Here is a 112,364-nt window from a genome sequence, read left to right as displayed (position 1 = left end):
GCGTAGTCGATGATGGTGATGGACTCACCAGCGCCGCGCAGCGCGGCGGAGTGGCGGGCGCGCAGCGCAGGGAATCGGGCGAAGGTGCCAACTGCTTGGGAACACACCTCCGCGATGCGGGCACGCAGCGGAGCATCATGCAGATCATCTGCGTTGCCGAGCAACGCTAGCGCTGTGGCAATGTCGATGGCTGCGGCGGCGCCGAGCCCGGTCGAATCGGGGATGTCGTTGACCACGGTGATATCGGCGCCGGCGGTCTCGCGGGTAAGGAGCTGGCGGTTGATCATGGTGTAGATGATGCCGCCGAGGCGCGCGGCGATGGCCCCTTCGGGTGCAGGGGGTTCGATGGGCTGGCCTTCGGAATCGACGCTGGGCTGTTGCTCTGCGGCGAGGGAAGAGACCTGCTCGAGGGAAATTTGGTCTTCAACGGTCTCGCCGTTGGTGTGCTCTAGGCGAACCTTGACCAGGCCGTCGCTGCGGGGGCTGACAGCTGCTGCCGCGCGGATGTTGGCCAGGCCCATGATGGCGATGCCGCCGTAGTGATCGATGTGCTCGCCGATGAGTGCCCAGGTGGCAGGGGCGCTGGCAACATGAGCTGCATCAGCGCCCACGTTCTCGCGGTGTGCGGCGCGAACGCGGTCGACGGCCGGGGTCGAAGGGGCAGTCCACAGGGGCATCGGGAAGGTTCTCCTTTGCTGGTGGCGAAAGCCTGCCTAAAAGAAAAGGCAGGAGTAGGTGACCAATCTATTCTAACGGGCGTGACCCGCGGGCGGTCTGTAGTGTGGGGTGCACTGATTACTTGCCCGACAGAACGGAGAAAACTATGGCTGAGGCTGACAACAAGTGGTTCTACGACCCGTCTACCGGTGAGGTATCCCAGGGAAAGGTGTCCGGCTGGGAGAACCGCATGGGCCCCTACAATTCCCGCGAGGAAGCCGAGCGCGCTATTGAAATCGCGCAAGCCCGCACCGCCGCGGCTGATGCTGAGGATGCCGCCGAAGACGATAACTAGGCGATAGCTAAACGTCTCATGGCCGGCCATGAGGCGGATGCGAAAAGCTCGGGCCCACACCACCGCAAGCAGGCGATGGTGTGGGCCGTTGTGGTGACTGCACAACTACACAGCCACGCAGGATGAGCCGGCGGCTTAGCGCAGCTTCTTGCGCAGCGGCTTAAACGCGGACTTGATGGCTTTAAAGCTGTCCGAGTAGGCGTTGAGTGCTTCCAACCCGATGACGCGCTCGCGCTGGTAGAGCAGGCCATAGCCGAAGGTATCCTCGCCACGCCGGCGTGCGGTTTCTGCCAACTCGAGCAACTTATCGCGAGATGTCACGGAATCCTGGAAGTCTCCCAAGACAGATTGCATCTGCTTGCAGGCCTTGTAGAGGTTCTTGGTCTTTAGCGTGGTGGCTGAACCAGCGGCCTCAGCTGCATAGCGCAGTTTCTTTGCGGCCTTGCGCATATCGTGGAAGTACTCTTCACGCTCATGCAGCGTCAGCTCGGTGTTATCCCAGTTGGAGATAGCCTTCTTGTGGCGCTTGACCAGCTTGTCATAGGCCTGCTTGAGGTGCAGCGCCATCACCGTGTCAAGATCGTGGGACTCTTCTTCATCACGTTTGGCGTGCTTCGGCGCATAGTCCTTCGCTGCCTCCTGCTGCTCAGATAGGTCAGCGGAAGCTGTGGCAGCGGAATCAGATTCCACCGCACCGTTGTCCCCGGCGCTGGTGTCTTCGTCAACCGAAGCATCCTCGGCGGCGACTGGCGGGTTGGAAAGGAATGCGTCGAGCGCATCGAGCAGAGCCAGGTACTGGTCAGAATCGAGAGCGGCGATGACACGACGATGCGCGCGGCGGTAAGCGCGGCCCATATCGTGTGCGATGTGTTCGCGGGTGGCTTCATCAAGCACATCGGAGTCCTCGGAGGCGAGGAGATTCTGCCAGCGCTCTTCCACGACCTCGGCGTCACGAGCAACGCCAAGTATGGCAGCAAGCTCCTTGAGATCGGACTCTAGGCGCTTGATCTCGGGGCCCACGACAATGCCGTGGAAGGTTTGAAGGTGGCTGCGCAATTCGCGGGTAGCAACGCGCATTTGGTGCACGGAATCCCACTCATCACGGCGTACCCGCGGATCAAACTCGACGAGCTTATCCCGATTAGCTCTCAATGCCTCCACGACTGCCGCCGCAGGGGAGCCGGGCTCCACGTTAGACGTTGCGAGTGCTGGGGGAAGCTCGACATTGTTGATGGACTGCCCCAATGCTGACTTCAGCTTGGACGGTGAGGAGGAAACCCGCGCACCAGAACTGATCAACAGGGAAGTGGCATGCCGCAGTAGCGCGCTGCCCTCCTTCGTACCGGGCAGTTCTCCTGCGAGCTCTACTTCCCACTCGCGCCACGTGCTCTGAGAGCCACCTGGTAGGAACGAGAATGCGGTGACATGGTCATCGCAGAACTCAGCGACAGGCTGCTCGTCCGTGTTTACGAGGAGCAATTCGGTGCGGTTGTTGTCCACTTGTGCAATGGGTTCAAGCGGGTGGTTACGGATCACCGAACGAACCTGGTGGAGGAGTTCGGCCGGGACTTCGTACTTGCCGTCGACGGGTTCACCGAGTTCGGCTCGGATTTCGGTACGACCTTCCGCGCCGGGAATTTTGATATGCCAGCCATCGTCATTTCCACCGGTGCGGCGCCGCAGCGTGATCTTCGCGTGGGTAAGGCGGAGATCCTCAGTGTCGTAGTAAATCGCCGACAACGAGTGGTGGCGAGTTTCTGCGACTCGGGCTACCTCATCGAGGCGGGCGAGATCTGGTACCGGGGTGGTTTCATCCACGGCGAACTTGGCTTCGATTTCAAGAAACGTCTTTGGAGACATGTACACACCTTCGTCGGGGAGCGAAATGATAAAAGAAGAGGTATAAAACCTCTGCACTGCCTTCTAGGTTACCTGGCTAATAGTGCAAATGTGCCAACCCTTGCTGGTCCTTAACCGGTGAGTTGGCGGCGCCCACCCAAGCCCGAGGAATCACCACCCAAGTGGGAATTCTCCGCGGCAGTTGCACCTGCGGACATCCCTGCATGGTTCCTCATTGCTAAGGAGATGGTTCGTGAATCAGGGAAGAGGTGATCAGCTAAAGCTTCTGCCTTATGTCTGCGTACTTCCACCGCTGATAAAGATCGCTGAGCGAGGGCTACGTCGTTTTTCCTTTTGGCGTTGCTGCCCGCAGCCGAGTCTGTCTGTTTCTCGTCGTGAGGCGCCAATGAGGCGTTCGCTTCCTCCAAAAGCTCCCCAATGCGGGTGGCGTAGGCCAAAATGAAGCTTCGGCGAAACGACGCCACATTGCCGAGTAATCGCGCGTTGTCGGCAGCCTCCTCATGAGTCATGTGCCATTCGCACTGCCGCAGGAGGGAAGCGAACAGGTCGCTGACATGATCAATGTCCGCCTCGGCGCCAAAGACGGTGATGATTCCCATGGGGTGAAGCTTGAGGACGGTGCATCCATTTCGATCCGCGATGACGCTAAGAAGCGTGGTCTTGTGGTTGATATAGGGCGCGCTGATACGGATGCGTGTGGACATCACCGTGTCCGGGGATTCGGCGAGTGCCTCATCGAGGCGGTGCCGTTGTTGGAGGCTCTGTGCTTTGGCAATGAGCGCACTGGCTTCCTCTTCATAAGGAGTGGATTCAGCCTTTCGCAGAAGCTGGGTGATCTTGTTGCGGAACCGATTCTCTTTGCTGTCTTGGCTTGCCCGAGAACTAGTTTTCTCTGCTGCGAGCACGTCAACGTCACGCAGCGGGGGCAGAGCGGAAGTAGCGTCAATGAGCCGTATGAGGTCATCGGTCGACATAGTCATCGAGTTAGGCGGGGAGACGCTCAACCATTCCTTGCGCAGCACAGTAGAACTAATCTGCGCGGGAATATGAGCAGCGGCACGATAAATAAGAGGGTGGCAAAAGCTGCCTAGGACGTGGAGTAAGTCCTTAGGTGACCATCCTTGACTGGCAGCTTGGCAAATGAGCTCGAGTCCTCGTGCGCTTAAGGTTCCGTGGTGGTTGTTCATAGCTGTTCCTGTTCCGTTTGTATGTGTACATCTGTTCGGTTGTGAGGCCATTCAAGCACGTGAGACTGATATCTGGTCTAAGAGTCGAAAAAATTTGCCCCCGAGATACTCTTGCCAACTGGGACAATAGTTGGAAGGGCGGGGGCAAAAGCTGCAACTCCCGCCGTTACTTGGGCCCGCGGCGGTAGGGTTTAGAACATGAACAGCCAACACGAATTCGTCCTTCGTACAGTTGAAGAACGCGATATCCGCTTCATTCGCCTTTGGTTTACTGACATCTTGGGGGCGCTGAAATCGGTGGTAATGAGCCCCTCAGAGTTGGAATCTGCCTTTGAGGAAGGTGTTGGCTTCGATGGTTCCTCGGTGGAAGGGTTCTCCCGCATCTCAGAGGCCGACACTATCGCAATGCCGGACCCTTCAACCTTCCAAATCATGCCCTTTGACAAGGAAGAACCAGAGCTTCTTTCGGCACGCATGTTCTGCGATATTACCCAGCCCGATGGGCAACCTTCCTTGGTGGACCCGCGCCACATTCTGCGCCGTCAGGTTACTGAGGCTGCCAATGAAGGGTTTACGTGCAAGGCTTCTCCTGAGATTGAGTTTTATCTTCTGGAAGACGCCCGCGATATCAATACCCTGATTGCCACCGATAACGGAGGCTACTTCGACCAAGCCACGCACGATAACGCCCCGAGTTTCCGGCGCCGGTCGATGTACGCGCTGGAATCCATGGGCATTGCCACGGAATTTAGCCACCATGAAACCTCACCTGGGCAGCAGGAAATCGATCTGCGCCATGCCGACGTGCTGTCCATGGCAGACAACATCATGACTTTCCGCTACCTCATTAAAGAGGTTGCCTCCCAGCAAGGAGTGCACGCCACATTCATGCCGAAGCCATTTGAGCATCGCTCTGGCTCGGGCATGCACACGCACTTGAGCCTTTTCGAGGGAGATTCCAACGCTTTCCACGACCCCGACGATGAGATTTCACTTTCCAGTACGGGGCGGCAGTTTATCGCCGGCATCCTTGAACACGCTGTGGAAATGACCGCAATCACCAACCAGTGGACCAACTCCTATAAGCGCCTGATGTTTGGCAGCGAAGCCCCGGGATCAGTGACGTGGGGAATCTCCAACCGTTCGGCTTTGGTTCGAGTTCCTACCTATCGTCTTTCCAAAGAAATGTCGCGCCGCGTTGAAATCCGTTCACTAGATTCAGCGATGAACCCCTACCTGGGCTACGCGGTGTTGCTTGCCGCTGGCCTGCGCGGAATCAGGGAAGGCTATGAGCTTGGTGATCCCGCTGAGGATGACGTCCATCAGCTGACCCGTCGTGAGCGCCGCGCGATGGGGTACAAGGATCTGCCAAGCAGCTTGGACCAGGCACTCCGTGAATTCGAGCGCTCTGAGTTTATGGCGGAAGTCCTAGGAGAGCACGTCTTTGAGTACTTCCTGCGCGCCAAGTGGGATGAGTGGCACGAGTATCAGCAGCAGATCACCGCATTCGAGTTGCGCAACAACCTGAATTTCTAGGAGAAGCATGCGACCAGCATCTGTACCGTCCCCGGCAACTCTTGGCCTTACCCGGCCAACTGCTGCGGAGGACTTGTCCCGCCTTGGGTGGGATAATCCTGAGTCTCTCGAGCTGCTGTGGACCCTGGCCGCAGCCGGTGATCCCGATATGGCCCTCAATACGTTAATGAGGATCATCGAGTCAGCGCCTGAGATTGGCCCGGCGATGCGTGAGGACGAAACCTTCCGGGTACGGTTGATGGCCCTGTTGGGCGGCTCCTCTGCGTTTGGTGATCACCTTGCCGCCCACCCAGAGACCTGGCGCGAGCTCCAGCGCCCGCTGCCGACTCCCACGGAAATGCTGCACACCTTGTTGGAAGAGGTAGGCGCGGAACCGGCAACGTACGCCGAGCCGCCCACTCGTCCTGATACCGCGAGCCCCGATCTGACCTCTCCCGGTACATACCGGGCGGCTCCTGGCGACCACAAGGCATCGCTCAAGGTGGCTTACCGGACGCTCATGATGCGCATCGCCGCTCATGACCTCGCAGGGACTTTCCATTCGCGCAAGGGACAGTCACGGCCGCAGCCGCGGGTGGGTTTCCGTGAAGTCACGCGGCTGACGACGGCCCTCGCTGACGCCTCCTTGACGGCAGCGCTCGCCGGTGCTGTCCGAGTGGTCTACGAGGATCAGCCACTCGATGCGCAGCTGGCAGTCATCGCGATGGGTAAGTGCGGTGCAGGCGAATTGAACTACATCTCCGACGTGGACGTGATCTTCGTGGGCTCGGAGGCAACGCCACGGATCACCCGTCTCGCGTCAGAATTCAATCGAATCGGCTCGGCGTGCTTCTTTGAGGTCGACGCCAACCTGCGCCCGGAAGGCAAGTCTGGTGCACTAGTCCGAACACTGGATTCGCACGTGGCCTACTACAAGCGGTGGGCGGAAACGTGGGAATTCCAAGCCCAACTAAAAGCGCGGCCGCAGACCGGCTACTTGCCCTTGGGCACGGACTATCTCGACCAGATCGGACCCATGGTGTGGACTGCATCGCAGAGGGAATCCTTCGTGGAAGACGTCCAGGCTATGCGCCGTCGAGTGCTGGACAACGTCCCGGAGGATATGCGCCTTCGCGAACTCAAACTCGGCGAGGGCGGCTTACGGGACGTGGAATTCGCCGTCCAACTATTGCAATTGGTTCATGGCCGCTCAGATGAATCGCTGCGCACGCTGGCGACGGTCGATGCCCTCGCAGCGCTCGTGCGCGCCGGGTATGTCGGACGCGAAGATGGCACCCAGCTCATCGAGGCCTATGAGTTTCTTCGCTTGCTCGAGCACCGCCTTCAGTTGGAGCGCTTCCGCCGTACCCACACATTGCCGGAAAAAGATGACCTCAAGGCGCTGACGTGGCTGGCCATCAATTCAGGATTTCACCCACAGGGGCATCAATCAGCAGCGGATCGGATGAACGCCCACCTGCGGAAAATTCGCCTGCTCATCTCTGAGCTGCACTCGCGCTTGTTCTACCGCCCGCTGTTGAATTCCGTGGCGTCGATGTCTGCGGATGAGCTCAAATTGTCGCGAGAAGCAGCGCTTTTGCAGCTGGCAGCACTTGGCTATCGCCACCCGGATCGCGCCTTCGAGCACCTCACCTCCCTGGCGGCTGGGCAGTCACGCAAGGCCCGTATCCAGGCCATCCTGCTGCCGACCTTGATGGAGTGGCTCTCAAACACGGCCGATCCAGACATGGGCCTGCTGAATTATCGCAAGCTGTCGGAGGCGGCCTACGACCGAACGTGGTTCCTGCGCATGCTTCGTGACGAAGGCGTCGTCGGCCAGCGCCTCATGAAGATATTGGGCACCTCGCCATTTACATCGGAGCTCATTATCCGCGCGCCGGACGTCGTTAAGCAGCTCTCCGATGGCGCGGCAGGGCCCAAGCTATTGGAAACCAAACCGGCGCAAGTTTCCTCCGCCTTGATTAATTCCACCAAGCGTCACGCGGACCCTGACAAAGCCGTGTCGGTAGCCCGAGCCCTTCGCCGCGCGGAGCTGGCGCGGATCGCTGCCGCGGATCTGCTGGGATTTTTGCCGGTCCAGCAGGTGTGCTTTGAGCTGTCCACCATCTGGAATGCAGTGCTGGAAGCCGCGCTGCGCGCCGAAGTCAGGGCCTGGAGGCTGGAGAACGATGACGCCGAACCACCAGCCCGCATCGCCGTGATTGGAATGGGGCGGCTCGGCGGCATGGAGCTGGGCTTTGGCTCGGACGCCGATGTCATCGTGGTGGCCGAGCCAACCGAAGACAATGCCGAAGAGGAAGCCCTGCCGTGGGCAATTGGCATTATCGAGAAACTGCGCCGCCGTCTGGCAAAGCCTTCCGGGGATCCGCCCTTGGACGTTGATTTGGGCTTGCGACCAGAGGGTCGGTCGGGAGCAGTTGTGCGCTCGATCGAGTCCTATGAGCGTTATTACTCGCAGTGGGGCGAACCCTGGGAGATGCAGGCACTACTCCGCGCGGCTTTCGTGGCGGGGGACAAAGACGTCGGGCAACGTTTCCTCACCTTGGTGGATGCCTTCCGCTATCCACCGCAGGGCGTGAGCGAGAAGACCATCCGCGATATCCGCAGAATGAAAGCGCGCGTTGATAACGAGCGTTTGCCGCGCGGCGCTGACCGCAATACCCATACCAAGCTGGGGCGCGGCGGGTTGACCGATATCGAATGGACCGTCCAGCTGCTGCAGATGATGCATGCTCACGACGTGCCGGCGCTCCATGATCCCTCCACGCTGCGCGTTCTCGACGCCCTCGAGGAGAGCGAGGTCATTCCAGTCCAACAAGTGCAGGAGCTGCGAGAGGCCTGGTTGTTGGCCACCGATGCCCGCAACGCCCTGGTATTGGTGCGTGGCAAGCGTGTGGACCAGCTTCCGGCACCGGGCCCTCAACTGGCGCAGGTGGCTGGTGCGGCCGGCTGGGCGCCCGAGCGCAACCAACAATTCCTAGAGCACTACCTCAAAGTCACCCGGCACGCCCGGAAGGTAGTCGACGAGGTGTTTTGGGGTGAGACTGAGTCATTCGAGCACGATTAGTAGAGCACAGCGTGGGCAGGTGTGTATCCTCCCTGACCCGCACCCTGAGTGAACCCGGATCTATCCCTGAACTTAACGCACGCCCCTGTTCAATCAGGTGATTAGCCGTTAGCCTTAGGCGGAAGTGAACAGATAGTGTCCCGCGCCCTTTAAGGAGCCTAAAAAGGAGAACACCATGAGCCTTAATCTTTCTCTCGATCTCAATGCTGCCACGCTGGCTGATCTCGATGCATTCTTGTCCGCCGCCCGAGCCGCCGGGTGCGATCCCGCCGCCGCGCTGAGCGTGGAGGGGACGGTGATGCGGTTGGACGTCGACAAGCCCCGCGTTGTCCCTCCTGAGCCGAAGCCAGAGACCCCACGCCGCAGCAGCCTTGATCGCTCCGTGGCAGAGTCAACTATCCGGTCCATCATTGATGCGCTGTCCGAGCGCCTGGATTCGCCGCATCCCCCGCGCGGTACCTCTTTTGGGACCTTTGGCCCTGGCGCGGATTAAGCCGGCGGTGTGAGAAAAGTCTAAGGTTGTGGCCGTGAAGTCCAAGCAGTTTATCGCCGTGTGGGTCCTCGTTGTGATCGCTGTCATCACCGCCGTCGGCGCAGGCTGGTGGGCCACAGAGCGGCACCAGGTGCCGGAGGGCGCACTGACCGTGGAGCAGGTGGTCAACGGTGGCGTCCCACAGGATCAGTCGGTTGATGTTCAGCTCGACCCTGCTGAAAATGACCGCATTGTTTCGCTGGCAGAGGCACTGGGGATCCCGTCGGAATCGGTTCCTCGCGGCCTCTTGTCGGTGGCATCGGACAGGTACCGCTCCCGCCAGATCCTCGAGACTGATCTCAAGAAGGCCTTGGAGGCGGGTGCAATTACGAAAGATGATGCGAAGGGTGTGCTCGCCGCCTTTGACGCCGGGGTCGTCGCCCCGGTGGATGGCCCGATTCTCGTGGAATCGACCCCGGCCGAATAGCCCGATGAACTAGCCCGGCTGGGGTGCCGGCGCGAACACACAGGGACTGGCAGGTGATACGCAGTCAACGGGGATCTGCCTGGCAGCCGCGGATCTTAAGCTCACACGCACAGATAACGAATCGATAAAGGTTGGTGCGTTGAGGTGGAGAAACAACGAAAACTACGCGAGCTGCTCAGAACCGCCCTGGGGGTGAGCATTGCCGTCCTCGTTCCGATTGGCGGTGGGCTCGGGGTCTTCGAAGTGGCCAATTCGGTACCCCTTGAGGCGGCGTTCAGCGCCGCGGCCCTTCACTAGCCCAGCCCTGAACTAACCAACCTGCACGATGGTGACGTGCGGGCCGCCGTCCTCGCCGCGGCCGCGCAGGATGTGCGTGATGAGAACACCCACGATGCCAATGCACCACACGACAAAGACTGCCCAAGCAGCGAGCCGGAAGTCATGGAAGGGGTAGTCAGGCCCATTACCCAAGTGATCGAGAACCATGCCGACGAGCTGGGCGCCGATGACCGTGGCGATGAAGCCTCCCATATTGGCCAGGCCCGTCGCCGTGGCGACGACAGTGCGGTCGAGGTTTTCACGGACAATGTCGAAACCGTAATTTGCCACCGGTGTGCACAGGGCTACCAGGCTGATGAGGATGAACAGCGAGAGATAGCTGCCACCGAAGAGGAAGAACAAGGCCCACACCGCGCAGTGGGTAGCCACAAACCCTAAGGCGAGCCACGGGCGGAAACCGCTGGCCCTGGAGGAAAGCTTGCCGTGCAGTGGGCCGACGAGCACCATGCACACGCTAAACCACGTCAGGATCCAGCCGGCGCTAGTCTTAGAAAAATCCATGCCTGCAGTCATCAGCGGCACGCCCCATAGCATGACGAACACGTTGGTGGCCCCCAGGCCGATCCAGTGAATAAAGAATGCCTGCCAGGCTACGGGGGAACGGAAAACGGTGGATAACAGCGCTGCTGTGCTTTCCGGCTTCGCGTTAGGTTTTTCCTTCGGCTTGGGCACGATGCCGAGGGATTCTGGGGAATCAGCCACCGCCACCGCGGCCGCAACGGCGATGAGGATGCCCACCGCACCCAAGCTAACGAAGGCCATGGTCCACCCGCCCCAGCCCAGCAGCATGGCGAAAGGAAGGGCGGACAAGAACTGGCCCAGCTGCCCAAGCGACGAGGTGACCTGAGTGAACATGGGGGTGCGGTGCAGCGGGAACCAGTAGGGGAGAATACGCATCACGGAGAGGAAGGCGGTGGCATCGCCCGCGCCGATGAGCAGGCGGGCGGCGATGGCTACCCAATAATTGCTGGTGAAGCCAAGGAGTACCTGACCCACGCCCATGATGACGGAACCAATGACGAGCAGGCGCCGCGGCCCGAACTTATCGATGAGCATCCCGGTAGGGATCTGCGCCAGCGAATAGATACCCAATTGCACAGCGGTGAACACGGCAATGCGGGAGGCGTCGACCTCGAAGCGATCGATGGCTTCGAGGCCCGCCACGCCAAATGACGTGCGGCCGGTCATCGCCACGATATAGACCAACACCGCAGCCACCCACACAGAGAGAGCCTTCGTGGTAATTACATTGCGTGGATGAGGAACCGACATGGCTGATACTTTACGCGTCACCAACTAAGATGCAGGGGGTGAAGTACATTTCGACCCGCGATACCGACCGCCAGCCCGCCTCCTTCACGGATATCCTCCTTGGAGGTCTGGCCCCTGATGGCGGCCTCTACCTGCCGGAAACTTACCCCCGCATCGATGACGCCACCCTGACTAACTGGCGCCAGACCTTGGCGGAGGACGGCTACGCGGCCTTGGCCGCGGAGGTGCTCAAGCTCTTCGTGGATGATATTCCCGCAGAAGACCTCGAAGGAATTGCCCAGCGCGCCTATACCTACCCCAAGTTTGACCACGAGGAGATCGTCCCCGTCAGCGAACTGGGGGAGGGCCTGTACATTGGTCACCTCTCTGAAGGGCCGACGGCCGCCTTCAAGGACATGGCCATGCAGATGTTGGGCGAGCTCTTCGAATACGAGCTGGCCCGCCGTGGCGAGACCCTCAACATCTTGGGCGCTACCTCGGGTGACACCGGTTCCTCGGCGGAGTACGCCATGCGCGGTCGCAAGGGAATTCGCGTCTTCATGCTGACCCCGGCCGGGCGCATGACGCCCTTCCAGCAAGCCCAGATGTTCGGCCTGGATGACCCGAATATCTGCAATATCGCCCTCGATGGCGTCTTTGATGACTGCCAGGACGTGGTCAAGGCGGTATCGGCCGACGCCAACTTCAAGGCCGAGAACCGCATCGGTGCGGTCAACTCCATTAACTGGGCCCGCCTCATGGCGCAGGTGGTCTACTACGTCAACTGCTACCTCAAGGTCACCACGGAGAACACCGAGAAGGTCTCCTTCAGTGTGCCCACCGGCAACTTTGGTGATATCTGCGCCGGCCACATCGCCCGCCAGATGGGCCTGCCCATCGACAAACTCATCGTCGCGACCAATGAGAATGACGTGCTCGATGAGTTCTTCCGCACCGGCAGCTACCGCCCGCGCTCCTCGGAGCAGACGTACAAGACGTCCTCGCCGTCGATGGATATTTCCCGTGCCTCGAACTTCGAGCGCTTCGCCTTTGACCTGCTGGGCCGCGATGCCGCACAAGTTAAGGAGTTGTTTGGAACGAAGGTGAAGGAAGGCGGGTTTAACGTCGACAAGCAGGCGCTCGACGCTGCCCGCGCCGAGTACGGCTTCCTGTCTGGCTCCTCGACCCACGCCGACCGCCTTGCCACCATTAAGGATGTCCACGAGCGCTACAGCGTGCTGGTGGATCCGCACACTGCCGACGGCATCAAGGTTGCCCGCGCAGTTAAGGATGAGTTCGGCGTTGACACTCCCATCGTGTGCCTAGAAACCGCGCTTCCGGTGAAATTCGCGGAGACCATCTCGGAAGCCATCGGCACTGAACCGGAGGTGCCGGAGCGTTTCGCCGGAATCCTGGAAGCCGAGCGTCACGTCACCGATCTGCCCAACGATGCGGCGGCGGTGAAGGATTACATCACGCAATACATCAAGAGCACGGAGGTTTAAGCCAATGGCACAGGAACAATTCTCGGGCCCGGAGTATTTCACTGAGTTTGACCCGGAGAAGTTCATCCGTGACATGAAGCAGATCGCTGAGATGGAGAAGGAAAACAAGGATCACAAGGCGGACCCGGGTGAGGCTGCATCCGCTCAGGAGGACTAGGCCTTACCTTCTGGTGGTGCTCAGCGCGACTGCGCTGGCAGTGGGTGGATGCTCAATGCCTATGGGGGTTGACTCCGTTCCCGAAGCTGCCTCGAGCACGTCCGAGTACACCACTATGACGCCGGCCCCGCCGCAGACGCATACGCCCGATGTCTCCCCAGTGCCGCCGGGCGCGGCGCTCGACATTTCTGCTATGCAGCCCGTTCCCGGCGAAGCCTTTGACTTCAACCTTTGCACGGTGGCGTGGAGCTTTGTGCTTGACGACGCCCGTACCATCGCCGTCACCGCCTCCCATTGCGGTGAGCCGGGGGATACGGTGTGGGCAGGCGCTGAGGATAGGGAATTCGTGTACCCAGCGGAGCCCGTCGGCACCATCATCTATTCCGATCTCAGCTCACCTGACACACACCAGCTCGACTTCGCTTTGGTGGAGATCACGCGGCAGGCGGAGTTTTATGTCCCGCAGGACATGCCTACCAGCGTGGTCGCTGCGGGGCAGGAGGAGCTTCCGGATGAGGTGTGCAAGCTGGGGCGCATCACGGGAGAGACGTGCGGACCACTGACGCATGGAGAAAGTCACGGGAAACTTCAGTTTGGCGACCGAACGTTGGACACCGTCTCGGCGAGTGCCCGAGTCTGTTCCACGCATGGTGATTCCGGGGCGCCGGTCTTTGGCGCGCCGGGCAGCCCCTTTGAAGGCGTGATCGTCGGGGTTCTGTCAGGGACGACGGAAGCCGCGGCAAGCAGTCAAGGCTGCACCGACGGGTCTGAGGCGGAGATGTCCTTTACCGCTGCCTCCGACATCGAGGCACTCCTGCCGGAGATTCTGGAGCGGGTCTAGGCGCTAAGATTAAACTCATGCCGACTCCTGATTTTATTGTGTCCCTGCGTGAGAAAATCGGTCACGAGCAGCTCTTCCTTCCCAGCGTGACCGCGGTTATCGTGCGGGCGGTTCCTACCGGTTCTGCGATATGGGAGCTGCCTTCAGTGCTGCTGGCCCAGCGAGCCGATAATGGCACGTGGGCTCCCATCTCCGGTATTTGTGAGCCTGGCGAGGAAGTCACGACGACCGCGTTGCGTGAGCTCAAGGAAGAGGTGGGGCTCGACGGCCGTATCGAAGCGCTCCTTGGTGTCGGTCAGGTGGGCCCAGTGGTCTGTCCCAATGGGGATAAATGCATCTACATGGATACTGCCATCCGTGTCTCCGTTCCGGATGATGCGGAGCCGGTCGTCTCCGACGAAGAGAACCTTGCCGCGCAGTGGTTCTCGGTGGCGCAGATGCCGACGTCTGTCAGCGCGCGCCATCGCATGATCATCGGGGATGCCGTGGCACAGATGAAACATCCGCAGGGCTTCCGTCCGCGGATGGGCTACGTTAAGCGCAACTAAAAGCCTAGGTCAGGAGTCTTTTCTTTGAGGTTTGTCCGTGGGCTGGGAATCGTTGGAGTTACCGCAAAGTATCATCAGAAACGCATGAAATGGGTTGATGTTGCCGGCGGTGCTCGATAGCTTCGGGGTCATGATTTCACGCACACTGAAGAAAGTAACCACTGCAACTGCGTTCGTCGCCCTCGCAGGCGGCGTCCTGGGTGCCGGTACTGCCGGTGCGCAGGAACCATCCTCCGCTGACTCCGTGAAGTCCAGCCAGATTCAGGAGCTGAGCTCGCGCCTGTTCGGTGACTCCTTCTCCTCCTCCACGAAGCCGGAAGCTCCGCAAGGTTCTGGCTTGATTGAGAAGTATGAAGACATCGACGGTCTGCAGGAGAAGCTGCCGGCTGATGAGGCTCAGAAGGTTCTCAACGGTACCTTCACCGCTAAGAAGAACCCGGCGATTTCCGTGACCTTCAATGAGGACGGAACTCTAACCTACGATGACAGCTGCAACTCCGGTGGCGGCAGCTACAAGCTGGACCAGACCGATGCCATCGTGGCGGAGAACCTGACCTCCACGATGCGTGCTTGCTCCCCTGAAGAGATGGCCGATGCCGATGCGCTCAACACCATCCTCACCGCCAAGCCAGTCGTTATCCCCGTGGAGGGCAACACCTTCGCGCTGGGCAGCCAGGGCCAGGCCATCCAGTTCACCAAGGCTGAAAACTAAAGCCTGATAAACACGCTGACAGCGTGCACTGCGGAGCTAGTTCGAGATTGGGCTAGCTCCGCTTCGCTGTGCGCGCCGTCCTTCGATGAGCCAGCTAATGAAGCGGCAGGAGCAAGCAGACCAGTGCGCGATGAGGAGCAACGGGATGCTGAGCGCGATGACGTCGAGAAGCTCCGAGCCATTCACCAGCGCTACTTGGTGCCCGCCCATGCTGACCGTCCCGGGCGGGAAGGTGCAGGCCCACCATGCGGGCGAGTAGTCCACCCAGCGAGCCACATTGGGGTAGAAGGTGATCATGGCATAGAGCGCGAGGGGGACGGCGATCACCATAGCGGTCAGCCCGTAATAGACGGAAACATGACCGGGGTAGAGGATCTGCATCGCGGTGGTGGATTGGCCCACCACGCCCAGCGGAACCCAGGCGGTAGCTGAGTTGGCCCCGGAGAGATTTACCTTGCCGTGCCAAGCGGCCCAATACACGCGGATGAAGGTGGGGACCGCGGTAGAGATCGACATGACGAAAAGAATGGTGCCCATGACGTGGTAGGCATGTCCGTAGTCGAGGGCAAGGAAGCCAGCCACGGAGGATGAAATCATGGGACCAACCAGCGGCAGACCCCAGGTAAAGCGCGGTTCACCGTCGAAGCGGGTGAGCTGAATAGCCCACGTGATGACGGTGACGGGTCCGCCGATCCAAAAGCCGACGAGGCGGAAGGTTCCGATATCCGTCAACCCGGACAGCGCTGCGCCGAGCGCCAGGATGCCGATGAAATACATGGACCATTCAGCCATCGAGGTTCGCGCGAAGCTGGGCTGGCGGTATAGCGCAAAGCCAACCGTCAGCACGAGGAGAATAATGCAGGATAGCGCTGCGAAAACGGCGGAGCCTGTCAGCATGCCCTCCTCAACGAGCAGCCGAGAGACGATGGAGGTTCCCATGAGGCTGCCGCCCCATGCGGGCCCGGGCGGTGGCAGTTGGCGGAATCTGTCAGTCACAGCTGGAATGGTAGCCATCCCACTGCATTTCGGCCCCATTGATCCGCATAATTGGGCCGTGAGATTGCACCCTGTTGCGCTCGGCAGTAGGGGAGGGCACACAGGATGTGCGTGGGCGGTTGACTTCACCGTCGGCAGCGATGCTCACTGCGTAATACGACGACGGGCCCCGACGGTTCTTTCGAATCGTCAGGGCCCGGATCGGATACAGAGCTGGCGTAGAGCTAGGCTCTAGCAGTCGTAGTACATCTCAAATTCCTGCGGAGTCGGACGCAGGCGGACCGGCGCAATCTCGTTCTCGCGCTTGTAGTTGATGTAGGTCTCGATGAGGTCCTCGGAGAAGACATCGCCCTCGGTGAGGAAGTCGTTGTCTTCCTCGAGTGCTGCGATGGAGGCCTCCAGGGAGGTCGGTGCCTGCGGGATGGAGGCAGCCTCTGCCGGCGGCAGCTCGTAGAGGTCCTTATCCACCGGAGCGTGCGGCTCGATGCGGTTCTTGATGCCGTCGAGACCTGCCATCATCATGGCGGCGAAACCGAAGTAGGGGTTGCCCGACGGATCCGGAGCGCGGAACTCGATGCGCTTGGCCTTCGGGTTGGAGCCGGTGATCGGGATGCGGATGGCAGCCGAGCGGTTGCGCTGCGAGTACACCAGGTTAATCGGCGCCTCGAAGCCCGGAACCAGGCGGTGGTAGGAGTTCAGGGTGGGGTTCGTGAACGCCAGCACAGCCGGTGCGTGGGCCAAGATGCCGCCGATGTAGTAGCGAGCCATGTCGGACAGACCGGCGTAGCCAGCCTCATCGTGGAAGAGCGGTTTGCCGTCTTGCCACAGGGACATGTGGGCGTGCATACCGGAACCATTATCGCCCGCCAGCGGCTTGGGCATAAAGGTTACGGTCTTACCAAACTGCTCCGCGGTGTTCTTGATGATGTACTTGAAGGTCTGAATATCATCAGCCGCGTGCAGCAGGGAGTTGAAGCGGTAGTTGATCTCGTTCTGACCGCTGCCCACCTCGTGGTGGAAGCGCTCGATGGTGAAACCAGCCTTCTGCAGTTGTTCCACCATGGCATCGCGGACTTCGCCGTGCTTGTCGACGGGTGCCGTCGGGAAGTAGCCGCCCTTCACGCGAGTCTTAAAGCCGGTGTTCGGGGTGCCGTCGAAGTTGGTCTCAGAACCGCGGTTCCACCAGCCCTCGTCGGTATCAACCTCGTAGAAGCCGTTGTGGACATCGGTGCCGTAGCGAACGGAGTCGAAGATGTAGAACTCAGCTTCAGCGCCGAAGTTACAGGTATCCGCGATGCCGGTGGAGGAGAGGTATTCCTCAGCCTTGCGGGCGATGTTGCGCGGGTCGCGGCTAAAGGGCTCCAGGGTGAACGGGTCGTGGACGAAGAACTTGATGTTCAGGGTCTTCGCGGTGCGGAAGGGATCCACGAAGGCAGTCTTCGGATCCGGCAACAGCGTCATGTCGGACTCATCGATGGTGGTGAATCCGCGGATGGACGAACCATCAAAAGCAAGGCCGTCGGCGGCTGCGTCTTCAGTAAATTCCTCGGCCGGAATAGAGAAGTGGTGCTCGGTGCCGGGGACGTCCGTAAACCGGATGTCAACGAACTTGACGTCCTCTTCCTTGATGAATGTGATGACGTCCTGGATTGTCTCAAAGGACACGGTGGTCTCCTGTTGGTTGACGTGTAGTACTCCCGACTAGTTTACAGGTATTGGCTGCATCACTGGGACGCGTGGGCACCTGAAGGCAAAATTTCTGCTCGGGATGGACGGCGGCTAGATTGGTGGGCATGGCAGATAACAACGATGGCATCGGGTCGGGGCAGTGGCCTGGGCAGGCATTGGGCTTGCCCAAGGAGGGGCCAGGTGCCCTGGCGTCGGTAATGCGGCGTACGTTCGGCGTGTTAATTGACTGGATTTTGGCCATGATCATTGCCAACGTTCTCGTGCTCTTCACCGACAATCTGGGCGGTCCCGCCTTCTTGGGTTATGCAGTGTGGGTAGTCATGGGCATCGTGTGCGGGTGGCTGTTCGCCCGCACCCCGGGCATGGCGTTGCTCGGTATGGGCGTGGCGCGCCTCGATGTCCCAGGCACTTCCGTCGGCCTGTGGCGTGCGGTGGTCCGTACGTTGCTGACCGCCGTGCTGTTTCCTGCAGCGATGGTCGACGCCGACGGTCGCGGCCTCCACGACCGCGCCACCGGCACCGCCGTCATCATGGCCTAAGTCTTGTCCGGTGCCAACCGGGCCGTGTTCACTACAAACCACACGTGGGATGGAGCAGATGGCGTCCAGCAAACGGCACCTAGCAAAAGGCATCTGTTGAATGGCGTTTTTGAGGTTAAAAAGGCCCTTCCGGTTTTAGAGTGCGTTGATTTTGTCCTGTAGTTGTCCGGAGTGGATTAGGCATCGCAAGATGTAGTGGTTGAGGTTTTTAAATCCTAGGGCGATGCCGCGTAGGTGTTCGAGTCTGCCGTTGATTGCCTCAACGGGGCCGTTGGATGCACCGATATCAAAGTAGGCGAGCACATCTTTGCGTCGACGCCACAGGGTGCGTCCCAGTTGGGCGAGCTCTTCTAGGCCTTGTGGTAATCCTTTACGCAGGGTGTGGATGATGCGTTCCATGAGCTTTTTGCCTTCCGATTTCCTCGGATGCGCGTACGCTGCGATCATGTCTTGGTAGACCAACCACGTTACTTCCAGGCACACGTAGTCGTCATCGGTGGCCCACAACATTTCTAAGCGTTGCTTTTGCCGCTCGGTGAGATAGTTCGTCCTGGTCAACAGGGTGCGCCGGTGCTTGTACAGCGGGTCATCTTTGCGTCCGCGGCGCCCGGTGGTCTCACGTTGGAGTCTTTGTCGGCAACTGGTGAGCTTGTCGGCTGCTAGATGCACCACATGGAAAGGGTCCATGACTTTGTCCGCCTGTGGTAGTTGCTCCTCGACTGCGGTGGCATAACCGGTGAACCCATCCATGGTCACCACCTGTATCTGCTCCCGGAAGCTGGGGTCGCGTTCCTTAAGCCACCCGCTGAGCACATCTGCGGACCTGCCCGGTCGCATGTCTAACAAACGAGCAGGCCCACGCCCGTCCACCAGCGGGGTGAGGTCAACAAGTATGGTCACCAGGTTTGATGCCTGGCCTGGTTTTCTGGTGTGTTTCCATACGTGTTCATCGACTCCAAGAATGCGAACCCCGTCTAGGTGACATGGATCGCCGTAGACAAGCTGGCGGCAGGCATCCAGCGCGACTTGGTTGACCAGGTCCCAGCCCACACCGAGTGCTTTGGCGGTAGCTGACACACTCATCCGGTCAATAGCAAGGCGCTGCAAGATCCAGCGGGTGACCCGGTGCGTGAGCTTGGCGCCGTCATCAGCGCAGGTTAAAGATTCTTGGAAGATCTTTCTCTTACATGAGGCGGCTGTGCACCGGAATCTAGGGACTGTTACGTGCAGCCTAGTGGGGAATCCAACGACAGGAAGATCAACGAGTCGACGGGTGATGTGGTCGCGTAACTTTCCTGGCTGTCCGCAGTCCGGGCACACGCCGACAACGGCTACTGGCCTGGCCTCAATGATGGTCAGCGCTCCGGCATCAGCGGCACCGGTGATGGCAAGCCCGATTTCCGCGGTACGGCAGATAGTGTCGGCGACGAGGTTTCCAGTAGGCTTCACAGTACGGGTCCCTGGTGGGTTTAGATGGTTGTGTAGGAACTTTCATCTTCACACCAGGGACCCCTACATGTTGTGGTGACCCGCTGAACCCGTCGATTTCTACCTCACCCCGCTACGCACCCCAAAACCGGAAGAGCCGATAAACCACGCGCCGACGCCAAGGACGACAGCCAGGATGAGGAGCAAAGCAATCAGCGCCGCGATGGCGCCGCTGAAGCGCCCTGTGCCTTTCGGCGGGGTAGGAGCGGCATAAGAGTTGGGCTGGGGTGGATTTGGGGGTGTTGGCGCGCCACCGCTGAACGGCTGCGGGGCGGAGCTAGCGGGGTGCCCACCGAACGGGGGAGTGCTTCCGAATCCGCCGCTCGGACCATTCGTGCCGCCGGGATGGCCCGGGCGGCCAAACCCGGGAGCAGGTGAACCGAAGCCGGAGGAACCGGAGTTGCGTGGAGGGGTGCCCGAAGGACCAGTAGGAAATGACATGGCGGGAGATCAGCAACCTTTCCGTGCACAGGAAGTTAGAGCATCGAGATACCTCTAACAATCTAAACCCTCGAGCACCGTCCGTGGGGACTTCAATGGAAGCTCGTGGGAATACTCCCCAGTGGGGCAGGAAGTGCTGGCAGCACAGCAGAGTACACACTGTGCAAAGCGCGAGTAAAAACGTAAACGCTGCGCAGAGAATTGTGACTGTGCAAAAATAGGACAGATAGAAAACGCCTATTGGCATTTGCAAACGTCACGATCTACGGAGGCTTCGGTGACTGATTCAGATCGCAATCATGGATTCGGCGCGCATCCCCAGCAGGGAAACGGCAGCCAGCCACAGCCTTCTCATCAAGAAACCCACCCGGAAACCGCAGATTTTGAAGCCCCGCCAACACAACAGCGCCCAGTACAGCCCCAGCAATACCCCCAAAACATGGGAAATAGTCCGGGCTACTCGCAATCGGGTGAGCACAACTACTCAAATCCTTTTGCTCCCTCCGGATCCCAGGGCCAGTATCCTCAGCAGCAGCAATTCCCCACGCAACAATTCCCGCCCCAGGCGGCGCCGCAGGACGGATTTGGCCAGTACGATCAGCAGCCGGCTGCCTATGCGAATTCCTATGCACAGGACGATGCCGGAAACCATGGTTCCTCTAATTCCGGAAAGCTTGTGCTCATCGGTGTATTGATCCTGGCAGTAATCCTCGTTATTGCCGCGTTGGCCTACCTCATTTTCTTTAAACACGCTGACTCAGGATCCCAGGCTGAATCGCCCCAGACCTCTGCCCAACTCACCGAGCAGAATGAGGGGCCACAAGACAGCACTTCAGCTGCGGAGGAGCCTGAAAAGACCTCAGAGGAGGCTACGACGACCTCCAAGGCGCAGAAGCGCCCCGAGCACCCTGACCTGCCCGCGGGCGCTATCCCGGCGAACGACGCCGCGCGTAACAACGAGCCCGGCGGCAACTTCAACAGTGTCTATCGCGGCACTGAGGTGACGACGGAGCCGTTCGCCAACTCCGTGCGCGATGAATACGTCAAACACTACGTCGATACCCACGAGTTTGACGCCACGATTAGGGCCTTTAGCCCGAAGACCAAGCTGTTCTACACCATGGATTGTTCCGATAACGGCGAGTATGTGACCTGCACTGGCGGCAATAACGCGGTTGTATACATCCTCTAATACGTAGGCGAGCATCGATGAAACTCAGAACACGCCCAGACCGCACGCATGAACGCCCGCGGCGCCGGCCGGCGGCACTGGCAGCGCTGGTGGGGATCGCGGTGGCGTCGCTCAGCGCCTGCACCATCGGGGACGTCTCTCAGCCGGAACCAAGTGCTCCGGCAAGCAGCCCGCAGCCTTCCCTTCCTGATTCTGGATCCGGCTCGTCCGCACGTCCTGCCCCTGATTCCATCCCCGACAAGGAACCATCCGTGATTAAGGCCACCGACCTTCAGGAAGCCGTCGACGCCATCGCCGCCGACAACCCGGGAACCGGAATCGCGGTGGCAGGGTCACAGACCGTCGCGGCTGCCGGGATCACCGACCCGCGGCCCGCATGGTCCACGGCGAAAGTCCCCCTGGCCATCGCCGCCGAACGCGCCGGGGTAGCGGATCCGGACGCTGTGTCTCGGGCAATTACTTTTTCCGATAACGCTGCGGCAGATTCTCTCTGGGAAGCCCTCGGCGGGGGAGCGCAGGCGGCACAGGCTACCCAGGAGATCATCGGAACCGCCACTGTTCCCGCCACGCCACCGCGCCCAGGGTTTAGCGCCTTCGGCCAAACTCAGTGGCCGGTGTCCGAGCAAGCGAAATTCGTCGCTGCGCTGGGATGCCAGGAAGGCGCTGATCCCATCCTCGCGGCCATGGGTGACGTTGATCCGGCACAGCAGTATGGCCTTCGCACCCTCGACGGGGCGGTGGTGAAGGGCGGCTGGGGGCCTGCCGAGGACGGTTCCTATGAGGCCCGTCAGATGGGGCTTATCACGCTAGGTGGGCACACGGTGGCGGTAGCAATTTATGCCGCAGCACCATCCGGTGATTACGGCGAAGCCCAGCAGATGCTGACGCGACTAGCCCGGCAATTAGAAACCGCTCAGGTGGAGTGGCCGGACGCGGGATGCCAGCAGGGAGCTGTCTAAAAGCCCTAGTGCGATTCTTAGTGAGGCCAGTAGTCCTCGAATTTTCCGGCCTCCCCGTCGATGTCATAGTCCGTACCCCGGATGTTGAGCACGGAGCCGGTGTCATCCCCGCTGGTGGGATCGAGGATTATGGCGCTAAAGGAGCTTCCCTCACCGCGCGCCGGGCCAAAGGCAGCACCGCTGGACCAGACTCCGCGGTAGAAAAGGGAGTCCTGCTTTTCGCAGACCACAATGTGCGAATCGGGATCCGAGCCATGGGCAGCGAAAACCATGTTCTCGCCTTGTTGGCAGCGTGCCTCTGGGTAGTCGGACCATCCGGCCGCGGTGAGTCCTTCAGGGACATCGGCAGCATCAGGATTGAGAGAAGTCTCCGGTGCCTGCTCATTAGCAGCTTTCTCGTCGTCAGCAGCTTTCTCGTCGTCAGCAGCTTCCTCGTCGTCAGCTGTTCCTTCTTCTGCGGCCGTTTCCTCCGGCGCAGCCCCGCCTACGCGGGTGGGTTCCTGCTCCGTTGCGCTGCCGGCTTCGGGGCTTGCCTGGCTGGTGGAACGGACATCATTCCAAATCACGATTCCGGCAATCAGCAGTGCGATAAGGATCGCGATGGCGCAGATGATCGGAACGAGGTTGCGCTGCTCTGACTGGGGCTGTTGAGTCTGGCCCGACGCCGGCGTAGGGGGCTTATGCGCGTAATGGTTAGTGCCAAATCCTGGGGTGCTCATAGGGTCCTTGGAAAACAGTAGAGAACTACAGGTAGCATATCTGGCTCCGCACAACCAGACGGAACTGCGGGGTAGCACCCTCCATTTGGGGGCGATGGGACATGGCAACCTCAAGCCTTGCTATGCATATGGTGCAATGGGGCGGTGACTAATTCCTACTTCGTGCAATGGCTTACCCAGCAAAAGCGGTATACCACCGTGTACCTGCTGGGCGAGGGCGGCATGGGGCAGGTTTTTCATGTAACCGATCCGGACCTGTCTCGTGAGCTCGCGGTTAAAGTGCTGCTGGATGATGTCCGGGATGAGGCCTCTCGAGCCCGTTTCCACAACGAAATGAAGGCTCTCACCAGGATCGGTAGCCACCCGGGGGTGGTTCAGTTCTATTCCAAGGAATCGACGCCGCGCGGGGATGACGTGATGGTCATGGCGTTCATTGACGGTGGAACCTTAGCGCAGGCGATCCGGGAACGGGCCAACAAGGGGAGGGGATTTACGGTCACCGAGGTGGCGTACTACCTCAAACCGATTGCCGCGGCGCTGGACTATATGCACCACGAGCTGCACCCCGGGTGGGTGCATCGGGACATCAAGCCCGCCAATATCTTGCTGCGCAAAAACCCGGGCAGCCTGCCGCCGGCTGTGCTGAGTGACTTCGGAATCAGTATCGAGGAAGGCCAGTCGCGCCTGACCAAGGTCGGTCACATCGTGGGTACCGAAAAGTATTTGGCCCCAGAGAATAACGGCCATGCTTATGGTGATGATGACATGTCGGCGCGCGCGGACGATTACTCGCTGGCGCTTATCGCCTTCGAGATGCTTACGCTTCACCACCTCAAGGACACGATGCCGCGCAGTGAGTGGGAAGGACAGCGCCGTATCCCGGATTTGTCCAGCGATGCCTTCGCCGCATTCCTTGCAGAAGACACTGCCCGCGTTGCCTCGGAGGCACAGACCGTGCTGAACAAGGCGCTCAACAGCGTGCCCATGCAGCGCTATGCGCGGGCCCAGGACTTCATCGCCGCGCTTGACGACGTCTCCCGTTCCCGCCCCTCCCAGCCCGCTTCCGGCCCTACTTCCTCTGCCCCGCGTAGCGCCCCAGCCCTGCGCGGCGCCCCAGCCCCGCAGCCTTCGTCGCAACCAGAGCAGCCGCGGAATGAACGAAGCACTGCGCGGACGGGACAGTTTGGCCAACAGGGGCAATCACCCCAGCGTTGGCCGGAGCCCTCCGCCTCCTTTGGGTCCATGGATCGGGCAAGGCCAACTGGCTTCGTCGCTCCCTCTAATCCGATCGCGTCTTCGGGAACCGTGTCACCCTCCACACCAGTTACCCCGGCGATGCCAGGGTCTACGGTGCAACGACGGTCTACTCTTCAACGGGCAACCCGCAAGCCGGCCGCGAAGGATAATTCGAATGCCCTCATCATCACGGTCACCGTCGTGGTCATCATCCTTATTTTCTTAGTGACGTGGGCTATCGTGGCCTAGCGGCAGCTGAGGTGGGGTGTGGCTTAGCACGCCGAAACAAAGTGAATGCCGCTACACTGAAGGGCACTGTTTGAAGGCGCCTCGCCGACATACCCGGCGAAGAGCGCGAGTTGTCCAGCCCTACGGAGGTCTCCATGAGCCAGCAACAACCACGCACGCCGCAGAACGCACCGCGGGGGCCCAGGCTGCGCATCGATGACCTGATCGGCGGCGTGAAGGTTATTTCCCCGGGGGAGGAACTCATCGTCGGCCGCGCCGGTGACTTCCGGGTGGGTGAGGAGGACCTCAGCCTGCACCGCCAGCTCTTCCAGCTGTGGTATGGCGGCCAGGGGTGGATGATCTGCAACGTGGGCAGTCACATCCCGCTGCGCATAGAGCTACGTGGGGTCAAAGGATTTTCGCGCATTGACCTCGGCCCCCGCTCGGTCGCGGCGGTACCCCCAGGGCCATCGAGGGTTACCTTTGAGACGCCAGAATGCCCCTACGAGCTGTATATCGACGTAGAAAACAGCAACTATTCGCGCCGTACCAAGCGCGAGCAGGACGTTGATGAAGAGCGCACACGCACCCGTCACGTGCCCAATGATGAGCAAGAAGAGCTGCTGCGCCAGCTAGCCAGCTACCTCAAGAAGCCGGGCTCCACCGACGCCGATATCCCCTCGGTGCGCGACATTGCTGAGGCGCTGGGGTGGACCGAAAAGAAGACGAACCACAAGATGGATCGCCTCGTCGATAACCTCCGCGCTGACGGCGAAAAGGCCTACAAGCCTTATAAGACCTTCTTGGCGCACTACGCCATTCGACACGGCCGCTAGCGGGCCGACCTCTTGCGGTCCGCGGCGGCCGCGGCGGCGGAAGAAATAGAGTCGTTGCGGTTCTTGAGCAGCTCCAGGGTGGTCGCCTCGGCGTCGTCGGGAGGGGTGGCGCCGAGGACTGCTAGGGCGGCGTCGGCAAGCATGGCGGACTGCTCCGGCACGCGCTGCGAGGCATCAAACGGTGCGTTGCCATCATTGGGGCGCATTTCAATGACGGAGAGCGCGATGTGGAAGGGGAGCTCGATGCGCGGATCGTCCTCGCCCACAATTCCTGCGGCGGCAGTACGGAAGTGATCCTTGAGGCGGTCGCGCTGCTCGTGATATTCACCGAACTCGGGGGAATTAGCCACCGGCAGCTGATAAAGGCGGCCGACGTTCCACGCCGAGGTCAAAAGCAGGCGAGATTCGGCTGCTACCAGTGACCACAGGCGCTGCGCCGGCGCGGCATCGGAGGCCGCAAGCTCATCCGCCAGCTCCAGCGAGGGTTCGATGGTGGAATTCAGCAGAGTGAGGAAGATATCCGTCTTCGAAGGAAAGTGATAGTACAGCGAAGCCTGACGGATGCCGACGGCATCAGCAATTTGGTGCGTGGAAGTTGTAGCAAAACCCTGGGTGGTAAAAAGCTCGGATGAGGCATCCAGGATTTCTTCGCGCGCGGTGTTACCCCGGCGGCGTGGGCTATTCTTCCGTGGCCTGCCAACGCTACCTGCCATGAGGCGGACTCCCTTCGATAATGTTCAAGTAATAACTGACGGCAAATCAGTAATCGTACACTCCGCCGCAAACGGCGATTGCTAAAGCTCAGCTTTCACTACTGCCAACCACATTACCGTGCCGAATCATGATGGATTCAAAGGCAGCGGAGACTGTGCGGCACGCCGATCCATAGGCGGTGCGGTCCAGTGGAGGCAGATCCCCGAGCACGACACTGTGCTGGACGACGCCTTCGTACCACTGCCCCAACTCCAGCGCGATGCCCGTGCCCCAAGCGAGACTCAGGCCCTCCGCCTCCGCGGTGGTGAGCAGCTCACGCTCCACGCCGATGGCAAGACGGTCTTGGGTGGGGCGGGGCGCTGGTGCTGCCCAACGCGCGATGGCAGAAATGGGCGCCAGCAAAGAAAAACGAATTGACACATCGGCTAAACGATCGGGAAGCCCATCCACGAGCTTGAGCGGTGCTGGGCGCTGTGACACAGCCTCGGCGTAGAGCTCCTCCTCGCCGCCAGACCCCAGTGGGCGGCCAGCATCGGCACGGGTTGATGCGCAATCCTGTACCGCGCCGCAGGTCAAACCGGCCTCGGTGATGACCTTCGCTAGCTGTTCGTCAGTGCCTAACCACGTGATGGGTAGTGAGGGGAGGAGGTCGCCGCGGGCAGCGGCGCCGGTGAGGCGAACCGGGCTGGCGAGGCCTGGAGAACGGACGATGTCCGTGACCACGCGAGAAAACCACGCAGCGAGTTCCACACCGTCTCCCCGGTGGGCAGTTGCGTTGCGCACCAAATCCTGCGCTTCTTCTAGCAAGCCGCGTGCATGGGCGGGGGACTGGCAGTGGGTAGCGAGTTCGCTGAGGTCTGTGAGTGATTCGTGCAGTGGCATAAAGGCTTAAGTTCCCTTTCCATCAGGGGCGTTCTAACCCTTCAATGTAGCACTCGGGGGTGCCAGCTCTGGCTAAGACAGGTGCGGTGCACGATCCCCAAGAGGACAGCGGAAAACGAAAGCCGCCGCCTACCATGCCCCTTAAACGGGGAGGTAGGCGGCGGCTTAAAAGCTCTTTTGTCCTGTCCTAGTGAGTCACGAGTACAGCGGCAAAAGTGCGCTGTTGAAACCAGCTAGTGTTTAGCGGGACGTGAACGGCAGGAGAGCCATTTCGCGAGCGTTCTTGACGGCAGTAGCAACCTGGCGCTGCTGCTGCGGGGTCAGACCGGTGACGCGACGGGAGCGGATCTTGCCACGATCGGAGATGAACAGACGCAGGGTCTTGATCTCCTTGTAGTCAACCTTCTCAATGCCCTCGGCCTTGAGCGGGTTCTTCTTCGGGCGACGGGTCTGCTCCATACGGAACTTCTTGTGATTATTACGCTTGACAGCCATTGTATGGGTACCCCTTTACCAGCTGGACTTGCGAACGCCCGGCAGCTCACCACGGTGAGCCATGCCGCGCATACGGACACGGGACAGACCGAACTTGCGGAGGTAACCGCGCGGACGTCCATCGGCGGAGTCGCGGTTACGGACGCGGACGCGAGCGGCGTCGCGCGGCTGACGGTTCAGCTCGAACTGCGCCTCGAGGCGCTCTTCGTCCGGGGTGTTCGGGTTCTTGATGATTGCCTTGAGTTCAGCGCGACGCTCCGCGTAGCGGGCGACGATTTCCTTGCGCTGCTCGTTCTTGGCGATCTTTGACTTCTTAGCCATAAATTATCGCTCCTCGCGGAATTCGACGTGCTTGCGGACGATCGGATCGAACTTCTTCAAGGTGATGCGATCCGGGTTGTTGCGCTTGTTCTTACGGGTCACGTAGGTGTAACCGGTGCCCGCAGTGGACTTCAGTTTGATGATTGGACGGATGTCATTACGTGCCATCTTTAGATCTTCTCCCCACGTGCGCGAATCTTAGCCACGACGGACTCGATGCCGTCGCGGTCGATGATCTTCATGCCCTTGGTGGAAACATTCAGGGTGATGGTACGGCCCTCAGAGGGCAGGTAGTACCGACGACGCTGCACGTTGGGGTTCCAACGGCGCGAAGTGCGGCGGTGCGAGTGCGAGACCTGCTTGCCGAATTCCGGCTTGCGGCCCGTTACCTGGCAAATAGCCGACATGGGTCTTCTTTCTCCTAGCCGCCCACATCGAAAGCGACTAACGGAGTGCCTATTCCGCGGTGAGGCGCGGCGCTCGAAAAAGTGAGGTTGAGCAGGAGGCATAAATCCGTTGAACACCAGTTGATGAGGGCGTAAAACGATTACTTTGACAACAGCAAGGGGAAATCTTACATGCCGCGGCCTGTAGAACCTAATCACCGCCGTCGTGTAACCGAGCTTTGATACCTATTATCCAGGTGCCATTTCCGTCGAAGATGCTGGCGGGGAGATTGTTTGCGCTTTCCGTTGCGTTGCTCTGAGGAGTTTGAACTGCGGCGATTTCGATTTTGATGCCTGCGGCCTGTAGGATGTTTCAAGTTGTCGGCGCGAGCCGCACGTTTGTAAGTATAGAGACCCAACTCGGGCACGATCCTTTCACGCTCTCACGCGTCACGGAAGGAACCGACCCGTAGTTCAACCCTGAGGGAATCGACATATGAAGAAAGACATCCACCCGGATTACCACCCGGTGGTCTTCAAGGATGCCGGTACCGGCCACTCCTTCCTGACCAAGTCCACCGCTACCTCCGATCGCACCGTTGAGTGGGAAGACGGCAATGAGTACCCGCTCATCGTCGTTGATGTGACCGCTGAGTCCCACCCGTTCTGGACCGGTGCCCAGCGCGTTATGGATACCGCTGGCCGCGTTGAGAAGTTCAACCAGCGCTTCGGTGCAATGGCTCGCCGCAAGAAGAAGAACGCGTAAGGAGGATAGGAAAAGATGGCAACTCCTAAGTTTAAGAAGTCCCGCGCGAACACCCACTCTCGCCGTTCCCAGTGGAAGGCTGACAATGTCGCCCTCCAGGAAGTCACCATCGACGGTCAGACCGTGCGCATCCCGCGCCGCCTGGTCAAGGCTGCAAAGCTTGGCCTGGTTGACGTCGAGCAGTTCTAAGGCCTTGTAGGTCTTCAGTCTGTGACTGTAGCCCCGAAGATTCACCGCTTTGAGTGAATTTTCGGGGCTTTTGTCGTGCGCATGTATTGCGCGCTCGCAATGCTCCCTGATTGCTAACGCGTGGGCCGCCGAGGCGGTCTTGAATTTTTGGGGGAAATTAGCGACCTAAGGGGTATAAGGGGGCGAAAGAATGTGGCCTACTTCGCAAAAACGTCCTAGATAGGACATAATTGAGATTATGAAGATTCTTGTCGTGGATGACGAGCAGGCCGTACGTGAATCGCTTCGGCGCTCCCTGAAGTTTAATGGCTACGAGGTTGTGTTGGCCGCCGATGGCGTTCAGGCTGTCGAGATGGTTCACAGTGATAACCCCGAGCTACTGATCCTCGATGTGATGATGCCGAACATGGACGGCCTTGAAGTCTGCCGCACCCTGCGCAGCGAAGGCTGGGACCGCCCCATTCTCGTGCTGACGGCTCGTGATGGTGTGTCCGATCGTGTTGCAGGTCTTGATGCGGGCGCTGACGATTACCTGCCCAAGCCATTCGCGCTGGAGGAGCTATTGGCTCGCGTGCGTTCTTTGGTTCGGCGTGCCGCCGCTGGCTCCATCGGGACGAAGCAGCCGGTTGAGACGCAGCTAAGCTTCGAGGATCTCAAGCTTGATGCAGATACGCGTGAAGTTACTCGTGGTGACCGGCCAATTTCCCTGACCCGCACCGAGTTTGCCCTCTTGCGCTTGTTGATGGAGAACCCCCGCAAGGTGCTCTCCCGCAACACCATCTTGGAGGAAGTGTGGGGCTATGATTTTCCCACCTCCGGAAATGCACTGGAAGTCTACATTGGCTATCTCCGCAAGAAGACCGAGGAGAACGGTGAGCCGCGTCTTATCCACACCGTGCGCGGTGTTGGCTATGTCATGAGGGAGGCTATCGCGTGATTTTGCGGAGGCCCGCGCCTGATGCGGTGCCTTCTGAAGACCTGGATACCACTGCGTGGTTAGGCCGCTCAGGCCGACGCGGCTGGGCTTCACGGGCGCCGCTTCGGTGGCGCCTTTCTTTGGTTACCGGCGTTGTTGTCGCCTTCTCCGTGGCCGTAATGACGTTTGTGACCTATTGGCTCGTCGTGGCTTCGATGACGGCGAGCGTCGATAAGCAGATTATGCAGCAAGCCGACGTACTCATACAGCAGGCGCAGGATCCGGCCTTTGTGGAGAACATCGACCAGGAAATTTCCTCATTCAAGCTCTATAACCCCTCGACTCGAATCTCAATCTCCCCACCGTCGGTGGCGTTTGCATTTGGTGACGCACTGCCCGTGGGCGGCGAGTTTAAGCCCGACGGGGACACTATGGAAAGCTCCATCCGCACTTTGGGTGGGGAGCGCGTGCTGGCTAAGCATGAGGACGGCGGGGCCACGGTAGTCTTGGCTAAGGACCTAGGACCGACCGAGGAAATCGTTTCCGCGGTGGGCTCGGCTCTGCTCATCATCGTGGCGTTCGGCGTGCTGCTTTCCGTGTTTGCGGGAATGGTGGTGTCCAAGACCGGCATGGAACCCATCGCACGCCTCAAGCGCGCGGTAGATTATGTGACGCAGACTAATGACTTGCGGCGGATTGCGGTGGAGAGCAATGACGAGATGTCGCAGCTGACGGTGTCCTTCAACCGAATGTTGTCTGCCCTGCAGCATGCGCGCGTGCAGCAATCGCAGTTCGTGGCAGATGCCGGCCACGAGCTGAAGACGCCGCTAACCTCCATGCGTACCAATATCGAGCTGCTCATGATGTTGAATAAATCGGGCGGCGGATTCGGCATCAGCGAGGAAGATCGCCGTGATTTGGAAGACGACGTGATGGCGCAGATGTCGGAGTTGTCGACCCTGATCGGTGACCTCGTGGACTTGGCGCGCGAAGATGCCACTGAGAAGGAACCGGAACCTGTCGAGCTGCACGAGGTTCTGGAGAATTCCCTTAACCGTGCCAAGCGCCGGCGCCCTGACGTGGACTTCCGCGTGAGGTTTATTCCGTGGATGTTGGATGGTGACCCATTTGCCTTGGGGCGTGCCACGCTCAATCTCATGGATAACGCCGCGAAGTGGTCACCGCCGACGGGTACCGTGCGCGTGTCCATGCGGCAAGTGGCAGAGGACAAGGTGCGCCTGCGTGTGGATGACTCGGGTCCCGGTATCGCGCCCGAGGAGCGCGACAAGGTGTTCGAGCGTTTCTACCGTTCGGCCGAAGCACGTGCAATGCCTGGTTCCGGATTGGGCTTGGCCATCGTGAAATCCGTCGTTGAGCGGCACAATGGAGAGATCACCATTAAGGACTCCGCGGACGGTGGAACACGCATGGAGGTTATCCTGCCGGGGCATCCCACCGAGGGGGATGCCATGGTGGATGGACTGGAAGAAATCCCGAACGAGTTTCAGCCAGAATCCTTCGATGCGCAAGAAGCAGGGGAGGCATCTCAGGGGCCAGCCGAGGAGCGCTCGGAGAACCCGCACGACCGGGGTCATATCTTTGCGGAGCGGTGGTTTAACCAAAGTTAGTCTTCCAAGTATCGCCCCAGTTCAGGGCGCACAGGAAATGTACAGCTTTTCCTAGCACACTGGCAGAGCAGAGACAGATACACCCCAGCGCGATGGTGCACACTACCTGACATGAATATGAGGAATTCGAACATGGATAATCCCATGGATACCCCGCAGAACTCTGATGGACGGGGACAAGCACAGCAGCAGGGCGGGGCGCCTTCTGCGGGAAGCTCATCAAACGGCTGGAATCAGCCGCGATCGGACTCGTGGACACAGGGAAGGCAGCAAGCGCCCTACGGTGCACAGGGCGGGCCGGGAAGCCCATCGTCGTTTGGCACTCAGCCTCCTCAGGCTCCAAGCGCAGGACAAGCACCGTATGGCGGCTCAAGCTATGGCTTCGGTCAGCAAAGCCAGGTGCGACAAAGCACAGCGCAACCATATGCAGGACAGCGCTTCGCTGGTCAGCAAGGCGCAGGCGCGCACGTCGTGGAGCCGGGAAGCGAACCGAAGAACAAACGCAAGGTAGGAATGGGCACCGCGTTGGCGATGATGCTTGTTGTAGCCATTGCAGTTGGCGGCGTCACCGGTGCCGTGGTTGGCAAAGCCGGTGACGATAAATCCTCCACCTCGACGGTCAACGAGGTTCTCGAGCGCCAGCCGGTGGCCAATAGCACCGGTAACGAGCCGGCCGCCGGCTCTGTGGAGGACGTGGCATCGAAGGTCCTGCCGTCGGTGGTGTCGATTTACTCCATGACCCGCTCTGGCGGCGCCGAGGGCTCCGGTTCAATTATCTCCCCAGATGGTTATGTGCTGACCAACCACCACGTCGTTGCTGGCGCGGATCAGGGAGGGAGGCTCGAAGTGACGATGAATGATGGTTCGCGCCATAGCGCTACGTTTGTCGCGTCCGATGCGACGACAGACGTCGGGGTCATCAAAATCGACGACGTCAGCGATCTTCCTTTCCTCCAGTTTGGTGATTCGGACGCGGCCGCAGTGGGGCAGGAGGTAGTTGCCGTTGGCTCCCCGCTGGGGCTCAACGCCACGGTGACGTCCGGAATTGTGTCGGCCAAGAACCGCCCGGTGCGTGCGTCACAGGAAGGTGGGGAGTCCTCGCTTATCGACGCCATCCAGACCGACGCAGCCGTCAACCCCGGTAACTCCGGCGGTCCCCTGGTGGATATGGAGGGCAACATCATTGGCATGAACTCGATGATTGCCTCGCTATCTGGCGGTTCGAATGCCGAAGGCGGCTCCATCGGCCTGGGCTTCGCCATCCCCTCAAATTTTGCTAAGCGGATGGCCGATGAGCTCATCAATAACGGCAAGGTCAAGCATCCCACGTTGGGCGTTAAGGTCCGTGCGCAGAGCGATACCCTTGGCGCGGAAATCGTTGATGTGGAATCTGGCAGCCCGGCTGATAAAGCAGGACTGAAGTCCGGTGATGTGGTCACTCGCGTCAACGACCGGCTCATTGAAAGCTCCGATGCCCTGATTGCGGCAACCCGCTCGCAGGAATTTGGGGCAACCGTGACACTGGAAGTTAAGGGCCGCGACAACGAAGACGTGAGAAAGGTAGAGGTAACGCTGGCGAGCGAGTAAGTTTACAAATACTCGGGCGGTGCGCAAGCACCGCGTGAATACCGCACCCTGACACCTTTTTAAGCAACTACTTCCGGAAGATTCCGTCCCACCTTTAAGGAGAACCTCCGTGGCAGACAACACCGACGCAGCTGAGCTGTTGGGGCGCGATGCCTCACACGAACTTGATGATGTTACCGAGCCCGATGACGCCTTCCTCATTGCGAGCGAACAAGAACAAAGCGTTCAGGCGCCGCGTCGCGCGCTCGTCGTGATCGTTACCGACCATCCAGATGAGGCAACGGAGGACACATCGCGTTTGGCGGGTGAATTGCTGGCCGAAGCCGATTTCACCTTCGACGGCGCAGTGATTGTTCGTTCCAAGAAATCCAAAATCCGGCAGGCGATTGAAACCGGTGTGGTCGGGGGAGTTGACCTCGTATTGACTATCGGTGGCACGGGCGTTGGCCCCCGCGATAAAACTCCTGAGGCAACCCGCGCGGTGCTGGATCAAATGGTTCCGGGCGTGGCGCAGGCGCTGCGCTCTTCCGGCCAGGCATGCGGCGCGGTGGATGCCTGCACCTCCCGCGGTATTTCAGGAGTGTCCGGATCGACGGTCATCGTCAACGTGGCTTCGTCCCGCGCGGCGGTGCGCGATGGCATGGCAACCTTGACGCCTTTGGTGCATCATCTAGTTGATCAGCTGCAGAAATCCAGCGTCTAATGGCTGATTCCGCACCACGTGCCCGCCGTCGTCGTGCTCAGCGCCCGTCGACCGCCCAGAATTATGACCGCAGCTTCGACGTGCCCGGCGGGCCAGTATCGCAGGCGGCTGGTACCTCTGCTGGGGCTGGCGCCGATGAGCTGCGCATCGTAAGCCTTGATGGCAACAGCGAAGACGAAGTCACCGGTGAGGCTTTCTACCGCGAGAATATGCCGCCGCACTTTGGTACTACGCAGTAGCGCGTCGAGGGCCTAGAGCGCATAAGGAAATCCCGCAGAGCTTCAGCATTGTGCCGGCTCTGCGGGATTGCAGGTTTTGCTTGTGAATTAGAAGCTGGAACCTGGCTTCTCAGTGGTGGTGCCACCGTTCTCAGCAGCGAGCAGGTCGCGGATCTCAGCGAGCAGCTGCTCGGCGGTCGGAGCCGGCTCCTCCGGGTCAACACCCTGGCGGCGCTTAGCGTGCTCGGTGACGGCATTGAGCGGAGCGACAATGACGAAGTAGATGACGGCAGCGACGATCAGGAAGTTGATGAGTGCCGTGATGACCGCACCAAAGTCAAGGAAGGTCTCGGGATTGTCGGTAATCGCGAAGCCCAGGCCACCGAAGTCCGGGGAACCGAAGGAGTTGATCAGCGGCTGGATGAGGTGGTCCGTGATGGAGGTAACGATTGCGGTGAATGCAGCACCGATGATGACGGCCACGGCCAGCTCGATGACGTTGCCGCGCAAGATGAAATCTTTAAAGCCCTTAAGCATGGGAATATGTCCTTTTCTGCGGAGTAAATGCTTCTTCGGTAGTGCGCGGCTGCGGCGCAGCGCGCGGTGAGAGAACCAACGCTGTTCAATGAGGCGGTACCTAGCACGTGATGAGCCGGAAGGGGCCGAAAGGAGCGAGATTCTTGAAGCGGTAGGAGTGCCTACTTAGGAAGAAGCATCGGGGGAAATTGCTGGAATAGAAAAGACCACTGTTGAGCGCTCACAGCATGCGTTGCCACGACGTTGTGAGACAGGAAAGACACACAAACATTAGCGCCTGAGTGGATGCGCCCATACTAGGCAGAGATTGTTGGTGGTGGCAACATCCCGCGGCACCATTGATGCGCAAACGCGGCGATCTTCACAGTGTCATCTTAATTGTGGGCACGGTCGCCCACGATGATGACCGTGAGCGGTTGCGCAAGGGAAGCGGCAGCGACGTCCTCGGCCGCCTCGGCGGGGAGAGCAACGAGCAACGATTGTGTGCGTGCATCATCTTCGCCTGTTCCCACCGACACGACGCGAGCGCCACGGGCAATAGTCGTTCCGCGTGCGGGGGCGGTACCGTCGGGCCTATCCTCTACCGTGCCGACGATATTGACCGTATCTCCATGGTGGAGATTACGAGAAATCTCCGGCTCAGCCAGCGTAAGCGGGATGAGGTGGCCGTTGTCCATACCGAAATCTGCGACGAGATCTGAGCTGAGTAGGCGAGTTGTGGTCAAGATTTCGCCAGCGCTCGCGGCCGCTACCAGCACGCGTCCCACGGCATCCTCTGGGTTATTTCCCAACGCCGTGGCGGGAAGAGCGGAGGAGGGGACGCGGACCACGGAGACATCGCCAAGCGCTAGCGTCTCCCCGGCCGCCACGTCCCGGGCCATGACCACGACGCGGGGCTGCTCACGCGTGGAAGCGAGCGCACTGGCCGCGGCGGTCACGAGCAGGACAGCTGCGATAACGCGGCGCAGGAACACGCTGCGGCGATGTCCCGGGGTGCGCAGAACATGTAGAAAATCCATACCTTCTTAGACTGCGCGTGGCGCCGCGTGGTTCCCGGGCGGGGCCCGAAAGCGATTAAAGCCAGCGCATCCCGCGCTCGGTCAGGACGCCATCGACTGGACGGTCGTGCTCATCGAAGGGGACATCGCGGATCTCGCTGGAATGCACCAAGGTGACGACAGGCGGGCGCCCAGTGGGGAGAGGCGTGAGCGCGCGGTCGTAATACCCTGCCCCCTTGCCCAAGCGCATGCCTGATTCGCTGACTGCCATCGCGGGCGCGAGGATGAGATCGAGCTGGGCCAGGATTTCGCTGCTGTGGCGCTGGCCGACGGGCTCCGCAATCCCCAGCGCCCCCGGGCGCATGGCCTGTGGGCCGGTATATAGCGTCCACAAAAGCTCCCCGTCTGCACCGGAAATAGGCAGGTAAACCTCTTTGCAGAGCTGTGCCACGGTATCTACGAAGCTGGGGCCGCCCGGCTCTGTGCCCAGTGGGTGGTAGGCGGCAATGCGCATCGCGGGAGTCAGGAGCTCTCTCACACCAGCACACCACGCGGCGTTGTCGTCAGTTCGCTGTTCAGAGGTGCGTTCGCGGCGGGCGCTAAGGAGTGAGGCTCTTAAGGCGTCCTTGGGGGAGGTCGTCATGGTTGTTAATCATAATGTGACGGCGTAGCGCAGCGCAGGAGAGCGGTGGGTGCATTGTAAAGTGGAACTTATGGCTATTGCACACGAGGATTCCCACACCGGGATCGCTACGGTCGTTGTTCCCGCTGCTGGCATGGGCACTCGCTTCCTGCCTGCCACCAAGACCGTGCCCAAGGAGCTGCTCCCCGTCGTTGATACGCCGGGCATCGAGCTTATTGCGGAAGAAGCCGCTTCGGTTGGTGCGCAGCGCCTCGCGGTGATCACCGCACCAAACAAGCAAGAGGTGATGCGGCACTTCGAGGAGTTTCCGGATCTGGTTGAGACACTCGACGCCCGCGGCAAAGACGAGCAGGTTGCTAAGGTCAAGCGCGCCGCCCAGCTGATTCACCCGATTTCGGTGGAGCAGGAAAAGCCGCTTGGGCTCGGTCACGCGGTGGGCTTGGCGGAATCCGTGCTCGAGGATGACGAGGAATTCTTCGCCGTTATGCTGCCGGATGACATTGTTCTGCCCGCCACCGTCATGGGGGAGATGGCCCGTGTTCGCGCAGCTCTAGGCGGCAGCGTGCTGTGCGCCTTTGAGGTCGCGCGCGAGGAGACCTTTAACTACGGTGTGTTCGACGTCGAAGACACCGACGCGCCGGGAGTGAAGAAGGTTGTGGGCATGGTGGAGAAGCCGGATCCGGCTGATGCGCCGTCCAACCTCGTGGCCACCGGGCGCTACCTGCTCGACAGGAAGATCTTTGATGCGCTTCGCCGTATCAAGCCGGGCAAGGGTGGAGAGCTGCAGTTGACCGATGCCATCGAGCTCCTCATCAAGGAGGGACACCCGGTTCACGTCGTAGTTCACCAAGGCAAGCGCCACGACCTTGGCAACCCGGGCGGTTATATCCCAGCCAACGTGGACTTTGGTCTACGCGATGAGAAATACGGTCCTGCGCTCTACAAGGCGATTAAGAAGATTGTGGAGGATTACGAAGAAGAAAACGGGCTGAAGGGCTAAGTCTTGACGCACCAAGCGCGCTAAGCTCTACTCCAGTAACTTCCATCCCTTTAGGCCCCACATACCCCAGAGCAAAGGTAGGCGGTACATGCGTTCGGTCGATGACCAGATGGCGTTCATTCTTGATGCAGCGATGACTCCGGAGCCGGTACGCATCGCCATCGCGAATGCGCTGGGTCTCAAGTGCGCGGAGGAGGTGCAGGCTAATCAGCCGCTGCCGGGCTTCCCGCAGGCGGCGATTGATGGCTACGCCGTGCGTGCCGTGGACGTCGGGGGAGAAAAAGCCCTCAAGGTGCGCACTCGCCACGACGCTGAGGATGCGGATGCTCCTGCCTCGGAGACTGAGATTGAGCGCTCGCTTCCGGTGGTGGGGGAGGTTCCGGCAGGCTCGCGCCAGCCTTTGCGTTTGCAGCCTAAGCAGGCGGTGCGGGTGTATACGGGTGCGCCTTTGCCCACGCTTGCCGACGCCGTCCTTCCCCTCGAGTGGACCGACCGCGGACGCAAGCGCGTGACCTCGCACCGGCCAGTGCGTTCGGGAGACTTCGTGCGCCGCGTGGGCGATGACATCCAACCCGGCGATGTGGCAGTGTCCTCTGGAACTGTCTTGGGGCCGGCGCAGATTGGCCTGCTCGCGGCGGTGGGGCGCTCGAAGGTGCTGGCGTACCCACGCCCGCGCGTGACCATCGTCTCTTACGGCAAGGAGCTTGTCGACGTCGACCGTGAGCCCGGCCTGGGCCAGGTCTTCGACGTGAACTCTTACTCACTCGCAGCGGCCGCGAAGGAGGCAGGCGCGGACGTGCACCGCGTGGGCATTGCTGCCGGTGAGCCGCGCCGCGTGCGGGAGGCCTTGGAGACTTACCTGGCGCGCAGCGAGGTGTTGGTGATTTCCGGTGCCGTGGGTGGTGCGGGCGCGGATGAAATCCGCGAAGTCCTCGATGAGCTGGGGGATGTCGATACTACTCGTGTGGCAATGCACCCCGGTTCGGTCCAAGGTTTTGGTCTGTTGGGTGAAGAGCGCATCCCCACCTTCCTGTTGCCTTCGAACCCCGTGTCTGCGCTCGTCATCTTCGAGGTTTTTGTGCGCCCGTTGATTCGGTTGTCCCTAGGCAAGCGCAGCGGTCAGCGTCGCGTCGTACGCGCACGCGTGCTCAACCACATGGAGTCCCGCCCGGGCCGTCGAGGATACATCCGTGCCCGGCTGATGCGTGACGCCGAGACCTCCGATTACCTCGTGGAAGGGCTAGGTGGCGCGGCGGGCGCGCCGGCACACCTGCTCGCCGGGTTGTCAGAAGCGAACGCGATGATTCGCATCCCGGAGGAGGTCACCGAGATCCGCCCGGGAGATGTGGTCGACGTCCTCTTCCTGACCCAACGAAGCTAGCCGGCAGCTACGCACGCCATGCTTGATCCTTTTGGTACTGCCGCAGGGCGGTTTTCCACTCCCGCCAGCGGTGAGGCTCACCCCGAGCATCCGGGGTGGCCTGAGGCGACCCCTGCGGTGCGGCTGCGAGGCTCTAGCGTTTTCCCACACGGAGCGACGGTGCGCCTGCGCCCGCTGTTGCGTCGGGATGGCGAGGCGTGGCGGCAGCAGCGCATGGCGGATCGGGATTTTCTTAAGCCCGTGGAACCTACGCTGCCGACGTCATGGGATGCGGCGCATTCGCAGTCTGCGTGGTGGAATCACCTGATGTTTTTGCGCGATTCTGCCCGCGTTGGAACGGTGGTGCCGCTCGTCATTGACGTCGATGGGCAATTTCGAGGCCAATTGACCCTGGGAAATATTCAGCACGGAGGGGTCAGTGAATGCTGGATCGGCTATTGGGTCCATTCCGGGGTACACGGCGCCGGCGTGGCCACTGTTGCGTGCGCCCTCGGCGTGGACCACGCTTTTTACCGAGTGGGGCTGCACAGAGTCACCGCCACCTACCTGCCGGAGAACCCTGCTTCGGGCAAGGTGCTACACAACAATGGCTTTCGGGATGAGGGATTTCTGCGCCGCAACTTACACATTGACGGCGCATGGCGGGACCACCACTTCTTGGCGCTCAATCGTGAGGATTTTGCCTCGAGCGCGGTGGAGCGCCTGCACGCGGCGGGGCGGATCCTCGGTCTCTAGATCGCGCTTGGATTAGTTCAACTACCTCTGTTTTCACTTAAGTAACAACCTTGTAATTTATGGGCTCGTTGATGCCCATGGAGCCGGTGTGGGCGGCTAGAGTAGGGGCCTAGTTATATTCCCTTTTCGTCGACCCCTGAAAGTGGGACACAGCCGCATGATGACTGCCGTGCCGATCATTCTCGTAATCGTGTTGTGGCTCTTCATCCTCGCCCCGTTGCTTTTGCGTTCGCAGCGTCCGATGAGCCACACGGGTGAGGCCTTTGAAGAGACCCGCGTGCTCTTCGAAGGTGATTCCGGCTCTGTGCCGGGCCGTCGCAAGCCGCGCCTGGGCAAGGAAGATATCCGCCCGCGCGCCCAGGCAGGAACGGGGGCTGCAGCGGACGAAGCGGAGTACGAGCTGGTGGAGGCCGAAGGCGTAAGCGAGGATTCGCAGTCCTCCCGCGCTGAAACCGCTACCTCTGACCAAGCTACTTCGGACGTCGCGGAGACGATTGACGGCGAGGTTGTTGAGGAAGACGCCGTTGAAGAGGACTTCGAGCTCGAAGCGGAGCCCGCCCACGTCGCCGAGGCCGAGCAGGAAGCAGGACAGGACACCAAGGACGTTGAAGCAGATGCTGCTGAAGTGTTTACAGCCCCAGCAAATGCTGAGGTGGCGGAGGATGCTTATGACTTCGATGACGCCTACACTTCTCCGGTCGATTTGATGTACCCGGGTGCTATTGACGCTGTGGAGGAGGCGCCGACGACGCCCAACGCCGAGGATTCAGATGGGGCCGATGATGCTCCCGACGCGGAAGAATCCACGGCGGCGGAAATCGAGAGTGCTGATGCCGCGGAGCTGAACGCCGAGGACTCTGAGGCCGGCAGCAGCGATACCGAGCTGTCTGAGGACGAGCTCGCCTTCGCACAGCGCCGCCTTGGCCGCGGCGGATGGGATCCGGTGAAGGAGAAGGAAGCTTCTGCCACGCGTTACCAGCGCCGTCAGCGTACGCTTATCGGATTGGCGGTAGCAGTGGTAGCTACGGTATGCCTCGGCATCGTCGTGGGTGGATGGACGTGGTGGCTGGCGGCTATCGCTGGTGTTATGACCACGGTTTACCTGGTTGCGCTGCGCGCCCAGGTACGCCGTGAACGGGAGTTGTTGCGGCGCCGCATTTACCACCTACGCCGCGCCCGCCTGGGAGTGCGGAACGCGGAGAACCCCGCCGAGTCGCTTCCGCCGAAGCTGCGCCGCCCGGGCGCGCTCATCCTGGAAATCGATGATGAAAGCCCGGACTTTGACTACCTTCCGGTGTACTCGGAGGATGATTCCGACGGTGGGTTTGACGGTCCTCATCCCACCCCGCGTCAACGGCGTGATGATTTGGCGGAGCGTCGAGTTGGCTAAGCGCTGTGTTGGCTGAGCGCTAGGCCGGCCACACACCGGATGTACCGCGACGGTGCGAGCCCACGAGGTGGGCATCGACCATGCCGATGGCCTCCATGAGTGAGAAGCACGTTACTGGGCCGACAAACTTGAACCCGGCCTTCTTTAAAGCCTTGGACATGTCCAAGGCTTCTTGCGTGTATTTAGGGATGTCTTCTTCGCGCTCCGGTGCGATGGTCTCTTCCGGCAAGAAGCTCCAGATGAACTCATCGAGTCCGCCCTGCTCTCTTAAGGCCACCGTGGCCTTCGCGTTGGCGAGTACCGCATTGATCTTGAGGCGGTTCCGGATGATTCCAGGATTATTCATCAGGCGCTCCACTTCCTCCTCGCCGAAGCTTGCCAGAAGGTCAGCATCAAACCCCACGAAAGCGGCGCGGAAGGCTTCGCGTTTGCGCAGAACGATCTCCCAGCTCAGCCCAGCCTGGAAGCCCTCCAAACAGAGGCGCTCTAGCAGTGCGGATTCCTCATGGATGGGCATACCCCATTCGGTGTCGTAGTACTCCTTGAGGAGTGGGGAGGTCATTGCCCAAGCAGGGCGGCCGAGCCCCGCGGAGTCAAAAACAAGTCTCGTATCGTTTGCCATCTGTGTACTAGTCATGCCTTTTTAGACTGCAGAAGTTATTCATCGGTTCCCCAGGGCTACCCGTGGTTGCCAAGGGCTCTCTGCGGATTAGTGCCGCAGCACGCGGCCTCGTGGTCCAGAAGCATCTGCTTCGCGGCTGCGCCTCCGCGATAGGAACCCACACCGCCGCCAGCCGGTACGACGCGGTGACACGGCACCACAATAGGAAGCGGGTTGGTGGCACAGGCGCTCCCCGCGGCACGTGCGGCCTGCGCGCTACCGGCGGCGGTGGCAAGAGTCGAATAGGTCCAACGTTCCCCGAATGGGATATCGCGCAGAGCACGCTGCGCCCGATCCCGGAAGGTGCGCGGGGACTCAGGCACGGCGAGAAGCAGCTCAAAATCCCTCCGCGTGCCGGCAAAATACTCGGCAATTTGTTGAGAGGCGTCGACAAGCACCGCGCCCGCAGAGCCAGGTTCGGTGACATCCGTGAGGCGTTGCATGCTTCTAAGATCCGGAGATTCGCCGTCGAAATACACATGAGATAAACCTCGCGCAGATCCCACGAGGGTGAGGCAACCTAGAGGCGTGTTCGTAGTGGTCCACGTAAGCATGCTGGGTGGGGAGTCCTTTCGGAGGGAGGTGGCTATCCAGGGTAGTCTATGAACCATGAATAGACCCGCCGTACGCGATGCCGCGCTCCTCATCTTCCGCGCGGTGCTGGGAGTAATCTTCGTGGCGCACGGCGTGGACAAGATGTTCTTTAGCGGGATGGACGAAATTACCGGGCAGTTCTCCGCCATGGGGGTCCCACAGCCGCAGACCTCGGCATACTTGGCTGCCTTCGCGGAAATGCTGGGCGGGGCGGCCCTGGTGGTAGGCCTTCTCACGACCTTTGTTGCGGGGGCTTTAGCGCTGCTCATGGCGTGCGCATTGTATTTCGTGCACATCGGTAACGGTCTCTTCGCGGCCGATGGCGGCATCGAGTACCCGCTGGTTCTCATCGTGTCATTGCTCATGATCGTGGTCTTCGGTTCCGGCCGGGCGAGCGTGGATGGAGTGCTGAGCCGTGCTGACGCATGAGCAAGTGCAGGCAGCGATTTCCGCGCAGTTAGACGGGGAAGCCCCGCAGCTGTCGCCTGACGTCATCGAGGCACACGTTTCCAGCTGCCCAGACTGTGCGGCCTTCCGGGACAAGGCAGCGGCTCTATCCCGGTCGTTGAGCCTTGTGGAACCGGATGGAGCACCGCCGCAGGATCTATCCGAGGTAATCCTCGCTGGCGTGGAGCCAGAATGGCAGCGAGCTTCGAGCACCCGGCAGGCTTCGCTGTCGTTGGCGCGAGTAGCCCTCGGTGTGCTGTCCGTGGCATTTCTTGTGTGGGCGATTGTGGTCGTCGTCAGTGCTTCGGGTTTGACCACCCTGGAGAGCGAAGGGACCCTTGCAGAAGGCGCTGACCCGGAGCGCGCGCGCCTGTTGATCGAGGCCGCAGCACTGCGCTTCGGCCTTGCCAGCGGTTTGGGTTTTGCTGCATGGCGCCCTGCCTCAGCGCCCGGATTGCTGCCGGTGGCGTGCACAATGTTCGCGTTCCTGTGCGGCTTTACCATGCGCGATTTTGCCCTGGGCAGCGTCGCCGCGGGGCAGCTTTATATCCTCATCGGCACCGGGCTCGCCACCGCCTGCCTGGGCTGGGCTTGGGCGGCGGACCGGGGGTTCCTGCTGCGGGACGTTTATCGGACGCTATCTGCTAGCCCGCGTTAGGTCCACGACGGCAGCCACATGATGGAGTTGTACCAAGAATCCGGGATCATGTAGCCGTAGAGAATCGGGGAGAAGTAGGCAAACATCGCGACAACGAGTGCGGCGTAGCACACCGTGATGAAGGTGCCCAGCGGCATCGCGGAACCGAAGAGCCTTGTGAGCCAGTGCCATTCCAGTTTGCGGCCGCGCCCGATCATTTGGCCCAAGGCCAACGCGATGAGCACGATGATGAACGGGATAAACGCCGTGGCATAAAAGAAGTACATCTGGCGGTCGAAGACCGCTAGCCAGGGTAGGAAACCCGCCGCGGCGCCCACGAGCGGAATGAGGAAGGCGCGGTTGCGGCGCACGAGCAAGGACCACAGTCCCCACAGCACCGCTGGAATGACCAGCCACCAAATGGCCGGGGTGCCAAACAGGTACAGCATCTTGCGGCAGGATCCGCCGTCGCCACAGGAAATGTCAGTGGAGGAGTAGTAGAGGATGGGGCGCGCGGCCACCAGCCAGGCCCACGGCTTGGAATCCCAGGGGTGGCTGTGGCCGCCTGAAGTGGTCAAGGAGGCGTGGAATTCCAGCACGGAGGAGTGGTAGTAGAACCAGCCGGCGAGGGGCTCGGGGAGGTTGAGCAGCCAGGACCCTTCTTCGATAGTGCCGTCCACCTTGGCGTGGCGGTAGACGGCGGTTTCATCGGCGAACCAAGCGCGCCATGACCACGCGTAGAGCGCTACAGGAACCGCGACGATGGAGGCGAGGGCCGCGGGCGTATCGCGTACCAGCGTGCCCACGATGTAGCGGCGCACGCCATAAAGACGGCGCAGCGCGAGGTCCGAGAAGACGCTCATGAGGCCGAAGAACATGATGTAATACAGGCCCGACCACTTCACAGAAAGTGTTAGCCCCAGGAAGACACCGGCTGCAAAGCGCCACCACCGGAAACCAAAACGAGGACCGAAGTCGGAATCACCCATAGTGCCCGAAAGGAAAGCGGCGTGGAGGCGCTCGCGCATCTGCTGGTGGTCGCGCGCCAAGGCCCATGCGGCGGCAACGACGAAGAAGACTTGGAAGATGTCCAGCATGCCAAACTTGGAGGCAACGAGAAGCACACCATCGCACACTGCGAGGAGACCGGCCAGGAATCCAACCTGCCATGAACCGGACAATCGGCGAGCCAGCGCCATTGTCAGCAGGACCGTGCCCACGCCAAAAAGCGCGGCCATGCAGCGCCATCCCAATGGGGTGTAGCCGAAGAGAGCCTCCGAAATCGCAACAATCTGCTTGGCCAGCGGCGGGTGGACGACAAGGCCATAGCCCGGATTGGACTCAATACCGCCGATAAAAAGGTTATGCCAGCTGGTAACCATGTCCCAGGCCTGCGGCACGTAGTGCTTCTCATCGAAGACGGGCGTGCCTTCGGAGACCGGGGAGGTCAGGCCAATGAAGCGCGTGAGGAAAGCCAGCGCCGCGATGATCACGGTGCTGATCGTGTCAGCCGTTGTCCAGACATAGGGCCGGGGAGCAGGAGGCGCTGGCCGGGTATGGGCGCCGCGTGCGATAGACGGACGCGGGCGCTTGATGCGGCCAGATCGATCGGTAGGGGTTGCGATACTCACTCGGATGAGTCTAGCGTGCGTGTGCCATGCTGGGGAGTATGAGTCTTCAGCTTGAACCCTTGCCGCGTGGGGTCATCCTTGCCGCCACGCCGCTGGGAAATCCCGGTGACGCTTCAGCCCGCTTGATGCAAGCTTTGGGTCACGCAGATGTCATTGCCGCGGAAGATACCCGTCGCGTTCGCAATCTGGCCCAGGCATTAGGGGTGGAGATCCGCGGCAGGGTGGTGTCCAATTTCGACCACAACGAAGAGGAGCGTTCGCGCGCTCTCGTCGCCGCCGCCCGGACCGGGACAGTGCTCGTGGTGTCCGACGCCGGTATGCCCCTAGTGTCTGATCCTGGGCACTCCATCGTCACCGCAGCAGTGGAAGCAGACGTGCCCGTGACCTGCTTCCCAGGACCCTCGGCGGTGCCGACGGCTCTTGCGCTGTCTGGTTTGGGAGTGGGGCATTTTCTCTTCGATGCCTTCCCGCCGCGCAAGCCCGGGCCGCGCAAGGCGTGGCTGGAGTCCTTGGTGGGGGAGCAGCGCGCGATTGCGTTCTTCGAGTCCCCGCACCGTTTGGCGCAGACGCTTGGCGACGCCTCTACGATCCTCGGCGCCGACCGTCGCGCCGCTGTGTGCCGGGAGCTGACGAAGACCTACGAGGAGATTAAGCGAGGCTGCCTAGGCGAGCTCGCGGAGTGGGCTGAAGAGAATGCGCGGGGCGAAATCACCGTAGTAATCGAGGGCGGTGAGGCTGCACCCGTGTCGATGGAGACCCTCGTTGAGCAGGTCCGGGCAGAAGTAGAGCGGGGTGTGCGTGCCAAGGATGCGTGCAAGAAGGCGGCGGCGGGAACGGCATGGTCCAACCGTGAGCTCTATGACGCTTACCTTGCTGCTCGTGGTTAGCAGGGGTAAAAATTTAATTCATACGATAAAGTATTTGCTTGAGGGAAAAACGCGATCTTTGCTATCGTTTTGCCGTGCCACCATTGAAAGATAAGAAGAAAACTCGCTGGATTCGCTTGGTTTTTGGAGTCGTCTGCATTCTATCGGTGTTGGCGTCATTATTAATGCTGCGGCTTCAACCTCCGCGCGCGGCTCAGTCTGTGCAGATCAAAACATCAGATTGGGATCCGTATGTCACGACTAGTGATGAAAACGGTGGCGTTGTTGGCGACATTGTTCTGTCAGTTTTGGCGAGTAGTGGTTACAACGGTCAGGTTTCCTTTGACACATGGGATAGTGGCCTCCAGAAAGTACAAGAAGGAACTGTATTCGGCGTTTTCCCAATGGTGAAATCTGCTTCGCGCCTGGAAAATTACGAATACTCTGATCCCCTTGTTGACTATCGGTATGTCCTATTCAAGCGGAAGGATTACAACGTTACCCAGGCGATGCAACGTGGTGATTTTAACGGTGTACGTATTGGAAAAATTGACGGCTATGACTATTGGGCAGAGCTTGATAACTCAGGTGCAGAATTTAGCAACTACTCCTCGCCGGCTGAGGGTTTTAAAGCTCTTCAGAATAAAGAAGTGGATCTTCTCGCGGAATCCGATCTCGTAGGCAACGCTATTCTTAGGAGTGCGGCCTTCGAAGGTGATTCAGGGATGTTCGACATTCTTGAAGGTAATGCGGCAGCTCTTTCTTCTGAAGACAGTGTTCATTTCTTGATTCGGAAAAACAAGCAATCGAGAGCTGTAATCGATAGGTTCAATAAATCCCTGGCTGAGTATAAAAAGACCGATCGATATAGAGAGCAAATCTCCATGCTGAAAGGTGTACCAGAAAGAGTGAGGCTTATCGGTGATGGATTGATTGACATACGTGACGAATCAGGCAAATTGCTTGGCAGTTTGCCAGCTGGAGTATCAGCTCAAGTGCTTGTTTGGCCGGATGACCTCAAAGAGGAGCAGGAAGTAAAAATCAAGATGCTCACCGGACCTTTGGCTGGGCGAACTGGTTTTGTGAATCTTGAAAGTGTGGAAGTCAATGACGTACAAGGCTAGTTTCCGATTAGTTTCGCCGCTGCGCGTTGATTGCTTAACCCAACCCGGAGTTGAATATCGTGATGGAGATTCTGCCCGACGCTTTTGGGAGTCAGTCGCCCGTGAATCTGGGACTATTTATGCGCGCAAGGTTCCGCAAGCAGGATCGCTACAATATGAATCAGCGCAGAGCATTGATATTCAGAATGATATCGCCGTGGTGAAGGACAAGGTTCAAGTCGAAAAGTCGTTTTATCGAAGTCAGGAACCGACAGTAGAAATCAGTTCTGTTGAGTGGAGCCTCTGTGATTTCGGTATCCTGCTTTCTGAAATCGAACTGGCTGTGGGGATTGAAGGGAAAACGGCCTCGTCAATTGAACAACTTGTGCAGAAGGTCGCTACGCGAATTAACCAAGAGCTCATCGCCCGCATTTATGACGAATTGCGCGACGTGATTAAACAACATGATGGCTACGAGGAATTCGTGTTGTTCCAGGGCGATACGCCCATGGAAGATGCCTGGGCGTCGCGAGCACTGATTTTTGACCCATCAGAGTCCGAATATGCAGAACTTCAAAGTGACTTTGCCTTGGAATGGCTGGGAAACACTAAAGGTAAGAGCGGGATTGTTGAATCGCTGAAACAGCGGAAGACTAGCCACACTGCGGACTGGATGAATTACATTTATCTGAGGGAAACTGCTGACAACAGGGTTGAGATGCAGGAGATGTGGAAGGCGCTTGTGCGTGCACAGTTCTTCTATGCTGCTACGGGTAGAAGCGATTCGAATCTCATGAATATCCTGTCTTGGGCCATGTCCCAATCTTCCGATATTTCAACTAGCAAGCTTCGAGCGCAACTGCGGCAGGAGATGGATTTTGCTGAAGCCTTGTTTCTCAAGAAAACGGAAGTGGGTAAATACGTTAATCCAATGTCGAGATTGGAGACGACGCGCATTCTTGAGGTTTGGGATTATTACGAAGTATTGGAGAATCCTGTACAAACCAAGCTGCGTATTTGCCAGACGAGACTTGACGATATTGATGGAGAACGAGCTCGGTCTGCGAGCTTTTTCACGGACTTAATCCTTATGGTGATTGGTGTAACTTCAATCTTGGGGACAATGTTGGCAGTGGTCAGTTTGGGCCGGAGTACTTCTGCCGATCCTGATCAAACTATCTATGATCTAGGTGCGGGTGACCTGACTACGTGGATTGCTACTCAACCCGTCGACGTCATTCTTCTTATATCAACCATAGTTTCGGTTCTCATGGTTATCGCATTCGTAGTTGCTCGTAAGAAAAGCGAGTCTTGATGGGGACGAGAACGCGATACGGAGTAATTGTACTGGCTTTGGAAGTCCAGTTCTGGTTTCCAGTTTGGTTGCTTTTCCTCTTAGAACGTGGAATTACCACCGAGGAGGCCTCTATAGCCGATGGGGTTTTCCGCTTGATTGCGACGGCCCTTGAGGTTCCTGTCGGATGGTTTTCAGATCGCATTGGCCGGAAGAAGTCCCTTTATCTAGCTCTTTTTGGTACGTTTATTACATTCCTTCTTATCGCCTATGTGAATGACTTACCTAGCTTGTTTATTGCATGGAGCGTGTGGGGCCTTGTGTGGGCTCTTGTTTCGGGCTTGCTTACGGCCTATGGCTGGGAGATAGGCAGCCAAATAGAAGGTGGTGGTCCTACCACCGCAGCCGAGTTCATTCGTATACGCAGAGTGTGCGCAGCGATCGCGATGATTGTTTCGTTGGTATCGGCAGGAGCGCTGTTCGAACTGTCTCCAGCGTTTCCATTTGTTATTACAGCTGTAGTAGCTGCAGCTGTAATTCCTGTCGCGTGGGGCTTGCCTGATATCGATCAGCATGTGCGTCAAATTGGGCCGAAACGTATTTCAACAGAAAATTTGCCTTCAGGAGAGATTCTCTGGGCAATTGTGGCCGGTAGCATAGTGCTGATCAGCGGATGGAGTATCCAAATGGTCTTTCAACCGCTTGGGTTGGAAGCATCATTGACTCCTAAGGAGATCTCCTTCCTCTTTGCCGGTTTTGGCGTGGCGCAGTTGGCAGGCGCATGGCTTGTGGGAAAGCTCCCCTTTTCGAGACGAATTGTGCTAGTTACGTCTGTAGCGGGAATTGCGTTTATGTGCTTAGGCGTGTGGTTTGGGTTCAAACTCGATGTTGATGTTTGGGCTCCTTTTGTATTGCTTGTTTCGCTAGGTATTTTTTATTCGGTCGGCACTGCTTACTGCGACATTTGGGTTTCAGAGCTGTCATCTACGAGCAACCGCGCTACCATGCTGTCCTTCGTTTCATTAGTAGGCGGAGTGGTAATGATCTTCACTCGGCCGCTGTTGGGTTTCATTTCGGAGGGAATAAGCGCTGCTACTGCGTGTGGAGTTTGGGGTGCGGTATGTCTTGTATTGACGGTCGGGCTATGGCTTCTGCTTGTAAAGAAGACCTCAGAGCCAGTTCGTAAGTGCTAAACCTCTCAAAGTAGAGTGGTGTCCATGAAGAATCCAGTTGTCGTTAATGTTGCTTGGCCCTATGCCAACGGACCCCGCCACATCGGACACGTGGCGGGCTTCGGTGTTCCTTCCGACGTGTTCGCCCGTTTCCAGCGAATGCGTGGCAACGACGTCCTCATGGTTTCTGGTACCGATGAACACGGCACCCCGCTGCTGGTTCAGGCGGACAAGGAAGGCGTGACGGTGCGTGAGTTGGCGGATCGCTACAACCGCCAGATCGTCACCGACCTGGCTGGGCTCGGCCTGTCTTATGACCTCTTTACCCGCACCACGACGCGCAACCACTACGCGGTGGTGCAGGAGCTGTTCAAGGGACTCTACGAGAACGGCTACATGATTAAGGAGACCACCCAGGGTGCGATCTCGCCGTCCACTGGCCGCACTTTGCCGGACCGCTACATTGAGGGCACCTGCCCGTTGTGTGGCGCCGATGGCGCGCGCGGTGACCAGTGCGATAACTGCGGTAACCAGCTCGATCCGGTGGACCTGATTAACCCAGTATCCAAGATCAACGGAGAGACTCCGGAGTTTATTGACACCGAACACTTCCTGTTGGATCTGCCTGCGGTCAAGGAGGTCCTCGAAGAGTGGTTGAAGACTCGTGAGGATTGGCGCCCCAACGTTCTCAAGTTCTCCCTCAACCTGCTGGAGGACATGCGCCCGCGCACCATGACCCGAGACATCGACTGGGGAATTCCCATTCCAGTCGAGGGCTGGGAGGACAATGGTGCGAAGAAGCTCTATGTGTGGTTCGACGCGGTCATTGGTTACCTGTCTTCTTCCATCGAGTGGGCACACCGCACCGGCAACCCGGACGCGTGGAAGGATTACTGGCAGAACCCGCAGGCGCGCCACTACTACTTCCAGGGCAAGGACAACATCACCTTCCACTCCCAGATCTGGCCGGCTGAGCTCTTGGGCTATGCGGGTAAGGGCTCCAAGGGCGGTGAGCTGCACACCTATGGTGAGCTCAACCTGCCGACGGAAATCGTGTCTTCGGAGTACCTGACCATGTCCGGGTCCAAGTTCTCCTCTTCCAAGGGCGTCGTTATCTACGTCAAGGACTTCCTTGAGGAGTTCGGTCCTGACGCGCTGCGCTACTTCATTGCCGTTGCCGGTCCGGAAAACAACGACACCGACTTCACCTGGGATGAGTTCGTGCGCCGCATTAACAACGAGCTCGCCAACGGCTGGGGCAACCTGGTTAACCGCACCGTGTCGATGGCTCACAAGAACTTCGGTGAGGTGCCGGCACCGGCCGCGCTGGAGCAGGCAGATGAGGATATCCTGTCGCTGGCGGAGGAAACCTTTGCCACCGCCGCGGGCTTCCTCGAGCAGTCCAAGTTCAAGCAAGCCATGACCGCCATCATGCACGTCGTGGGTGAGGCCAATGCCTACATCGCTGCTATGGAGCCGTGGAAGCTGGCCAAGGATGAGACCCAACGTGAGCGCCTAGCCACGGTGCTGTGGACCGCGCTGCAGGTGGTTTCCGATTGCAACGTGATGCTGACCCCGTTCCTGCCCTTTACCGCCCAAAAGGTGCACGAGACCCTGGGCCGCGAGGGAGTGTGGGCCGCGCAGCCGCGCATCGAGGAAGTGGCGGATGACATGCCGGTTGAACTTGTTGGCGTAAACCTTCCGCCGGAGAATCACCCGTACCCGATCATCACGGGTGACTACTCCGCGCAGCAGGCCGTGTGGAAGCGATTCGACATAACCCCGGGTACCGCGCTGCAGAAGCCGAAGCCGCTGGTGGCTAAGCTTGACCCAGAGCTCGGTGAGACCGGCCCTGAGTGGGCCCCGGTTCAGAAGTAGAAGGGGTGGGTTTGGCGTTTCGGCGCACACTTGCGCCTGTCCTACTCTTCACAGTTGTTTGCCTGACCGCGCTGAACCTGCGTTCGGGTATTGCTTCGGTGGCACCGGTGCTGGGGCAGATCCAAGACTTTTTTGGAATCAGCTCTGGGCAGGCAGGTTTGTTGACCGCACTGCCGGGGCTGTGTTTTGCCGCCATGGGGTTGGCGGCGGTTCCCATCGCGCGCCGCGTGGGCCTAAGCCGAACCCTGGCCGGCGGCACGGTGGCCTTGGTCGTGGGGCTTGGCCTGCGTCCATGGGTAGGTAGCTTTCCGCTTTTCGTAGCGCTTACCCTGTGCGTTGTTGCCGGCATCGCGCTTGCAAATGTGCTGCTTCCTGCATGGATCAAGCAGCATGGGTCGGGCCGCACGTTGGTGGCGCTGATGACCACCTACACCACGATGTTGGGCGTTTCCAGCGCCCTGGGCCCATTGTCCGCGGTGACACAAAAATCGTGGCAAGGTGCGTTGTGGATTTGGTGCCTGCCCGCCATCGCCCAGCTGGTGGCGTGGATAGTGGTCCTACCTAAGGCCGGTAAGGACGTCGCCCACGGCACGGTTGATGGCGCGGACGTGCAACGCCCCATGTTCACCTCACCCACTGCGGTGGCCATGCTCTTTTTCTTCGGATTGCAGTCCACCATGGCCTATGTACAGATGGGGTGGCTGCCGCGCATGCTGGTAGAAAAAGGCGTGAGTGAGAACACCGCCAGTGTGGCGCTGGCTGTCATCGGAGTCTTTAATATTCTCGGCGGCGTAGTCATGCCGTGGCTCATCTCGCGTCTTAACCGCCTAACTCCCGTTCCCGTGGTGCTTTCTTTGTGCACGTGTGCCGGGTGGGGTGGAGTGCTCGTGGCTGCCGACGCCGCCCCGCTGGCCTGGGCCTCGTTGATGGGGATCGGCGGTATGTGCTTCCCATTGGCGCTTGCTCTGCTCACTGCCCGCACGCGCACCGCGCTCACTACGGCGCGGCTCTCCGGCTTCGTTCAGCCGGGCGGCTACGTCTTGGCGGGCCTCGTACCGCTGTCCGTGGGAGTGGTGCGCGGGGCCACCGGGGATTGGACCGCTGTGCTCATTGGTCTCATGGTGCTCTGTTTCTGCATGCTGGTCGCGGGTCTGCGTGCGACCACTCGGGTCTACATTGACGACGAGCTCGCTGCCTAGCTGGTTCTCGACGGTATACTGCCTGTAGAGCAGAGGAGGTTGAGATCGTTGACTACCACTAACAAGCTCCCCCAGTACACCCAGGTGAAATCCTTATGGAGGGCTTTCTCAAGGACATGGGGATTACCCAACACAAACTCGCTGTTTCGATAGGGGTCCCGCCTCGACGTATTAACGAAATCGTCCACGGAAAGCGGGCTATTACCGCCGATACGGCTCTTCGTTTGGCTAAATATTTTGGAATGTCCCCACAGTTCTGGCTGGGGCTGCAGACTCACTACGACTTGGATGTTGCGGAAGACAAAATTCTTGCTGAGTTGGACGATATTGTGCCGCTTCAGGCAGCGTCGGCTTAACTTGTGCGCTGGGAGTGACTGAGCAGCACAGTGTGAGTCTCTTGGGTTGAAACTGCCGTTGTTGCCAAAGTTTCCCGCTTCGCCTCAGGATCTGGCTTGATCTTTGGCAACAATGGCAGTGCCGTCACTGAGGTGGGGCGTAGGGCAGTGCCGTCACTGGGGTGGGGCGGCAATCAAGCCGCTTTAGGAGCGGTCGAAGTCGCGCTGCAGGTGCACCAGCCCTAGCCGCACGCCGTCCTTGGTGTGGATATTGGGCATGCGGCCGGTCTCCACGAAGCCGAACTTCTTGTGCAGGGCGATGGAGGACTCGTTGGTGTCCACGATGTAGGTGATTATCGTCTCCACGTAGTCATTTTCCTTTGCGTGATCCATGAGCGTGTCCATGAGCTCGCTGCCCACGCCCTTGCCGCGCGCTGATTCCGCGATGTAAATGGAGTCCTCCGCCGTGCCGTAGTAGATGGCTGGGGTGACGAATTGGAAGTAGGCGGCCCAACCAACAATTTCGTCGTCGTCCACGGCGACATAGACCGGATAGTTGTCCTTTTCCATCTGCGCCAGCCACTTCTCGCGGTCCTCTACGGACTCCTGCCATGTGACGAGGTTGGCGGCCGGTTTCGCGGCGGAGGCGGAGTTGTAGATGGTGGCGATTGCGGAGGCGTCGGCAAGCTCTGCGGGACGGACGTGCATGATGTTCCTTAAACCATGAGTTGCAAGTGGGTGAGGTCTATCCAGCGCCCAGCTTTGCGGCTGACTTCTTTTAACGTTCCTACAGTGGCAAAGCCGAACTTTTCATGCAACTTGATGGATGCGGCGTTGTCCGCCACGATGAGTGCCAGCAGCGTATGGACCTGTTCGGCTGCGCGGGCATGCTGAACGACTGCATCAAGCAAGCGCGTGCCTACCCCGCGGCCGTGGGCGGTGGGATCAACGTAGATCGTCGTCTCGTAGCAGCCCAGCCACACTTTCGGATCGCGGTAGGGGCGGTAGAGTGCCCAGCCTAGATACGTGCCGTCATCGTCGAATGCAATGAAACAGGGGCAATTGTCGCGACCTAATTGGTGCAGGTAATCGGTGCGTTCCTCCACGGTGGCGGGTTCGCTGCGAAAGATGAAGTGGGTCTCCCGGATGGCCCAATTCAGCGTGGCGGTCATCGCGGGGACGTCGGCGTCCGTCGCTTCACGGATAATCATGCGCGCAAGACTACACTCGCAGCCATGTCTAAGAAGAAGCCACGCCCCACGCCCGTTCCCGCCGAAGGTTTGAGCCAGCTTATCGACGCCCACACGCACCTCGCCTCCTGCCGCGACGCTGATGTCGAGCTCGTTGAGCGTGCTCGTGCTGCTGGTGTTGAGCGCATCGTTACCGTGGGTGATGGCTTGGCTGAGGCGGAGAAGGCTTTGGCGGCGGCGCAGGAATTCGACAACGTGTATGCCGCGTGCGCCATTCACCCCACTAAGGCGGCTGAACTTGATGAGGCTGCTCGTTTGCGCTTGAGCGAGATGGCTGCGGATCCGCGTTGCGTGGCCATCGGGGAGACAGGCCTGGATACCTACTGGATTCACCACGAGCCGGAAACCACCGCGCCCCTTGAAGTGCAGGAAGAGGCTCTTCGTTGGCACGCGGAATTGGCGGCCAAGGTGGGAAAGACGCTGATGATCCACAACCGTGAGGCCGATGAGGATCTCATGCGTGTGTTGGGGGACTGCCCAGAGCCGCCGACGGTGATGCTGCACTGCTTTTCCTCGCCGCTCGCCGTGGCCAAAGAAGCCCTTGAGCGCGGCTATGTTCTGTCTTTCGCCGGCAACGTTACTTTCAAGCGTAATGAGGAGATGCGCCAGGCCGCTGCCATTGCCCCAGCTGGGCAACTGCTGATTGAAACGGATGCGCCGTACATGACGCCGGAGCCTTTCCGGGGTGCGCGCAACGAGCCCTCCTTGATTGGGCACACGTACCGTTGCGTGGCGCAGGCGCGTGGTCAAGAAGTGGAAGACCTCGCGGCGGAGGTGGCCACGACCTTCGCGCGGGTCTTTGGCGTGTGAGGATTTTCACTTTATCTAAAGGTGCTGCTCAGTGGTGGCGCACGTGTTTGTTGTGACGAGTGTGCTGATAGTGGCCGCGGCGCGTGAATGCATTTCGTAAGTTACGTTCTGTTACCGTATTGTTATTCAAAGTTAGTCCGGCATTGATGTCGCCGGCGGGCGCGCGTGGGGCGCGCCGTGACAGGTGTTCAGAATGCGGGTTCCTGCATTGTGAACACGAAGCATCGTGAAGACGAGTAAAGGTTTATGTCCCCGAAGAAGCAGATCAAGCGAATCAACAATTCCCGCTCTTTGCCGCTGCGCATGGCTACCGGTGGTGTCCTTGGCACCCTAGCCGTGGGCGGCGTCGTTGCCGTCAGCACGCAGAAGGACATCACGCTTGACGTGAACGGCGAGACCACTCAGCTGGCCACTTTCGCCGGTGATGTCAACGCTGCCCTAGAGGCTGCCGGAGTCAACGTTGGGGGAGAAGACGTTGTCTACCCGGCCCTGTCAGAGCAGGTCGCTGACGGTGACTCGATCACCGTTCGCACTGCCAAGCCTGTCGCGGTTACCATCGATGGCGTCGAAAAGCAGCTGTCGTCTACCGATCTCACGGTGTCTGACCTGCTGGGCGGCCTCGATGGAATCGCCCCGGGTGCTGCCATCACTTCCGGTTCCAAGACCGTGGAGGAGGATGAAACGGTGACTGAGGGAATGAACCTTGAAGTGGTGTCCCCGAAGATCGTCAAGCTTACTGACGGCGGTTCCGTTTCCTATGCCAGCGTTGCGGCCAAGACTGTGGGGGACGTGCTCGAGGCCCGTGGAATTACGGTGGGCAAGGATGACCGCGTATCCCCAGCTCTGGATACGCCGGTGAAGGCCGGTACTGCCATTACCGTGGACCGCGTTGAGATCTCCGAAGAGGAAAAGACGGAGGACTTTGACGCGCCGGCTAATTATGTCGATGACCCAGAACTCGAGGAAGGCACTGAGGAAGTCCGCGAGGAGGGAACCCCCGGTTCGCGCGCCGTGACCCGCAAGATTGTCAAGGTCAACGGCAAGGAAGAATCCAACGAGATTATCAAGGAAGACGTGCGCAGGGAGGCCGTTGCCGCCGTGATTGCGCGCGGAACCAAGCCGAAGTCCACCGCGCCGGCCGTTGCGGATGGCTCCGTGTGGGATTCCATCGCACAGTGTGAGGCAACCGGAAACTGGGCAATCAACACAGGCAATGGTTTCTCCGGTGGCCTGCAGTTCACCCCGTCGACCTGGGCTGCTTTTGGTGGCACCGAGTATGCCCCAGAGGCATGGCAGGCTTCTCGCGAGCAGCAGATCGCTGTGGCAGAGAAGGTTCAAGCCGCGCAGGGCTGGGGTGCATGGCCTGCGTGTACCGCCAAGCTCGGCCTGCGCTAAAGCTTACGAGCCACGCGTATTAGTCTGAGTGGTATGACTCAACCCCATCTGCTGGGCCCAGTGGAGATCCGCGAACTCGCCGCTGAGCTTGACGTGACGCCGACGAAGAAGCTGGGCCAGAACTTTCTGCATGACCCGAACACCATCCGCCGCATCGTCGCTGCTGCCGATTTGTCCCCAGAGGACCGCGTGGTGGAGGTGGGCCCCGGGCTGGGTTCGCTGACTTTGGGGCTGTTGGGGGAAGTTGCGCACGTAACGGCCGTGGAAATTGACCCGCGTCTGGCTGGCAAACTGCCGGATACCGTGGCCGCGCGGGCAGCCGACTTTGCGGATCGCCTTTCCGTGGTGGAGAAGGATGCGCTCACCGTTGAGGCGGGCGAGTTGGGGGAGCCCACCGCTTTGGTGGCCAACCTGCCCTATAACGTCGCGGTACCGGTGTTGCTCCACCTGCTGGAGGTCTACCCATCGATTCGCCGCGTTTTGGTCATGGTGCAGCTGGAGGTGGCTGAGCGCCTCGCCGCCGCTCCGGGCAGCAAGGTCTACGGCATTCCTAGCGTGAAGGCATCTTTTTATGGCCTGGTTAGGCAAGCCGGGACAATCGGCAAGAACGTGTTTTGGCCGGCGCCGAAGATTGAGTCGGGCCTGGTGCGTATCGACTGCACTCGCCCCTATGACGAGGCGCTGCGCCCGCGGCTTTTTGCGCTGATCGACGCCTCCTTTGCCCAACGCCGTAAGACCCTCCGCGCCGCCTTGGCGGGCTTTTATGGCTCCGCCGCGGCAGCCGAGGAAGCGCTGCGCGCGGCGAATATCGATCCGCGCCTGCGCGGCGAGAAGCTAGGCGTGGAGGATTTCGTTAGGTTGGCGGAAGCCTCATGAGCAAGACGGTAAACGAGTCTCCGCAGCTCTGGCAGGCGCGTGCCCACGCTAAGGTTAACCTGCACCTGGGTGTGGGCGAGGCCCGCGCGGATGGTTTCCACGAGCTGGCCACCGTGTTCCAATCCCTCGATGTACACGACCGCGTGAGCTACCGCTGGGGCGAGGGCTGCGCCGTGGAGGTCACGGGTAACCACGCGACAGGCGTGCCGGCATCGGCCGAGAACCTGGCATGGCGCGCGGTGGAGCTGGTGGCGCAAAACCTCATGCTGCCGGCAGCTGGCACGCTGACGATGGAGAAGAACATCCCCGCTGCCGGCGGGATGGCCGGCGGGTCTGCCGATGCCGCCGCGGCCCTGCTTTTGGCCAATCACGCGCTGAGCGCTGAGTTTGGTCGGGAGCCTCTCAGCATGGAAAAGCTCTACGAACTCGCCGCGGAACTCGGCTCCGATGTGCCTTTTACCCTCATGGGCGGCACGGCGTTGGGGCGCGGCCGCGGTGAGCTTCTGACCCCGATGCTGGCGCGTGGGCGCTATATCTGGGCGATCATCACCAATGCTGAGGGCTTGTCGACGCCGTCGGTATTCCGCAAGCTGGATGAGCTGCGGGATGCCGGACGCGGAAGCGCCCCGCACCTCGATACTGAAGCCGTGGGCCAAGCCCTCGTAGGCGGTAACCCCCGCGAGCTCGCCGCAGTGATGCACAATGACCTCCAGCCAGCAGCACTCTCGCTGCGCCCGGACTTGCGCAAGATTCTGGATACTGGTGAGGCCGCCGGTGCCCTCAAGGGAATTGTCTCCGGTTCCGGTCCTACCTGCGCCTTCCTCTGCGAAGACGAGGAGACCGCGCAGGAGGTGGTGGCCCAGGTGTGCGCCGATAACCGCGGAACCCGCGGATTGGTGACCTATGGGCCGGCTACCGGCGCAACGCTGGTCTAACACCAGCAGGGTGAATGGTGGAGGCCCTTAGAGGACGGCCATCTCTACGGGCTTGACATCGAGCTTGTAGCGCTGTGGTTCTTGGTCGCCGAGGAGGTCAAGAACGACCAGTTCCTGCTTGTTTGCGTCGGTGACGTAGGCATAGCCGTTGGCTGCCTTCAGGATTGGCCCTGGCTGCTGCCACTCCTCGTTTTCCTTCCACGGGGAGATGGCGTCAATCTTTTTCGTTATCTCGCCGGAATCCGGATCGATGATGTTGAGCTTGCCGTCGGTCGTGAGCACCAGTGCCTCGCCCAAGGGCCCGCGGGCCAAGGAACGGAACCAATAGGACTCGCCGAGCTCGACCTTCGTGGCAGAGTAGTCCTCCGTATTGATGAGGGTCACTGAGGTGGGGCGCTCGAAGTCGGCATCCTTGTCGGTCTTGTTATCCGCCAGAATGACGTTGGACTCCTCTGAGCCTGCAGAGTTGCCGGAGCGCTGGTAGCCGTCTTTGCCTGCATAGGCGGAAGCGTCGATCTTGTGGAATTCAGTTCCGTCGAAGACAACGGGCCCGTCCTCGCATCCGAAGAAGAGGGAGCCATTGCCAGCGGCAGCTTCGCCGTGAACACCAGGACACTCGGTGGTTTCCGCAAGGACCTTGCCAGACTTATCCACATGCTGGATGGTGTGGCGCTCATCTTCGGTGCCCTTTGTGGCGACCACGGAGCCGTCTTTCAGCGGAACCGCGACGCCGTGGTGCGCGGCACCTGTCTCGACGGTGTTGACCGGCTGGGCGTCTTCCTTGCCGAAGTCCTCGGTCTTGTAGATCTTTGCTACACCATCTCCGTCGGAGAAGAGCGCGGTAAAACCATCGTGGTGAACCACGTGGCCGGCGTGAGGTGCGTCAATGGAAGCGTCGTCAAGCTGCGGCTGAGCCGCGTAGTAGTGCTTGTGATCTCCGTGTGGCTTGGTGATGCGCCCGGTGTCGTAGGTGAGGAAGCTATCGCCTTTGGTCACCATGATGTGGCGGTTATCGCCGGCATCGCTAAGCCGGAGAAATGCTTTCAGTTCTTCGTTGTCGATGACCTCACCGGTCTCTCCATCGAGCGTGGTGAGGCCGTCCTTGTGGGAGATGAGGACACGGGGAGGAAGCTCTGCCACCTCGGTTTCGCCAGCAGAGGCTTCGAAGCCGTCATGGCTGTGCTCTCCGTCATGGCCTTCGCCGTGTTCGGCATGCGCGTGGGAGGCTGCAGCGCTGGAGGGCGATGAAGCTTCGTTGCTTTCGGGGGAGGAACAGGAGGTCAGCGTGATGATGCTTGCGGAAAGTGCGGCGCACAGGATGAGACGTTCTCTTTTCATGGTGTTGCAGAGTATTGGAAGTGAAAATCAATAGCAATAAAGGTAATGGTGCGGGGGTAACCGTGCTGAAGCACTAAGATGAACTCTCGATATGGCGAACCTCATTAACCTCGAAAACGTAACCAAGTCCTTCGGGCTCAAGACCCTGCTGAACGGGGTCTCCCTCGGTGTTCAAACCGGTGACCGCATCGGCATCGTCGGCGTCAACGGCGGCGGCAAGACCACGCTGCTGGAGGTCCTCACCGGCATTGAGCCACCGGACGCGGGCCGCGTATCCCACAACTCGGACTTGCGCATGGCGGTGGTAACCCAGCGGTTCGAGCTGGAGGAGTCCCTCACCATCGCCCAGGTCATCATCGAGCCGCTCGGGCTGGAAACCTTCGAGTGGGCTTCTAACGCCAAAGTGCGCGATGTCCTCGGTGGCCTCGGCATCGTTGACCTGGGGCTGGACACTCCCGTTGGTTCACTTTCCGGTGGTGAGCGCCGTCGCGTCAACCTTGCTGCTGCGCTCGTCCAAGACCTCGACATCGTGGTGCTCGATGAGCCGACAAACCACCTTGACGTCGAGGGTGTGCAGTGGCTGGCCAGCCACCTGCTTTCGCGCAAACTGGCGGTGGTCGTTGTCACGCACGACCGTTGGTTCCTCGACACCGTCGCCACCACGACCTGGGAGGTGCACGATGGCGTAGTCGATGCCTACGAGGGCGGCTATAACGACTGGACTTTTGCCCGCGCTGAGCGCGCCCGCCAGGCTGATGCCATCGAGCAGCGCCGCCAGAATCTGGCGCGTAAAGAGCTGGCGTGGCTGCGCCGCGGGGCGCCTGCCCGTACCTCAAAGCCGCGCTACCGCATTGAGGCGGCTGAGGCACTCATCGCGGATGTTCCAGCGCCGCGCGACAAGGTTGAGCTCATGGCCTTCTCTAAGCAGCGCCAGGGGCGGGTCGTCATCGAGCTTGAGGATGCAAAGGTTACGACACCAGATGGCCGCACGCTGGTGGATCGCCTCACCTGGCGGTTGGCGCCGGGCGAGCGCATCGGACTCGTCGGCGTCAACGGCTCAGGCAAGACCACGCTGCTGCGCGCCCTTGCTGGCGAAGTCGAGCTTGCCGCTGGCAAGCGCATTGAGGGCAAGACCGTGCGTCTGGGCTGGCTGCGCCAGGAGCTCGATGACCTGGATCCACAGCGCCGGCTTCTCGACGCTGTCGAAGACGTCGCCACCTACGTCCACCTGGGCAAGAAAGAGCTTTCTGCCTCTCAGCTGGCCGAGCGCCTGGGCTTTTCCGCCAAGCGCCAGCGCACACCCGTCGGTGATCTATCGGGCGGTGAGCGCCGCCGTTTGCAGCTGACCCGTGTGCTCATGGCGGAGCCAAACGTGCTGCTTCTCGACGAGCCCACGAACGACCTCGACATCGATACCCTCCAAGAGCTTGAATCCTTGCTGGACTCGTGGCCGGGAACCTTGGTGGTCATATCTCACGACCGCTACCTCATTGAGCGCATCGCGGACAACACCTATGCGCTGTTTGGGGACGGCAAGCTCACCAACCTGCCGGGCGGAATCGAGGAGTACTTGCGTCGCCGCCAGGAGATGGAAGCCGCCACCGCCGGTGGTGTGCTCGACTTGGGCGAGGCCTCGAAGAACGCCGATGGTCAGCGTACGGAAACCGCCCCGGTAAAACGGCTGAGTTCCCAAGAGGAGCGCGAGCTGACCAAGAAGATGAACGCGCTGGAGCGCAAGATGGGCAAGCTCGACGACAAGACGGCGAAGCTGAATGAAAAGATGGCGCAGGCCGCGGAGAAGATGTCTTCCGGAGAGGGAGACAGCGGCGAGCTGGCCAAGCTCGACGCCGACCTCAAAGCGGTAGCCGCCGAGCGCGAGGAGCTAGAGATGGAATGGCTGGAGCTGGGGGAGAAGCTGGAAGGCTAGTGTTCGACGGCTAGTGCTCGCCAGCGAAGGCCAGTCTCACCCGAAGAGTGCTGCGATGGCGAGCATGGCCGGCAGGGAGAGAAAAGTGGTGAGGAAGACCGTATCGCGCGCCACCGTCTCTCCCGACTGGTAGGTCGCGGCGTAGTTATAAACGTTCTGCGCGGTCGGAAGCGCAGACAAGATGAGCGCCGCGTATAGCTCGTTGCCGCTCAGGCCCAAGGCTAGGCCCGTCGCCAGTGCGATGGCTGGCATGGCTACGAGCTTGAGCACGGTCGCGGTAATGGTTGGTAGTCGGTCGCTAGCCAGCAACCCGTCTCCGGTGAGGGAAGCGCCGAAACTCATCAGGATCATCGGGATGGAGGCCCCGCCGAGGATCTCGAGGGGCGCCATGATGACTTCTGGCACGTGCCAGCCCGCTGCAGAAACGATGAAGCCGGCGACGGCAGCGATGACAACCGGTGCCGTAAGCCCAGAGAATACAGAGCTGCTTATTGAACGCAGGCTCGTTCCTTGGGCGTTAAGGCCGGCGATGATGAAGGGGGAGAGCACTGCCATCTGGAGTACGAGTGCTGGCACCACAAAGGTGGCATCACCTATGACATAGGTGGCGATGGGCAGCCCGATGTTGACGGAGTTGTAGTAGCTGGCCGCGGCCGCTCCGGCCATCGTCTCAGCCCCGCTGCGGCGGAAGAATACCAGGCTGAGAAAGCCATACAGCGCCATCGTGGCGACCGAAGCAATCGCGATGACAGCGACAACCGGAGACATAAAAGTAGAGGTATCCGAGGTGGCCACGCTGGAGAAGATGAGCGCCGGAGTCGCAGCCCAGAACGCAGTGCGGTTGAACTGCAGGCGCGCCTCACCGTGGCCGATAACGCCCCGGTGACCCAGAAAGAACCCCACACCGATAACCACAAAAATGATGGCAAATCCGGTTAAGACATCCAGCACCAGTGATCAACCTCTCGAAGAATCCTAAAAGCAAGTCTCCGGTCATTCTTCCACGCCGGTCCTTTCCACCGGCAGCTGATAACAAAGTGATATCGAAAATGCCGTATGACCGGGAAGTCTTTTTCAAGGCGGGCGGACTTATGGCACGGTGGTAGTTATGAATTCTTTGCGTCGTGTTTCCCGCCTGTCCGCTACCTCCGCCGTGGCAGTATCCCTCACCGCCGTTCTTTCGGTCTCCGCGGCCCAGGCCGCCCCGGCTAACCCATCGTCCGCACAGCCCCAGGAACTGAACCAGCTGTCTTCCCAGGCTATGGAGCAGGTTAACTCCTTTGAAGTTGAGCTTCCTGCGCAGGCTTATGACCTGGCTAAGCAGTACAACGTCCAGCTGCCGGACTTCATCAAGAAGCCGACCCCGGCGGTGGCCGATGAGCTCGTTGGCGCAACCCATGCCCACCTGATTAAGCAGGGCCACCACGAAGATGCCAACGCCAAGAACATCGCCCAGGAGTGGGCAAACCAGGCTGCGGCCGGCAAGGTTACCTTCCAGGACAATGCAGGCGATGGCCTGACTCATTTGGAAGAGGGCAGCGGTAACATTTACAAGCTCACGGAGCAGGAAGCTAAGGATCGCGTGAACTGGCTCAACCGCGATGTTCCTGTGACCAAGACTGACGGCACCGGCTTCGGCGTTGCGCAGGCCTTCGACGGCACCCACGTCTACGTTGCGGAGTACTTCTTCAACAAGTAGACCTTCACGCGGCCAATGATAAGCCGCTATTACAGAAGGCCCTGCCTGTAGCGGCAGGGCCTTCTGCACGTTTTCGCGGAGAAGGTTACAGTGGGGCCCATGATTTTGATCAACGTACAGTTCCACGTCAAGCCCGAGTACGCCGATACCTTCCTGGAAGAGATCGACTGGTACACCAAGGCCTGCCAGGCAGAGCCCGGCTGCATCGACTTCAAGTGGTTCCGTGATCCGGAAGACAAGCAGCGCTTCCTGCTCCTCGAGTCTTATAAGGACGGCACTGATGTCGACCACGTCAGCACCGAGCACTTCAAGCGCTCGTGCGAGGAGCTGCCGAAGTACCTGGTAGAGACCCCGGACATCATCAATACTTCCATTCCTGGTAAGACAGCATGGGATAAGATGGCTGAATTCTCGGTCTAAACCCCACGCGTTTACAAAAGCCGCCCGGCAGAAGCCGGGCGGCTTTTAGCGATCATCAGGGGCTTTTAGCTAGCGGGAGCACACCGTAGTGAGGTCCTTTTCCTCGTTGGCGTATTGCTCCACGGCGTCGTATAGCGCATCCGCGTAAAGATGTGCGCCTTCGGGGAGCGGGTGGACGCCGTCGTCGTAAAGCATGGCAGGGTTCTCCTGAGCCATGCCGCACCAGTCTGCGATGTAGACGTTGTCGTGAGCAGTCGCGGCGTCAATAATCTCGGCGCGTGCCTGTCCCATCCAATCGCGCTCGCCGTAGGGCAAGACGAGCACCAGCGTGCGCTCGGGGCCGACGATGTCGATGAGCTCGTCCATCTGGCCCTCAAACGTAGCCCCGTTGGTTCCCAAACCCACAAACACGGTGGAGCGCAACTGCCCGGAATCCTTCTGCGCCTTGATGACAGGAAGGGCTGCCGAATAGTGGCGGGAAATAGTGGCGTCGATGCTAATGCCCGGGAAACGCTCATTGAGAGCCTCGGAGGCAGCGAGCATGACGGAATCACCGATAGCACTAATCTCGTTTCCAGTGGGAAGCGCACGCTTTTCCTTCGGCTTCGTGGTCTCGGAAGGCTTTGCGGGGGCAGACGATGACTGTGCCGGGGCAGAATTCTCCGCCTGTTCGTTGGACAGCGCCATGCGTTCGAGCTCGCGCTCCAGTTCGCTCTTATCCTCCGAAGTCACCAGCGCGTAGCCCACGCCCAGTACGGAAAGAACAACGAGGACGGGAACGGCAGGCCACATGGCCTTGCCAAAACCATCTTTGACCTCTTGCGCGCTGGGGCGTGCAGCCCAGTAGGCGTGCCACGTAGGGCGGAATCCGGCGCGGCGGAAGGGATTTTCTACAAACTGGTAGGTCACCTCAGCCAGCACGCAGCTCAGCGGAAGCGAAAGGAGGCCTAGGAGCCAGGAGGGGGCGTCGGACAGCGCGTGGACAATCATTACCACCGGCCAGTGCCAGAGGTAGAGGGAGAACGAGCGCTGGCCCAGCCACCGCATCACACGGGTGCGGAAGATCCACGTGAGGGGACCAGATTCGCGCACCACTGCCCAAATCATTGCCGCGCCGAGGACACTGGTAAGGACGAGGCCGCCGCGGTAGGTGAAATCCCGATCCGCGCCCATCCACACCAATTGCGCGAGGTAGCCAACTAATGCGAAGGAACCAACGGTTCCGGCGAGAACGCCCTTGTTTGCGGCCGGCCAAGAATCCGCGTCCATGTCCTTGTCGGTGGAGGTCATGAGGAGGGACAGCATCGCGCCGATGAGGAGACCGAACGCGTGGGTATCGGTGCCGTAGTACACACGCGTGGGATCCTCGCCCGGGCTATAGAGCAGTGCCATGGCGACGGCCGAGGCACATGCGAGGATGAGCGATACGGCGATGGGCAGGCGCTTGGGCTTGCGGCGGGAAATGGCAAAGACGCCAAGCATCAACAGCGGCCAGATCAGGTAGAACTGTTCCTCGACAGCCAAGGACCAATAGTGGGCGAAAACTTGTACTTCATTAGGCGCAAAATAGGTTTGGCTCGTGGCGATTTGGGTCCAGTTGTTGACAAAGAAGAACGTGCCCAAGAATTGTTCGCGGATGCCAACGGCCAGGTCCCCACCAATGAGCGACACTATCGCTGTGCATATGGACAGGACTATGAGTGCGGCCGGGAGGATTCGCCGGAAGCGGCGGAGCCAAAAGCCTTTGAGGCTGATGCGTCCAGTGACGTTGAACTCGCGAACAAGCAGCGAGGTGATGAGGAACCCGGAAAGGACAAAGAACATGTCCACACCGAGGTAGCCGCCGGGGAGAATATCCCCGAAGAAGTGGTAGATCACCACGGCGAGGACCGCTAGACCGCGCAGACCATCCAGGCCCGGCACTTGGCGCAGGCGGGCGCGCGCACGGCGCTTTGAGCCAGCGGGGGCAGTGGGGGCAGTGGCGGCTGCGTTGCGGGCGGACGCAGAAGCAGCTGCTGGAGCTGCGGCGGCTGTGCCCGCCGCGACGGTTGCGGTTGCAGGGGCGGCTGCAGCGGCGGCAGTGGGGGAAGCCTGTGCTACTCGCCGCTTTTCTGATCGGCGTTTTTCCTGCTTGGCGCTTAACGCCCCGACGGATTGCGAGCGGCGGGCCAGAGCACGCGAAATCTCGTTCTCGGTGCCGGGTGAAGCCTTCTTCTCAGGTTGCTTGGATTCCCCGGTTCCTTTGCTCTTTTGGGGCGTTGTGGTTTCCCGGGGCTTTGCGGCCGCCTCGGTCTTTGTCTCCTCGTTGGCCTTTGCAGTCGCCGGGGCTTTCTTGGGTTTCGGGGCCGTCGCGGCCTTTTCGGCTCCTTCTTGCCGCTTGGGGTGTGCTGGAGCCGGGGAAGGAGACTGTGCTTTGTCGCCGTGTGCAGGTGGCTGCTTCGCAGCGGGCTGAGTTTGTGATGGCTTGGTTGTTGAAGCCTTGTCGGCGCTGGGCGTTGCAGGTGCCTGGCGTCGTTGGGCGGGAGCCTGCGGGTTCGGGTGCCGCGGAATGGCCCGACGTGGGCCGCGTCGACCGGCCGAAGCTACTTCGGCCTCTTCGCGGGCTTTAACTAGTTTGGCCTTTTTCACCGCCGAGGCTTTGGGAAGTGCATCCGGAGTCAGATCTAGAGTGAAGTCTTCAGCCGAACGTGGGCGTACGCGGCCAGGCCGAGAGGCAGGACGCTGGGCATTACGGGGTCCGTGCCCAGTGGGTGCTGGTGGAGTCTTAGGGGCGCTTGCCTTAGCAGGCTTATCGTTCGCGGTAGGCGCGGTGGACTTAGCAGGTGGCGGGGACTGAGAAGGCGTAGCAGGCGCAGTGCGCGCGGAAGTTGCAGCGGGTGAAGGCGAGGTAGTTTTCGAGGAATCCGCCGAGGAGGACGGAGCGGGACTCGATGCAGACGACTCGCCCTTTGCCAAACGTGACATCATCGACCGCAAAAACTTCTTCACTACACACTCCGCAGGTAGACACCGGGGTTCGGGTACTGAGGCTCAGTAACCCGAGTAATCCTACTCTGTGCATACGGGCTACTCGGGCAAGGCTGCGGGGGAGCGTGTTAGGTGCGCAAAAGCTGGCGTAGTACGGTGCTAACCCCGTTGTTGGTATTAGCTGGGGCGATGATATCTGCAATTTCCTTCAGCTGAGGATGCGCGTTTTCCATGGCCACAGCCGTCCCGGCGGCGCGCAGCATCTCGAAATCATTGAGGTAGTCACCGAAGGCCACAGTGGCTGCGATCGGAATACCGGCGAGCTCAGCGAGCTTAGTTAGCGCCATACCTTTTTCCACGCCGCGGGCCATCACATCGAGCCAGACCTTGCCGGATACGGCGACATTGTCCTCCGGGACGGCGCGGACGATGGGATCGTAAATGTGCGCCTCAGTACCGGATTCGCAGAAAATAGCAATCTTGATGATGTTGCTATCCGGCACTGCATCCAAGTCATCGACCCAAGTGACCGCCTTGTAGTACTTTGCAATCTCTGTACGTGCCGCGTCTGACACATCCCGTGCAACGTAGGCGGTCTCCGGGGAACATAGAACTACGGTATGTTCCACTTCGATGGCCGCAGCAGCCTCTCGTGCCGCGTGCACGGTGGATTCCGCAAGCGGGAATGCCGCGATGATCTCACCGCCGCGCATGATGACCGAGCCGTTTTCGGCGATAAACGTTTCGCCTTTCGGGAACATGTCCTTCAAGGTGGCCAGTTGGCGCCCCGAGGCCGGAACCAGCTCGCAGCCGCGGGCAGTGGCCAGGTCCTGGAGCTCCGAAAAGTCTGCAGGGAGTTGGCCATGCGCGTCGAGGAGCGTGCCGTCCATATCAAGGGCAACAAGTTGTGGGAGCAAGTAAGTCACACCAATCTAAAAGTGTTGAGCTAGAGGCAGGGAGCCATGTCCAACGTAGCGCCAAGAAATAGGTGGCTGAAACTTTTGTGATATGGAACACTGGTGCGCATGACTACGACTGATCCAGTACTCGTTTCCGTGCGCAACCACACAGGAGTCCTCGAACTCAACCGGCCGAAGGCCCTGAACTCTTTGAACCCGGACATGATTGACATCATCCGCCGCTCCCTCGAAGCGTGGGCGCAGGATGACGACATCGAGCAGGTCCTTATTTACTCCAACAGTCCCAAGGCATTCTGCGCTGGCGGCGATGTGCGTCACGCGCGGGAGGGAATCGCGGAAGGCAAGCTGGACGAGGTCGATGCCTTCTTCGCCAGCGAGTACCTCACCAACGGCGATATCGCCGAGTTTCCGAAGTCCTACATCGCCGTCATCGACGGCGTCGTCATGGGCGGTGGATTGGGCATTTCCCTGCACGGTTCGCACCGCGTGGTGACGGAGAAGGCCTTCGCTTCGATGCCCGAGATGAATATCGGCTACGTCACGGACGTCGGAGTAGCTTATGCGGCCCAGCGCATGGTGGGCACCCGCGGCGTAGCTTCGCCGGGTTTGGCAAAGTTTTGGGGGCTGAGCGGGTACCGCATGTATGCCGCCGACATGCTGTGGACGGGCGTGGCAACCCACGTGGTCAAGGATGCCGCCGAGCTGATTGAAGCCGCTATCGAGCGCGGTATTGATGCCGCACTGGAAGAGCTGGCCCTACCCGCGCCACAGCAGCCAGCACCGCTCGAGCAGGTGGCTCAAGACCTGGAGGAGACCTTCGCGCTGCCCACGTGGGAGGAGATTTCCGCGGAGCTGGACAAGCGCCCGCAGATTGCCGGCGAGGTGCGTCGCCTCATGGCAGCCGCGTGCCCAGCCGCCATCATCGCGGCCAATGAGCTCTATGAGGCGGAAGCCGCTGTCGACGATATCCGGGAGGCGCTCCTGCTAGAACTCAAACTGGGCATGCACATGTATCGCCGCCCTGACTTTTCCGAAGGCGTGCGTGCGGTACTGGTGGATAAGACCCAGGACGCAGCGTTTAACCCGGCGACCACGGAGGACGTTGACGTCGAAGAATTCCGCGCGGTGCTGAGCTCCTAGCAGCTATATAGGGCGTGCTCGCTGGTATGCGGCGCGCGCCCGCTGCTCATCCACTCCCGCCGGCACCGCAACATTGAGCGTGGCCTGCGCGGCGGCCCGTGAAGGCGCGGGCAGGTGGAACGCGGGGGCGTCGGACAGTGCTAGCCCTTGGCGGCCGTCGGGTAGCTGCACTGGCAGTAGAGTCCACAGCCCCAGAATTGGCATGGCTAACTGCGGCAAGCGCAGAGAGCGTGCCTCGGGGATGGGTACGCGGGCGCGAATCAGCTCGGGGATGGCATTGTCATATCCGAAGCGGCGCAGGTTCGCCGCGGCGTGGGCGGACATGGAACCGGAGAGCTCGTCCGCCCATGCCCACGTAAAGGTGTTCGTTGTGGCGTTGAGGGTGGCGATGAGATGGGAGGGAACCGTAAGCGAACCATAATCGGAGTTCACCACGGTGCGCGACGTGTCAGGGTCAAGGTCAGCCCACAGGTTGGGGAAGCGGGCCTCCAGGAAGAAATTGTGCTCGGTGGCCATAAAGTGGGCGTCGGCCAGCACATCGCGTGCGCTGAGCCCGCCGTGGCCCGAAGGATGGGGGAGAGCCGTGATCCGGGCGCCGTGGAAGTGCGCGAGGCCTTGTACAACATCTGGTGCCACGCCCACATAGGAGGCGAGCTCGGCGGTGGCGAGGTGTTCGTCGACGCCTCCCTCAATATCCCCCGTATGCTCAAGCCCGGCCAGGATGCTGACACGGGGATCCGGGTGGATCTCCGCGAAGTCGACGGCGACGAGCGCCTCGCCCTCGCCCTGCGGGACGCGGATGACTGGGCGGTCACCCACCAGCCGCCGCGCCAAGCCGCGGAGCAGGGCGGAATCGGGCTGCGGGCCGTGGAACTCCGGTTGCGGCGCGTGTTCCGTCAACCCCGTAGACCAGTGCAAGCGGCCATCCTGGATTGTGGCTAGGCGCAGACCATCGAAATCATAGGTCCCAGAGGCGGTAGTAAAACGCACCACTGCGCGCTGATCGGTAGCGGGCTCGGAGTCGGAAGATGCAAAGTTCACCTCGACGTCGCGCACGTCGCCCAAGCGTGAGGAGAACGCGGCGTCGATGCCGGCTTGAATGAAGGCGCCAGCGGAGTACAGGTCCTGGGCTGAGTCCATTAGTGCTCCTTGACTTGGATTTATTCCCTGAAGAAGGGATGCTCGATAGCCTCCTCATAGGCCTGAAGGAGGGCTTGGGTGGATTCTACCCAGGAATACTTTTCGGCTTCGCGGCGGGCGGCAGCACCCATCGTCTCCCGACGCGTGGCGTCACGAAGAAGATTGACGGTAGCGCTGGCCCAGGCCTCATCATCGGCATCGGGTTCGATGAGATGTCCTGTAACGCCTTCCTCAATGACGAAGGGAATACCGCCGGCATTCGTGCCGATGACCGGCACACCCGAGGCGAAGGACTCTAGCGCCACAAGGCCCAGTGTCTCCGTGGCGGAGGGGAAGAGGAAGACATCGCCCACGGCGAAAGCCGCTGCGAGCTCCTCGCCGGAAAGATAACCCGTGAACACGGTGTGCGCAGGATCAAAGCTAGCCTTGAGCTCCTCAAGGGCGGGGCCATCGCCGACGATGGCCAGGCGGGCGTCACCAAGCTCTGCCCGCACTAGCTGCATCACGTGGTCGAGGCGCTCTAAGTCCTTCTCCTTGGAGACCCTCCCGATATAAGTCACCAGCGGGGAATCCGGGTGTCCACCGGTGAGGCGCTCGCGCATCTGCGCGGTGGCGCGGCTGGGGTGGTAGGCCTGCGTATCGACAGCCTTGGGCCACAGGTGCACGTTGTGGATCCCCACCTCCCGAGCCTTATCCACCATGGGGCCTGAGGTGCATAGGTTCACCGCAGCCTGGTTGTGCAGGTACTTCAGAGCGGCCTCAGTCAGCGGGCGGGTCCACCCGATACCCAGTGCATCGACGTATTCAGGCACGTTGGTGTGGAAGCTAGCTACCAACGGCACGGCATCGCGCTGCGCGGCAAAGACGCCGAGGGCCGCGGTCCAGATGGGATTGACCGCGTGGATGACATCGGGATCGAAATCCCGGATCTCCTTGAAGAACTTCCAGGAGGGTAGGCCGAATTTAATCTCCGGGTAAACCCAGAGCGACAAGCTGGGGATGCGGGTGACCTCGAAGCCGGCGTAGGAATCAGGAGCCTTGCCCGTGGCAAAAATCCGGACCTCATGGCCCATCGCGGCCAGCTGGTCCAGAGTGCGCGTCAGGCGCGTGACCACGCCGTCGATCTTGGGGAGGAAGACCTCGGTAACGATTGCGATGCGCACGGAGGACTAGGCCTCCGTGGAGGGGACGCCGGCGTGCTGCTGGCGCGTCCACAGCGATTGCGCCGGAATCTTGGAGCGGTCAGCGCGGTCGGCGTACTTGCGTGCGACTTCCTCCACCTCGTGCAGCAGCCCTTCAGACAAGGTGGTCGGTTCCAGCCCCAGGTTGAGGAAGGTGTCGTTGGTGACGTGGAGCTCATTTTCCGCGGATTCCTTGCGCGGGTTCGGCACGTAGGCCACCTCTGCGCCAGAGATCTTCGCAACCAACTCCGCTAAGTCACGTACGCGGTGGGTTTCCGTCATCTGGTTGATGATCTTGACGCGCTCACCGCGCGCCGGCGGGTTCTGCAAAGCTAGCTCGATGCAGCGCACCATGTCCCGGATGTGGATAAAAGCGCGGGTCTGGCCACCGGTGCCGTGCACGGTCAGTGGGTAGCCGATGCCAGCCTGGATGAGGAAGCGGTTGAGAACCGTGCCGTAGTCACCGTCATAATCAAAGCGGTTGATGAGGCGCTCGTCCTTCTGGGTTTGCTCCGTGTGCGTGCCCCAAATGATGCCCTGGTGCAGATCGGTGATGCGCAGTTCATCATTCTTGGCGTAGTAGGCAAAGAGGTGCTGGTCCAGCACCTTCGTCATGTGGTAGACCGAGCCCGGGTTGGAGGGGTACAGGATCTGTTGCTTGACGACGCCCCCCTCACCCGCATCCACCTGCACGTCCAGGTAGCCTTCCGGGATCTTCATTCCGGCGGTGCCGTAGCCGTAGACTCCCATGGTGCCCAAGTGGGCGACGTGGATATCCTGCTCAGATTCCACGATGGCGGCGAGTAGGTTGTGGGTGGCGTTGATGTTGTTATCCACCGTGTAGCGCTTGGTGCGCGAATTTTTCATGGAATAGGGGGCGGCGCGCTGCTCAGCGAAGTGCACCACGGCATCCGGGCGTTCGGTATTCAGGAACTCGAGCAGGTCGTCGTAGTCCTGGGCCACGTCGAGGTTGCGGAAGCCAATGGTCTTGCCGGAAACCTCGGTCCACGCAGCCAGGCGTTCCTCAATGGAGGCGATGGGTGTTAAGGATTCCGCGCCCAACTCCTCATCGATGGCGCGCCGGGAGAGGTTATCCACGATGATGACGTCATGGCCTTGGTCGGAGAGATAAAGGGAAGCGGGCCACCCACAGAAGCCGTCTCCGCCGAGAATCGCTACCTTCATTACTTATCTCTCCACATCACTGTCGGGGGCACGAGCTACGGCGCCGCCGACGATGGGGAAACCCCGTCGCGGCGGCAAGCACTTTTCAATACCTTACCGTTGACGGCCCTCACATGAGGGCCCTTAACGGTAAACAGTGAGTGAATGTTTCCTCGGGCTGCACCACTAGAGCAAAGCATGGTGCAGGGCGCAGGAGGCTCGGTGTCCAGAGTAAGTTCTGCAAACGCGCCCTGTACACTGGCCCGCATGCTTGAAGCCGTGCTCAATGCCTTTGCCGATTCCGTCAACGCCCTACTGATCGGAATCCTGGTGGCTATCGGCATCATGCTTCCGCGGGGGAGCTACCGCAAGATTGCGGCCCTCGTCATCGTCGGCGATTGGTTCGGTGTGCTCACCGCAGCCGCCGTGGTGATGTTCGTATTCGTCGGTATCCAGGACAAGGTTGCCGCGGCCTTGGAATCGCCTCTGCTGGGGTGGGGGCTGGTAGTCATTGGCCTTGCTCTGGGACTTCTAGCCTGGCGCTCCCAGGGCGAACCCAACGATATGGTGCAGAAACTGCTCGGCCCGCTGCGCACTCCTTCGGCTAAGACCGTTGTGGTGGGCTATGCCATGGGCGTTATCCAGTCCTTGACCTCCGTGCCCTTTTTCTATGGCCTGATGCACCTAGCGGCCGGGGACTTTAGCAATACCGTTAAGTACGGTGGCCTCTTTTTCTACGCCACGTTTGCGCTCTCGCTGCCGACGGTGTGCGGATTATTCATCGCCCTGGTGCGGGCGAAGCCACAGTCCTGGGCCGGACGCGCCTTTGCGTGGGCCCGGGAGAACTCCACCACCGTGGCATTGTGGAGCGGCTACGGCGTGGCCGCTTTCCTGGTGGTCATGGGCATCTTCGCTCTGCTTTAGGGGCTTGCCTTCAAGGCGACTCGGCAGCTGTCCTAGCTTCGCGGTGGTGGAACTGCCCTAGTTGCCAAAATTCTGGCCAGATCGTGCGGCAGGCTCGGGAGTTTTGGCAACAACGGCAGTTGCGACTGCTAGTCGTAGAGGACGGCGTCGAGAGGGAGGGCGTCGCCAAGCAGCGCCTGATTTTTTGAAATTTCGACGTAGCGCGCGGCGTGCGGTATGAAGGCGGCGGATTCCTCAGGGCTCAGCTCGCGCCGCACCTTGGCTGGAACCCCGGCGGCTAGTGTGCCGGCGGGAATGTCCTGGCCTTCGAGCACCACCGCGCCGGCGGCGATGAGAGAGCCAGGGCCCACGGTGGAGCCGGAGAGCAAGGTGGCTTTCATCCCGACGAGCGTGCCCGCACCCACCCGCGTGCCGTGGAGCATGGCCATGTGGCCCACGGTGACATCATCCTTCAGCACACACGGCTCGGTGGATTCAACGTGGATGACGCAGTTGTCCTGGATATTGACGCGGGCGCCTAGACGGATGGAACCAACGTCCCCGCGCAGCACGGAGCCATAAAACACGGAGGAGTCAGGGCCGATGGTGACGTCACCGATGATGGTGGCATTCGGGGCGATCCAGGCGCTGCGGTGGATGCGGGGAGTGCGTCCTTGGAAGGGAAGGATGAGCATGGCAGGCTAGCTTTCTTCAGGGGTGGTTTCGATGGAGACCGCAAGCGACTCGGAGACTTCATAATCGCCGGGCGTGGCGCTGATCTGGGCCAGCATGTCCCGTTCCGCAGGGGATAGCGGGATGGCCCAGCCCCGCTTGGGATCATGGACCGGACGCTGTGCCTTCGTCGTGGGGGAAAGATGCACCGTGGTCTTAGAGCCACTTAAGCGCGCGGGCTCGCCGGAGCGCGCCACCTCACTGAGTACCTGTGCGCCGGCTGGGGAGGTAACCAGGATGATGAGGCCGCCGGCCGTGTGGACGGACAGGTGGTCTACGGAGACCTCGACGGCGTGGGGATCCGGGGAGGCCAAGCGGACGGTGGGGGAGCCGCCGAGCTTATCGACGATATCCTTTACCGCGGAAAACAAACTCATGGCGCGATCCTAGCGCGGGGGTACCATCGTGCAGTGTGATTGACGCGAAAGATACAGCACTCGTCATTGAAGGCGGCGGTATGCGCAATTCCTATACCGCCGCGTGCATCGTCAAACTCCTAAAGGAGGAGGTGGAATTCGGCTGGGTCGGAGGCGTGTCCGCGGGCTCCTCGCACACCGTGAACTTCCTTTCCCGCGATGTGGTTCGCTCCGAGGAATCCTTCGTGGACTTTGCCAAGAACCCCAGCTTCGGCGGCCTGGGCTCACTGTTGCGCGGTAGCGGCTACTTCAATGCGGAGTTCATCTACGAGAAGGCTGCGGACCAGGACATGCCCTTTGACTGGGAAGCCTTTGACGCTAACCCGGCGCAGGTGTGCATTTCCGCCGCGCGCGCAGATACGGGGGAGAGCGTGTATTGGGGGCGTGAAGACATCAAGACGCAGGAAGACCTGATGGTGCGTGTGCGCGCCTCCTCGACGCTGCCGTTGATCATGCCGATGCGCGTCATCGACGGTGCGCCGTATGTCGACGGCGCCATGGGGGAATCCGGCGGCATCCTCATCGAGCAGGCGGAGAAGGCCGGGTTTGAGAAGTTCCTGTTCCTGGGGTCGAAACCGCGTGGCTACGTGCGGCCCGAGGTGGGGCGGCCGGCGGCGCTGCGACGAATCTTCCGAAAGTACCCTGCCGTGGCGGAGGCGATGATTGCCCGGCCGCCCCGGTACAACGCCTCCAAGGACCGGCTTCTGGAGCTGGAGAAGGAGGGGCGCGCTCAGCTTTTCTTCCCGGAGGATATGCAGGTGGCATCGACTGAGCGTTCTGTGACAAAGCTGCGCTCCAACTATGAGGCTGGGCGCGCGCAGACCTATGCCGAATGGCCGGCGTGGAAGGAATTCCTCAGCAGCTAGTGAGCTCAGCGGGGTCGTGCGCGACTCACTTTTGCCAACACGGTGTGAGTCGCGCCTCCTCTAGGGAGGAGAAGCGGACCCATGCATGGAGTTTTCTGAGTGTTTTCTTACAATGATTTCCCGTGTTGGCACTATTTGATGGAAATATTTGGCTGAGCATTTTCTTTATTGCTTTGCTCGGCACGTTATTTGGCATGATTCCTTTTGGCCCGCTGCGCTTCGGCGCAGCCGGCACCTTGTTCGTGGGATTGGCCATCGGCGCCTTTATCGATCTCGACGGCACGATTTTAAGCAGCCTGCAGGAGATGGGCCTTGGCCTCTTCATCTATATGCAGGGCTTGTCTGCCGGCGAGCGCTTCTTCAAAGGCTTCTCTGAACAGCTCAAGCACATGATTACTGCCGCGATAGCGGTGGTGGGTGCTGCCGCCGTGGCACTTCTCGCGGGCGGCTGGTTGGGACTGTCGCCCTTGCTCTCCGTGGGCGTGTTCTCCGGTGCGACGACCTCGACGGCATCGCTTGCCGTGGCGCAACAGCAAACGGGCGAGGAACTGCCCGCCGTGGGCTACTCCTTGGGCTATCCGGTAGGCGTGGCCGTCGCTATCCTCCTGGTAGCTTTTCTGCTCAAGCAGTCCTGGCCGGCCACTAAGGACAAGGACAATTCCGCGGAGGAGGTCTTTCGCTCCCGGACTATTCGGGTGACCAAGGACATCACCTACGAGGAGCTGGTGGAGCGATTCGAGGATCAGTTTGTTATCGCCACGATTCGCCGCGGCAATATCCGAACCGTGGCCGGGGACCATCCGGAGATTCGCAAGGGTGACATCCTGCGCGTACTCGTGACGAAGGCGAAAAGGCACGAGCTTACCGCTGCCCTAGGCAAGCGTCAGCCTCAAGTGCCCTTCGTGGACAAGCGCTTGGTCATTGAAACCGTGGTGGTGTCGAACTCCGATATTGCCGGTCGAACCGTGGAGGACCTCAACCTCTTCAAGCGCTACGGTGGCCGCATTGTCCACGTGCAACGCGGTGATGAAGAGTTCCTGGCTAGCTTCGATACGCACCTCGATGCCGGTGACCGGGTGACGGTGATTGTGGATCAAGACCGCCTGGGCGATATTCGTGATTACTTCGGTGACTCGGTTCAGGGGTATTCCCAGCTGAACTGGGTTGCTGTCGGTGGTGGTCTGTTCCTGGGCTACCTCATCGCGCTCATTGTGGTTCCGCTACCAGGTGGTGCGTCCTTTGAACTTGGCTTTGCGCTGGGCCCATTGATTACCGGACTTGTCCTCGGTGCTCTGCACCGCACGCGCCGCGTGCCCTGGAAGGTTCCGGCTTCAATCAATCTGGCTCTTCAGCAGTGGGGCCTGGTTATCTTCTTGGCTTCGGTGGGCTTGGCCTCAAGTGAGGCTTTCCAGTCCACGGCATTCTCCTGGATGGGCCTGAAATGCATGGCTCTCGCCGCCATCATTACCGTGGTTGTCGTCGTCCTCTTCGCTGTGGCTAATAGGTTCCTTGGCCAGTCAGAAACCCGCACCGCGGGCGGCGTTTCCGGCATCTTTGGCCAGCCTGCCGTGGTCGACTACGCCACAGGAATCAGCACGGATTCCCGCATTATGACTGGCTACGCGGCCACCATTGTGGTGGCGCAGATAGTCAAAATCGTGGTCATTCCGCTGATGCTCACGGTCTAATCCGCCACGAGCGTTTCGATGGTCAGCTCCGGGTGCTCTTTCTCAATGAAGGCCAGCTTCCATTTATCACCAAAGAGTGCGATGAGCTCGCCGTCGGTGCGGGTAAAGATTTCTACGCCGCGCTGGCGGCCCAGTTCGGGCGCGGATTCGGCGTCGGTGCGGCGCGCCACGGAGTAGGGGATGGGCTCGGTGATGGTCTCCACGTTGTATTCGACCTCCATGCGGGCCTGCATGACCTCGAACTGCATGGGGCCCACCGCAGCCATGACCGGGGCGGCATCGCCACGCGTATCGTTGCGCAGAATCTGGACCACGCCTTCCGCAGCCAGTTGGTCCAAGCCCTTGCGGAATGCTTTGTAGTCACCCAAAGACTTCGCGCGCAGGATGCGGAATGCCTCCGGCGCGAACTGCGGCATGGGCTTGAACTGCACCTTCTTGCCCGTGTAAATCGTGTCACCAGGTGCCAAGGAACCGGCATTGACCAAGCCCACGATGTCACCCGGGTAAGCCGTATCCACGGTGTCACGCGTGCGGCCGAAGACCGTCAGAGCGTACTTAGTGGAGAAGCTGCGCCCAGACTGCGCATGGTTGACCTGCATGCCGCGCTCAAACTCACCGGAGACGACGCGCATGAAAGCCAGGTTATCGCGGTGCTTGCGGTCCATACCCGCCTGCACCTTGAAGATGACGCCCGCGAAGTCATCGGTGACCTCACGTACCTCATCGATGGCGGAGGTAGCGGCCTCGATGGCCTGCGGATCTGATTCGCGCGAGCGCGGAGCCGGGGCGATGGCGCACAGAGTATCCAGGATCTGGTGCACGCCGAAGTTCAGCATCGCGGAGGCGAAGATGAGCGGGGACGTCACGCACTGTTCGAAGAGCTCCTGGTCGTGCAGGGCGCCGTCGGCTGCCAGCAGCTCTGCTTCCTCCACGGCCGTCTCCCAAGCGTCCTCTTCCTTCGCGGCTGCATCCTCAGGCGCGTAGTGCTCCTCCGGGGCGATGGTGGAACCACCGGCGGTGCGCAGGAAGTGCACGTACTCATCAGCCTCGCCGTCATCGTTGATGTGGGCCAAGCCGCGGAAGTCGCCAGCGATACCCACCGGCCAGTACAGCGGGGTGGGCTGCAGCTGGATTTCGTTGACGATTTCGTCGACAAGCTCCAGCGGCTCTCGTCCCACGCGGTCCCACTTGTTGATCACCGTAATGATCGGCAGGCCGCGGGCCTTACACACGCGAAACAGCTTGAGGGTCTGGGGCTCGAGGCCCTTGGCGGCGTCGATAAGCATGACGGCAGCATCCACCGCCGTGAGCACGCGGTAGGTATCCTCCGAAAAGTCCGCGTGGCCCGGGGTGTCCACCAGGTTGATCATGTAGGGCTCGCCCTCGTGACCCTCGGGCGCGTACTCGAACTGCAGGGCCGAGGAGGCCACGGAAATGCCGCGTTCCTTCTCCATCTCCATCCAGTCAGAGACCGTGGACTTGCGGTTGCCCTTGCCGTGCACCGCGCCAGCTTCGTTGATGACGTGCGCGTGAAGTGCCAGCGCCTCCGTCAGCGTGGACTTACCAGCATCCGGGTGGGCGATGACGGCGAATGTGCGGCGGCGGGAAGCTTCGGAGGCAATACTCATGCGGGCTAGTTTAGCCGCTGGCTGTTACCACTCCACATTGAGCTGGCGGCCCAAATCATCGAAGACGCGCCGCGCCACCGAGAGCTTCTTCGCAATCGGCCTCTGCAGGCCTGGCTTGCGCTTGTTGTTGTAGTACTCGCCGGAATTGAAATGGATGCCCGGAGTGCCGCTGAGGAAATAAGCAAGGTTCTCGCCGCCCTTGTCTGCCTTGCCCAAGAAATGCTTTGCTGCAGTGGTTGAATACAGCTTGCTCGTCCTACTCGTTGAGTTCTGCCCGAAGCCAGTATTCAAGACGCCCGGGTGGAAGGCCACGGAGGTCAGACCGTGCGAGTCGAGGTAGCGGGTCAGAAGAATATCGCCCAACTTGGCGTTGCCGTAAGCGCGCTCCGCGGTGAATTTTTCAAAGGTGTTTGGGTCACCGGGATCGAAAGCGGAATACAGGACGTTGGCCAAAGAGGCGGTCTGCACCACGGTGGCGTCGCTGGCCCGCAGGGTATCGCGCAATAAAGAGGTCAAAAGAAAAGGCGCCACAACGTTGATCTGCCACGTGCGCTCGAAGCCATCGGCGGTGGCGAAGGGGCCGTCGAACATGCCGCCGGCGTTATTGCCCAAGGCATCGATCTGCGGGTACTGGCTTAGCTCTTCCGCGAGGCGGCGCACCTGGCCCAAAGACTCGTAATTGGCCACGTGAAAGGCCGCACCAACTTCTTCGGCTACGGCCTGCGTCTTTTCCGGGTTCCGGCCCACGAGCACGAGCGAATCCTGCGGGCGGCGCTGGTGAAGGATGCGGGCAGCGGCCGCGCCCACCCCGCTCGAAGCACCGGTAATGACAATTGTTCGAGGGTCATGATTAGAAGGCAGGTTCTTGCTCGCGCGGCTCATACTTGGACAGCGTAGGGCGTTGAGCGCGGCCGCGCCGGGGTTTATTTAGCCCGGGAATGGATTTCCTGTTGGGCCTTGCTGAGTCCCTCTGTCACGATGAGGCAGGCGGCTTCGGCGGCGGTGGCGATGGTGGAATCGAGCTCAGCGCTGGCGTCGACAGGCGCGAGCACCCAGTCCGGGATGGACCCACCCTTGGGCGGGCGCCCGATACCCACGCGCACGCGCAGGTAATCGCGCGTGCCCAGGCGCTCGCTCAGCGACTTCAAGCCGTTATGGCCATTTTCGTTGCCGCCCTTCTTAATGCGCACCTTGCCGGCGGGTAGGTCGAGCTCGTCATGGATGACGATGATGTTTTCTGCCGCAACCCCCAGCTGCGTGGCCAAGGGTGCAATGGGATCGCCGGAGAGGTTCATGTAGGTGTGTGAGCGCAGCGCCACGACCTTCGTGCCCCCGAGCTCGAGCTGTGCGGCGCTGAGCTGGTGCCCGGTGACGGGTTCAAGCATGTCGCCAGATTCGGCGAGGAGATCATCCACCGCCATGTACCCCACGTTGTGACGGGTCGCGGCGTATTTCGCGCCGGGATTGCCTAAGCCTACGATGAGCCACTTAGCGCTTAATTCGGCTGGACTTAGTCCAGGGTTGACTGTCTTTTTCGTCTTCTTCGGCGCAGCCTCAGCGCTGCCAAAGAGGCGGGTGAAAAAGTCACGGATGGCGGACACAACAACTCCCTTGATGGATTTTCTTTAGGCTGGGGGACCATGAGTCAACTTCTTGAGGCTATCACCTGTCCCGTCCTACCTGCCCCGATGGCTGGTGGGCCCACCACGCCTGAACTGGTTGCCGCCGCTGAGGCCGCCGGTTCCTTTGGGGCTCTGGGCCTGGGGAGCTCTTCAGTAGACGTCGCGCGGGAGGCCATCGCTGCGTGCGCCGGCACGCGCTTCGGCGTCAACTTCTTTTATCCGCAGAGGGAGCTGACAGAATCGGAGCTCGCGGCTGCACGGTCGCTTGCTGCCGAAGAGGACGCCGTGCTTGGCGACGTCCCCCTGGACTTCGGATGGCAGGACAAGCTCGACGCCGCGCTAGATGGTGGGGCAGCGGTGCTGTGGTCGATGTTCGGGGTCTTTGAAGAAGAGGAGGTTGCGCGCATCCATGCCGCTGGGGCAGAGGCGTGGACCACAGTCACCACCCCGGAGGAGGCGCGGGTTGCTACCGCGCGCGGCGTCGATGTGTTGTGTGTGCAAGGGCCTGAAGCCGGGGGACACCGCGGTGTATGGGACCCGAGTGCGGAACCCGATCCGCGCCCGCTCAAAGAACTTGTTGCGGCGGTGCATCAAGTCACGGGCATTCCGCTCATTGCCGCGGGTGGGCTGCGCACCGCGGAGGATGTCGCCGAGGCCTTGGCGTGGCCGGGGGTAGAGGCAGTCAGCTGTGGCTCTGCCTTCTTGCTGTCCGATGAAGCCGGAACGAGTGAGCACAACCGTGGCCTTCTGCGCCGCGGCGGCCGGACGGTGTCGACCCGCGCGTTCTCCGGGCGCTACGCCCGCGGGCTGGAGACTGCCTACACACGGGTACACCCGGACCTGCCTTTGGTCTACCCCTATCTCAACGCGTTGCTGAAAACGCGTCGTGCGCAGCTCGACGCCGACGTGGACTATTGCCTCGTGGGCGTCGACGTGGAGAAAATCGGCGGGGGTAGTGTGGCGGAAATCCTCGCGCAACTACACCCAAACGGGCATGAATAGGGGTTAAGATTTACGGATGGACATAGTTTTACACCCTTTTTGACGAGTAAAGGATACAAAGTACGTGACTTCGAACGCGCACATTGGGCACGAGGATTGGAACGAGCGCCTGGAGCTGGCCCAAGAGATGATCCCGCTCATCCACCAGCTGCACCGCAATAACAACGTTGTCACCTCTATCTACGGCCGCCTGCTCATCGGTGTGACCGATATCGACATCATCAAGGCGCACCGCTACGCCCGCCGCATCGCTGAGCGCGAGCTTTCCACCGCAGAGACCCTGCCTATTCTCAAGGAACTGTGCTCGATGAACCTGGGCACCGCCTCCATTGACCTGGGCCGCCTGGCCACTGGCTTCGAGGAATCCGGCTCCGACAACCTGCGCAACTACCTCGAGGAGACCCTCGTGGATCTCGTCGGCGCTGCTGTGGATAAGGAATCCACCGACGTTGTCCTCTACGGCTTTGGTCGCATCGGCCGCCTCCTAGCCCGCATCCTCATCGCCCGCGAAGCTGCCTACGGCGGCGTGCGCCTGCGCGCTATCGTCGTGCGCAAGAAGGGCGACATTGACATCTTCAAGCGCGCCTCGCTCCTGCGTCGTGACTCCGTACACGGTGCTTTCAACGGCACCATCGCCGTCGACGAGGAGAATGAGGTCATCTGGGCCAACGGCACCAAGATTCAGATGATCTACGCCAACAACCCGGCGGAGATCGACTACACCAAGTACGGCATCGACAACGCCATCGTCGTGGACAATACCGGTGTCTGGCGCGACCGCGAGGGCCTGTCCCAGCACCTGCAGTCCAAGGGTGTGGCTCGCGTGCTGCTGACCGCACCGGGTAAGGGCGACCTGAAGAACATCGTCTACGGCATCAACCACGGCGATATCGAGGATTCCGACCAGATCCTCTCCGCCGCATCCTGCACCACCAACGGTATTACCCCGGTGCTCAAGGTCATCAACGACCGCTACGGCGTGGTCCACGGCCACGTGGAGACCGCACACTCCTTCACCAATGACCAGAACCTTATTGATAACTTCCACAAGGGTGACCGCCGCGGCCGCGCAGCCGGCCTGAACATGGTGCTTACGGAGACTGGTGCCGCCAAGGCTGTGGCCAAGGCTGTCCCGGAATTCGCTGGCAAGCTCACCGGTAACGCCATCCGCGTTCCTACCCCGGATGTCTCCATGGCTGTGCTCAACCTCGAGCTGGAGAAGGAGGCCGACCGCGACGAGGTCAACGACTTCCTGCGCAATGTCTCCCTGCACTCTGACCTGCGCCAGCAGATCTCCTACATTGCCTCCCCGGAGGTTGTGTCCTCTGACTTCGTGGGCTCTACCCACGCTGGTGTGGTCGATGGTCTGGCAACCATCTCCTCCGGCAAGCACCTCGTGCTCTACGTGTGGTACGACAACGAGTTTGGCTACTCCAACCAGGTCATCCGCATCGTCGAGGAAATCGCCGGTGCCCGTCCGGTGGTCTACCCGAAGCGCGTCGATGTTTCTGAGCTCTAAGAGCTAGATAGCTAACACCGCTCTCGCCACATGGCGCGGGCGGTGTTTCGTTGTTTTGGGGTCGTTATCGATTCATTCCTAAACTTGCCAGGATGCTTCACACGCACAACTGCCCGATCTGCCAAAAGTAGGGGCTGGGATTGAAAAATCTAGACTGTTTTCGTCAGATTGGTCAGTTTTAGCGGGAAGACAGCGCTCGAGTATGGAGTAAATGTCGTGCGCGCAATGTTGCGGCCACACCAAGCACTGCGGCCAACAGCACAGCGACGGCATAGCGCAAAGGTGAGTGCGCAACCAAAGGCCAGGCGGGGAAGGCGAGTACCCACAGACCGGTATCTGCCAAGACATCGCCGCCCAAGGTGACGGAGACAATCGTCCCTACGATTGCGAGAGTGATAGCGCTCACAGTGCCGAAGCGAATCACCAGAATGAGTGATACAGCTGCGATGACATAGCCCACCCCAACCGCAAGGGGCAAAGCGGAAAACTGTGCAGCGCCATCACCACCTGCGAGCGCACTGGCCAGGTATGCGGCAGCGCAAACCGCCACGATGACGGACAAAAACCACATGAGGATTCCGGATGTGCCGAACCGTGTTTCCATATACACCAGCGGCCACGAATCTGACATGCGCGGCCATACGAGGACAGGCAAAATACCTGCGCCGACCGGCAGCAGAAAGAAGTAAAAGAAACCTTCGACGTAGTTAGCAGGATATTGCAGGGCGACAAAGCCTAGCGCCAGAATGCTGAGCATCAGGCAAGAGAACACCGCTGGGCTAAAAGCTGCACGGTGGAGTCCTAGCAGCGTAGACCACAGCGAGGACTGTGCCGCCGCACGTGGGTGGTTCGTTGGCTGCCATACTTGGGCTTTTTCCACGGTGGTATCAGCCACGTCGGCGTCAGCCTGGGCCGTTGCAGATCGCGCGAAACGGTGTCGCAGCGAGAGCTTAGGCCGGTATCGTCGCGGCGTGTAGACCGCGGCTAGTGCTCCGAGCACGGCGAGGATGACGCACAATATGAAAGCCGGTAGTGGACTGCTGTTTAGAAGTGGGTCGTGTGGTTCAAGAGGCACCGAGTTCTGGTGAATACGCAATGCGCGTAAAAGCAGTCGTTGTGGCCATGCTGGGGGAAAGGCCCACCACTTGCCTGATTCAACAGTGTTCGGAAGGATGCTGAGTATTTGCCACAGGGCCGCAGCAACCAGTGTATAGGCGAAGCCCAGTCTGCGGGCACAGGCAGCGGAAAGCCCGGCAATGCCAAGTGCACCAAGGAAAGAATAAAGCCCGGCTATGAGGATAAGCTCGTGGTTCTCGCGCCCCTGGATGGCGACAGCGAGCCAGGAACCACCAAAGTTCAGCATGTGGAATAGCGCAATGCTGGCAATGACGACGAGAAGCCGGACAGCGTTCTCCCGACGCGGGTTGAGGTTTCTCCACTGCGTCCCGCCGCTGCGGGTAACAACTTCACGGTGTTCTGGGACCGCAGCGAATAGCGCAACAAGTGGGGCGTACATGCCGGTAACAAATAAGGATTGCCAAGCCAAGACGCCTGTGGCATCACTGTGCACCGATGCCATAGATGAAAAGATCACCGTCATGATGACCAGCGGTAGAGCAAGTAAAGGCAACCACTGTAAGGTGCTTCCACGGCTGCGCAGTAGTTCTGCTGAAAGGTAACTCGGGCGAGGATCAGTAGTGTGCTTAGGCATGTGACTCTCCTCCCCGGTTGGTAGGCGCTTGGGAGGGGTGGCCAGGTGAGGTAAGTCGGAAGAATTCCTCCTCCAACTGACCACGTGGAGCTAGCTCGTGCAGGGAACCGGAATAGCGAATCGTACCCTCGGCCAAGACGGTGATGTCATGGGCAAGGTGCAGGACCTCTCCAAGCTGGTGGGAGCTGACGATAACGGTGTGCCCAGCCGCGGCTAGTTGTTGTAGTAGCTCTCGCAATTCCATGATGCCTTGGGGATCGAGGCCATTCTGGGGCTCATCAAGAACAAGTACCTCTGGATCGCCGAGGAGAGCTTGCGCTAACGCCAGGCGGGCCTTCATACCAGTGGAAAAGGATTTCGCCTTCTTGGAGCCAACGCCGTTGAGCCCAGCGCTGGAGAGAACCCGGTCAATCTCGGAATCAGGAAGGCCCAGAAGTCGAGCGTGAACGCGAAGATTCGCCGAGGCAGACAGATGGCCATAAAAGGCTGGCCCGTTCACTGAGGCACCAATGCGGCGAAGCACATTGCGGCTCCATGGTTGGCCCGCCACGTTGATGGAGCCTGAGTCAGGTGGCAGGAGACCTAAGAGGATGGAAAAGAGCGTCGATTTTCCTGCCCCGTTGCGCCCGAGGAGCGCATGCACGCGGCCAGGGGAGATGTGGAAGGAAACATCATCGAGGACTCGTTGCCGACCGAAAGATTTCGAGATGTGCTCAAAAGAGATATCGCAATTCATAGAATGCAGTATCGCCGGGGCTCATCATAAAGGAATCCGCCTGCATGATGGTCTTCAGCGAGCAGACCTCCTACCGTGGTAGGAGCTTAGGCAACCCCAGCACGCTGCGCTAAGAGAACGAGGGCCACTCGGTCACGTGCGGCGAGTTTAGACATGAGCGCGGAGACGTGAGTTTTCACCGTGGTTTCTGCGATGACCATGTCGGCGGCTATCTCCGCATTTGTAGCACCACGCGCGATGAGTGAAAGCACTTCCATCTCGCGGCGCGTTACGAGGCTGAGTCCTTGGCGTTCCTGGGCGCTGAGGTTTTCGCGCGTCAGCGCCGAGCGATAAGCCTCCAGCACTGGGCCGGTTACCTCGGCGGCCAGCACCGATTCTCCTTGCGCCACGTTGCGAACGGCGGTCACAAGAACCTCTGGGTCGGCATCCTTCAGCAGGAAGCCGTGGGCGCCAGCGGAGATGGACCGCGCCACGAGCTCTTCATCATTGAATGTGGTGAGCATGATGATGCGGCACTCGGGCTTGCGCTCGAGTATGGCTTGCGCCGCTGCAATGCCGTCCATGCCAGGCATGCGAATGTCGAGGATAGCCACATCAATGTGGTGGCTTATTGCTGCTGCCACGGCATCCGCCCCCGTGGCCGCGGTGGCCACGACCTCGATGTCTTCTTGCGCAGTGAGGATGGTAGACAGTGCTGAGAGCAGCATTGCTTGATCATCGGCCAACAAGACGCGGATTCTAGAGCTGCTGGGTTGCATCCATTGTCTCCTTCATCGGTATCTGTGCGTGCAAGGAAAAGGAATGAGCATCGCCGGAATAGTCGAGGCGACCGCCAAGCGAACGAGCTCGTTCCGCCACTCCGACTAAGCCCACGCCGCTGCCCGCGACGTTGCTTGGCGTGGGATGAGGATTGGTGGAGATGAGGGTGAGCGCGGCGGCGTCATCAAGTACAAGCTCAACCACGACATGCGTGCCGACGCCCTGATGGCGCAGAGCATTCGTCAAGCCCTCCGTGGTAATGCGCACCAATGCCATCTGCACCAACGACGGCACGGCGTATTCAGCTGGGAGGTTTGCGTCGACTTTCAGCCCGGCAGCGCGGAAGCCTTCGAGGATTCCTTCGATGTGCTCAAGTTGTTGAGCAGGCTCTAGAGCCGTGGGGCCGGGTGAGCGCAAGGCAGCGACGATTCCGCGAACCTCGCCCAAGGCGGTATCCGCATTATCGCGGATCGAAAGAAGTGCTTCTTCAGCCGCGCCGGAGTCCGTATTCGCTGCAACGATGCCTGCATTAGCCTGAACCTTAATCAGGGTGAGGGAATGGGCAAGGACATCGTGCAGTTCCCGTGCAATGAGGAGGCGTTCTTCTTCTTGTGCCTGGTGGAAGCGCTCGCGGGCTAGTATCTCCCGTTGGCGATCACGGTCAAAATACCGGGCAGCGATGAAATACGTGCTGCCCAGCACTGCCCAATGGGCCACCACCATGGCAAGGAAGGGTGTGTCTACCTCATAGCGCAGAAGGTAAGTCTCAGTGTCGATGCGCCACATGAAGGGGGAGATAAAGGTACCGAGTGCGGTGATGAGGAGGACCACCCGCGGAACCAGCCTCTGGGTGATGTACCGCGAGGTGGTGTACACGGCCATGGGGGCGGTCAGCGCCCACGGGGTGAGGCCGCTATTGGTGGGGAGCTGGTTCATCCATATGACAGCCCAGGCCAGGAGCAGAACTAGGAATCCTGTTGCGCTCACGATTGGCCTCGAGCGCCACACGAGGAAGAACGGTATGAACAGCAGCGACAAGAGAGCCTCGAGTACTTCCACCGTTCCGGAAGAGGAAAACGCCAAGGCACAATAAAAGGCCGCTACGAGCCCCGCGACTCCTGCGAGTAGCGCGTCCCCCAAATGCACCGAGGACAGGAAGGTACGCGCGGTGCGGGAAGAGCTCATAGACGGCCATGGTAGTACATGCCGAAAGTACTACTTCTTTTTCTTGTCCTTCTTGCCCTTCTTTTTCTTTCCCTGCTTCTTGCCGGAGCCGTTGCCGTTGACCTTGTCGCGCTCCAAATCGGCTGCGACATCTGGTACGTAGGCAAATTCATTGCGCGGCGGGCGTACGTATTCGGCCTCGAGCTCGGGGCGATCTGGGATCTCAGGAACATCCTGCTCTACGTGCTGGTACGGAACCATCTTGAGGATGTGGTTGATCACGTTGATGCGCGAGCGCTTCTTGTCCTCGGATTCCACGGTGTACCACGGGGAGGACGGGGTATCGGTGTGGACGAACATTTCATCCTTGGCACGCGAGTAGTCTTCCCAACGGGTAATGGACTGCAAGTCCATGGGGGAGAGCTTCCAGCGGCGCAGCGGATCGTTGCGGCGGGACTTAAAGCGTGCGAGCTGCTCCTCATCAGAAACGGAGAACCAGTACTTAAGAAGGATGACGCCATCCTCGATGAGCATGTGCTCCAGCAGCGGAGCCTGGTGAAGGAAGCGCACGTATTCTTGCTGGGAACAGAAGCCCATGACACGCTCCACGCCGGCGCGGTTGTACCAGGAACGGTCGAAGATGACGATCTCGCCGGCGGTGGGCAGCTTCTCAATGTAGCGCTGGAAATACCACTGGCCCGCCTCACGGTCGGTGGGCTTCGGCAGCGCCTCGATGCGGCAGGTACGCGGGTTCAGGTATTGCGTAATGCGTTTGATGGCGGAACCCTTGCCGGCGGCGTCGCGGCCTTCCATGATGATGACCACGCGGGCGCCGGTCTCAACGACCCACTGCTGCATCTCGACGAGCTCTGCTTGGAGGCGCTTGAGCTCGTCCTCATAGGCTTGCTTGTCTAGCTTCGGCGGCTTGGTGGCAGACTTCTTAGACTGTGAACTCATACCTCTAAATTTACCGCTTAGCTGGGAGAATCCCTAACCGCGGGGGTTAAGCAAGTGGGGCGAATTGGGAGGTATTTAGTCAACCTCGTGTTGCGTCACCGCGCCGCTGGCGGCGTCGACGTCGAGTTCGTGTTCCTGGCCATTCGCCTTGAACTCGATCTCCCAGTGCGGGCCCTTGCCGTCGTCACCATCGTCGTAGTCGACCTCTTTTTCTGTGACGGTCTGGGCATCAACGCCGGCGTGGGATAAAGCTTTCTCGAATGCTTCATCGCCGGTGAGTTTCCCGGAATTCTCTGCTTTTCCGGCGTCCCCGGCAGCAGCCGTGTCTGCAGGCAGCTGGGCGTCGTCATCGCGGTCATCGTCGTCATCAACATCGCCCTGGTCCGCGCCAGTTGCAACGGCTGTTTCCGTCACGGTTTCCACAGACGCGGGAGTCGGCGTCGGGGCGGGATCGGCCTCTTTATCTGAAGAGCACGCAACCAGCGCGGTGCTGGCGCATAGTGCGAGGCCGGCGGCGGTGAAGCGGGAGCAAAGAGTCATTGAGGCTCATCCTCCTTGGTCAGTCGGGCACGTGTGGTGCCCCACCCTAACGAAACCTGTCAGTTTTCGCTGAAGATCCTGGATACGGCTGAATGTTAACGGCCGTGACAGATACAGCCTTCGCCGCAGCCCCCGGCAGCGGGAGGTTCGCCGAAGCGCGTGGTGTTCTCAATCGCGCCGAGCCCTTCGATGCTGATGCGGGTGCGGGAGCCGTCGCCAAGCAGTGCTTCCTCACCGCGCGCGAAGCCCACGCCTTCCGGGGTGCCGGTGGCAATAACATCGCCCGGATTCAGAGGGTAGAGGGAGGAACAGAAGGCGATGAGCTCGGCCACGGAGAAGATGAGGTCATCGGTGTTATCGTCCTGGCGGACTTCACCATCGACGGTCGTGACTAGCCGCGCGGCCTTGCCCGGGGCCCATTCATCAGTCGTGGTCAACCACGGTCCGAAGCCGGCGGTGCGGTAGAAGGATTTACCGGCGTGGAACTGCGTGGTAGCGCGCTGATAATCGCGCAAAGTGTAGTCATTCATGATGGCATAGCCCGCCACATGCCCGAGTGCCTCCGCTACCGGAACGCGGTGCGCACGGCGCCCAATGACCACGGCGAGCTCTCCTTCATAGTCCAGCTTCTTCGTGGCATAGTCCGGGACGTAGACGTCATCGAAAGGGCCGGTCAGAGCCTCTGGAAACTTGATGAAAAGCGTGGGTTGTGTAGGCAGCTCGCGGCCCATCTCACGGGCATGCTTGGCGTAGTTAACGCCGACACAGATGATCTTTCCTGGGTTCGGGATGACGGGGGCGAGGTCGGCGTCGTCAAAAACCACCGGCTCGCCGGAGAGCTGCGCGGCTTTACGCCAGTCTGGACTGGCCAGCAATTCGCCGACATTCTCATAATCCAGCTCGGTGCCCACGTTGGGGCCATCGATGCGGATAGCGCAGGTGCCAAAACTGGTGCGGAGAGTAGCGAGCTTCATGCCGGCTAGTCTAACGCGCGAAGAATCTCCTCCACCGCATCGGCGCACATGATGGGGACCTCCTGGGCTTCCCGTTTGCTCCATGGCTTGAGAACAAACGCGGCTGGGTCCATGCGTCCAGGTGGGCGGCCGATGCCCACCGAAAGCCGCTGATAGTCCTTGGTGCCCAAAGACTTCGTGGTGGAGCGCAGGCCATTGTGGCCGTGGTCCCCGCCGCCGAGGCGTCGCTTGATGGTGGCAAAGTCGAGCTCAAGTTCATCGTGGACCACGATGATGTGATCATGCGGAATGTTGAAGTACTGAGCGAGGGCCTTGATAGGTCCGCCGGACAAGTTCATGAAGCAACGCGGCTTGGCGACGATCACCTTGTTGTCCCCGCGCCGCGCTTCGGCGAAATCCGTGTTTGTCTTCTTATGAACGGAAAAGGAAGCGAACAGCTCACGGGCCAGCTCATCAGCCACGTCAAAGCCGATGTTGTGGCGGGTGCCGGCGTACTTCGGGCCGGGGTTGCCCAGCCCCACGACGAGGAAAGAAGATTGAGTCACGCTGCCCATTCTAAACAGCGTAGGGGCGAAAACGGCGAACCGCGCCCGTCCCCAGAAAGCTGGGGGCAGGCGCGGTGCGTTAGATAGGTGAGGGGAGGTTTACTCCTCGTCCTTCTTCTCCTCGGAAGCGGACTCGTCGGCGGACTCGGCGCCAGCCTCAGCGCCACCTTCCTCAGCAGCCTCAGCGGCAGCCTCGACGTCCTCATCAACCTCCGGCTCGGAGATGGAGACGATGACGGTGTCTTCCTCGGCAGCAAGGGTGGTGCCCTCCGGCAGGGAAACCTCGCCGGCGGTGACCACGGTGCCGTCCTCGAGGCCCTCGATGGACACGACGATCTCTTCCGGAATGCTGAGCACGTCTGCCTCGACGAGGAGGACGTCGGCATCCTGGATGGACATGAGGCCCGGAGCCGGCTCGCCCTCGAGGACAACCGGAACCTCGACCTCAACCTTCTCGCCACGCTTAATGGAGAGCAGGTCGATGTGGTCGATGTTGAAGGTCAGGACGTTCTGGTCAATGTGCTTGACCATGACCAGGTGCTGCTCGCCCTCGAGCTCCAGCTCGAACACGGCGTTGACGCCGTGGTTACGGACCAGTGCGGTCATTTCCAGGCGGTCAACGGCGAAGTGCAGAACGTCGACGGCGTGGCCGTAGACGACGCCCGGGATCTTGCCTGCAGCGCGCAGACGGCGAGCGAAGCCCTTGCCGAACTCGGAACGGACTTCAGCCTTCAATACGGGGCGCTCAGAAGCCATAAGTAAATCTCCTTAAAGTATCGTTGTGCGGCAAGGGCTGTTGTAGGACCATGTAGATACGACAAAAGCCTGCCGATGGACGTCTTGGACGAGTCATCGCAGGCTTAATACAAGATTCACTGCTTAACTTGTGCTATCGCGTCGATAACGGATTTCTCCCTCGCCGAGACGCACAAGATTTTAGCAGCAGCGTTGTCGCAGAACCAAATCTAGTGAGTCTCAAACAGAGTGGTCACGGAACCGTTCTCGAAGATTTCGTGGATGGTGCGGGCCAGCAGCGGGGCGATGGACAGTACCGTGAGGTTGTCCCAGCCCTCGGTGGACTGCGGCAGGGTATCGGTCGTGATGACCTCGACAGCACCGCACTCGGACAGGCGCTCGCGGGCCGGGTCGGAGAAGACACCGTGGGTACACGCAATAACCACGGACTTGGCGCCGGCTTCCTTGAGCACGCGGACAGCGCCCGCGATGGTGCCGCCGGTATCAATCATGTCATCGAGCAGGATGCAGTCCTTGCCCTCGACGTCACCGACGACGCGGTTGGACACCGTCTTGTTGGCCTCGGTAGTGGAGCGGGTCTTGTGAACGAAGGAGAGTGGGGCGTCGCCAAGCTCGTGCGCCCACTTCTCCGCCACCTTCACGCGGCCAGCATCGGGGGAGACCACAGCGAGGTTGTCCAGCGGGTACTTGGACTTGATGTAGTCCACCAAGATCGGCATCGCGTGCATGTGGTCGACCGGGCCATCGAAGAAGCCCTGAATCTGGTCGGTGTGCAGGTCTACGGACACGATGCGGTCGGCACCAGCAGCAGCCAGCAAGTCTGCAACCAGGCGGGCGGAAATGGGCTCGCGTCCCAGGTGCTTCTTATCCTGGCGTGCGTATGGGTAGAAGGGCAGGATGGCGGTGATGCGCTTAGCGGAGCCGCGCTTGAGCGCGTCGATCATGATGAGCTGCTCCACCAACCACTTGTTGAGCGGCTGGGTGTGGGACTGCATCACGAAGCAGTCGGCACCACGGACGGACTCCTCGAAGCGAATGAAGATCTCACCATTGGCGAAATCGCGCGCGGTGGTTGGAACCAGATCGGTCTTGAGTTCCTTGGCCACAGCCTCAGCCAACGCTGGGTGAGCGCGCCCAGTGAAGAGCATCATGTTCTTGCTGCTGCCGGTAACCTTGCCAGTCATAGGTAGATATCCCTTTACTTGTCGTTAGTTAGTGGTCTATTCGTCAGCCTCGGCGTCCTGTGCCTTGCCGGCGGCTTCTGCTGCCGGCGTGCCGGGACGCTTCTTTTGCACCCAACCTTCGATGTTGCGCTGCTTGCCGCCGGAGACCGCGAGCGCTCCCGCAGGAACGTCGTCCTTAATCACTGTACCCGCACCGGAGTAAGCGCCATCACCGACGGTGACGGGTGCGATGAACATGGTGTCCGAACCGGTGCGCACGTGGCTACCGATGGTGGTGTGGTGCTTGTTGACGCCGTCGTAATTGACGAAGACGGAGGAAGCACCAATGTTGGAGTAATCGCCGACGGTGGCGTCACCGATATACGTCAGGTGAGGCACCTTTGTACCGCGGCCGATCTGCGCCTTCTTTGCCTCGACGAAGCCGCCCAGCTTGCCTTCTTCACCCACGATGACGCCGGGGCGGATGTAGGTAAACGGGCCGATCTGCGCGTTGCCGCCAATGACAGAGTCAAAGCCGTGCGTGCGCACCACATGTGCGCCTTCACCAACCTGCATGTTGGTCAGGGTGGTGTCGGGGCCGATCTCGGCGCCATCGGCGATGGTCGTGGCACCCCACAGCTGGGTGTTGGGGTGAATGGTGACATCCTGGCCAATGGTCACGTTGACGCCGATCCAGGTGGTGTCGGGGTCAACGATGGTGGCGCCGCCGCGCATGGCTTCCTCAACCACGCGGCGGTTGAGCAGGCGACCGGCCGCGGCCAATTGCACGCGGTCGTTGACGCCGGAGAGCTCCTCCGGATCGGCAGCGACGTGCGCGCCGACGCGGTGGCCGTCTTCGCGGGCGATCTCCAGCACATCGGTGATGTAGAGCTCGCCTTGGGCGTTATCGGAGTTGAGCTTCGTCAGGGCGTCGCGAAGCACGGCACCGTCGAACGCAAAGACGCCGGAGTTGACCTCGCGCACCGTGCGCTGTTCCTCGGAGGCGTCCTTCTGCTCCACGATGGCGGTGACGGATCCATCCTCGGCGCGCAGCACGCGGCCGTAACCGGTGGGATCCTCCAGCGTCATGGACAGAACTGTTACGGCATTGCCCTCGCTGGTATGGGTCTCCTGCAGCTGGCTCAGAGTTTCCGGGCGCAGAAGTGGAACGTCACCGTTAGTCACGATGACGGTGCCGTTAAAGTCCGGCAGAGCGCTCAAGCCGCACTGCACGGCGTGGCCGGTACCGTTCTGTTCCTCCTGGACCGCCTGGGATACTGCACAATCCAGTTCCTCGGCGATGGCATCGACAGCAGGGGAAACCTGGTCGCGCTGGTGGCCCACGACGACCACGAGGTGCTCCGGATTCAGACCGGCGGCTGCGTGGAGGGCGTGGCCGAGAAGTGACCTCCCGCCAATCTCATGCAACGTCTTTTGGGTTGAGGATTTCATGCGGGTACCTGCGCCTGCTGCCAGGACAATGGCGGCGCAGTCAGTTACTTCAGCCACGAGTGTGTGCTTCTCCTGTGATTGGGGGTCAGGACTTACTGTGTTTCATCATAACGCGTGCTGCCTACTTCCCGTGTGACACCTCCGGGAGCGCTCGGGCACGCCATGCGCCAATCAGACCGATGCACGCTAAGAACAGGATGGCCGCCGAGGGGCCCGCGAGTGCAATGACGGCGGAGATGCCGCCGACGACGAGGAGGATGACGCCCATCATGGTGTTTGCGGCCCCGACGTAGCGGGTGCGCTTGTCCTCACCAGCCATGTCCACCACATACGTCTTGCGAGCCACGCGGATGGCGGCGTGCGCCAGATTGACCAGGAAGAAGCCGAGGGGAAGGGCCCACATGCTCACCGCTGTCGGCGCCCACGCGGCGCAGGCCACGATGGCCAGCAAGATGATCGCCGCGGCACCCGCGGCCCAGGACATGACCAGACGGGAGGACTTATCCGACAACACACCAGAAACCCGGCCGCCGACGAGACTGGCTAAGCCTGAAGCTAGGACAAAGCCGCCGAGCCCACTGAGCGCCTGCGAGCCGATGTTCTGCGAAAGCACCACGATGAAGGATGTGGACAAGGCGGAGACCAACAGCAGGGCGCGGACGTTAACGAAGCCACGGAAGCGGGCATCCTGGGTGTATAGCTGCCACGTGTCCTTCCACCAGCTGTGATTTATGCCCTTCTGACCGGAGTTCTCCGGCACAGGCTCCTCGATGCTGCGAAAGACCGCTGCAGCAAGGAACCACGTGGCCGCGCCGATGGCCAGCAACACCGCCAGACCCCAGCGCGGGAGCTCACCTAGTACGGCGAGGACACCACCGGTAATCAGGGTGACCGCCCCGCCGAGCTGTGTTGCCCGGCCGGTCACCACGCCGCGGCGACCCTTGGAGATGGTGCGGCCTTGGACGTCCTTACCGGTGAGCGAACACAGCGCGCGGAGCACGGCGAGAGCAGCAAGCGCGAGGCAGACGATGAGGCCGAGGAGGGGGCCGCTAACAAGCACGGCAGCCGCCGCAATGATCGCCGCGCACACACCCTGGCCCATCGACCCCAACACCCACAGGCGCTTGCGGGCAGGATGGGACACCACCCATGGGGTTAGCGCCGCCTGCGGGAGCATGGAACCGGACTCGCGCAAGGGGACCAGTAGGCCGGTGAAGAAGCTTGGGACGCCGGCCACACTAAACAGCCAGGGGAGGACCGTCTTTCCAGAGAGCAATTGATCGCCCACGCCCTGCAGGCCGTTCGACCACACGAAGCGGCGTGCATTGGCGGATTCCTGGGAGTGCGACGAGCTCTGAGTCATGACTGTGATTTTAAGCCCGGCTCGACCTTATATGGGTCCTAAGGTTTGCCTGATCTCTATCCTGGAAAACATGTCTATCTCCGCTCGTCCCACAGTGTCCCGCCGTGTCTTCGTCCAAGGCTCCGTGCTCACCATCGCCGGTGCCACCGTGATGGGGTTGAGCTCATGCTCTGCATCGTCCTCGAAGAATCAACCGGAGCCGCAGGGCTATGACAGTGAGCCGCGCGCCCTGCCCATCCCGCCGGTGGAAGAGGGCGAAGTTATTGACGGAACGCGAGTAATCAAGCTCACCGCGCAGGACGGTTACTCGGAGGTTCTCCCTGGCAATGACCGCACCAGGACATGGGGTTTTAACGGCCCCTTCTTAGGCCCCACCCTGCGCGCCCGGCGTGGGGAGAAGGTCCGCGCGGAGATCACCAACAATCTCATTGAGATGACCACGGTGCACTGGCACGGCATGAAGTTGCCTGCCTACTCGGATGGCGGCCCGCACTCGCCGATTGAGGTGGGCAAGACCTGGAAACCCGAATGGGAGATCACCCAGCCGGCGGCCACGCTGTGGTACCACCCGCACCCGCACATGGCCACGGCCACGCATGCCTACCGCGGGCTGGCGGGCATGTTCCTCATCGACGATGACGTGGCCTCTGGTCTTGACTTGCCGCAGGACTACGGTGTGGACGATATCCCGGTGGTCATCATGGACGCGAAGTTCACCGAGGACGGACAGATCGATGAGAAAAGCGATAACACCCTGGGCCTTCTCGGAACCACGCCCGTGGTCAACGGCATCACCAATGCGCGCTTCGACGCCACCACGCGCCGGGTTCGCCTGCGTCTGCTTAACGGTGCCTCCATGCGCTTCTACACACTGGAGCTGAGCAATGGCCCCTTCCATGTCATCGCCACGGACACTGGGCTTCTCGACGCCCCCGTGGAAGTCGACTCCCTCCTCTTCGGCCCGGGCGAGCGCGCCGAAATTATCGTGGACTTGGAGCCCGGCGAGGAAGTACAGCTGCGCTCGGTGCCGCGTAAGGATAACTTTGGGGTGCCCAAAGACAAGGATGCGGCTGACTTCGGCTTTCAGGATTCCTTTGACATTCTCACCATTTCCGGGCCGGAAGAGTCCGCACCGGAGCCACCGGCTCTGCCGGAAACGCTGGACCCAGCCGCGGCGAAGACCCCGTCCACGGAGGGCCTTGAAGAGCGCGAGTTCGTGCTCAACACCTTCATGATCAACGGCGAGCAGATGGACATGGCGCGGGTGGATACGGTCATTGATCACGACGCCCCGGAGATCTGGACCGTGACCAATGAGAACTCTGATTGGCCGCACAACTTCCACATCCACAACGCCCGCTTCAAGGTTCTGGACTGGGACGGCGATGAGAAGATGAATGTGTTCAACTCCGGGTGGAAGGACATTGTGAATCTTCCGCCGAAGGCAACCGCGCGCCTGCTGGTGGAGTTTGGACACTTCCCGGACAAGACCATCCCGTACATGTACCACTGCCACATGTTGCTGCATGAGGACGAGGGAATGATGGGGCAGTACGTCATGGTCAATAAAGGCGAAAAGCCCGACGTGCGCGTTAAACCCGCCGCCTTAGTCTTCGAGCAAACCGCCACCGCCCACTCCGCGCACGCCGGCCAGGTGGTGGATTCCTCGCGCAGCCCCTATGCGACGCCGGAGGCGCAGGGCTAACCAAGAACCAAGCCAGGTTTCAATGGATTGAGAATCTGGCTATTTTCTGCGGCTCGGTTTCGTATGCTTGCGCACTAGCTGCGTACGTCGATGGAGGCAAGCCTGTTTCCAATCACGTTGTCTCCCGTGTCGTCGTAGGCAAAAGCTACGGGTTTGAAGTCCTCGGGAACCTCGAATACCCAGGTATATGGTGTGGAAAATCCGGGGCCAATGGAGTCGCTGAGGGTATCCCAATTGGCTTGGACCCGCCAGTGGTCGTTGATGGGGTCGTACATGCGGCTTTCCTGGTCAGCGATCCAGGCGAACTTGTTGAAGTCGGCGATGAGTGGGGTTTTTCCCTCATTGAAGACAGTTCCAGAAACGATGACAAATTGTGCGCCTTCATTTTTAGGGCTTTCCATGACAGTTTCAGACGCCCCAGAGGAGAAATCTTGGTTCCTTAGTTCCACCGTGGGAGCGAACTCGACGGAGTCAATGATGACTTTTTCGTTTCCGCTCATGGCTGGTTCGCCGAGCTTGGGGAGTTCGTCGAGGGTGCCTCCGGTGGTGCTGTCTTCCTGGGGATTTGAGGTGTCGGCATTGTTCGCTTCTCCGGATTGTGCAGAGGCTGGCTCAGCAGAGGCTGCGGAAACCTGTTCCTCTTTAGTTCCGGTGAATGCGTAGGTGGCGCCCGCACCAAGTGCTACGCCGACTAGGGCAGCGGCGGGAACCATCCACCATGCAGGCTTGGGACTCTTCGGCTGGGCTGCCGTGTCGGAATCAACTGGCTGTGGTGTGGTGGAAAAAGGATTCCGGCCTGGTGCCTGTTGCGGTTGTTGCTGTGCATCGTTAGGAGACATGATTTACCTCGAGAGAAGAGAGTGAATGAATTCGTAACAGTGTAAACCCACGGCACCGCGTTTCCACTATCAGAGCAGCAGTGAGCATTACAGAAAAAGGAGGGGCCGGTTTCCACAAGAGTGCAGACCTGGAAGTGCAGACTTGCTGGGTCGTCGACAAGCAGGGCGTTGCGCTTCACGACGCCCACCTGCGTGTCTGCACTTCGAGGTCTGCACTTATGGAAACGGCGGCCGTCGAGGGCGCTTGGCTAAGACACTCTGGGAGACACGAAGTTAGCGATGATGTGAACTGCAGCAAGCCCGCCATCAATATGTGAGCAGTACGCTATGGTCAGTATTTGTGATTCAGGACGTCGACCCACTCATCCATTCTCTGTACCAGGTCTTTGACCTCATTGGCGTGGTGCTCAACGGCATCATTGGCGGCACGATTGCACGCCGTAGGGAATTCGACATTATTGGCTTCGTCTTTCTGGCGCTCTTTTCGGCGCTGGCTGGCGGCATGATCCGTGACATGCTGATCGCCAGCGGCCCGGCAGCGGCTATCTCTGATCCGCTGTATCTCACGCTGGCGTGTGTGGGCGCGCTCATTGCTTTCTTGACGGACCTGAAGGGCAAGGCCTGGGAGATCTTCCTCGAGCACGCGGATGCTGTCATTTTAGGCGTTTGGTGCACGACTGGCTGCGTGAAGGCGCTGACTTATGGAATGCCGTTTATTGCCTGCGTATTCTTGGGCGTCTTGACCGCAGTGGGCGGCGGAATGGTGCGCGATGTTGCTTCCGGCCAGATTCCCTCGGTCTTTGGCGGCAGCCCGCTCTATGCTGTGCCGGCGGTGCTTACAGGAATCGTGATGGCGTCCTTTGCGTATTTCGACCAGTTTGCCCTCGGCATGGTCATCTCTCCCTTCGTGGGCTTTGGCCTAGCAGTTATGGCTTATTGGCGCGGATGGGTGCTTCCGCGAGCCGGCATTGCGCCCTTGAACTACACCGCGGCGCAGGTGGCATCGATTGCGAGGAAAGCTGAAATTAGAGGCTTTAGGCGAGGGCGTAGGAAAAGAAAACAAACACCGCCTAACGCTGAATAAATGCAGGCCAGGCGGTGTTTTATCTTGCTTCCCCACCAGGACTCGAACCTAGAATGACGGTACCAAAAACCGTAGTGTTGCCGATTACACCATGGGGAAACGCGCTCATATTATGAGCGCTGGGGGACATGTTACCTGACGGGTGTGTATCAGACCTAAACAGGTGGCCAACCTTCTTTATCGCCGTGCTAGTGGGCTACTTTTAGCTGGTGCGGGCCATGTCCAGTGGGGGAGATACAGTAGAAGGCATGGTTCGACAAAGGATGACCGGGCGTGAGCGCCGTGAGCAGTTGATCTCCATTGGCCGTGCGGCCTTCGCAGAGCGCGGTTTCGATGGCGCCAGCGTGGAGGACATTGCGGCACGCGCCGGTGTGTCTAAGCCAGTGGTCTACGAGCATTTCGGCGGCAAGGAAGGCCTCTACGCCGTCGTCATTGATCGCGAGCTTGTCGCCTTGGAGAAGGTCGTGACGGAATCGCTACAGACGGGTTCTTGGCGCGAGCGCATCGAGCAGGGGGTCGTCGCGCTGCTGACTTATGTGGAAGAGGAAACCGATGGTTTCTTGATCCTCGTGCGCGATTCCAAGCCAGGGGATGAGCGTAGTTTCTCCACGTTGTTGAATGCAGCAGTTAATCAGATCGCGCACATCCTCGGTGAGGCCTTTGAACACCGCGGGCTCGACCCAGAGCTGGCGGTGCTTTACGGCCAGGCGCTCGTCGGCATGGTGGCCACCACAGCCCAGTGGTGGCTGGATGAGCGTGAGCCTTCGCGTGAGACAGTTGCCGCGCACATCGTTAATCTGTGCTGGAATGGTCTTTCCGGCATGGAAGCAGCACCGAAGTTGAAGGGAGCCAAGTAGGTGGCAACGCCGATGCTGGGCGGGCTTTTAAAAGTAGCCGCCTCAGATCCGAAACTTAAAGGCCTCGCCTCCCAAGCGGGGGAAGCCTCATTGCACATTACTGGCATCGACCAGGCCCGCCCCTGGGCCATCGGTACCTTGGCGCACCACGCACCGGTGCTGGTGGTGACCGCCTCCGGGCGCGAGGCGGAGGACCTTACCGCGGAGCTGACAGCCATGCTGGGGGATAAGGTCGCTTACTTCCCGGCATGGGAGACGCTTCCGCATGAGCGGTTGTCGCCGGCCGCGGATATCGTCGGCAAGCGCGCGCGTGTGCTCGACCTCGTGGGAGCGGGCAAAGCCCAGGTCGTGGTGACCTCCGCCCGCGGGTACTGCCAGCCCATCCTGAGCAAGGTGGAGGGCCGCGCGCCCATTTTCCTGAAGGAAGAGGACGAGCACGAGCTCGCGCATATCCTGTCGGAGCTAGAGTTTCGTGCTTACAAGCACGTGGACATGGTGGCCAAGCGCGGTGAGTACGCCACGCGCGGCGGCATCCTTGATGTTTTCCCCACCACGTCGGATTACCCGGTGCGCGTGGAGTTCTGGGGTGATGAGATTACGGATATCCGTCAGTTCTCCGTGGCTGACCAGCGTGCCATCCCCGAGATCGAGGTGGGAGAGGTCGCTATCTATCCCGCCCGCGAGCTGCCGATCACCAATGAGGTAGCCGCGCGCGCCCGCGAGCTGGCGCAGAAGTTTGGGGGCAACGCAGCACTGGCGGAGCTGTTGACCAAGGTAGGGGAGCACATCCCGGCCGAAGGTATGGAGGCTGTGCTGGCCGTGCTTGCCGACGCCCCCTTCGTCACCCTCCCCGAACTGCTTGCGGAAGGCACGCACGTGCTGCTTGTGGCGCCGGAGAAAATCCGCACCCGTATTGCAGACTTGGAATCCACCGATGCCGAGTTCTTGGCTGCTGGCTGGGAGGCCGCCGCGATGGGCGCGGATGGTCCGCTGGCGGCCGAGGGCTTGGACACTTCGGCGTCGAGTTATCGCTCCTATGAGTCGTTGGAAGCGACGTGCCGGAATATCGAGGCCCCGTTGTGGACTTTTGCCCCGCCGGGGATGTTTGCGGCGGCTGAATCGGAGACTCTGCCGCTGGACTTTGAGCCCGGACCTACTCCGCGCGGTGATATCTCAGAGATCGATGCCATGATGGCACAGCTTCTGGCGCACACCACGGCCGGCGGGCGTGCCGCCTTCATCGCGCCTGCGCAGGGTGCTATCAAGCGCATGGTGGAGCGCTTTGCGGAAAAGGGCATCCCCACCAAGGTCGCCACGCCAGGGTGGGAGCCGAGCCCCGGTGAGGTCACCCTCTACCAGGCCTTGTCCCATGCTGGTCTGGTGTTCCCGAAGGTGCGCAAGCTCAAGGACGCTGAGGCGTTGCCGCTGGTCGTCATTACGGAAACGGATCTCACGGGTAACCGTGTAGGCGATATTGCGGGGGCGAAGCGTCGCCCAGCAAAGCGCCGCAACCGCGTGGATCCCCTCGCCCTGAAGCAGGGCGACTACGTGGTGCATGAGACCCATGGCATCGGCAAGTTCCTCAAGATGGCCGAGCGCACCGTCCAATCCGGTGATGAGACCTCCCGCCGCGAATACATCGTGTTGGAGTATGCCGCCTCCAAGCGCGGCCAGCCGGCTGATCAGCTGTGGGTCCCCATGGATTCGCTGGATCTGCTGAGCAAATACACCGGCGGCGAGACGCCGACGTTGTCCAAGATGGGCGGCTCGGACTGGAAGAACACCAAGAAGAAGGCGCGCGCCGCGGTGCGCGAGATCGCCGGTGAGCTGGTGGAACTCTATGCCAAGCGCCAGGCCGCACCCGGTCACCAGTTTGGCCCCGATACCCCGTGGCAGGCCGAGATGGAGGATAATTTCCCCTTCGTCGAGACCGAGGACCAAATGCTGGCCATCGACGCCGTCAAACAGGATATGGAATCCACGGTGCCGATGGACCGCGTGGTCGTCGGCGATGTGGGTTATGGCAAAACCGAGGTGGCCGTGCGCGCAGCCTTCAAGGCCGTACAGGACGGCAAGCAAGTCGCGGTCCTCGTGCCCACCACTTTGCTGGCCCAGCAGCACACCGATACTTTCCGCGAGCGCATGCAGGGCTTCCCGGTGGATATCGAGGTGCTTTCGCGCTTTACCTCGACCAAGGAATCCAAGGAGATTCTCGCCGGTTTGGCGGATGGTTCCGTAGACATCGTCATCGGTACCCACCGTTTGTTGCAGACTGGCGTTCAGTGGAAGAACTTGGGCCTCATCGTGGTGGATGAGGAGCAGCGTTTCGGTGTGGAGCACAAGGAGCACATCAAGGCGCTCAAGGCCAGCGTGGACGTGCTCACCATGTCCGCGACGCCGATTCCGCGCACCTTGGAGATGTCCATGGCGGGCATCCGCGAGATGTCCACCATCCTGACCCCGCCGGAGGACCGCCACCCGGTCCTGACCTATGTTGGCGCGTATGAGGATAAGCAGGTGGCCGCGGCCATCCGCCGCGAGCTGCTGCGCGACGGCCAAGTCTTCTTCATCCACAACAAGGTTGCGGATATCGAAAAGAAGGCCCGCGAGCTGCGGGACCTAGTCCCAGAAGCGCGAATCGTCGTGGCACACGGCCAGATGAACGAGGACGTCCTTGAGCGCACCGTCCAAGGATTCTGGGACCGCGAATTCGACGTCCTGGTGTGTACCACCATCGTGGAAACCGGCCTGGATATTGCGAACGCGAATACCCTCATCGTGGAAAACGCCCACCACATGGGCCTGTCCCAGCTGCACCAGCTGCGCGGGCGCGTGGGCCGCTCCCGCGAGCGCGGCTATGCCTACTTCCTGTACCCGAAGGGCGCCACGCTGACGGAAACTTCCTATGACCGCCTGGCCACTATCGCCCAAAACAACGATCTGGGCGCCGGTATGGCCGTGGCCATGAAGGACCTTGAGATGCGCGGTGCTGGCAACGTGCTGGGTGCTGAGCAATCGGGCCACATCGCCGGTGTGGGCTTTGACCTCTACGTGCGCCTTGTCGGTGAGGCAGTGGAGACCTTCAAGGCGCTCGCGCGTGGTGAGACCCCCGTGGTCACGGACGAAGGCCCGAAGGAAATCCGCATCGATCTTCCGGTGGATGCCCATATTCCGGAGTCCTATATCAACTCCGAGCGCTTGCGTTTGGAGGTCTACCGCAAGCTGGCGGCCTCCAAAGACAACGCGGACCTGGCTCATGTGGTGGAGGAAATGCAGGACCGCTACGGGCCCATTCCGGAGCCGGTCGAGCGCCTGCTCGCCGTGGCTCGCCTGCGCCACCAGGCCCGCCGGGCCGGGGTCAGCGATATCACGGTGCAGGGCACGCGCATCAAGGTCCATCCGGTGGAGCTGGCGGATTCCAAGCAGGTACGCCTCAAGCGCCTCTTCCCGGGCTCCAACTACCGTGCAGCGGCCAAGGCCATCCAGCTCAATTTCCCCAAGGCCGGACGCAACGTCACGGACCCCAAGTTGCGTGACATCGAACTCCTGCAGTGGGTGGCGGACTTCTTGGCTTCGATGTTCGAACTCGAGCGCGTCGACGTCAGCGGTGCTAAGACTAAGAAGAATGTCATTAGCGTAGGAGAAAAATAATGGACGCCAGCACCGCCGCCGGGATTTCTCGGGCCAATCCCAGAATCGTTTTAGTGGCGGTGTGGATGGCTGCCTCGCTGCTCAGCATCCCCGTCTCACTGGTGATTAAGTTCAGCGGTGAGAACGGTGGCTGGCTCACCTTCATGTTGATGATGTTCGGAGTAATCCTGGTTGGCATTTGGGTGCTGCTTGGTTTGCTCCCGCTGTTTATCCGCGGTGATTACACAAGCAAGCTGGGGTGGGCGTGGGTGTCGATGGCCTTGGTGTTCATCGGCTTTATCGTGGGCAATGCCAACGTGCCGGATTTTGGGGACGTCGGTCCGGCCACCGTTCCGACGTGGTGGTTTGGCAACGAGGAAGCGGCCTCGATTACTGGAGGCATCTTCCTCGTCATCAGCGCTATCGGCCACGTGTTGTGGATAGCAAGCTGCATCGCCTATGCGGTGCTATCGCGCCGCACGGCGCCCGAGGTTTTCTAGAGCGCCAAGCGGCCCGTGCTCAAGCCCCACACCGCGGCAACCGCGCCGATAACTACCAGCGCTACCACGAACCATTCGAAGGTGTTGAACACGCGCTCTTTCTTGTACAGGCGGGTGGCCACATAAGGAATCATGCTGGGGACCACGGCTAGCGCGCCGAGAAGAACATAAACCGGGTCGGCGGCATAGATGAGCCACAGGGAATAGATGAAGGCGACGAGGCCGATGCAGAGGTGGCGGCGATTCTCTCGGCGGCTCACCTCCGGACCTGAAATATCGAAGCGCACCCCTGCATGTGGGTGAGTCAGCCCCTTGCCGCGCACGGCCAAGAGGACCAGGTAAAGGGAAGAGAAGATGTAGGGCAGCAGGTACATGATGGTGGCCAGCTGCACCATGGCGTTATAAGAAGTTTCGTTGAGGAAGAAGACGATAACGAAGAGCTGAATCGTCAGCGTAGAAATCAGCTGCGCTACCCACGGCGCACCGGCGATGTTCACGGTGCCGATCTTGCGGGGGAGAAGACCATCGACAGCCATCATGACAATCGGTTCCGCGCACAGCATCTGCCAGGACACGTAGGCGCCGAGCACGGAGAGGCACAGGCCGAGGGAAATGAGAGCGCCGCCCCATTCGCCTACGGCCGCGGTGAGCACGGACGCCATCGAGTTATCCGGCAGCGCTGCGAGCTCTTCCTGGGTAAGCACGCCGAAGCTCAGCGTGGACACGGATACCAGCAACGCCAGAACGCTGATGAAGCCGATGACGGTAGCGCGGCCGACGTCGGCACGCGTGCGCGCCTGCTTGGAGTACACGGATGCGCCCTCCACGCCGATGAAGACCCACACGGTAAAGAGCATGATGCCCTGAATCTGCTCGAAGAGGGACTTATCGGAGGCCTCGCCCCAGAAGTCAAGAGTGAATTTGTCCCAGCTAAAGCCTACGAAAGCGAGGATGACGATGAAGGCGAGGATGGGGACGATCTTGGCGATGGACGTCACCATGTTCATGATCGCCGCCTGCTTAATTCCGCGCGCCAGCACAGCAAAGATTCCCCAGGACAACACCGATACGGCGATGGCGGAGACCCAGCGGTGGTCGGCGTCAAAGAAAGGCACGTAGTGGCCAATGGTGTTGAAGAACAGGGTGGCGTAGCCTACCTGCGCCATCACAGATCCTAGCCAGTAGCCCCAGCCGGACGTAAAGCCAATAAAGTCACCTAAGCCGGCGCGGACGTAGGAGTACACACCGGAGTCGAGGTGCGGCTTGCGGTGGGCAAGAATCTGGAAAACGAAAGCTACAGAGAGCATGCCGATGCCTGCGATGAGCCAGCCGATGAGCATGGCGCCAGGGCCGGCCACGGAGGCGATGTTCTGCGGAAGAGAGAAGATTCCGGCGCCCACCGTGGAACCGATGATGAGCGCGATGAGCGTCCACAACGTCACAGAGTGCGTGCGCGGCGATTCGGTGAGATTGGAAGTGGTCATTGGTTAAAAATACCCCTTCAGGCGGGCGTTTGTGCAACTGCAGCGAAAGTTCAAAGAACTGGGGACCTATACTCGTTGCTTATGACTGTCCTGTTGTTAGATCCGCGCTGGCCCACGTTAATCCCTATGGAGGCCGTTGGGAAACTGCAGGGCCCTGTTGTTTTCACTGATGAAGTTCCGGTGAAGGTGCGCTGGGACTTTGATTCACTGTTGTGCGGTGAGGATCCGGAAGGCCATGGTGTTGTGGTGAGCACAGATCCATCACACCCGCAGGTGCGCGCGCTTATCGACGCTGATGCGGACCTCATCCTCGCCCCCTCCCTTGAGGAACCGATGTGGAAGGCACGTGAGGTGATGTCGCGTGCGCGGCGCATCGGGGAGTGGGAGCGCGATCAAACCCACGAAACTTTGCTGCCGTATCTAGAAGAAGAGTCGGCGGAATTCGCCCAGGCGGTGCGGGAGCGTGCCACTGATTCCGAGTTGCTTAAGGAATTGGGCGATGTCTTCTTACAGGTCCTCTTTCACGCCGAGATCGCGGCACGCCGTGGGGCTTTTACTCTCGACGATGTTGCGATGTCCTTCGTCAACAAAATGCGCTCCCGCGCGCCCTACCTTTTCGACGGCACGGAGGACGTCGTGGGGGTAGAGGAGCAGGAGCGCCTGTGGGCCGAGGGTAAGGCCCGAGAAAAGAACTAGCCCTTCTGAATCATCGAGGACAGCAGGGGAGCGTAGTCAGCGATCGTGGAGGATAGGCCGGTACCGCCGGTTGCGAGAGTGTCTTCCTTGACGATCTTGCACTCGAGGGCGCGGTCGGCGGTCTGGCCGGAGTACTTCACGGCGGCCAAGGCCAGCGGGCCGAGTTCCTCAGAGTTGCCCAGTGCGGTGAGGTTCTTGGACAGCTGGTTGCGGGTGGTGTTCGGAGTAAGCAACTCACCCTCGGTGCTCTGATCAATCAGCGTCAGGGTGCTACGCAGGGTGTTGCAATCAGCGGACTGGATGCCCTGGGAGAGGAAGCCGCCCAGCTCAGTCAGGGAAGCGGCAGAAGCGGTGGCGGGGGTGATTGCGCCGAGGGCGACAACGGCGGAAGCAGTAGCGAGGATACGACGGATGGACATGGAACTCCTTGGCTAAGAGAAAGGCACGTTTCTAGAACGGACAGTGATAGAACGTGGAGCACCAGCAGGGCCTCGGCTCTCTGTTCAACGCTGCAGTGTAGCGCAGAATGTTACGCATGGGAACATTTGGACATAACTTTTGTTCCGCGATTGTCGTAGGTCTTGCCTATACGGTCGCCTCGTGGCGCCCTCTGTGTCGCTCGACCCCCTTCCTGCAACGGGCTGTAGTATTCACCTTTATGACGCAGGGGCTTAGGAGGATCGGGGGCTGTGGCCTCGGCATTGTCTTGGCCATCATTCTGATCATTTCCTTGGTGGCCTGGAGTCTTTCCTTCCTGGATAAACCATCCCCGTTCCGGCAGCTTTCCCCCGTCCCAGAGGAACTTCCACCCGTGGGCGGGGCAGAGGTGCCCGCTATTGATGTCGACGGGCCGGGGCGCACGGCGGACAAGCTGACGTGGTGGTCCGACCAGCTTGCCGACGCCACCAGTATCCCCGCCCAGGCATTGCGGGCCTACGGCAACGCCGAGCTGATCGCGCGGCAATCCTGGCCGAACTGTAATCTGCGCTGGAATACCCTCGCCGGTATCGGCTGGGTAGAAACTCGTCACGGGACCTATAATGGAAGCCTCTTCGACCGTTCCTCCCTTGATGAGAATGGTTATCCCGACCCGCCCATTGTGGGCATTCCTCTCGACGGAACTAACAACACCACTTTGGTTCCTGATAGCGATGGCGGCGCCATTGACGGCGATGTCGAGTTTGATCGGGCGGTTGGCCCCATGCAATTCATCGCTTCTTCGTGGGAGCATCTAGGCCGAGATGCCAACGGCGATGGCGTTGCTGATCCCAATCAAATCGACGATGCCGCGTTGGGTGCTGCCGCACTGCTGTGTCACGGAGATAGGGATCTTTCCACGCCAGAGGGATGGCGCTCGGCGGTCCTCAATTACAACCAATCCGAGGATTACCTGCGCAAAGTCGCAGCAGCCGCAAATTCCTACGCCATTGAACAGCCTGCCGTGTCCTAGCCTCTTTCTAGATCTATGTCACGTTGTCCGTTTCCGCCCGACATGTTCCGAAGTTTTCTGGAACAATTGTCCCCAGGTGGTTTGGGATCCCCTCCCAGAACACGAACCCAAGATCAATTTGGCTCTATAGGAGTGAAAGCAGCATGGCTGACATCATCCACGTAATGGCACGCGAAATTCTTGATTCCCGCGGCAACCCCACCGTTGAGGCTGAAGTATTCCTCGACGATGGTGCACGCGGTGTCGCCGGCGTTCCGTCTGGCGCTTCCACCGGTGTTCACGAGGCTCACGAGTTGCGTGACGGTGGTGACCGCTACTTGGGCAAGGGCGTTCTGAAGGCTGTTGAGAACGTCAACGAAGAGATTGCTGATGAACTTGCCGGCTTCGAGGCCGATGACCAGCGTCTCATCGACCAGGCTCTGATCAAGCTGGACGGCACGGATAACAAGTCCCGCCTCGGCGCCAACGCCATCCTGGGCGTGTCCATCGCAGCCGCTAAGGCCGCTGCCGAGTCTGCTGGCCTTCCGCTCTACCGCTACATTGGCGGCCCGAACGCTCATGTCCTGCCCGTTCCGATGATGAACATCGTCAACGGTGGTGCCCACGCTGACTCCGGCGTTGACGTTCAGGAGTTCATGATCGCCCCGATCGGTGCCGAGTCCTTCAGCGAGGCCCTGCGCATGGGCGCACAGGTCTACCACGCACTGAAGGCCGTTATTAAGTCCAAGGGCCTGTCCACCGGTCTGGGTGACGAGGGCGGATTCGCTCCGGAGGCTGAGTCCACGAAGGCAGCTCTGGACCTCATCGTTGAGGCCATCGAGAAGGCCGGCTTTAAGCCGGGCAAGGATGTCGCCCTGGCTCTCGACGTTGCATCCTCCGAGTTCTACAAGGACGGCAAGTACCACTTCGAGGGCGGCGAGCACACCGCTGAGGAGATGGCCAAGGTCTACGAGGACCTCATCGCCAACTACCCGATCGTGTCCATCGAGGACCCGCTGCAGGAAGATGACTGGGAGGGCTACACCAAGCTCACCGCAGCTATCGGTGACAAGGTGCAGATTGTCGGCGATGATTTCTTCGTCACCAACCCGGCTCGCCTGAAGGAAGGCATTGAGAAGAAGGCCGCCAACGCTCTGCTGGTGAAGGTTAACCAGATCGGTACCCTGACTGAGACCTTCGACGCCGTTGAGCTGGCACACCGCAATGGCTACCGCACCATGATGTCCCACCGCTCCGGTGAGACCGAGGACACCACCATTGCTGATCTCGCCGTTGCTCTGAACTGCGGCCAGATCAAGACCGGTGCTCCGGCCCGCTCTGAGCGCGTTGCCAAATACAACCAGCTGCTGCGCATTGAGCAGGAACTGGGTGACGCCGCAGTTTATGCCGGCCGCTCCGCATTCCCGCGCTTCCAAGGCTAGGAATTAACTCCGGTTTCCAGCAGTGGTCTGCACAGACCACTCGCTGAATGACTGGTGAACGAAAAGGTGCCACAGTAACCGTGGCACCTTTTAATCGTTTTGATCGTGGCACCTTTCCTGTTGTCTGGCCCCGAACAGGCCCAGCCCAAAACTTCTGAGGCGCATGTTATTTCTGGGACACGTCGCGCGCCGCACAGCACCTGGGCCGGTCCGGGATACAATGGCTTTCCGATGGCACGCACTACTTCTCCCCGCACGAAACGCCGGAACACCGTTCCGGTTCGCACGCGTGCCCGCGATGAGCAGCGAGCTAAACGGAAGAAAGCGCCTGTGCAGCCCAAAGGGCTAGACATCCTCGGGATCGGCGTGATCATCGCTGTTGTTCTCGTAGTACTGCTATCCATTGCCGTTCCGCTGCGAAATTACTACCACGGCCAATCGGAGATTGCGCGGCTGGAAAGCTCAATCGTCGCCAAGCAGGCACAGAAGGATGACCTCCTCACGGAGATTGACAAGTATCGATCCGAGGAATACGTCAAGGAGGAGGCGCGCCGCCGCTTCGGTGTCATGGATGAAGGCGAGATGGCCTTTCGCATCATGGATCCGCGCATGGACTCTGGTGACACGGTGACCTCAGAGCGTCGTGAGGATGCCGACGACCGCGAGTGGTACACGGTGCTGTGGGATTCAGTATCGGAAGATGCGGAAAACCTACCGGAAACACCTGCTGAATAGGACTCATCCATATCTCCATGTCACAATGGTTCCTATGACCGTGACCGATGCTGACCTTGAAGTCGTCCGCGAACAGTTGGGTCGCGCCCCGCGCGGCGTCGTGGACATTGCTTACCGCACCCCGGACGGAGCCCCAGCGGTGATTAAAACCGCGCCCAAGCTTCCCGACGGCACCCCGTTTCCCACCCTTTACTACCTCACCGACCCGCGCCTGACTGCCGAAGCATCGCGCCTTGAGGTTGCCCATGTCATGAAGTGGATGGAGCAGCGCCTCGCCCAAGAAGAGGACCTGCAGCAGGATTACCAGGCGGCGCACGAACACTACCTGGAAACCCGTAACGCCATGGAAGACCTGGGCACTGAGTTTTCAGGTGGCGGCATGCCAGAGCGCGTGAAGTGCCTCCACGTTCTCATCGCTTATGCCTTAGCTGAGGGGCCGGGCCGCGTGCGCTTTGGTACCGAGGCCGTCGCGATGGCTGCGGAGCACGGTAAACTCCGGGGAAGCGCCATCCCTGAGGATTGGCCCACCGTGGGGGACCTGGGCATCCACATGACCCAGTTCGATTTTTCTAACGCCGGTTAAAAGAAAGGCTGACCCTATGACTCGCGTCGCTGCTGTCGACTGCGGAACCAACTCCATTCGCCTGCTCATCAGCGAGATTCAGGAGGATGGCAATATCCGGGACATCACCCGCACGATGGAGATCGTTCGCCTTGGCCAGGGCGTCGATGCTACCGGTGAGTTTGATCCTGAAGCTCTTGCGCGGACTCGCGTAGCGCTCGAAGGCTACGTCAAACAAATGAAGTTTGAAAAGGTCGAGCGCGTGCGCATGGTCGCCACCTCGGCCACTCGTGATGCAAAAAACCACCGCGAGTTCTTCAACATGACCGAGGAGCTTCTCGGTGAAATCCAGCCGGGGGCTCGCGCGGAGGTAATTTCCGGTGAGGAAGAGGCACTGCTGTCCTTTACCGGTGCGGTGGGGGACCTGCACTCTGAGGAGGGCCCGTATTGCGTCATCGATTTGGGCGGTGGTTCGACAGAGTTCGTCGTGGGGACAATCGATGGCGAGATCCTCGGCTCGCACTCTGCTCAGATGGGGTGCGTGCGGCTTACCGAGCGCATCATGCGCACCGATCCTCCCACGGAGGCCGAGATTGAGATTGCTAGCGACTATGTTGCTGAGCGCATGGCCGAAGTGGAGAAGATCGTTCCTATCGACAAAGCCCTCACCTTCGTTGGCTGTGCCGGTACGTTTACGACTCTTTCGGCGCTTGCCCAGGGGATGGAGCGCTACGATGCCGACTCCATCCACGGTTCCGAGCTTCGCTTCGATGCGCTGCGGGTGCTCACCCGACAGATGATTGGATTGCCTTCGGATGTGCGCGCTCTCAACCCCGTCATCCACCCTGGACGCGCAGATGTCATCGGTGGTGGATGCGTGGCCATCGAGGGCATCATGACGATGATTGAGCGCAACAGTGAAGCCCGTTCCTTCTTCATCAGTGAGAAGGACATCCTCGACGGCATCATCAGCGGCCTCGCCGCCAGCTAGCGAGCTCAAAACAAAAGAGTCGCGCAGAAGCCGACCCTATTTTCAGTCCATGCCTACCCGTGCCCTAAGATGAGTGGGCACGGGTAGGCCCCCATAGCCCAATCGGCAGAGGCAGTCGACTTAAAATCGATTCAGTCTGGGTTCGAGTCCCAGTGGGGGCACCATGTGAAGTCTCGAGACATCGTTCCGGCCGGTGTCTCGTTTTTCTTTGCTGCACGTTTGTGTTTGTCATTCGCCTTCTAGTTGAGTTCTAATCGGCATTGTTCTTCCGACTTACCAGACTCAAGACAATTCGCCCAATCAATCTGGCCCTGCACCCACGGGCTCGGTTGTCTTGGTTGCTGTTGTTTTGGCGCTATCAGCCCTGCGCTGTGCTCGGCTTCGAGATATTCCTCGCCGCCAAGGGTGTCGAAGCACCACTGGGAGTAGGCAACGGTGCCATCAGACCATCGAGCTGGTCCGGGGGTCCCCTCAAGACATTCGAGAACGGTGGGCTCTGCAGGCACTTCGTCGGCCATAGGGGCGTCGGTTTCAGGTCGGACTGGCTCAGGTTGAAACTCCTCGGATGTAGTCGACGGCTTCGTGGATTCATAGGCACTTGTGGCGCTAGTAATCGAGGGACTTTCGATGGTGCTCGAGATGTTGGTTCTAGTTGGGGTGGGCGCGGGCTCAGTGTCATTGCCACATCCGCCAAGGAACACCGCACTCGCTGTGAGTACAAAACAAAGCTTCTTCATCCGGATTACTCTCTTTCAAGGAAGGGATGGCCAGATGTATGGATAGTAGCCCTTTGCAACCGGTACGCGTGGGGTGAATGTCAAAACCGACAGCCGTAAGTGCTCACTATTTCCACACGTACTGGTCAATCACAGTGCTTGTCGACGCATTCCTGTTACGCGTGGACAATTTTGCGAATTTTGAGATTTTTGGGAACTTCCTAGCAGTGGGGCGCGTTGATCTTTATGAAACGACAAACAAGGCGGCCCTAGAGGCCGCTTTTTAGAGAAAGACTGTGAAAGGAATCGGGATTCGCGTGCGTTCTAGCAACCCCGTCATGAGTTCCCTCTCGTCCAGCCAAAATCAGACCCAGGGCGGCAATCCCTACGGTCAGAGCGATAATCCATTTATCCAGGAGAATCGCAGCGCCGATCGGCCGCTGACTGTTGATGATGTCGTGACCAAGACTGGCATTACTCTTGGCGTCATCATCGTCATGGCCGTGCTCAACTTTGCTGTTGGCGAGTTGATTAACCCAGGCATCGCGATGATTCTTACCTTGGTCGGTGCGCTCGGCGGTTTCATTACTGTTCTTGTCTCAACGTTTGGCAAGAAGTTTGGTTCTGCAGCCGTCACGTTGATTTATGCCGTGTTTGAGGGCCTCTTTGTGGGCGGATTCTCCCTTATGTTTGCCGGCGTATCTTTCGGCAATTCCGATGGCATGGCAGTTATCGGCCAAGCAATCATGGGTACCGTAGGCGTCTTTATCGGCATGCTGATGGTCTACAAGACCGGTGCGGTAAAGGTCACCCCGAAGTTCAACAAGATCATGTTCGGCCTCATTGCCGGCGTGGCCGTGTTGGCTCTGGGTAACATGTTGGGCGCTATTTTCTTCGGCTTTAATCCGCTGCGTGATGGTGGCATGCTTTCCATCATCTTCTCCCTCGTCTGCATTGTTCTGGCGTCCTTGTCCTTTATGACAGACTTCGACCAGGCAGACCGCCTGATTCGCCAGGGTGCTCCGGCGCAGTATGCCTGGGGTATCGCTCTTGGTTTGGCCGTGACCTTGGTCTGGCTGTACACGGAGATTCTCCGTCTGCTGAGCTACTTCAGGGATTAAGTAGTCTCATACCGCTTCTGCGAATCCGGCGGCTGGCACCACAAGCCTCGTGGTTGCTGGCCGCCGGTTTCTTTGTGCGTGTGGCGCACATCTTTTGAAGTGGGGGCGCCCGTGAGGTGCGGGCGGGATCTTGCCCGACTTAGGTCATTTTAGTGCGGAAACCCCACCCCACCGCCGTAAACGCCCGGTAGCAATGTTAAGAGTGACGTTGCGGCACCCACCCAAGACCTAAGTCTGTGATGTCTAGCGACTTTTTGGACACGGAGTCCAGGATGTTTTTGGACGGGATGTCTAGTGGCTTTTTGGACGTTT

112 protein-coding genes and 1 tRNA gene (1 of these 113 running past the window's edge) are annotated in these 112,364 nt (G+C 60.3%); 62 read left to right on the top strand and 51 right to left on the bottom strand.

All coding sequences use genetic code 11. The features are described from left to right. A protein-coding gene (locus QP999_RS06150; RefSeq protein ID WP_284847879.1) for a galactokinase family protein crosses the window boundary here: on the bottom strand, nt 1-677 show its 5' portion. The gene continues 595 nt to the left of window position 1, outside the view; 677 of the gene's 1,272 nt are visible here — the first part of the coding sequence; its start codon is at nt 675-677; its stop codon lies beyond the left edge, outside the window. Between the two features lie 146 nt (nt 678-823). Here QP999_RS06150 and QP999_RS06145 point away from each other — a divergent pair, with 146 nt between their 5' ends. Further along, the gene (locus QP999_RS06145) at nt 824-1,012 is read left to right on the top strand and encodes a hypothetical protein (RefSeq protein ID WP_070519735.1); all 189 of its coding nucleotides are present in this window, start codon (nt 824-826) and stop codon (nt 1,010-1,012) included. Nucleotides 1,013-1,147: 135 nt separating this feature from the next. On the opposite strand, the gene QP999_RS06140 is transcribed toward QP999_RS06145, so the two are convergent. Continuing rightward, complete coding sequence (locus QP999_RS06140) at nt 1,148-2,872, bottom strand: CYTH and CHAD domain-containing protein (protein WP_284847878.1); 1,725 nt, start codon at nt 2,870-2,872, stop codon at nt 1,148-1,150. Nucleotides 2,873-2,982: 110 nt separating this feature from the next. Beyond that, nucleotides 2,983-4,059 (bottom strand): DUF2786 domain-containing protein, encoded by a 1,077-nt coding sequence (locus QP999_RS06135; protein ID WP_284847877.1) that lies wholly within the window; start codon nt 4,057-4,059, stop codon nt 2,983-2,985. 198 nt (nt 4,060-4,257) lie between these two features. Here QP999_RS06135 and QP999_RS06130 point away from each other — a divergent pair, with 198 nt between their 5' ends. The 4 genes from QP999_RS06130 to QP999_RS06115 all read left to right on the top strand — a co-directional run bounded on the left by QP999_RS06130 (nt 4,258) and on the right by QP999_RS06115 (nt 9,621). Beyond that, the gene (locus QP999_RS06130; RefSeq protein WP_070519741.1) at nt 4,258-5,595 is read left to right on the top strand and encodes a glutamine synthetase family protein; all 1,338 of its coding nucleotides are present in this window, start codon (nt 4,258-4,260) and stop codon (nt 5,593-5,595) included. Nucleotides 5,596-5,602: 7 nt separating this feature from the next. Continuing rightward, nucleotides 5,603-8,662: a bifunctional [glutamine synthetase] adenylyltransferase/[glutamine synthetase]-adenylyl-L-tyrosine phosphorylase gene (locus QP999_RS06125; RefSeq protein WP_284847876.1), complete on the top strand. Its 3,060-nt coding sequence runs from the start codon at nt 5,603-5,605 to the stop codon at nt 8,660-8,662. Nucleotides 8,663-8,837: 175 nt separating this feature from the next. Beyond that, entirely contained in the window at nt 8,838-9,155 is a 318-nt protein-coding gene (locus tag QP999_RS06120; RefSeq protein WP_070519746.1) for a Cgl2226 family protein, read from the top strand. Between the two features lie 34 nt (nt 9,156-9,189). Continuing rightward, on the top strand, nt 9,190-9,621 hold the full coding sequence (locus tag QP999_RS06115; protein WP_284847875.1) for a hypothetical protein: 432 nt from the start codon (nt 9,190-9,192) through the stop codon (nt 9,619-9,621). 162 nt (nt 9,622-9,783) lie between these two features. On the opposite strand, the gene QP999_RS06110 is transcribed toward QP999_RS06115, so the two are convergent. After that, nucleotides 9,784-9,915, bottom strand: coding sequence for a hypothetical protein (locus QP999_RS06110; protein ID WP_255362876.1), 132 nt, complete (start codon nt 9,913-9,915; stop codon nt 9,784-9,786). Between the two features lie 15 nt (nt 9,916-9,930). Continuing rightward, nucleotides 9,931-11,232, bottom strand: coding sequence for an MFS transporter (locus QP999_RS06105; protein WP_070519750.1), 1,302 nt, complete (start codon nt 11,230-11,232; stop codon nt 9,931-9,933). Nucleotides 11,233-11,270: 38 nt separating this feature from the next. Here QP999_RS06105 and thrC point away from each other — a divergent pair, with 38 nt between their 5' ends. The 5 genes from thrC to QP999_RS06080 all read left to right on the top strand — a co-directional run bounded on the left by thrC (nt 11,271) and on the right by QP999_RS06080 (nt 14,974). After that, complete coding sequence (thrC, locus tag QP999_RS06100) at nt 11,271-12,716, top strand: threonine synthase (protein ID WP_070623314.1); 1,446 nt, start codon at nt 11,271-11,273, stop codon at nt 12,714-12,716. A gap of 4 nt (nt 12,717-12,720) precedes the next feature. After that, nucleotides 12,721-12,873, top strand: a complete 153-nt coding sequence (locus tag QP999_RS06095; protein WP_284847874.1) for a hypothetical protein — start codon at nt 12,721-12,723, stop codon at nt 12,871-12,873. A 61-nt stretch (nt 12,874-12,934) separates the two neighbouring features. Next, on the top strand, nt 12,935-13,714 hold the full coding sequence (locus QP999_RS06090; protein WP_257964697.1) for a trypsin-like serine protease: 780 nt from the start codon (nt 12,935-12,937) through the stop codon (nt 13,712-13,714). A 17-nt stretch (nt 13,715-13,731) separates the two neighbouring features. Further along, nucleotides 13,732-14,262: an NUDIX hydrolase gene (locus QP999_RS06085; protein WP_143335729.1), complete on the top strand. Its 531-nt coding sequence runs from the start codon at nt 13,732-13,734 to the stop codon at nt 14,260-14,262. 130 nt (nt 14,263-14,392) lie between these two features. Continuing rightward, nucleotides 14,393-14,974, top strand: coding sequence for an META domain-containing protein (locus QP999_RS06080; RefSeq protein WP_284847873.1), 582 nt, complete (start codon nt 14,393-14,395; stop codon nt 14,972-14,974). Between the two features lie 36 nt (nt 14,975-15,010). Here QP999_RS06080 and QP999_RS06075 read toward each other — a convergent pair whose 3' ends face one another. Both QP999_RS06075 and glnA read right to left on the bottom strand, forming a co-directional pair. Continuing rightward, nucleotides 15,011-15,970 carry a TDT family transporter gene (locus QP999_RS06075; RefSeq protein WP_482156230.1) on the bottom strand — a complete coding sequence of 320 codons (960 nt, stop codon included), beginning with the start codon at nt 15,968-15,970 and terminating at the stop codon, nt 15,011-15,013. A gap of 231 nt (nt 15,971-16,201) precedes the next feature. Continuing rightward, on the bottom strand, nt 16,202-17,635 hold the full coding sequence (glnA, locus tag QP999_RS06070) for a type I glutamate--ammonia ligase (protein ID WP_070530146.1): 1,434 nt from the start codon (nt 17,633-17,635) through the stop codon (nt 16,202-16,204). 128 nt (nt 17,636-17,763) lie between these two features. Between glnA and QP999_RS06065 the strand changes: the two genes are divergently transcribed. Beyond that, on the top strand, nt 17,764-18,198 hold the full coding sequence (locus QP999_RS06065) for an RDD family protein (RefSeq protein WP_070530143.1): 435 nt from the start codon (nt 17,764-17,766) through the stop codon (nt 18,196-18,198). Nucleotides 18,199-18,333: 135 nt separating this feature from the next. Here the strand turns inward: QP999_RS06065 and QP999_RS06060 are convergent, their stop codons facing one another. Together QP999_RS06060 and QP999_RS06055 are read right to left on the bottom strand one after the other, a co-directional pair. Next, complete coding sequence (locus tag QP999_RS06060) at nt 18,334-19,647, bottom strand: ISL3 family transposase (protein ID WP_284847872.1); 1,314 nt, start codon at nt 19,645-19,647, stop codon at nt 18,334-18,336. 99 nt (nt 19,648-19,746) lie between these two features. Then, nucleotides 19,747-20,127: a hypothetical protein gene (locus QP999_RS06055; protein WP_284847871.1), complete on the bottom strand. Its 381-nt coding sequence runs from the start codon at nt 20,125-20,127 to the stop codon at nt 19,747-19,749. A gap of 277 nt (nt 20,128-20,404) precedes the next feature. Here QP999_RS06055 and QP999_RS06050 point away from each other — a divergent pair, with 277 nt between their 5' ends. Beyond that, entirely contained in the window at nt 20,405-21,319 is a 915-nt protein-coding gene (locus QP999_RS06050) for a hypothetical protein (protein WP_269948453.1), read from the top strand. A 17-nt stretch (nt 21,320-21,336) separates the two neighbouring features. Next, nucleotides 21,337-22,278, top strand: coding sequence for a serine hydrolase (locus QP999_RS06045; RefSeq protein ID WP_232770824.1), 942 nt, complete (start codon nt 21,337-21,339; stop codon nt 22,276-22,278). Between the two features lie 17 nt (nt 22,279-22,295). Here the strand turns inward: QP999_RS06045 and QP999_RS06040 are convergent, their stop codons facing one another. Further along, nucleotides 22,296-22,997 carry a hypothetical protein gene (locus QP999_RS06040; protein ID WP_284847870.1) on the bottom strand — a complete coding sequence of 234 codons (702 nt, stop codon included), beginning with the start codon at nt 22,995-22,997 and terminating at the stop codon, nt 22,296-22,298. A 144-nt stretch (nt 22,998-23,141) separates the two neighbouring features. Between QP999_RS06040 and QP999_RS06035 the strand changes: the two genes are divergently transcribed. Together QP999_RS06035 and QP999_RS06030 are read left to right on the top strand one after the other, a co-directional pair. After that, entirely contained in the window at nt 23,142-24,482 is a 1,341-nt protein-coding gene (locus QP999_RS06035; protein WP_284847869.1) for a serine/threonine protein kinase, read from the top strand. A gap of 134 nt (nt 24,483-24,616) precedes the next feature. Then, nucleotides 24,617-25,297 (top strand): DNA-binding response regulator, encoded by a 681-nt coding sequence (locus QP999_RS06030; RefSeq protein WP_118854842.1) that lies wholly within the window; start codon nt 24,617-24,619, stop codon nt 25,295-25,297. Here QP999_RS06030 and QP999_RS06025 read toward each other — a convergent pair. The 6 genes from QP999_RS06025 to rpmB all read right to left on the bottom strand — a co-directional run bounded on the left by QP999_RS06025 (nt 25,294) and on the right by rpmB (nt 28,116). Next, nucleotides 25,294-26,010: a TetR/AcrR family transcriptional regulator gene (locus QP999_RS06025; protein ID WP_070597474.1), complete on the bottom strand. Its 717-nt coding sequence runs from the start codon at nt 26,008-26,010 to the stop codon at nt 25,294-25,296. The genes QP999_RS06030 and QP999_RS06025 overlap by 4 nt on opposite strands. Nucleotides 26,011-26,098: 88 nt before the next feature. Beyond that, nucleotides 26,099-26,893, bottom strand: coding sequence for a hypothetical protein (locus QP999_RS06020; protein WP_284847868.1), 795 nt, complete (start codon nt 26,891-26,893; stop codon nt 26,099-26,101). Between the two features lie 240 nt (nt 26,894-27,133). Continuing rightward, entirely contained in the window at nt 27,134-27,388 is a 255-nt protein-coding gene (gene rpsR, locus QP999_RS06015) for a 30S ribosomal protein S18 (protein WP_010187626.1), read from the bottom strand. 15 nt (nt 27,389-27,403) lie between these two features. Next, nucleotides 27,404-27,709, bottom strand: a complete 306-nt coding sequence (gene rpsN, locus QP999_RS06010) for a 30S ribosomal protein S14 (protein ID WP_010187625.1) — start codon at nt 27,707-27,709, stop codon at nt 27,404-27,406. Nucleotides 27,710-27,712: 3 nt separating this feature from the next. After that, nucleotides 27,713-27,877 carry a 50S ribosomal protein L33 gene (gene rpmG, locus QP999_RS06005; RefSeq protein ID WP_010187624.1) on the bottom strand — a complete coding sequence of 55 codons (165 nt, stop codon included), beginning with the start codon at nt 27,875-27,877 and terminating at the stop codon, nt 27,713-27,715. A 2-nt stretch (nt 27,878-27,879) separates the two neighbouring features. Continuing rightward, nucleotides 27,880-28,116, bottom strand: coding sequence for a 50S ribosomal protein L28 (gene rpmB / locus QP999_RS06000; protein WP_005279911.1), 237 nt, complete (start codon nt 28,114-28,116; stop codon nt 27,880-27,882). Nucleotides 28,117-28,591: 475 nt separating this feature from the next. Here rpmB and QP999_RS05995 point away from each other — a divergent pair, with 475 nt between their 5' ends. From QP999_RS05995 to QP999_RS05965, 7 genes are all read left to right on the top strand, one after another. Next, nucleotides 28,592-28,861, top strand: a complete 270-nt coding sequence (locus QP999_RS05995; RefSeq protein ID WP_005530151.1) for a type B 50S ribosomal protein L31 — start codon at nt 28,592-28,594, stop codon at nt 28,859-28,861. Nucleotides 28,862-28,876: 15 nt separating this feature from the next. Next, complete coding sequence (rpmF, locus tag QP999_RS05990; protein WP_010187615.1) at nt 28,877-29,050, top strand: 50S ribosomal protein L32; 174 nt, start codon at nt 28,877-28,879, stop codon at nt 29,048-29,050. Between the two features lie 238 nt (nt 29,051-29,288). Next, nucleotides 29,289-29,987, top strand: coding sequence for a response regulator transcription factor (locus tag QP999_RS05985; RefSeq protein WP_284847867.1), 699 nt, complete (start codon nt 29,289-29,291; stop codon nt 29,985-29,987). Continuing rightward, a complete protein-coding gene (locus QP999_RS05980; protein WP_284847866.1) occupies nt 29,984-31,594 on the top strand; it encodes a HAMP domain-containing sensor histidine kinase in 1,611 nt (536 codons plus the stop codon). Before QP999_RS05985 ends, QP999_RS05980 begins: the two co-directional genes overlap by 4 nt. Nucleotides 31,595-31,705: 111 nt before the next feature. Further along, nucleotides 31,706-33,181 carry a S1C family serine protease gene (locus QP999_RS05975; RefSeq protein ID WP_284847865.1) on the top strand — a complete coding sequence of 492 codons (1,476 nt, stop codon included), beginning with the start codon at nt 31,706-31,708 and terminating at the stop codon, nt 33,179-33,181. Nucleotides 33,182-33,290: 109 nt separating this feature from the next. Further along, nucleotides 33,291-33,884 (top strand): MogA/MoaB family molybdenum cofactor biosynthesis protein, encoded by a 594-nt coding sequence (locus QP999_RS05970; protein ID WP_284847864.1) that lies wholly within the window; start codon nt 33,291-33,293, stop codon nt 33,882-33,884. Further along, a complete protein-coding gene (locus QP999_RS05965) occupies nt 33,884-34,123 on the top strand; it encodes a hypothetical protein (RefSeq protein WP_070520730.1) in 240 nt (79 codons plus the stop codon). The genes QP999_RS05970 and QP999_RS05965 overlap by 1 nt, the downstream gene beginning before the upstream one ends. An 87-nt stretch (nt 34,124-34,210) precedes the next feature. On the opposite strand, the gene mscL is transcribed toward QP999_RS05965, so the two are convergent. The 3 genes from mscL to QP999_RS05950 form a co-directional block, all read right to left on the bottom strand. Next, complete coding sequence (gene mscL / locus QP999_RS05960; protein ID WP_070520733.1) at nt 34,211-34,639, bottom strand: large conductance mechanosensitive channel protein MscL; 429 nt, start codon at nt 34,637-34,639, stop codon at nt 34,211-34,213. A gap of 374 nt (nt 34,640-35,013) precedes the next feature. Next, nucleotides 35,014-35,658, bottom strand: coding sequence for an SAF domain-containing protein (locus tag QP999_RS05955; RefSeq protein ID WP_070563357.1), 645 nt, complete (start codon nt 35,656-35,658; stop codon nt 35,014-35,016). A 55-nt stretch (nt 35,659-35,713) separates the two neighbouring features. After that, a complete protein-coding gene (locus tag QP999_RS05950; protein ID WP_070563360.1) occupies nt 35,714-36,280 on the bottom strand; it encodes a 5-formyltetrahydrofolate cyclo-ligase in 567 nt (188 codons plus the stop codon). A gap of 70 nt (nt 36,281-36,350) precedes the next feature. On the opposite strand from QP999_RS05950, the gene QP999_RS05945 reads away from it, so the two are divergent. From QP999_RS05945 to sepX, 4 genes are all read left to right on the top strand, one after another. After that, nucleotides 36,351-37,280: a UTP--glucose-1-phosphate uridylyltransferase gene (locus QP999_RS05945; RefSeq protein WP_070520743.1), complete on the top strand. Its 930-nt coding sequence runs from the start codon at nt 36,351-36,353 to the stop codon at nt 37,278-37,280. Between the two features lie 88 nt (nt 37,281-37,368). Then, nucleotides 37,369-38,661: a molybdotransferase-like divisome protein Glp gene (gene glp, locus QP999_RS05940; RefSeq protein ID WP_143335332.1), complete on the top strand. Its 1,293-nt coding sequence runs from the start codon at nt 37,369-37,371 to the stop codon at nt 38,659-38,661. An 18-nt stretch (nt 38,662-38,679) separates the two neighbouring features. Beyond that, nucleotides 38,680-39,396 carry a GNAT family N-acetyltransferase gene (locus QP999_RS05935; RefSeq protein ID WP_070520749.1) on the top strand — a complete coding sequence of 239 codons (717 nt, stop codon included), beginning with the start codon at nt 38,680-38,682 and terminating at the stop codon, nt 39,394-39,396. A gap of 160 nt (nt 39,397-39,556) precedes the next feature. Then, nucleotides 39,557-40,786 (top strand): divisome protein SepX/GlpR, encoded by a 1,230-nt coding sequence (gene sepX / locus QP999_RS05930; RefSeq protein WP_338025100.1) that lies wholly within the window; start codon nt 39,557-39,559, stop codon nt 40,784-40,786. Between the two features lie 19 nt (nt 40,787-40,805). Here the strand turns inward: sepX and QP999_RS05925 are convergent, their stop codons facing one another. Next, nucleotides 40,806-41,423: a DNA-3-methyladenine glycosylase I gene (locus QP999_RS05925; protein ID WP_083299262.1), complete on the bottom strand. Its 618-nt coding sequence runs from the start codon at nt 41,421-41,423 to the stop codon at nt 40,806-40,808. Between the two features lie 41 nt (nt 41,424-41,464). Then, nucleotides 41,465-42,001, bottom strand: coding sequence for a methylated-DNA--[protein]-cysteine S-methyltransferase (locus QP999_RS05920; RefSeq protein WP_070531669.1), 537 nt, complete (start codon nt 41,999-42,001; stop codon nt 41,465-41,467). A 55-nt stretch (nt 42,002-42,056) separates the two neighbouring features. Here QP999_RS05920 and QP999_RS05915 point away from each other — a divergent pair, with 55 nt between their 5' ends. Beyond that, nucleotides 42,057-42,470: a DoxX family protein gene (locus tag QP999_RS05915; protein WP_070520761.1), complete on the top strand. Its 414-nt coding sequence runs from the start codon at nt 42,057-42,059 to the stop codon at nt 42,468-42,470. Then, on the top strand, nt 42,457-43,146 hold the full coding sequence (locus QP999_RS05910) for a zf-HC2 domain-containing protein (protein ID WP_070520764.1): 690 nt from the start codon (nt 42,457-42,459) through the stop codon (nt 43,144-43,146). The genes QP999_RS05915 and QP999_RS05910 overlap by 14 nt, the downstream gene beginning before the upstream one ends. Here QP999_RS05910 and pmt read toward each other — a convergent pair. Then, nucleotides 43,143-44,756: a protein O-mannosyltransferase gene (gene pmt, locus QP999_RS05905; protein WP_425458764.1), complete on the bottom strand. Its 1,614-nt coding sequence runs from the start codon at nt 44,754-44,756 to the stop codon at nt 43,143-43,145. The genes QP999_RS05910 and pmt overlap by 4 nt on opposite strands. Nucleotides 44,757-44,794: 38 nt before the next feature. Here pmt and rsmI point away from each other — a divergent pair, with 38 nt between their 5' ends. The 7 genes from rsmI to QP999_RS05870 all read left to right on the top strand — a co-directional run bounded on the left by rsmI (nt 44,795) and on the right by QP999_RS05870 (nt 52,624). Continuing rightward, nucleotides 44,795-45,643: a 16S rRNA (cytidine(1402)-2'-O)-methyltransferase gene (gene rsmI / locus QP999_RS05900; RefSeq protein ID WP_070520767.1), complete on the top strand. Its 849-nt coding sequence runs from the start codon at nt 44,795-44,797 to the stop codon at nt 45,641-45,643. Nucleotides 45,644-45,681: 38 nt separating this feature from the next. Continuing rightward, nucleotides 45,682-46,746 carry a substrate-binding periplasmic protein gene (locus tag QP999_RS05895; protein ID WP_158011581.1) on the top strand — a complete coding sequence of 355 codons (1,065 nt, stop codon included), beginning with the start codon at nt 45,682-45,684 and terminating at the stop codon, nt 46,744-46,746. Further along, nucleotides 46,730-48,040, top strand: coding sequence for a hypothetical protein (locus tag QP999_RS05890; RefSeq protein WP_158011582.1), 1,311 nt, complete (start codon nt 46,730-46,732; stop codon nt 48,038-48,040). Before QP999_RS05895 ends, QP999_RS05890 begins: the two co-directional genes overlap by 17 nt. A gap of 38 nt (nt 48,041-48,078) precedes the next feature. Further along, entirely contained in the window at nt 48,079-49,212 is a 1,134-nt protein-coding gene (locus tag QP999_RS05885; RefSeq protein WP_158011583.1) for an MFS transporter, read from the top strand. 24 nt (nt 49,213-49,236) lie between these two features. Then, complete coding sequence (gene metG, locus QP999_RS05880) at nt 49,237-51,069, top strand: methionine--tRNA ligase (RefSeq protein ID WP_284847863.1); 1,833 nt, start codon at nt 49,237-49,239, stop codon at nt 51,067-51,069. Nucleotides 51,070-51,074: 5 nt separating this feature from the next. Further along, on the top strand, nt 51,075-52,268 hold the full coding sequence (locus QP999_RS05875) for an MFS transporter (RefSeq protein ID WP_284847862.1): 1,194 nt from the start codon (nt 51,075-51,077) through the stop codon (nt 52,266-52,268). Nucleotides 52,269-52,363: 95 nt separating this feature from the next. Then, nucleotides 52,364-52,624 carry a HigA family addiction module antitoxin gene (locus QP999_RS05870; protein WP_284847861.1) on the top strand — a complete coding sequence of 87 codons (261 nt, stop codon included), beginning with the start codon at nt 52,364-52,366 and terminating at the stop codon, nt 52,622-52,624. A gap of 183 nt (nt 52,625-52,807) precedes the next feature. On the opposite strand, the gene QP999_RS05865 is transcribed toward QP999_RS05870, so the two are convergent. Further along, a complete protein-coding gene (locus QP999_RS05865) occupies nt 52,808-53,311 on the bottom strand; it encodes a GNAT family N-acetyltransferase (protein WP_070531697.1) in 504 nt (167 codons plus the stop codon). Nucleotides 53,312-53,319: 8 nt separating this feature from the next. Beyond that, a complete protein-coding gene (locus QP999_RS05860) occupies nt 53,320-53,814 on the bottom strand; it encodes a GNAT family N-acetyltransferase (RefSeq protein WP_250223674.1) in 495 nt (164 codons plus the stop codon). Between the two features lie 24 nt (nt 53,815-53,838). On the opposite strand from QP999_RS05860, the gene QP999_RS05855 reads away from it, so the two are divergent. The 4 genes from QP999_RS05855 (at nt 53,839) to QP999_RS05840 (ending at nt 57,869) form a co-directional block, all read left to right on the top strand. After that, entirely contained in the window at nt 53,839-54,663 is an 825-nt protein-coding gene (locus tag QP999_RS05855; protein ID WP_284847860.1) for a TatD family hydrolase, read from the top strand. 246 nt (nt 54,664-54,909) lie between these two features. Beyond that, on the top strand, nt 54,910-56,058 hold the full coding sequence (locus QP999_RS05850; protein WP_070597502.1) for a resuscitation-promoting factor: 1,149 nt from the start codon (nt 54,910-54,912) through the stop codon (nt 56,056-56,058). 33 nt (nt 56,059-56,091) lie between these two features. Next, nucleotides 56,092-56,934 carry a 16S rRNA (adenine(1518)-N(6)/adenine(1519)-N(6))-dimethyltransferase RsmA gene (gene rsmA / locus QP999_RS05845; RefSeq protein ID WP_284847859.1) on the top strand — a complete coding sequence of 281 codons (843 nt, stop codon included), beginning with the start codon at nt 56,092-56,094 and terminating at the stop codon, nt 56,932-56,934. Next, entirely contained in the window at nt 56,931-57,869 is a 939-nt protein-coding gene (locus tag QP999_RS05840; protein ID WP_284847858.1) for a 4-(cytidine 5'-diphospho)-2-C-methyl-D-erythritol kinase, read from the top strand. Before rsmA ends, QP999_RS05840 begins: the two co-directional genes overlap by 4 nt. Before the next feature lie 27 nt (nt 57,870-57,896). Here the strand turns inward: QP999_RS05840 and QP999_RS05835 are convergent, their stop codons facing one another. After that, nucleotides 57,897-59,207, bottom strand: a complete 1,311-nt coding sequence (locus QP999_RS05835) for a hypothetical protein (RefSeq protein WP_239248551.1) — start codon at nt 59,205-59,207, stop codon at nt 57,897-57,899. 91 nt (nt 59,208-59,298) lie between these two features. On the opposite strand from QP999_RS05835, the gene QP999_RS05830 reads away from it, so the two are divergent. After that, nucleotides 59,299-61,134: an ABC-F family ATP-binding cassette domain-containing protein gene (locus QP999_RS05830; protein ID WP_239248550.1), complete on the top strand. Its 1,836-nt coding sequence runs from the start codon at nt 59,299-59,301 to the stop codon at nt 61,132-61,134. Nucleotides 61,135-61,170: 36 nt separating this feature from the next. On the opposite strand, the gene QP999_RS05825 is transcribed toward QP999_RS05830, so the two are convergent. Then, nucleotides 61,171-62,085 (bottom strand): AEC family transporter, encoded by a 915-nt coding sequence (locus QP999_RS05825; protein ID WP_284847857.1) that lies wholly within the window; start codon nt 62,083-62,085, stop codon nt 61,171-61,173. A 157-nt stretch (nt 62,086-62,242) separates the two neighbouring features. Here QP999_RS05825 and QP999_RS05820 point away from each other — a divergent pair, with 157 nt between their 5' ends. Both QP999_RS05820 and QP999_RS05815 read left to right on the top strand, forming a co-directional pair. After that, entirely contained in the window at nt 62,243-62,833 is a 591-nt protein-coding gene (locus QP999_RS05820; RefSeq protein ID WP_101736231.1) for a hypothetical protein, read from the top strand. A 99-nt stretch (nt 62,834-62,932) separates the two neighbouring features. Then, nucleotides 62,933-63,253: a putative quinol monooxygenase gene (locus QP999_RS05815; RefSeq protein WP_070563413.1), complete on the top strand. Its 321-nt coding sequence runs from the start codon at nt 62,933-62,935 to the stop codon at nt 63,251-63,253. Nucleotides 63,254-63,322: 69 nt separating this feature from the next. Here QP999_RS05815 and QP999_RS05810 read toward each other — a convergent pair whose 3' ends face one another. Next, nucleotides 63,323-65,881, bottom strand: a complete 2,559-nt coding sequence (locus tag QP999_RS05810; protein WP_284847856.1) for an acyltransferase family protein — start codon at nt 65,879-65,881, stop codon at nt 63,323-63,325. A gap of 226 nt (nt 65,882-66,107) precedes the next feature. Between QP999_RS05810 and QP999_RS05805 the strand changes: the two genes are divergently transcribed. Continuing rightward, nucleotides 66,108-66,290: a hypothetical protein gene (locus QP999_RS05805; protein ID WP_070530609.1), complete on the top strand. Its 183-nt coding sequence runs from the start codon at nt 66,108-66,110 to the stop codon at nt 66,288-66,290. A 58-nt stretch (nt 66,291-66,348) separates the two neighbouring features. On the opposite strand, the gene QP999_RS05800 is transcribed toward QP999_RS05805, so the two are convergent. Next, entirely contained in the window at nt 66,349-67,146 is a 798-nt protein-coding gene (locus QP999_RS05800; RefSeq protein ID WP_252970509.1) for an HAD-IIB family hydrolase, read from the bottom strand. A gap of 99 nt (nt 67,147-67,245) precedes the next feature. Here QP999_RS05800 and QP999_RS05795 point away from each other — a divergent pair, with 99 nt between their 5' ends. Continuing rightward, a complete protein-coding gene (locus QP999_RS05795; RefSeq protein WP_070530607.1) occupies nt 67,246-68,280 on the top strand; it encodes a 3-hydroxyisobutyryl-CoA hydrolase in 1,035 nt (344 codons plus the stop codon). 3 nt (nt 68,281-68,283) lie between these two features. Here QP999_RS05795 and QP999_RS05790 read toward each other — a convergent pair whose 3' ends face one another. Genes QP999_RS05790 through QP999_RS05780 form a run of 3 tightly spaced genes read right to left on the bottom strand, consistent with a single transcriptional unit; the run spans nt 68,284 to nt 71,786 of the window. Continuing rightward, nucleotides 68,284-69,420 carry a DUF6882 domain-containing protein gene (locus QP999_RS05790; protein ID WP_284847855.1) on the bottom strand — a complete coding sequence of 379 codons (1,137 nt, stop codon included), beginning with the start codon at nt 69,418-69,420 and terminating at the stop codon, nt 68,284-68,286. Between the two features lie 20 nt (nt 69,421-69,440). Further along, a complete protein-coding gene (locus QP999_RS05785) occupies nt 69,441-70,583 on the bottom strand; it encodes a glycosyltransferase family 4 protein (RefSeq protein ID WP_284847854.1) in 1,143 nt (380 codons plus the stop codon). Between the two features lie 6 nt (nt 70,584-70,589). Further along, nucleotides 70,590-71,786, bottom strand: a complete 1,197-nt coding sequence (locus QP999_RS05780; protein ID WP_269948474.1) for an NAD-dependent epimerase/dehydratase family protein — start codon at nt 71,784-71,786, stop codon at nt 70,590-70,592. Nucleotides 71,787-72,032: 246 nt separating this feature from the next. On the opposite strand from QP999_RS05780, the gene QP999_RS05775 reads away from it, so the two are divergent. Continuing rightward, nucleotides 72,033-72,689 (top strand): sulfite exporter TauE/SafE family protein, encoded by a 657-nt coding sequence (locus tag QP999_RS05775; protein WP_070530598.1) that lies wholly within the window; start codon nt 72,033-72,035, stop codon nt 72,687-72,689. A gap of 128 nt (nt 72,690-72,817) precedes the next feature. Here QP999_RS05775 and QP999_RS05770 read toward each other — a convergent pair whose 3' ends face one another. Continuing rightward, complete coding sequence (locus QP999_RS05770; RefSeq protein WP_070520833.1) at nt 72,818-73,363, bottom strand: gamma carbonic anhydrase family protein; 546 nt, start codon at nt 73,361-73,363, stop codon at nt 72,818-72,820. Nucleotides 73,364-73,369: 6 nt separating this feature from the next. After that, nucleotides 73,370-73,777, bottom strand: coding sequence for a hypothetical protein (locus tag QP999_RS05765; protein WP_070530594.1), 408 nt, complete (start codon nt 73,775-73,777; stop codon nt 73,370-73,372). 35 nt (nt 73,778-73,812) lie between these two features. Between QP999_RS05765 and QP999_RS05760 the strand changes: the two genes are divergently transcribed. After that, entirely contained in the window at nt 73,813-74,682 is an 870-nt protein-coding gene (locus tag QP999_RS05760; protein ID WP_284847853.1) for a patatin-like phospholipase family protein, read from the top strand. A 122-nt stretch (nt 74,683-74,804) separates the two neighbouring features. After that, on the top strand, nt 74,805-76,370 hold the full coding sequence (locus tag QP999_RS05755; RefSeq protein WP_269948477.1) for an aspartate-alanine antiporter-like transporter: 1,566 nt from the start codon (nt 74,805-74,807) through the stop codon (nt 76,368-76,370). Here QP999_RS05755 and QP999_RS05750 read toward each other — a convergent pair. The 3 genes from QP999_RS05750 to pth (QP999_RS05740) are packed head-to-tail and all read right to left on the bottom strand — an operon-like array spanning nt 76,367 to nt 79,599. Beyond that, complete coding sequence (locus tag QP999_RS05750; protein WP_070683841.1) at nt 76,367-77,998, bottom strand: peptide chain release factor 3; 1,632 nt, start codon at nt 77,996-77,998, stop codon at nt 76,367-76,369. The two genes, QP999_RS05755 and QP999_RS05750, sit on opposite strands and share 4 nt — an antisense overlap. A 24-nt stretch (nt 77,999-78,022) precedes the next feature. Next, the gene (locus tag QP999_RS05745) at nt 78,023-78,880 is read right to left on the bottom strand and encodes an SDR family NAD(P)-dependent oxidoreductase (RefSeq protein ID WP_193634128.1); all 858 of its coding nucleotides are present in this window, start codon (nt 78,878-78,880) and stop codon (nt 78,023-78,025) included. A gap of 41 nt (nt 78,881-78,921) precedes the next feature. Further along, nucleotides 78,922-79,599, bottom strand: coding sequence for an aminoacyl-tRNA hydrolase (pth, locus tag QP999_RS05740; RefSeq protein WP_284847852.1), 678 nt, complete (start codon nt 79,597-79,599; stop codon nt 78,922-78,924). Between the two features lie 39 nt (nt 79,600-79,638). On the opposite strand from pth (QP999_RS05740), the gene QP999_RS05735 reads away from it, so the two are divergent. After that, nucleotides 79,639-80,622: a nitronate monooxygenase gene (locus QP999_RS05735; RefSeq protein ID WP_284847851.1), complete on the top strand. Its 984-nt coding sequence runs from the start codon at nt 79,639-79,641 to the stop codon at nt 80,620-80,622. Between the two features lie 64 nt (nt 80,623-80,686). After that, nucleotides 80,687-82,141, top strand: a complete 1,455-nt coding sequence (locus tag QP999_RS05730; protein ID WP_070708413.1) for a glyceraldehyde-3-phosphate dehydrogenase — start codon at nt 80,687-80,689, stop codon at nt 82,139-82,141. Between the two features lie 178 nt (nt 82,142-82,319). Here QP999_RS05730 and QP999_RS05725 read toward each other — a convergent pair whose 3' ends face one another. The 12 genes from QP999_RS05725 to QP999_RS05670 all read right to left on the bottom strand — a co-directional run bounded on the left by QP999_RS05725 (nt 82,320) and on the right by QP999_RS05670 (nt 94,261). After that, nucleotides 82,320-83,657, bottom strand: a complete 1,338-nt coding sequence (locus tag QP999_RS05725) for an ABC-2 family transporter permease (protein WP_284847850.1) — start codon at nt 83,655-83,657, stop codon at nt 82,320-82,322. Nucleotides 83,658-83,844: 187 nt separating this feature from the next. Next, entirely contained in the window at nt 83,845-84,588 is a 744-nt protein-coding gene (locus QP999_RS05720; RefSeq protein WP_070563480.1) for an ATP-binding cassette domain-containing protein, read from the bottom strand. Nucleotides 84,589-84,674: 86 nt separating this feature from the next. Further along, nucleotides 84,675-85,346 (bottom strand): response regulator, encoded by a 672-nt coding sequence (locus QP999_RS05715; RefSeq protein WP_070447113.1) that lies wholly within the window; start codon nt 85,344-85,346, stop codon nt 84,675-84,677. Next, nucleotides 85,327-86,532, bottom strand: coding sequence for a sensor histidine kinase (locus tag QP999_RS05710; RefSeq protein ID WP_070447110.1), 1,206 nt, complete (start codon nt 86,530-86,532; stop codon nt 85,327-85,329). Before QP999_RS05710 ends, QP999_RS05715 begins: the two co-directional genes overlap by 20 nt. Nucleotides 86,533-86,562: 30 nt before the next feature. Further along, nucleotides 86,563-87,468 (bottom strand): polyphosphate kinase 2, encoded by a 906-nt coding sequence (gene ppk2, locus QP999_RS05705; RefSeq protein ID WP_070447108.1) that lies wholly within the window; start codon nt 87,466-87,468, stop codon nt 86,563-86,565. Nucleotides 87,469-87,543: 75 nt separating this feature from the next. Continuing rightward, nucleotides 87,544-88,008 (bottom strand): PepSY domain-containing protein, encoded by a 465-nt coding sequence (locus tag QP999_RS05700; RefSeq protein ID WP_230307889.1) that lies wholly within the window; start codon nt 88,006-88,008, stop codon nt 87,544-87,546. 95 nt (nt 88,009-88,103) lie between these two features. Beyond that, complete coding sequence (locus QP999_RS05695) at nt 88,104-88,982, bottom strand: fumarylacetoacetate hydrolase family protein (RefSeq protein WP_070563482.1); 879 nt, start codon at nt 88,980-88,982, stop codon at nt 88,104-88,106. A gap of 5 nt (nt 88,983-88,987) precedes the next feature. After that, on the bottom strand, nt 88,988-89,536 hold the full coding sequence (gene pth, locus QP999_RS05690) for an aminoacyl-tRNA hydrolase (RefSeq protein ID WP_070563484.1): 549 nt from the start codon (nt 89,534-89,536) through the stop codon (nt 88,988-88,990). 90 nt (nt 89,537-89,626) lie between these two features. Then, entirely contained in the window at nt 89,627-90,283 is a 657-nt protein-coding gene (locus QP999_RS05685; RefSeq protein WP_239248524.1) for a 50S ribosomal protein L25/general stress protein Ctc, read from the bottom strand. A gap of 209 nt (nt 90,284-90,492) precedes the next feature. Beyond that, nucleotides 90,493-91,467, bottom strand: a complete 975-nt coding sequence (locus tag QP999_RS05680; protein WP_070520869.1) for a ribose-phosphate diphosphokinase — start codon at nt 91,465-91,467, stop codon at nt 90,493-90,495. A 36-nt stretch (nt 91,468-91,503) separates the two neighbouring features. Next, a complete protein-coding gene (gene glmU, locus QP999_RS05675) occupies nt 91,504-92,955 on the bottom strand; it encodes a bifunctional UDP-N-acetylglucosamine diphosphorylase/glucosamine-1-phosphate N-acetyltransferase GlmU (RefSeq protein WP_284847849.1) in 1,452 nt (483 codons plus the stop codon). A 64-nt stretch (nt 92,956-93,019) separates the two neighbouring features. Beyond that, nucleotides 93,020-94,261, bottom strand: a complete 1,242-nt coding sequence (locus QP999_RS05670; RefSeq protein ID WP_284847848.1) for an MFS transporter — start codon at nt 94,259-94,261, stop codon at nt 93,020-93,022. 70 nt (nt 94,262-94,331) lie between these two features. Between QP999_RS05670 and QP999_RS05665 the strand changes: the two genes are divergently transcribed. Then, entirely contained in the window at nt 94,332-95,966 is a 1,635-nt protein-coding gene (locus QP999_RS05665; RefSeq protein ID WP_154762167.1) for a multicopper oxidase family protein, read from the top strand. A 74-nt stretch (nt 95,967-96,040) separates the two neighbouring features. On the opposite strand, the gene QP999_RS05660 is transcribed toward QP999_RS05665, so the two are convergent. Beyond that, a complete protein-coding gene (locus QP999_RS05660; protein ID WP_154762168.1) occupies nt 96,041-96,805 on the bottom strand; it encodes a DUF4352 domain-containing protein in 765 nt (254 codons plus the stop codon). 343 nt (nt 96,806-97,148) lie between these two features. Between QP999_RS05660 and QP999_RS05655 the strand changes: the two genes are divergently transcribed. The 4 genes from QP999_RS05655 (at nt 97,149) to QP999_RS05640 (ending at nt 102,876) form a co-directional block, all read left to right on the top strand. Then, nucleotides 97,149-97,889: a trimeric intracellular cation channel family protein gene (locus QP999_RS05655; protein ID WP_269948524.1), complete on the top strand. Its 741-nt coding sequence runs from the start codon at nt 97,149-97,151 to the stop codon at nt 97,887-97,889. A gap of 248 nt (nt 97,890-98,137) precedes the next feature. Next, nucleotides 98,138-98,746, top strand: coding sequence for a TetR/AcrR family transcriptional regulator (locus tag QP999_RS05650; protein ID WP_070520882.1), 609 nt, complete (start codon nt 98,138-98,140; stop codon nt 98,744-98,746). A 12-nt stretch (nt 98,747-98,758) separates the two neighbouring features. Next, nucleotides 98,759-102,397, top strand: coding sequence for a transcription-repair coupling factor (gene mfd / locus QP999_RS05645; protein WP_070562600.1), 3,639 nt, complete (start codon nt 98,759-98,761; stop codon nt 102,395-102,397). Then, nucleotides 102,397-102,876, top strand: coding sequence for a hypothetical protein (locus QP999_RS05640; RefSeq protein WP_070530565.1), 480 nt, complete (start codon nt 102,397-102,399; stop codon nt 102,874-102,876). Before mfd ends, QP999_RS05640 begins: the two co-directional genes overlap by 1 nt. Here QP999_RS05640 and QP999_RS05635 read toward each other — a convergent pair. Continuing rightward, the gene (locus QP999_RS05635; protein WP_070562537.1) at nt 102,873-104,360 is read right to left on the bottom strand and encodes an amino acid permease; all 1,488 of its coding nucleotides are present in this window, start codon (nt 104,358-104,360) and stop codon (nt 102,873-102,875) included. The genes QP999_RS05640 and QP999_RS05635 overlap by 4 nt on opposite strands. An 81-nt stretch (nt 104,361-104,441) precedes the next feature. Between QP999_RS05635 and QP999_RS05630 the strand changes: the two genes are divergently transcribed. Next, nucleotides 104,442-105,056 (top strand): MazG nucleotide pyrophosphohydrolase domain-containing protein, encoded by a 615-nt coding sequence (locus QP999_RS05630; RefSeq protein ID WP_070530561.1) that lies wholly within the window; start codon nt 104,442-104,444, stop codon nt 105,054-105,056. Here the strand turns inward: QP999_RS05630 and QP999_RS05625 are convergent. Beyond that, nucleotides 105,053-105,475 (bottom strand): hypothetical protein, encoded by a 423-nt coding sequence (locus QP999_RS05625; RefSeq protein WP_070520896.1) that lies wholly within the window; start codon nt 105,473-105,475, stop codon nt 105,053-105,055. The genes QP999_RS05630 and QP999_RS05625 overlap by 4 nt on opposite strands. A 239-nt stretch (nt 105,476-105,714) precedes the next feature. Between QP999_RS05625 and QP999_RS05620 the strand changes: the two genes are divergently transcribed. The 7 genes from QP999_RS05620 (at nt 105,715) to QP999_RS05590 (ending at nt 112,052) form a co-directional block, all read left to right on the top strand. Further along, complete coding sequence (locus QP999_RS05620) at nt 105,715-106,506, top strand: lysozyme family protein (RefSeq protein WP_070562540.1); 792 nt, start codon at nt 105,715-105,717, stop codon at nt 106,504-106,506. A gap of 143 nt (nt 106,507-106,649) precedes the next feature. Continuing rightward, nucleotides 106,650-107,927, top strand: a complete 1,278-nt coding sequence (gene eno / locus QP999_RS05615; protein WP_070520900.1) for a phosphopyruvate hydratase — start codon at nt 106,650-106,652, stop codon at nt 107,925-107,927. Nucleotides 107,928-108,158: 231 nt separating this feature from the next. After that, complete coding sequence (locus QP999_RS05610) at nt 108,159-108,662, top strand: septum formation initiator family protein (RefSeq protein WP_070520902.1); 504 nt, start codon at nt 108,159-108,161, stop codon at nt 108,660-108,662. Nucleotides 108,663-108,696: 34 nt separating this feature from the next. Beyond that, nucleotides 108,697-109,245, top strand: a complete 549-nt coding sequence (locus QP999_RS05605; RefSeq protein ID WP_144676536.1) for a DUF501 domain-containing protein — start codon at nt 108,697-108,699, stop codon at nt 109,243-109,245. A gap of 16 nt (nt 109,246-109,261) precedes the next feature. Beyond that, a complete protein-coding gene (locus QP999_RS05600) occupies nt 109,262-110,215 on the top strand; it encodes a Ppx/GppA phosphatase family protein (RefSeq protein ID WP_070686426.1) in 954 nt (317 codons plus the stop codon). A gap of 87 nt (nt 110,216-110,302) precedes the next feature. Beyond that, nucleotides 110,303-110,379 (top strand) — tRNA-Leu (locus QP999_RS05595). 869 nt (nt 110,380-111,248) lie between these two features. Beyond that, the gene (locus QP999_RS05590) at nt 111,249-112,052 is read left to right on the top strand and encodes a Bax inhibitor-1/YccA family protein (RefSeq protein ID WP_070520914.1); all 804 of its coding nucleotides are present in this window, start codon (nt 111,249-111,251) and stop codon (nt 112,050-112,052) included. Nucleotides 112,053-112,364 lie beyond the last annotated feature (312 nt).

The organism is Corynebacterium sp. MSK004, from assembly GCF_030232515.1.
GTDB lineage: Bacteria > Actinomycetota > Actinomycetes > Mycobacteriales > Mycobacteriaceae > Corynebacterium > Corynebacterium hesseae.
Note: the sequence above shows the minus strand (reverse complement) of the source record. Positions and strands in the feature narration are given on the sequence as shown.

What these genes read in the sequence shown, in the direction of transcription:
- QP999_RS06145 (WP_070519735.1), top strand. Translation starts at nt 824, where the DNA reads ATGGCTGAGGCTGACAACAAGTGGTTCTACGACCCGTCTACCGGTGAG.
- QP999_RS06140 (WP_284847878.1), bottom strand. Translation starts at nt 2,872, where the DNA reads ATGTCTCCAAAGACGTTTCTTGAAATCGAAGCCAAGTTCGCCGTGGAT.
- QP999_RS06135 (WP_284847877.1), bottom strand. Translation starts at nt 4,059, where the DNA reads ATGAACAACCACCACGGAACCTTAAGCGCACGAGGACTCGAGCTCATT.
- QP999_RS06130 (WP_070519741.1), top strand. Translation starts at nt 4,258, where the DNA reads ATGAACAGCCAACACGAATTCGTCCTTCGTACAGTTGAAGAACGCGAT.
- QP999_RS06125 (WP_284847876.1), top strand. Translation starts at nt 5,603, where the DNA reads ATGCGACCAGCATCTGTACCGTCCCCGGCAACTCTTGGCCTTACCCGG.
- QP999_RS06120 (WP_070519746.1), top strand. Translation starts at nt 8,838, where the DNA reads ATGAGCCTTAATCTTTCTCTCGATCTCAATGCTGCCACGCTGGCTGAT.
- QP999_RS06105 (WP_070519750.1), bottom strand. Translation starts at nt 11,232, where the DNA reads ATGTCGGTTCCTCATCCACGCAATGTAATTACCACGAAGGCTCTCTCT.
- QP999_RS06095 (WP_284847874.1), top strand. Translation starts at nt 12,721, where the DNA reads ATGGCACAGGAACAATTCTCGGGCCCGGAGTATTTCACTGAGTTTGAC.
- QP999_RS06090 (WP_257964697.1), top strand. Translation starts at nt 12,935, where the DNA reads ATGGGGGTTGACTCCGTTCCCGAAGCTGCCTCGAGCACGTCCGAGTAC.
- QP999_RS06085 (WP_143335729.1), top strand. Translation starts at nt 13,732, where the DNA reads ATGCCGACTCCTGATTTTATTGTGTCCCTGCGTGAGAAAATCGGTCAC.
- QP999_RS06080 (WP_284847873.1), top strand. Translation starts at nt 14,393, where the DNA reads ATGATTTCACGCACACTGAAGAAAGTAACCACTGCAACTGCGTTCGTC.
- QP999_RS06065 (WP_070530143.1), top strand. Translation starts at nt 17,764, where the DNA reads ATGGCAGATAACAACGATGGCATCGGGTCGGGGCAGTGGCCTGGGCAG.
- QP999_RS06055 (WP_284847871.1), bottom strand. Translation starts at nt 20,127, where the DNA reads ATGTCATTTCCTACTGGTCCTTCGGGCACCCCTCCACGCAACTCCGGT.
- QP999_RS06045 (WP_232770824.1), top strand. Translation starts at nt 21,337, where the DNA reads ATGAAACTCAGAACACGCCCAGACCGCACGCATGAACGCCCGCGGCGC.
- QP999_RS06040 (WP_284847870.1), bottom strand. Translation starts at nt 22,997, where the DNA reads ATGAGCACCCCAGGATTTGGCACTAACCATTACGCGCATAAGCCCCCT.
- QP999_RS06030 (WP_118854842.1), top strand. Translation starts at nt 24,617, where the DNA reads ATGAGCCAGCAACAACCACGCACGCCGCAGAACGCACCGCGGGGGCCC.
- QP999_RS06025 (WP_070597474.1), bottom strand. Translation starts at nt 26,010, where the DNA reads ATGGCAGGTAGCGTTGGCAGGCCACGGAAGAATAGCCCACGCCGCCGG.
- QP999_RS06020 (WP_284847868.1), bottom strand. Translation starts at nt 26,893, where the DNA reads ATGCCACTGCACGAATCACTCACAGACCTCAGCGAACTCGCTACCCAC.
- rpsR (WP_010187626.1), bottom strand. Translation starts at nt 27,388, where the DNA reads ATGGCTGTCAAGCGTAATAATCACAAGAAGTTCCGTATGGAGCAGACC.
- rpsN (WP_010187625.1), bottom strand. Translation starts at nt 27,709, where the DNA reads ATGGCTAAGAAGTCAAAGATCGCCAAGAACGAGCAGCGCAAGGAAATC.
- rpmG (WP_010187624.1), bottom strand. Translation starts at nt 27,877, where the DNA reads ATGGCACGTAATGACATCCGTCCAATCATCAAACTGAAGTCCACTGCG.
- rpmB (WP_005279911.1), bottom strand. Translation starts at nt 28,116, where the DNA reads ATGTCGGCTATTTGCCAGGTAACGGGCCGCAAGCCGGAATTCGGCAAG.
- QP999_RS05995 (WP_005530151.1), top strand. Translation starts at nt 28,592, where the DNA reads ATGAAGAAAGACATCCACCCGGATTACCACCCGGTGGTCTTCAAGGAT.
- rpmF (WP_010187615.1), top strand. Translation starts at nt 28,877, where the DNA reads ATGGCAACTCCTAAGTTTAAGAAGTCCCGCGCGAACACCCACTCTCGC.
- QP999_RS05985 (WP_284847867.1), top strand. Translation starts at nt 29,289, where the DNA reads ATGAAGATTCTTGTCGTGGATGACGAGCAGGCCGTACGTGAATCGCTT.
- QP999_RS05975 (WP_284847865.1), top strand. Translation starts at nt 31,706, where the DNA reads ATGAATATGAGGAATTCGAACATGGATAATCCCATGGATACCCCGCAG.
- QP999_RS05965 (WP_070520730.1), top strand. Translation starts at nt 33,884, where the DNA reads ATGGCTGATTCCGCACCACGTGCCCGCCGTCGTCGTGCTCAGCGCCCG.
- mscL (WP_070520733.1), bottom strand. Translation starts at nt 34,639, where the DNA reads ATGCTTAAGGGCTTTAAAGATTTCATCTTGCGCGGCAACGTCATCGAG.
- QP999_RS05955 (WP_070563357.1), bottom strand. Translation starts at nt 35,658, where the DNA reads ATGGATTTTCTACATGTTCTGCGCACCCCGGGACATCGCCGCAGCGTG.
- QP999_RS05950 (WP_070563360.1), bottom strand. Translation starts at nt 36,280, where the DNA reads ATGACGACCTCCCCCAAGGACGCCTTAAGAGCCTCACTCCTTAGCGCC.
- QP999_RS05945 (WP_070520743.1), top strand. Translation starts at nt 36,351, where the DNA reads ATGGCTATTGCACACGAGGATTCCCACACCGGGATCGCTACGGTCGTT.
- glp (WP_143335332.1), top strand. Translation starts at nt 37,369, where the DNA reads ATGCGTTCGGTCGATGACCAGATGGCGTTCATTCTTGATGCAGCGATG.
- QP999_RS05935 (WP_070520749.1), top strand. Translation starts at nt 38,680, where the DNA reads ATGCTTGATCCTTTTGGTACTGCCGCAGGGCGGTTTTCCACTCCCGCC.
- sepX (WP_338025100.1), top strand. Translation starts at nt 39,557, where the DNA reads ATGACTGCCGTGCCGATCATTCTCGTAATCGTGTTGTGGCTCTTCATC.
- QP999_RS05925 (WP_083299262.1), bottom strand. Translation starts at nt 41,423, where the DNA reads ATGACTAGTACACAGATGGCAAACGATACGAGACTTGTTTTTGACTCC.
- QP999_RS05920 (WP_070531669.1), bottom strand. Translation starts at nt 42,001, where the DNA reads ATGCTTACGTGGACCACTACGAACACGCCTCTAGGTTGCCTCACCCTC.
- QP999_RS05915 (WP_070520761.1), top strand. Translation starts at nt 42,057, where the DNA reads ATGAATAGACCCGCCGTACGCGATGCCGCGCTCCTCATCTTCCGCGCG.
- rsmI (WP_070520767.1), top strand. Translation starts at nt 44,795, where the DNA reads ATGAGTCTTCAGCTTGAACCCTTGCCGCGTGGGGTCATCCTTGCCGCC.
- QP999_RS05890 (WP_158011582.1), top strand. Translation starts at nt 46,730, where the DNA reads ATGACGTACAAGGCTAGTTTCCGATTAGTTTCGCCGCTGCGCGTTGAT.
- metG (WP_284847863.1), top strand. Translation starts at nt 49,237, where the DNA reads ATGAAGAATCCAGTTGTCGTTAATGTTGCTTGGCCCTATGCCAACGGA.
- QP999_RS05870 (WP_284847861.1), top strand. Translation starts at nt 52,364, where the DNA reads ATGGAGGGCTTTCTCAAGGACATGGGGATTACCCAACACAAACTCGCT.
- QP999_RS05865 (WP_070531697.1), bottom strand. Translation starts at nt 53,311, where the DNA reads ATGCACGTCCGTCCCGCAGAGCTTGCCGACGCCTCCGCAATCGCCACC.
- QP999_RS05860 (WP_250223674.1), bottom strand. Translation starts at nt 53,814, where the DNA reads ATGATTATCCGTGAAGCGACGGACGCCGACGTCCCCGCGATGACCGCC.
- QP999_RS05855 (WP_284847860.1), top strand. Translation starts at nt 53,839, where the DNA reads ATGTCTAAGAAGAAGCCACGCCCCACGCCCGTTCCCGCCGAAGGTTTG.
- QP999_RS05850 (WP_070597502.1), top strand. Translation starts at nt 54,910, where the DNA reads ATGTCCCCGAAGAAGCAGATCAAGCGAATCAACAATTCCCGCTCTTTG.
- rsmA (WP_284847859.1), top strand. Translation starts at nt 56,092, where the DNA reads ATGACTCAACCCCATCTGCTGGGCCCAGTGGAGATCCGCGAACTCGCC.
- QP999_RS05840 (WP_284847858.1), top strand. Translation starts at nt 56,931, where the DNA reads ATGAGCAAGACGGTAAACGAGTCTCCGCAGCTCTGGCAGGCGCGTGCC.
- QP999_RS05835 (WP_239248551.1), bottom strand. Translation starts at nt 59,207, where the DNA reads ATGAAAAGAGAACGTCTCATCCTGTGCGCCGCACTTTCCGCAAGCATC.
- QP999_RS05830 (WP_239248550.1), top strand. Translation starts at nt 59,299, where the DNA reads ATGGCGAACCTCATTAACCTCGAAAACGTAACCAAGTCCTTCGGGCTC.
- QP999_RS05820 (WP_101736231.1), top strand. Translation starts at nt 62,243, where the DNA reads ATGAATTCTTTGCGTCGTGTTTCCCGCCTGTCCGCTACCTCCGCCGTG.
- QP999_RS05815 (WP_070563413.1), top strand. Translation starts at nt 62,933, where the DNA reads ATGATTTTGATCAACGTACAGTTCCACGTCAAGCCCGAGTACGCCGAT.
- QP999_RS05795 (WP_070530607.1), top strand. Translation starts at nt 67,246, where the DNA reads ATGACTACGACTGATCCAGTACTCGTTTCCGTGCGCAACCACACAGGA.
- QP999_RS05790 (WP_284847855.1), bottom strand. Translation starts at nt 69,420, where the DNA reads ATGGACTCAGCCCAGGACCTGTACTCCGCTGGCGCCTTCATTCAAGCC.
- QP999_RS05780 (WP_269948474.1), bottom strand. Translation starts at nt 71,786, where the DNA reads ATGAAGGTAGCGATTCTCGGCGGAGACGGCTTCTGTGGGTGGCCCGCT.
- QP999_RS05775 (WP_070530598.1), top strand. Translation starts at nt 72,033, where the DNA reads ATGCTTGAAGCCGTGCTCAATGCCTTTGCCGATTCCGTCAACGCCCTA.
- QP999_RS05770 (WP_070520833.1), bottom strand. Translation starts at nt 73,363, where the DNA reads ATGCTCATCCTTCCCTTCCAAGGACGCACTCCCCGCATCCACCGCAGC.
- QP999_RS05765 (WP_070530594.1), bottom strand. Translation starts at nt 73,777, where the DNA reads ATGAGTTTGTTTTCCGCGGTAAAGGATATCGTCGATAAGCTCGGCGGC.
- QP999_RS05750 (WP_070683841.1), bottom strand. Translation starts at nt 77,998, where the DNA reads ATGAGTATTGCCTCCGAAGCTTCCCGCCGCCGCACATTCGCCGTCATC.
- QP999_RS05745 (WP_193634128.1), bottom strand. Translation starts at nt 78,880, where the DNA reads ATGAGCCGCGCGAGCAAGAACCTGCCTTCTAATCATGACCCTCGAACA.
- QP999_RS05735 (WP_284847851.1), top strand. Translation starts at nt 79,639, where the DNA reads ATGAGTCAACTTCTTGAGGCTATCACCTGTCCCGTCCTACCTGCCCCG.
- QP999_RS05725 (WP_284847850.1), bottom strand. Translation starts at nt 83,657, where the DNA reads ATGTACGCCCCACTTGTTGCGCTATTCGCTGCGGTCCCAGAACACCGT.
- QP999_RS05720 (WP_070563480.1), bottom strand. Translation starts at nt 84,588, where the DNA reads ATGAATTGCGATATCTCTTTTGAGCACATCTCGAAATCTTTCGGTCGG.
- QP999_RS05715 (WP_070447113.1), bottom strand. Translation starts at nt 85,346, where the DNA reads ATGCAACCCAGCAGCTCTAGAATCCGCGTCTTGTTGGCCGATGATCAA.
- QP999_RS05710 (WP_070447110.1), bottom strand. Translation starts at nt 86,532, where the DNA reads ATGAGCTCTTCCCGCACCGCGCGTACCTTCCTGTCCTCGGTGCATTTG.
- ppk2 (WP_070447108.1), bottom strand. Translation starts at nt 87,468, where the DNA reads ATGAGTTCACAGTCTAAGAAGTCTGCCACCAAGCCGCCGAAGCTAGAC.
- QP999_RS05700 (WP_230307889.1), bottom strand. Translation starts at nt 88,008, where the DNA reads ATGACTCTTTGCTCCCGCTTCACCGCCGCCGGCCTCGCACTATGCGCC.
- QP999_RS05695 (WP_070563482.1), bottom strand. Translation starts at nt 88,982, where the DNA reads ATGAAGCTCGCTACTCTCCGCACCAGTTTTGGCACCTGCGCTATCCGC.
- pth (WP_070563484.1), bottom strand. Translation starts at nt 89,536, where the DNA reads ATGGGCAGCGTGACTCAATCTTCTTTCCTCGTCGTGGGGCTGGGCAAC.
- QP999_RS05685 (WP_239248524.1), bottom strand. Translation starts at nt 90,283, where the DNA reads ATGGCTTCTGAGCGCCCCGTATTGAAGGCTGAAGTCCGTTCCGAGTTC.
- QP999_RS05680 (WP_070520869.1), bottom strand. Translation starts at nt 91,467, where the DNA reads ATGACTGGCAAGGTTACCGGCAGCAGCAAGAACATGATGCTCTTCACT.
- QP999_RS05670 (WP_284847848.1), bottom strand. Translation starts at nt 94,261, where the DNA reads ATGACTCAGAGCTCGTCGCACTCCCAGGAATCCGCCAATGCACGCCGC.
- QP999_RS05665 (WP_154762167.1), top strand. Translation starts at nt 94,332, where the DNA reads ATGTCTATCTCCGCTCGTCCCACAGTGTCCCGCCGTGTCTTCGTCCAA.
- QP999_RS05660 (WP_154762168.1), bottom strand. Translation starts at nt 96,805, where the DNA reads ATGTCTCCTAACGATGCACAGCAACAACCGCAACAGGCACCAGGCCGG.
- QP999_RS05650 (WP_070520882.1), top strand. Translation starts at nt 98,138, where the DNA reads ATGGTTCGACAAAGGATGACCGGGCGTGAGCGCCGTGAGCAGTTGATC.
- mfd (WP_070562600.1), top strand. Translation starts at nt 98,759, where the DNA reads ATGCTGGGCGGGCTTTTAAAAGTAGCCGCCTCAGATCCGAAACTTAAA.
- QP999_RS05640 (WP_070530565.1), top strand. Translation starts at nt 102,397, where the DNA reads ATGGACGCCAGCACCGCCGCCGGGATTTCTCGGGCCAATCCCAGAATC.
- QP999_RS05635 (WP_070562537.1), bottom strand. Translation starts at nt 104,360, where the DNA reads ATGACCACTTCCAATCTCACCGAATCGCCGCGCACGCACTCTGTGACG.
- QP999_RS05630 (WP_070530561.1), top strand. Translation starts at nt 104,442, where the DNA reads ATGACTGTCCTGTTGTTAGATCCGCGCTGGCCCACGTTAATCCCTATG.
- QP999_RS05625 (WP_070520896.1), bottom strand. Translation starts at nt 105,475, where the DNA reads ATGTCCATCCGTCGTATCCTCGCTACTGCTTCCGCCGTTGTCGCCCTC.
- QP999_RS05620 (WP_070562540.1), top strand. Translation starts at nt 105,715, where the DNA reads ATGACGCAGGGGCTTAGGAGGATCGGGGGCTGTGGCCTCGGCATTGTC.
- eno (WP_070520900.1), top strand. Translation starts at nt 106,650, where the DNA reads ATGGCTGACATCATCCACGTAATGGCACGCGAAATTCTTGATTCCCGC.
- QP999_RS05610 (WP_070520902.1), top strand. Translation starts at nt 108,159, where the DNA reads ATGGCACGCACTACTTCTCCCCGCACGAAACGCCGGAACACCGTTCCG.
- QP999_RS05605 (WP_144676536.1), top strand. Translation starts at nt 108,697, where the DNA reads ATGACCGTGACCGATGCTGACCTTGAAGTCGTCCGCGAACAGTTGGGT.
- QP999_RS05600 (WP_070686426.1), top strand. Translation starts at nt 109,262, where the DNA reads ATGACTCGCGTCGCTGCTGTCGACTGCGGAACCAACTCCATTCGCCTG.